The organism is Erwinia sp. MYb416, from assembly GCF_037479575.1.
Classification (GTDB): Bacteria; Pseudomonadota; Gammaproteobacteria; order Enterobacterales; family Enterobacteriaceae; genus Erwinia; species Erwinia rhapontici.
In genome coordinates, this window is the sequence record NZ_JBBGYT010000438.1 from 285,233 (window position 1) to 399,930 (window position 114,698).

Below are 114,698 nucleotides of genomic sequence, written 5' to 3' on the forward strand. Positions count from 1 at the left end.
GTAGGCGAAGGTGCTGGCGTTGCTGTTGGCATCGACGTAATCCGCGCCCCAGTAGATAAAGATGGACTGGAAGTTACGTCCACGCATTTTTCCCCAGAGCTCAGACTCTGCCACGGGCTGGATATCAATCTGGATATCCGCTTTGGCAAAGCTGGCCTGCAACGCCTGCGCCACGTCACTGTACGGTGGCTGATTGATAATGGTCAGAGAGAAGCGGGTGCCGGGCTTGATCCCTCCTTTCGCCAGAATCGCTTTCGCTTTTGCCACATCGTAGTGGAAAGGTTGGTTGTCCAGCGCGCCGTCAAAGCCAGCAGGGAGGAAGGTCTGATGTGTTTGATACTGGCCCTTTAACAGCTGCGTGGACAGGCTGTTGTAATCGACCAGCCAGCGTGCGGCCTGCCACAGCGCCGGGTTACCCAGCGCAGGTTGTTGTTTATCCTGAGTGTTGAAACCGAGGTAGTAAATCAGTGCGGAGGGATAGCTGGCAACACGCACGTTGGTTTGTTTTTTCAGCGTGGCGAACTGGTCTGCGCCCAGATCGTATGCCACATCTGCATCGCCCTTTTCCAGCAACAGTCTGCGTGAACCGGCATCGGCAACGCTTTTCAGCAGCACGCGTTTCAGATGCGGGGCTGGCTGTGCGTTAGGATTCTGTTCCAGCACCAGCGCCTGCTGCGGCACGTACTTGCTGATGGCATAAGGGCCACTGCCTGCCGAATGTGTCCTCAGCCAGTTATTACCGTAATCCTGCTGGCTGACGTGCTGTTTCACCAGTTTGCTGTCGACTGTTGAAGCGACGGCAGAGGTCAGCAGTCTCAGTGCCAGGTCGCGGCCGATAGCTGACTGCCACCGGAGCTCAAACTGCGTATCGCTCTTCCTGGTAAACTGCGCATCAATATTTTCCGGTGTCCAGCCAAACTCACCCAGAATAAAGACCGGCGTTTTGTTCAGTTTCACCGCACGCGTTAGCGAGTAAATCACATCGTCGCTGGTGACCGGATTGCCGCTGGCAAATTTTTTCCCGGCGTTGAGCGTGAACAGCAGACTGTGTTCGGTGCTACCTGCTTCCCATTTGCTGGCGAGTTCCGGGACCAGATTACGTTCATGGCGGATCTCCGGGGAGACCAGCGTTTGGTAGACGTTGCGCAGACTGCTGTTACTGACGGTTTCAAAACTTTCCGCCGGATCAAAGCTGATAATCCCGTCGAGCGAGATGGCCACCACCAGCGTATCGGCCGGAGTGGCAGCCTGGGCGCCATGGGTCAATGCCAGGGTACTGGCGATTAATAAAGGAAGAATCTTGTGCATGATGGAGTCCTGAATCGGGAGCGATATCAGGACTATAGGCGTATAACTGTGGATCAGAAATGCCAGATCTGACTATGGTTAGCTGTTAAAAACACAACCTGCTTTAACCGACGATGCGGCCCTGATCCATCTGTACGGCGCGGTCACACATGTGGTCGATCACGTCAGGATCGTGACTGACCAGTACCATCGTCAGATTGTCCTGCTGCTTGAGCTGATTCAGCAGGTTGAGGATCTCCGCCTGTACCGACATATCCAACGCTGAGGTGGGCTCATCCAGCAGCAGAATTTTCGGCTCAAGCAGCAGGGCACGCACAATCGCAACGCGCTGACGCTGGCCGCCCGAAAGCTGATGCGGGTAGCGATCGGCCAGCGCCGGATCCAGCCCAACGTGACGGAAACCCTGATCGATACGGTCATTAATATTATCCGCTTTAATCAGTTTCAGCGGCTCTGCAAGGGTGCGGCGCAGGCGATGACGCGGATGCAGGGAGGCGTAAGGGTCCTGAAACACCATCTGCACGTCGCGCCGAAGTTGTCCGGTAAACGGCTTACCCGGCAGCGCCTGATGGCCTGCAAGCTGCATCTCACCCTGCCAGTGTGGGTTCAGACCGGCCATGACCCAAAGCAGTGATGATTTGCCACAGCCGGAGGGACCCACGAGGCCAAAGCATTCACCCGGATTGACCGACAGCGTGACATCATGCACGACGGTACGCAGGTCGTAGCCCTGTTTGTGAGCCACGCTCAGTTGGGATAACTCAATCATGCTGTTGCCCTTGTGTCAGCGCCGCGCGATCCAGCACCGGCAGGGGTTTACCCCGGGTCGATTTATTTGGACGGCAGGACCACAGCGTACGGGTATAAGGATGCGTAGCATGCGGTAATTCGGCCGCTGCCAGCTGGTCGAGCACTTCACCCTGATACATCACCATCACACGCTCACAATGTTCGGAAACCTGTTGTAGATCGTGGCTGATCAGCAGCAGTCCCATGTCACGCTGTTCCACCAGGTTGCGGATCAGGCTGAGTACCTGATCGCGCATGGCGTGATCGAGTGCGGAAGTAGGTTCATCAGCAATCAGAAAACGCGGTTCTGCAATCAGCGCCATTGCCAGCATCACACGCTGGCCCATCCCCCCCGAGAGCTGGTGTGGGTAGCGCTTCATCTGTTCTGCGGGCTGTGGCAGGCCAACAGCATCCAGCATGTCGCAGACTTTCTCTTTGATTTCCGCCCGGCTGAAATGGCCGTGTAGCTTAAGCGGTTCTGCCACCTGCCAGCCGATGGTGCGCAGTGGATTCAGGGCATATTTCGGGTCCTGCATCACCATGCCAAGCTGGCTTCCGCGCAGCTGGCTCCAGCGCCGTTCGTTCAGCGTCAGGGCGTTTTCTCCGGCGATGCTCAGGGTATTCGCCTGTACCTGAAGAGACGGTGCCAGCAGCCCCATTAATGCACGCGCGGTCAGGGATTTGCCGGAACCGGATTCCCCGACCAGCGCCACGCGCTCGCGGCCAAGCGTAAAGCTGATATTTTTCACCAGCGCCGTACCGTCAGCGCGGCGGATCGTCAAACCGTCTGCCACGATGGGTGCAGAAGAATCAGTTGCCATTTCGGGTATCCAGTCGGTCACGCAGGCCATCGCCTGTCAGGTTAAATGCCAGGCTGGCAAACAGAATCGCACCACCGGGAACGGCGGCGACCCACCACTGGTCAAAAATCACTTTACTGCCTTCGGCGACCATAGAACCCCACTCGGCGGTCGGGGGCTGAATGCCCATGCCAAGGAAACCCAGGCCCGCCGCCGAGAGAATAATCCCGCCGAGGCTGAGAGCTGCACGCACCACGGCGGTGGGCAGGCAGAGCGGTAAAATATGACCAAACATCAGACGCAGACCATTAATTCCCTGCATGCGCGCAGCGGCAAGGTAGTCGCTGCGGCGCAGCGCCAGCGTTTCAGCACGCGCCTGGCGCGCAAACGGCGGCCAGCTGGTGAGTGCCAGCGCCAGCGCGCCGTTCATCAGCCCAGGCCCCATCATGGCGACCAGTGCCAGTGCAATGACCAGATTGGGCAGTGACAGGAAAATATCAGTGATGCGCATCAGTACACGCTCACTCCAGCCGCCAAGATAACCGGCGCTGATACCAATAAGCATGCCAACGGGGATGGTCAGCACCAGGATCAGCGAGATCAGCAGCAGCGTAGGGCGGGCACCATAAATCACCCGGGAAAGCAGATCGCGGCCAAAACCGTCCGTGCCCAGCCAGTGGCTGGCGGACGGCGGCATCAGACGTATGCCCATTTCCTGGGCGTTAGGATCAAACGGGGCCAGCAGCGGGGCAAACAGCGCAGCAAAAATCAGCAGACCCACCAGGCTCAGCCCGAGGGTCAATGTGATATGACGACGTGGTCGCCGCGTGCGCGGTTTGACGCTTTCAGCATCAGAGAGAGATTGCGTCATCGTGTTCTCGGGTCGGTCAAATAGGTTAACGCATCGGCCAGTGCATTGATGGCAATAAAGCAGCTACCAATCAGCAGGGTGGAGCCGAGGATCGCCGGGGTATCGGAGGCGAACAGCGCCGTGGTCATGTAGCGCCCGACGCCAGGCCAGGCGAAGACGGTTTCCGTCAGCACTGAGCCTTCCAGCAGGGTAGCGTAAGAGAGCGCCAGTACAGTGATCAGCGTGCCACGTACGTTAGGAAAAATATGCAGCAGCAGAATGCGTCCACGGCTGGCACCTTTAGCGCGGGCCAGAGTGACGTACTCTTTACTGCTTTCTTCCAGCAATGCTGCGCGCAGCAGACGAGTAATGGTCGCCATCGATAGCAGGCCAAGCACCACCACGGGCAGCCACAGGTGGGCAATGGCGTTGCGGAACATCTCCATATCCCCGGAGAGCCAGCTGTCAATCAGCACCAGCCCGGTTTTCGGTTCAAGGGTATAAATCCAGATATCATCCAGACGACCAGGCCCGGCAGACCAGTGCAGCACGGCGTAAAACAGCAACAGACCCAGCAGGCCGAGCCAGAATACTGGCACCGAATAACCGAGCAGGGAGATCATACGCGCCACGTTATCCAGCACGCTGCCGGGTTTCCATGCGGCCAGCAGGGCCAGCAGGATGCCAAACACCGCGCCAAAGATCATCGCGCAGGTGGCCAGTTCAATAGTGGCAGGGAAGGTACGCAGCAGATCGCTGGCCACCGGCTGATTGGTGATGCTGGAAATACCGAGATCGCCACGGACTAAATGTTCCAGATAGTGCCAGAATTGCACTGGTACTGGCTGGTCCAGCCCAAGACTGGCACGCACCTGGGCATAGGTCGATTCGCTGGCGTGATCGCCGGCAATTTGCAGCACCGGATCAACCGGGGAAAGATGGGACAACGCAAAGGTGAAAACCAGCAGTCCGAGCAATGTCACCACCAGCGAAAGCAGGGCACCGAGTGCCCCACCGCTGCGACGCCAGAAAAGCCGGGCAGAAGGCCCGGCATTGTTTTCGGCTGCTGCCATTACTTGGTGACCTGGCTGTAGTAAACCATATCCGGATTAATCCCCTGCACGTAGCCTTTCAGATTATCGCGCAATGCCACCAGATTACGGGCCTGCATACCGATGACATACGGTGAATTTTTCTGCACTTCACGCTGCATTTTTTCATACAGTTCAACGCGCTTCGCTTTGTCGGTTTCTGCCGTGGCCGCCAGCGTCTGCTTGCTGAGTTCCGGAATGTGCCAGTTAGAGCGCCATGCCAGCGTTTTGCTACCGTCTTCCGGGTTATAGGCGAAGGCGGCGGCATTGGTGTTCGGATCGAAATAGTCGGCACCCCAGGCGTTCAGCGTGGATTCGTACTGGTGTGATTTCACGCGGGTAGCCACTTCAGAGCTGATGCCAGGCTGGACTTCAACTTTCACGCCACCTTTAGCGAAGCTGGCCTGCAAGGCCTGGGCAATGTCCAGGTACGGTGGCTGGTTGCTGACGGCCAGCTTAAAGCTGACGTTGCTCAGGCCTGCTTTCTTCAGAATTGCTTTGGCTTTTTCCGGGTCGTAGCTGTACGGGTTTTCGTTCAGCGCACCGAGGAAACCTTCCGGCAGGAACGACTGATGTACCTGGAACTGGCCTTTCAGCAGGTCGTTGGCAATGCCTTTATAGTCGAACAGGTAACGCGATGCTTCCCACAATGCCGGGTTTTTCAGCACCGGGTTGGCATCAATATTGAACTGAATGTAATACAGGGAAGCCATCGGCACCGCGAGGGTTTTTACACCCGGCTTATCTTTCAGAGAGGCCATTTGATCGGCGCCCAAATTACGCGCGATATCGGCATCACCCTGTTCCAGCAGCAGGCGCCGCGCCGCGGGTTCTGGTACATTTTTGATTAACACATTCTTCAGCTTCGGTGCGCCGGCCGGAGAGGTCGGGTTCGCGCTGAATAACACCACTTCATGCGGAATATATTTACGGATCTGATACGGGCCGCTGCCTGCGGAATTCAGTGCCAGCCATTTGTTGCCGAGATCGCCTTTTTGTTCGTGGGCCATCACGGTTTTTTCGTCAACGATAGAAGACACTGGCGCTGCCAGCAGGCTCAGAACGTAGGTCGGGCTGACGTCTGCGCTCCAGCTGATCTGCACATGGGTATCGTCGATTTTCTTGAACTGGGCGTCAACGTTCTCTTTGGTCCAACCAAGCTGAGTCAGAATAAAGGACGGATCAAGGTTCAGTTTAACAACGCGTGACAGTGAGAAGATCACATCTTCAGGGCGCAGCGGGTTGCCGGAGGCAAATTTTGCCCCTTCGCGCAAAGTAAAGGTCATGCTGCGGTTATCGCTGCCCGGTGTCCAACTGCTGGCCAGCGTTGGTTTCAGGTCAATCGGGTTTTGCGGGTCAGACTGCACCAGGCGCTGATAAAGGTTGGTGAAAGCCTGTACGGAGGTCAGTTCAAAGCCGTCGGCCGGATCGAAGCTTTTTGCATCATCAATAGACTGGGCGATCACCAGTGTGTCAGCAGGGGTCGCAGCCGACGCAGCAAACGATGCTGCCAGTGCCAGGGCGATAACAGAAGGGACTGCAATTTTCATGACGTTTCCTGAAGTGACGTTTTTCGCGAGTGTAAGGGAACAGGGGATAAGAACAATAGTAGATTATTCGCTATCGTTATGCCTGAAAGTTATAAGTTGAAGGAAACGGTTATAGAACTAATGTGTACCAGGCATCATGGCTGGCTGAACATTTGCCACAGCAACGGAGCGATACTCAGCAGATTGTTAAGCATATGCAGAAAAATCGGCAGTTTCAGACCACCGGATACCATGCGTGCGGCGCACAGCAGTAGCGAAAGCACCATCAGGGCAATCACGGTTTGCAGATGGGCGTACTGGGTGTGCATCGCGGAGAAAATAATCGAGGCCAGCAGAGCACAGGCGATGCGCTGGCGCGGCGCCCACAGCAGGAATGCCTGCAGGATAAAACCGCGAAACAGGATCTCTTCAAATACCGGAGCCAGTATCACCACCGCAAAGGCAAACCATACCAGGGTCAGATCGCTATGGCTGAGCTGCTCGCCGATCCAGCCCTCCTGGCGCAGATAGAGTGACTGGCTGGCAATCACCGCCAGCAACAGACCCGTAAATAACAGCATCTGGCGCAGTTTCAGCTTGCCCAGAGGAATATCCTTATGATGCTGCTGATACCCGCGATAAAGCGGCACGAGGGCGGCGAACTCCAGCAGGCAGAGGATCGGCATCAGCAGGCCGCGACTTTTCAGCATCTCGAAATGAGGAAAACTGCTGACCATCACCGTAATGGCATACCAGACCATAAATACGCCTGCACAAAGCAGAGTGTGGCTGACCCGGTCGGTCGATGGTGTCATGGTCGTAAGGCTCTTTAGCGTCTGAAGGAGTGCGATGTTAGCAAGCACGACAGAGGCTGTCGAGATACGCCAGTTATGGCGGTTTACATCAAAATATCTAAATAGTTTCCTATTGTTGCCGATATTAATGAATAGCTTTTTTCTGGGGACAGGCACTGACGTTCAACGTACAGCGCCATAAGCGCGTCAAACGAACAAGGAAGGGTTCGAGTGGTTTCATAAAGGGGTTTTCATTATGAATCATCCTCCTGTGCTGGCGTATGAATTAGCCGATGGGCAAAAAGCCACGCTAGCCGCCCGCAGAACGTTGATGGCACTGGCGCTGCTGCTCATCAGTGCCCTGTTTCTTTCCATGCTGATGGTCGTGGGCGTGGCCTGGAATCAGAATCAGGAATCTGTCGCTCGGGAAAGCCAGCTCTTGCACAATGCCTGGCAGGAGCAGCAGCGTACGCAGGTGACGGAACTGCGTGACTATGCTTTCTGGCAGGAAGCCTGGCTGCATATGTACCTGACCATTGACCCTGACTGGGCGTGGCATCAGCAAAATCTGGGCCCCGGTTTGTTCAGTGAGCATCACTACAACGGCGTGTTTGTCGTTGATGTCGACAACCGCACGCGCTATGCCATGATCGATGGCAAGCTGTCTTCTCTCACTCTGGAAGCGTGGTTGGGCGATCGGGCGTTGCTGCTGGTCGAACGGGCGCGCCAGCAGATGCGTGGGCAAAAAGTCATCAGTGAAAATATCATGATGGGTGAAACCCCGGCGCTGGTAGCAGCGGCACCGATCACCCGAGGGAAAATGCCCCATGAAGAGACATTGTCAGCCACACCTTCAGTGATGGTCTTCGTTTATCGTTTTACCCCCGACAAACTGCGTGCATTCGGTAATGCGGTCGGCGTGGAAAATGCGCGCGTGCCGGACGATGCACACGATCGCTACACCTCACCTTTTATTGAAGAAAATGTCAGTCAGGGAGAGCCGCTGGTGCTGCGCTGGGACCCGAGCCAGCCTGGGCGGAATTTGTTGTTATTCCTGCTGCCGCTGCTGGCACTGGCGGCGCTGGTTATTGGCGTGGTCACGCGGCGTGTCATCAATCATGCCATGAATACGGCGATGTTATCGGATACGCGTTTCCTGCAATTGATGCACAGTCAGCGTGAGCTGGCAGCCAGTGAGGCGCGCTTTCGTGATGTGGCTGAAGCGACGTCCGACTGGATTTGGGAAACGGATGCCTCGTGCCGTATTACCTATCTTTCCCGGCGCTTTTCCATTGTGACGGGTTTTGGTCTGAATATGTCTACAGGCCGCTTGCTTGACGAAATTTTATGTCACGACGCGCTGGCGATCAGTGAGTGGGTGGCGCAGCAGCGCAGCGGAGGGCCACGCAGCCAGCTACGCTGTTATCTGCAATCTGTACATCACGGGCTGCGCACTTGTAGCCTGGTCGCGAAGCCGATCATGCTGCGTGGCAAGCTGTTGGGGTATCGCGGCACGGTGTCGGACATCTCGCATGAAGTGGAGGCGCAGGCACGGGTTCACTATCTTTCACAACATGATGTACTGACCGGGCTGCCAAATCGCTTGTTTATGCAGGAGTTTCTTCAGGAAAAATTGCGTTCACAGCCCACATTTTCGCATCCTTTGGTGATGATCAGCCTCGATCTCGACCGTTTTAAACCGATCAACGACACCTGGGGACATGCGGCAGGTGACAGCGTGCTGATTGACGTCGCGCGTCGCTTACGCGCTTGCCTCACTGCCGGCGATCTGGTGGCACGCCTCGGTGGCGATGAATTTATTCTGATTGCGACCGATCTCAGGACAACGGCAGATATTGAAGCATGCTGTCAGCGGCTGCTGCACGATTTGCACCGCGCCTTCTTTATTGGGGATCAGGAGCTGTATATCGGTGCCAGCCTCGGTATTGCGCGGGCGCCACAGGATGCCATGGAGGCGGATGAACTGCTGCGTCTGGCTGATATCGCCCTGTATAAGTCGAAACGCCAGGGCCGCGACCGCTGGGTGTTTTACACCGGAGAGATGTCGCAACTGCTGGCACGTCGCAGCGATCTGGAGCGTAAGCTGCGTCGGGGCATAGCTGCCGGTGAGTTACGGCTGCACTATCAGCCGCGTTACCATCTGGAAAGTGGTCAGTTGGAAGGTGCCGAAGCCTTGATTCGCTGGGCACAGCAGCCGCCCGCTCTGGTGATGCCGGACAGTTTTATTCCGCTGGCAGAGCAAACCGGCTTGATTGTCGAAATCAGCAACTGGGTGCTGCATCGCGCTTGCCACGATGCCACATCCTGGCCTCAGGCGCTCTCCGTCTCGGTGAATATTTCACCGATTGAGTTTCGCACGGGTAACCTGGCGTTGAGGGTTGCCGCCGCGCTGGAAAACAGTGGGCTTGAGGCTTCCCGACTGGAGCTGGAAATTACCGAAAATATTACGATGGATCACCCGGAAAGCGCCCTGGCAATAATGGGTGAGCTGAAAGCGATGGGGGTGAAAATCGCCGTGGATGATTTTGGCGCGGGTTTTGCCTCACTGAGCTATCTCAAGAGTTTTCCTTTTGACAGCATGAAAATGGATCGATCCTACATGGAAGGGTATCCACAGGATGCGCAGGCGCACGCTATCGTGGAGGGAATTATCGGGCTGGGTAGGGCTTTCTCTCTGGAGGTCACCGCCGAAGGTATTGAAACCCAGGAGCAACTGGAAGAGTTAAAACGCAGCGCCTGTTATGCAGGACAAGGGTATCTGCTGGGGCGCCCCGTTCCGCTGGAGGCATTCAATTTGCTGCTGGATAAGCCAGTAGCAGAGAGTGACGGCAGCGGGAGGGATGATTTGACGCGCTCCTGAGTGAGGCAGAAGCGCGGGCAGAGGGTTAACGGACTCTGACTGCAACCAGAGTCATGAAGACTGCAAAGGCGACAAAGATAACGAGTTCCACAGGACGCTCCTCTGTAAGGATTAGTCCTAAAATTATAGCTAATGATGAATTTCTTTATAAACAGGGTGTGCGCCTGATACGGGTAAAGCACACTGTCTCCTGGGTAAATCTGGCTGCGCAATAACGGTATAATCTGTTAACCTTTCAAAGGCATTGTCGTTTTATCTATGCTTTGAAAGGAGAAATAACCGTGAAACATTATGGGAAAATAACCGTGATTGCCGCACTAATGGCGTTGTCGGGTTGTCAGTCGGCTAGTGAAAAAACGGTGTCAGCAACGCCGGTCGATCCGGAGATGGACCAGTGTGGTGCATCGCAGTATCAGCAGTATGCGGGTAAACCGCTGTCAGCCATTGAATCTCTCCGTTTTGAACACGCGGTGCGTGCCATCCCTTATAACTCTGCAGTGACAATGGACTTTAATCTTAATCGGATCAATTTCATGGGCGATAAGCAGGGCGCGATCAGCAAGGTTTACTGCGGGTAACTGTGGTTGAAATCGCTATTCCGTTCAGTGCGGGCGGCCTGATGATACGGTCGCCCTCCGTCAGTAGTGCCATTTTCTAACCCACCAGAGTCGTAAACTAATGCCGACTGAGCTGGTCCAGCCGCTGGTCGTCCCCACCACGTCCCCATTTGCCACGATCAACAATGTTGGCGTTGTCGTCACTCCCCAGCTCGCGGCGAGCTCGCCGTTTCGATCATTGACGACCGGTAGCGTCAGATGTTGTCCGTTCAGGTAACGCACAAGGTTGATGTCGCCACCTGAGCGATTGGCAATAGTCAGTACACGGGTCCGTTTATCATTCAGACTCATCAGTAGTGGGAGGGTGTCATGACAGGTTCCGCACCAGCGGTCCCAGAACCAGACCAGTAACGGGGTTTTCTCACTGAGCTCCGCCAGCGTCAGGTTTTGACCGTCAATGGTATGCAGCATTTGTCCGGCGATATCAGCGGGAAGATCCGGGGCACGAATACCATCTATCAGACGAATAAATAGAATCAGGGATAAGAGGGGAAGCAGCAGATAAAAGCTGACCTTCTTAAATTGGTTTATCAGTGTGTTGTGCCAGTTGCGCATTGCCCGTCTCCGCCTGCGTACGGCGCTTATCTTAACGAGGCCATGACGAATGGCAATCGCCTGGCGTGTAAACATTCGTATAGGGAATAATGAATCACGGGTCGAGACGGTGGACTGTCATCTTGCTGCAACTTCAGTGGGGTAGGGTAAGGCAGCTGAAAAGTGATCTCCTCGTCACTCTGAAAATATGCAATGTTCGTCTTCTCCCGCCCTGTGCGGGATTTTTTTTGCCTGCGATGCCATGCATGAATAATGCTATCCCGTGCCTTCCAAAATCTGTGCCAGCAGGTTGCGATATCCTTCCAGTACGGATTCGTCGACTTCCCGTTCCAGACGGTCAATGACATTCGCAATAATGGCTTTATTACTTGGCGTCCTGCCTGACTGCATCAACTCCTGCATGATCGCTTCCAGCAATTCGCTCTCTTTCGGTGCATGAAATGACGGACTATTAAAATAATCGGTGATGGCGCGTCCGGCGCCGGGTAGTGGCTGACTCATGGCTAACCTCCACAAACGCGCCGTCTGTGGCCACATGGCCACTGAAGGGTGAGATAATGACGTCATCGACATTGAACCGGACTGTCAGAACAACAGTCCGCCAGTTGCCTGGAAAATAAACAGATAAGATTATTAATTACTCTAGATGGCGCGCGCTGGAACGCCAGTCACAAACAGTTTTTTTTTACTGCTGTTATCACGAAATCGGCAAGCTGTGGTAAGTGCTGATGACTTCCAGGATGCCATTAATCATAAACTGCACCCCCATGCACACCAGCAAAAAGCCCATCAGACGAGAAATAGCTTCAATACCGCCTTTACCGACAAGACGCATGATCGCACCAGAACTGCGCAGACATCCCCAGAGGATAAGGCTGACGGCAGCAAAGACCAGCGGTGGCGCCGCAGTAACCACCCAGGGGGAAAATGTGGTGCCATTATGAATTGTTGAGGCGCTACTGATGATCATGGCAATGGTACCTGGACCCGCAGTGCTGGGCATCGCCAGCGGGACAAACGCAATATTCACCGCTTTATGTTCGCTCAACTCATCCTTTTTATGCTCAGCTTCCACCGAGTGCTCGATGTGTTGCTGCGGGAATAACATGCGGAAACCCAGAAATGCCACAATCAGGCCACCCGCAATACGCAACCCTGGGATGGAAATACCAAAGGTATCCATCACCACATTTCCGGCGTAATAGGCGATGGCCATAATGAGAAATACATAAAGTGAGGCCTGCGCGGCCTGACGGTTGCGTTCCTGATAATTCATGTCGCCTGCCAGTCCCAGGAACAGCGCCACCGTCGTAAGTGGGTTTGCCAAAGGCAGCAGTACCACCAGGCCAAGGCTAATGGCTTTCATCAGTTCTAACATTGCTGGGATCCTTGCATGCAATTAAATAGGGGGGAGTAGGCCATGATGCATTATACCCACCGTGATGCGAAGCGTAACTGAATTACAACAGGCAGAATTGACTCTGCGTGGTAATAAGGCCGGATGGAAATCAGTATGAGAGGTATGAGCCCTGTTGAGGTAAACAAAAAGTTAAAATTATTTTTTGTTTAAAATCAATTCGTTGTGTTTTTTATCTCGTTTTTATTATAGCAGCACTTGTACTCAGGCCTGGGTTATGAGTAAATGCTCCTGTCGGTTTTGATACAGACCCACGTATGCGAGCAATTTTAGTAAAGCAGTCTTCAGTTCAAGCGTTAGCCTAAGCTTCTTCCTGACTTCCTTCTGAGTGCCTCATAGTAACCCCTGTTGACAAACCCTGTGCCCACTGTGGCTTACTACAATTTTGAAGGAAAGACCCATGTCAATGACTGGTTTAGTAAAATGGTTCAACGCTGAGAAAGGTTTCGGCTTCATTTCCCCAACTGACGGCAGCAAAGATGTATTCGTACATTTCTCTGCAATCCAGAACGGCGGCTTCAAGACGCTGGAAGAAGGTCAGAAAGTATCTTTCACTATCGAAAATGGCCAGAAAGGCCCAGCAGCTGCTAACGTAACTGCTCTGTAAGATAGTGAATGTTCGTTAGTATGACACAGCGTTAAACCTGAATCATACGAAACGAAATCAAAAAACCCGCCTTATGGCGGGTTTTTTGCGTTTAAATACCGCCCGATTTTTTTTACTCACACTTTTTATCAGACACATACCGAGAATAACCTGACGACTCAGGGGAGTGTTGTTACACTCGAATCTCAGCTCTCCGCGACAGGTTATACGCACAGCACGATGGAATCCTGGAAAGTTAACCTCATCTCCGTCTGGTTCGGTTGTTTATTTACCGGGCTGGCCATCAGCCAGATTATCCCGTTTCTCCCGCTGTACGTTGAGCAACTGGGCGTTACGGATCCCAGCGCACTGACATTATGGTCAGGTCTGATCTTCAGCATCACCTTCCTCGTTTCCGCCATTGTCTCGCCCATGTGGGGCAGCCTTGCCGACCGTAAAGGCCGCAAGCTGATGCTGCTGCGTGCTTCTCTGGGAATGGGGGTGGTGATCCTGTTGCAGGCTTTTGTCACCAACGTGTGGCAGCTTCTGGCCCTGCGGGCGCTGATGGGGCTGACTTCCGGTTATATCCCCAATGCAATGGCGCTGGTCGCCGCGCAGGTACCGCGTGAACGCAGTGGCTGGGCACTGAGTATGGTCAGTACCGCGCAAATCTGCGGTGTTATTATGGGGCCGTTGATGGGGGGACTGCTGGCGGACTGGGTTGGGCTACAGGCGGTCTTCCTGATCACCTCCGGGCTGCTGCTGATCAGTTTCCTCATCACCTTGTTTCTGATTAAAGAGGGCGGCCCGCCACTGGTGAAGAAAGAGGACAAGCTTACTGGCAGCATGGTATTTCACACCCTCAGCCGCCCGGGATTAGTGATCAGCCTGTTCGTTACCACGCTGGTGATCCAGTTATGTAATGGTTCGATTAGCCCTATTTTGACGCTGTTTGTGCGTGAACTGGAGCCGAACGTACAGAATATTGCTTTTGTCAGCGGAATGGTTGCTGCTATCCCCGGTGTGTCCGCGCTGCTCTCAGCGCCAACGCTGGGCAAGCTCGGTGACCGAATAGGTGCCGAACGTATTTTGTTTGCAGCGCTGATTTTTTCCGTGGTGCTGTTTGTGGGGATGTCGTGGGCAGACAGTGCCGTGGAGTTAGGGATATTCCGTTTCCTGCTCGGCTTCGCCGATGGTGCGATGATGCCCGCGGTGCAGACGCTGCTGCTGCGCTATTCCAGTGACCAGGTGACCGGGCGTATTTTTGGCTATAACCAGTCTTTCATGTACCTCGGTAACGTCATCGGGCCACTGATGGGGTCGGCTATCTCCGCTGTCGGCGGTTTTCGCTGGGTATTTGCCGCGACGGCGGTGGTGGTCCTGGTGAACAGCGTGCAACTGATTTGGGTTTATCGTCAGTCCCGGCGCACCGCAGTGCTGCGCCGGGATGGGAAGGTCTAGCGGGTGAGCGACATACTCATCTGGTAACGATACTGGCGTTCAGACAACAGGAAGTCCGGGCTGACGCTCGGGCTCCAGGAGTCATCGCCACCAACGCCCATATGATAGCCATCAACAATCAGCCAACACCCTGGTTCGTCACGGAGCAGATGACGGTGTGAAGTCTCGCGTAGCTGTTCCAGGCTGTGGCGGCTGAGTGAGAAATGGAACTCACCGTTGAGCCGCCAGTGACCGTAGGCCAGCTGCTGAGTGCCGCCGCGCAGGCCATTTTCACCGGGGAAGACATACGGCGTGCTCAATTCGTCAAGCGGCAACTGCCAGCGGGAGAACTCGGCTGCCAGTTGACGGTCAGGATAGTTTTCATGTGGGCCAAGGCCCAGCCAGCTTGCACTGCCGGCCACTTCTGCCAGCTGACAGCGCAGACCAATGCGTGCGGGTTCCGGCTGTCCGGCGGCAATGTCCACTTCAACTTCAATATGCATTACGCCCTGCGGATCAATCCGATAGCATTTACGGCTGAGGAAACGTAACTCTCCGGCAGACAACCAGGCGTGCTCTGTTCTGATCTGCACCCCATCACTCAGCGCATCGGCTTGCAAACGCAGCAACTGACTTTCCAGCTGATAATGGCCTGCTCGTTTCCAGCGTTCTACCCATGCGTGCGGATCGATACGTGTCACTTCGCTGATGCCGATATCATTATCAATGGGGGCGCGGGCAAAGAGATCGCGCAGTGGAGAGAGTAACTGGGGTTCACTGCCGTTCAGCCACTGTACCAGCTCACCGCTTTGGCGGCAGAATTGCCAGCATTGTTCGCCACGACGAACTTCAATCCACTGCGGCTCCTGGCTCAGTTGTGGCATTTCCCCCGCGGTCTGCGGTTCAGGTAGAGCCAGGGCCGCAGGCAGGCGCCAGCCATCCCATGCTACACGCTGACCGGCAGGTGACCAGTCGGTGGCGAGAGGTTGAATCACCTCAACCCGCAGCCACAGTTCGCCGGTCAGCGAGGGCAGAGCGCCCAGCGTTAATTCAATGCTGCCTTCCGGGGCGACATCCAGCGTATGTTGTCCCTCTGCTACTGCTTTTCCCTGATGCTCAATACGCCAGTGCAAATGTTCATTGTCGCTGTGGCGGAACAGGTATTCGCTGGCGATACGTACGGTTAATGGCGCAGTGCAGGTCAGTTCAAACTGGAAGAACTGCTGGGCGCGCTGGGCTTCAAACAGTGCCGGATGAGGCGTGCGGTCCGCAAACACCAGCCCATTCATACAGAACTGACGATCGTTGGGTGTGTCGCCAAAGTCACCGCCATAAGCCTGGAAGCGCTCACCGTTTTCGTCCAGGCGCGTCAGGCTCTGGTCTACCCAGTCCCAGACAAAACCGCCCTGCAGACAGGGGAACTGGCGGAAAGCCTGCCAGTAGCGATCAAAACCACCAAAACTGTTGCCCATGGCGTGCGCATATTCACACAGGATCAGCGGTCGGTTTTCTTCCGGCAGCCCGATCCATTTTTTAATTGACCATTTTGGCACAGCATCGAAGGGTTGATCCTGATCGACGCGGGCATACATCGGACAGATAATATCGGTCGCGGCGGTATCGGCCCCTCCGCCTTCGTACTGCACCGGACGGCTCGGATCCTGGCTCTTGATCCAGCGATAGAGCGCATCATGGGTGCTGCCATGGCCAGATTCGTTGCCCAGTGACCAGATGATAATGCAGGCGTGGTTACGATCGCGCTGCACCATGCGGATGACGCGTTCGCTGAAGGCGTTAAACCATGTTGGATCATCCGACAGTCGATTCATCGGTTGCATTCCGTGGGTTTCAATATTCGCTTCATCCACCACATACAGACCAAAACGGTCGCACAGGCGATACCACAATGGATGGTTTGGATAATGTGAGCAGCGCACCGCATTAAAGTTATGCTGCTTCATCAGCAGGATATCATTGATCATGGTGGCTTCATCGACCACCTGGCCGAAGTCCGGGTGATGTTCATGGCGGTTAGTCCCGCGGATCAGTAGCGCTTTGCCGTTGAGTTTCAGCAGGCCGCCACTCACTTCGACCTTGCGGAAGCCGACGTCATACGCCTCTGCTTCAATCAGCGTACCGCTGGCGTCCAGAAGGGAAACGACAACGCGATAAAGATGGGGCGTTTCGGCACTCCACAGCAGGGGCTGGTCAACATGCAATGTCAGTAGGGTGCGGTCGAGATAACGTCCGCGCTCGTCGATGACTGGCGTGCCAAATGGCTGATGATGATGCGCGATTTCCTGACCTTCACGCCACAGCGCTACCTGGAGCTGATAATTGCTGGCGTCCATCAGTGAGGTGAGTGCCAGGATGTTTAACTGTGCAGAACGATATTCCGGGCTGAGAACGGTCTCAATTTGGACATCACATAGCTGTACGGTCGGTTTATGCAGCAGGCTGACATCACGGAAAATCCCGCTCATGCGCCACATATCCTGATCTTCCAGATAGCTGCCGTCACACCAGCGCAGCACCAACACCGCAATGCGGTTTTCACCCTCATGCAGGCTGGTACTGAGGTCAAACTCTGCCGGCAGACGGCTATCCTGCGAGTAACCGATAAACTCGCCGTTGCACCACAGATAAAAGGCAGAGTTCACGCCGTCAAAAATGATTCGCGTCTGTCCCGTCGCCAGCCACTCAGGCTGACACTCGAATGTGAGCGAGTAACATCCCGTAGGGTTATCGGCAGGAACGCGGGGAGGATCAACCGGGATGGGGTACTGCACGTTGGTATAGATCGGGGCGTCATATCCCGCCAGCTGCCAGTTCGCCGGAACGGCTAAGCAATCAGCCAGGGGCAGATCGGCAGCCACCCACTCATCAGGCACCGCTTCCGGGCGAGTGAAATAGCTAAAGCGCCACTCTCCATTCAGTGACTGAATACTCTCACTGGCACGATCGTCCCGTGCAGCATCGCTTTGGCGCCAGCTGGAAAAAGGCGGATGAGCGGGCAGACGGTTGAGCTGCGTGACCGCCGGGTTTTCCCAGTGACGCTGAGAAAGTCGCTGTTGCAGAGTGAGTTGTGCAGAGTCGGTCATGCCAGATTCCTTATAAATGTTATGCGCTCACATTGATGCTGAAACGGAATGAAGTAAAGCAAAAAGAGTAGGGAATGCGATGCTGGTCGCAACATTTATGGGTAAAGAAAATCTGTAAATAGCCCGCCGTTCGCAGGGTTGTAGCGGGGAAATAGCAGGAAAACGTTAAGCGTCGTTACGCCGGGTAAAAAGGCCCCGGAACCAGAGAATTCTGCATTGTGAGGGGCATACGCGACGCTTACTATCAGCGCCAGTTGTCATTCACAGTTGTACGAGGGATTCACATGATTCGTGTCATTAAAGCGGTAAGTATCATTGCGCTGGTTGCAGCATTAAGCGGATGCCTGTTCCCACCTCCAGGCGGTGGCTGGGGAGGAGGACATGGCGGCGGTGGAGGACACGGTGGCGGTGGGCCTCGCGGTGGCTTTATGGAACAGGGGCGCTAAAACCTGACAGTTCGGGGGCCGACAGGTCCCCGAAAGTGAGTGCCAGCGTTTAAACAGGAAGAGCGCCAGCGAAACGTTTCGAAAAAAACATCGCTTTAATTGCTCTGTTTTGGGGCATAAGTCACGAAAATATAAAGCGAATATCAGTTTTCTTTTTTTGATGTGGATGATAACGTCTTGCTTTAACTCGCTGAGACAGTCGCATGAAAAACCTCATTGCTGAATTACTGGTAAGGCTGGCGGAAAAAGAAGAAGAGTCGAAAGAACTGGTGGCTCAGGTCGAAGCGCTGGAAATCGTCGTGACGGCACTGCTGCGTAAGCTGGATGGCGAACAGCTTCAGCAAATTAATACCCATATTTCTGAAGCGATGCAGACGGCATCAACCGCAATGGCTCCAGATTATAAGAAAGACGCTTCTTTGTTGGAAAGTTATATTCATCGCCTGTTACACCATCCCCGACAGTAGTTTCACGATTCAATTAAACGCACATCGAACTCACATGTATGTGGTGATGGGCGCTTTCATATCACTTTTTGAAAATATTCCTGTTTACCCACTCGCTGAAAACAAAAGCCGTGCCACACTGATCATTGTGCTTATAACAATAATGGGATGGTATGCGAATGAAAGTTCAGTTACTGATAGCGGCTGCCCTGTTCTCACTGACGGCGGCCGGTTATGCTGGCGCCGCAGAGAAAACCGCACAGCAGCAAAAAATGACCGTCTGTAATCAGCAGGCAGGAGATAAGGCCCTGAAAGGGGATGAGCGCAAAACCTTTATGAGCAACTGTCTGAAGAAAGACAGCAAGATGGATGGCATGACGCCGCAGCAAATGAAGATGAAAACCTGTAATGCCGGGGCAGGTGAAAAAAACCTGAAAGGCGACGAGCGCAAAACCTTTATGAGCAATTGCCTGAAAAAAAGCTAATACATCGTGGGCTACCGTCCCGCGGATGGGCCGCCTGAGCCTTTTTTATCGCCTCAGGTTATCAGTGGCACTGATTGTTAATGTCAGTGCCATTTTCTTTTCCTAAACTCTATTTCCTCTCCAACGCCTCAGCGGTCTGCCGGGCCTTTGTTGTGCGTTATTCACTAACAACTACAGGATGTGTTGTATGGTGGCTTTCATCATTATCGGTATTTTTATTATTAGCGTGATCTATGCCCACTCGCGTGGCCGGATAAAGCTGAAGTTCTCACGACAGTTATTCGACCACTCAACCTTTATGGCACCCATCAATATGTTTATGACCGGGCTGTGCCTGCTGCCGCGTAAGCAGCCTTATTTTGATCATGACGTTTTTCCCGAATTAAAAAAGCTGACCGATAACTGGCAGGTTATTCGGGAGGAGGCGGTGCGTTTACAGGATCATATTAAAGCCGCGCAGTCGCCTAATGACGCCGGATTCAATACCTTCTTTAAGCGCGGCTGGAAACGCTTCTATCTTAAATGGTACGGCGATGCGCATCCTTCGGCGCAACAACTTTGCCCGCTAACGAGTGCATTACTGAGTGAGATCCCCGGTGTTAAAGCGGCCATGTTTGCCGAACTTCCCGCGGGGAGCCATTTGGGTAAACACCGCGATCCTTACGCTGGATCGGTGCGCTATCACCTTGGGCTGATAACGCCAAATGATAACCGCTGTTTTATTGAGGTGGATGGAATACGGCACAGCTGGCGTGATGGCGAAGCGGTGTTCTTCGATGAAACCTACGTGCACTGGGCGAAAAATGCGAGTGAGGAGACACGCATTATTCTGTTCTGTGACGTGGAACGCCCGATGAAATGGCCCTGGGCGCAGGCAGTGAATCGTTGGGTTGGGGCAAAAATTATGTCGGCGGCCAGTTCACCGAATGATGATGGGGATCGTGTTGGCGGCATCAACCGTATCTTTAAATACGTTAACCGTGCCCGGGATGCAGGGCAGAACCTGAAAAAACGCAATCGCACACTGTATTACGCGGTGAAGCGCATGCTGATTGTGGTGATTTTTCTGCTGATTATTTTGCCTGGCGTGATGAGTTAAGAAAGGGAACGGTGCCGCCGCAGGTACGGCACCAGGTCAATTACTGTTTGCTCATCTGCTCAGATTTCGCCATACATTGTTGCATCGCTTCAATCACGGCAGAACGGAAACCTTTCTGTTCCAGCACTTTTACGGCTTCGATGGTCGTACCGCCCGGAGAGCACACCATATCCTTCAGCTCGCCAGGGTGTTTACCGGTTTCAAGCACCATCTGCGCCGCACCTTTTACCGCCTGCGCGGCAAATTGATAGGCCTGCGCACGCGGCATTCCCCCCAGCACGGCGGCATCCGCCATCGCTTCAATAAACATAAACACGTAGGCTGGCGCTGAGCCACTGACGCCGACCACTGCATGAATCAGATATTCCGGCACCAGCGCGGCTTTACCGAAGCCGTTGAATATTTGCACCACTTCATCGGCTTCTTCGGCGGTGACCAGCACGTTGGGTGTTACCGAGGTCATGCCTTCGTTGACCAGCGCCGGGGTATTTGGCATCACACGTATAATTTTACGATCATGCCCCAGCACCGTGGCCAGCGAGTCCAAAGTGACACCTGCAGCGATGGAGACGATCACCGTCTCTTTGTGCAGGCTGCCAGCGATATCCTTCAATACAGACAGGATCACATTGGGTTTCACCGCGCCAAACAGGATATCGGACTGGCGGGCGACCTCTTCGGCACTCTCTGCCGGGGTGATGCCGTACTGCTGTTGCATCGCCTGGTTGGTGGCGGGTTTACGGTCGAAAACCAGAATATTTTCAGGTTTGACCTGACCCGCAGCGACCAGGCCCGCAATGATGGCTTTAGACATATTACCGCAGCCAATAAAGCCTACTTTCTTATCCATGACGATCTCCCTGGTTATTCAGTCTGTCAGAATCTGGCTGATGCCATTCCTCCACCTTAACTCAGCTTCAGTCTGGCTTAAACCTCAAAGGATGCCTGAATTTTTGGTTGCCATTGTGGGAAACAATGTTGAAGATCGTGATTATTCTCGACTCTCAGTAAAAGGAGAAGGCGATGCCAATCTGGGTGGATGCCGATGCGTGCCCGAAAGTGATTAAAGAAGTGCTGTACCGTGCAGCAGAGCGCGAGCAGATGATGGTAACGCTGGTCGCTAATCAGTCACTGAGCGTGCCGCCGTCGCGTTTTCTGCGGACTCTACGCGTTCCGGCAGGGTTTGACGTGGCAGATAATGAAATTGTGCAGCGTGCGGAAGCAGGCGATCTGGTGATCACGGCGGATATCCCGCTGGCAGCGGAAGTCATGGAGAAAGGCGCGATAGCGCTGAATCCACGCGGTGAACGCTACAGCGAAGCGACTATTCGTGAGCGTCTGACGATGCGTGACTTTATGGATACGATGCGCGCCAGTGGCGTGCAGACGGGGGGACCGCCCACGCTTAACCAGCGTGACCGCCAGCAGTTTGCCAATGAACTGGACAAATGGTTACAACAACAGCGTAAATGATCGATAGCCTCTCCCGCATTGCAGGAGAGGCATAATCAGTCGTCAGACAAAACTGTCATCATCAAAATCGTTGTCATCAAAACTGTCATTACTGAAATCGTCATTGGCATAATCCTGTTGCAGACCGTTGTCCTGCCCCAGGAACGACGAATTGTCGCTGCCGTTATTAAACGTGTCGAGGTTATTGCTGAGATCAGGGTCTGGTAGCGCCGGTTCGTTAATAATATTGACGATCTCTTCCGGCTGTTGGTGATGGAACATACTGGTCAGCATCTCGGCCATGACGACCCCCCCGGCCACGCCAACCGCGGTCTGTAATGCACCGCCGAGGAAACCCCGACCCGCAGCAGGCGCTGCGGCATAAGCGGGTTGCTGTGGCTGGGCTGGCGTATTATTCCAGGGCTGTGTGGGCGCGGGGGGCTGCTGTAGGGGTTGCGCACGGTTCCCCCCGCCAAACAGACCGGAGAGAAAACCTCCGCTGCTCTGCTGCGGTTGTTGCCGGGCCTGCGTCAGCTCGCTTTCCAGCTGAGTAACGCGTGCGTTTAGCTGTTTCATCGCCGCCTCCTGAATCAGAAGGGCTTGCGCCATGTAGTAGGGCGCTCCGGGTTGCTGCTGCACCTGCTGTTGGATCAGTTTCTCTGCCGCACTGTCACGGGGGCCGGACTGTGACTCCGCCTGTTTCAATCGGGTAAACAGGCTGTCAATTAACTGCTGTTCTTCGTTCTGCATAAGGATTCTCCGGAAACGGGCGACAGCGTTTATAGTGGCAAGACCGCAGGGAAAGTAAATCATGCTGGCGTAAGGAAATGTTGCGGCAAGAAAGGCGTGTGTTCACTATGTGTAAATAAAATATTACACCAATAATTGATTGTTAAACAAAAGCTTAATGGGTTGGTGTGCATGCACTGCTGTAAATAAAACGTTACTGCTGGCCCGCCGGGAAAATGTCGGGTATTATGCGCTGCAACGTTATTCATTGGTTGGCCTGCTGCGCCTAATTATCGGCGTCGGCGTTTGCTAAAGGAAGTGCCTGTTATGTCATTACCCATCTATCTGGTCGGCGCACGTGGCTGCGGAAAAACAACCGTTGGACATGCACTGGCGCTGGCATTAGGGTACGCCTTCTTTGACACCGACCACGCATTGCAGCAGTCCAGTGGGCAAACCGTTGCGGATATTGTGACTCGTGAAGGATGGCCGGGCTTCCGCCTGCGTGAAACCGCATCGCTGAAAACCGTCACTGCACCCTCAACGGTGATCGCCACGGGTGGCGGCATGGTCTTATCCGAAGAAAATCGTCAGTTTATGCGTGAACATGGCCAGGTCATCTATCTGAATGCCGATGCCGCTGTTCTGGCAGATCGTCTTGAAGCCTATCCTGAAGCCGAACAGCGTCCGACACTGACCGGGCGGCCGATTGCGGAAGAGATGGTTGAAGTGCTGGCGGCGCGTGATGCGTTATATCGCCAGACTGCGCACCATATTATTAACGCTATGCAGTCCCCTGACGGCGTCGTCAGCCAGATCCTCAGCGTGCTTTCTCTCGCCCGCGCCAGCTAAATTCTCTGTTGGTGCAGCGTTGCCTGCACCCCTCTTGCCTGCTTTCTCCCTTGTCCCGCAGATAAACCGTTTCGATTGTCTATACTCAGGTAAGGTCATCATACTGGCCGCGCACGTTTACTGACATCAAAAGGGGGCACTATGCCAGGCAGACCACCATATCCACGAGAAGCGAACATCATACCGGTCGAGAAAGGCGCGCCCGGCAAATCGGTGATCTGGTATGAACTCCGTGCCGACCATCCGAAACCTGATTCTTTGATCAGCGAGCACAAAACCGAGCAGGAAGCGCTGGATGCTAAAAAACGCTATGAAGACCAGTCGAAAGAATAAAAAATGGTGTGTACAGGCAAGGATGCCGACATCCGTTTTACTCCGCACTATTGTCGCAATTTCTTACGAATAATCTTACTTTTAACCTCGCGCCGTCACAGCATAAATGCCTGCTGCTACGGGATTTATCGCCATAAATATTCACTATTTCGCCCTCTCTGGCATATTGAAGTATCACCTTCAGTCCTGACAAAATGATCACATCGGTGACCTTCCTCCTGCACCCAAATTAATGCTTGACCCTGATTCACCCTGGCCGTAGGTTTATCAAAACGGTAAAACAGGAACAGGAGTTCCTAATAGTGGAACAAAAGGTATGACCACCTTAGAGAATGCGACGGCGGTACTGAAACTTTTTAATCGAAGTGGAGTGAGCCAGGGCCAGCCAGGCCTGACGTTTACCGATATTGCCCAGGCGTTGGGGCTGCCGAAAAGCACCGTTTCGCGGCTGCTATCTACCATGGAAAGCGAAGGTCTGCTGGAGCGCGATCCCGATACCCGCTGCTTTCATGTCGGGCATATGCTGCTGACGCTGGCCAGTAACTATCTCTCCACGCCGCTGGTGGATGGTGCGTCATCAATGATGGCGAGGCTGGCTGCGGAATCCAGCTGTACGGGCTATATCTCCGTGCTGGAAGGGCGTGAGATTATGGTGATGCGCATGTTCCAGGGCCGAATGTTCATTCAGGTTGTTACTCCGCCAGGGAGCCGTCTGCCGGCGGCAGAAACGTCGGTTGGTCGGGCGATCCTCTCCCGTTATAGCGATGATTATGTCCGAAAACTTTATGCCGGAAGCTGGCAGGTGAACTCGCCGAATTCACCGCAGACGCTGGATGAATTGCTCACTGAACTGGCCAGTATTCGTCAACAAGGATGGGCGCTGGCCCGCAATGAAACCTTACAGGGGATCAGTGCGGTATCCACCACGATTACCAATAAACATCGGGGGGAAACGGTCGCACTTTGCCTGTCGTTTCCGTCTGAGCATCATGCGTCACCTTATTCTTCCTCCGCGCTGGACGCATTACAGATTGTGACGCGTGAGCTGGCGGGGAAATACGGTGACCGCGCAGGGCAGGGAGGCAATATGACCTCTGCCCTGCAGTAATTACCTCATCTCCTTTTCGGATATGAAGTACGCCTCCACCAGGGCACCTGCAGTACCACGTAGTGACATGATTATCTGAAACAGCCCGTCAGAGGCAGGATGATCATCCCCAGAAGGGGTCCCCTGATACCTCAGGGGATCTCTCTTTTTTGCCTGAAACTGACGTTGCTCAATGTGATCTAACCCCTGTTTCTGTGTGGGGTCGCACATTGATGAGATCAGGTTCAAGGATAATCAAAGGGTGTCGGGGGGTTACTGCTATTATTCAGTAGAGAATACCAAAGGCCATTGCGCCCTCGCCCCAGGGGGAGAGGTTAAGCAGCCGCCAAAGATTAAGCAGGATGATAGCCTGTTGTCAGTGGAACTATGCACTATGAAGCCATCTCTGGTTACTCTCTCTTGTGGGCAGTCTCCACGCACCGACATTCTGCCGCTGCTGCTGGAGCATCTTCCTGAAGAGCAAATCGTTCATGTCGGGCTGCTTGATGACCTGACGCATGCGCAAATTGAGCGGCAATATGCGCCCGACACAGGGGGCAAAATGCAGGTTATCCGGCTGAATGACGGTAGCCAGGTCTGCGTGTCGGCTGAGAAAATCACAACGGAATTGCAGCAGCGCATTCTGATGTTAGAAGAGTGCGGGTACGACACTATCCTACTATTGTGTTCGGGTGACTGCGGCCCCCTTTACGCCAGTACCGCTGTGCTGCTGGAGCCTGACCGTCTGGTCCCTCCGCTGGTGAAGGCCATTGTTGGCGGGCATCAGGTCGGGATCGTGGTATCGGTTGCCGGGCAAATTCATGCTCAGAAGAATAAATGGAAAAACCTGAAGCATCCCCCCTGTTTTGCCGTTGCCAGCCCGTATCATGCCAATGATGAGCCGCTTATTGAGGCCGCATTATCATTACAGGAGCAAGGTGCCGATGTGGTGGTGCTGGACTGCATGGGCTATCACCCGCGTCATCGCGATTTTTTACAGGCACTTCTCGGTATTCCGGTTCTGTTGTCTAACATGCTGATTGCCCGTTTGGCGGCAGAACTGTTGGTATAAGTCACGATTGCAGTGCGTGGTACGCAATAGTGCGTGACAGCCTGTTAATTATGGCTCTACACTGCAAACTTACCTTTGTCTCTGATTTTAAGGAAATTATATGCTCAATGTTAGTGAGTATTTCGACGGTAAAGTGAAGTCGATTGGTTATGAGAGCGCCAGCACAGGTCGTGCCAGTGTGGGTGTGATGGCTGAAGGCGAGTACACTTTTGGTACGGCTCAGGCAGAAGAGATGACCGTGGTAAGTGGTTCCCTGAAAGTGTTACTGCCAGGGGAAGTTGAGTGGAAACTCTATCAGCCAGGCCAGATCTTTAACGTGCCGGGCCACAGTGAGTTTCATTTGCAGGTGGCTGAGCCTTCTGCGTATCTGTGCCGTTATCTGAAAGATTGATTTAAGCAGGGTCGGGCATGCCCGACCCCTACGTGTAGGGGCGCCGCCTGCGTCGCCCGCAACAGCATTAACGCTCTGCTTCGCCGCCTAACGCTTCCACAGTATTGCTGATTAACGCAGCCAGCTCGCCCGTCATCAGAATAAAGTCAGCATCAAAACGTCCTGTCACATCTTCCCGATCAATATCGTCGTTCTGTTCGCGCAGGATGTCTGAGAATTTGAGGCGCTTGATCGAACCATCATCAGACAAGATCATCTGAATACGTTCCTGCCAGTCGAGAGCCAGTTTCGTCACCAGTTTTCCGGCTTCGATATGGTTGGCGATCTCGTCGCACACCAGATCCTGTTTCTTGCAGCGGATCACGCCGCCATCTTCCAGAATCGCTTTCAGTTCAGCTTCATCCATCAGCGCAAATCCTGCCGGCAGTTCACCGGAACGCACCCATTCTGTCATCGTCAGTTCAATCGGGCTTTCCAGCGTCAGCGGCACCACGGGCAGTGAGCCGAGGCTTTTACGCAGCAGGGCGAGCGTATCTTCCGCTTTTTTCGCGCTGGCGCAGTCGACCATAATCAGGTTGTTAACGGTGTCGATCCACACATAGGTCTGGCTGTAACGGCTGAAGGCGCGTGGCAACAGGCTGTGCAGCACTTCATCTTTCAGAGAGTCTTTTTCTGTTTTTTTCAGCTTGCGCGATTGCTCAGCTTCCAGTTTACTTATTTTCGCTTCCAGTGCTTGCTTGATCACCGGCGATGGCAGCATTTTCTCTTCTTTACGCGCACAAATCAGAATCTGACCGTTGGTGACGTGCGTCAGGTCGTCGCTACGTGGACCAATGGGAGAAACCCAACCGGTCTTGGCCATATCCTGGCTACCGCAGGGGGTGAAAGAGAAGGCATCGAGCTGTTTTTCCATCTCGTCTGCTACCAGCGGAATGTCGCGATTAAGACGATAAACCATCAAATTTTTAAACCACAGCATGCTGCATTCCCTCTCCGGACGCGCAAAAGGCGCGCGAGTTCAAAGTCAGCGCGCATGATAGCGAATCGGCGGCGGGGTTTCATTGCCTTTCCGCACCGCTCCTTCTAAGGTAATAATCTCACCGTCAAATCATGAGGAATAACAAGTGCGTATCGGTATCGATTTAGGTGGCACGAAAACAGAAGTGATTGCCTTATCCGACCAGGGGGAGGAACTGTTCCGCTATCGCGTCCCCACGCCGCGTGACGACTATGAAAAAACCCTGGAAAACATTATCGGGTTAGTACGCCGCGCAGAAGAAGTGACGGGCCAGCAGGGCACAGTGGGGCTGGGGATCCCCGGTACGCTATCGCCTTATACCCGGCGAGTAAAAAATGCTAACTCCACCTGGCTCAACGGTCAGCCGCTGGATAAAGATTTACAGCAGCGACTGGGCCGTGAGGTGCGTATCGCCAATGATGCCAACTGCCTGGCGGTGTCTGAAGCCGTGGACGGTGCGGCCGCAGGCAAACAAACGGTGTTCGCTGTGATTATTGGCACCGGGTGCGGTGCGGGAGTCGCGCTGAATGGCCAGGCACACAGTGGTGGCAACGGCAATGCGGGGGAGTGGGGTCATAACCCGCTGCCGTGGATGGATGAAGATGAGCTGCGCTACCGGGAAGAGGTTCCCTGCTACTGCGGTAAGGCAGGCTGCATTGAAACCTTTATCTCCGGAACCGGGTTTGCCACGGATTACCAGCGCCTGAGCGGCGTGTCATTAAAAGGCGCGGAGATTATGCAGCGGGTGGCACAACAGGACCCGGTGGCCGAATTGGCGATGAGCCGCTATGAACTGCGCCTGGCGAAGTCGCTGGCCCACGTGGTGAATATTCTTGATCCGGACATGATTGTGCTGGGTGGGGGAATGAGTAACGTCGAGCGGTTGTATCAGACGGTGCCGCTGCTGGTGAAAAACTGGGTGTTTGGCGGAGAGTTTGAAACGCCCATCCGGCAGGCTGTTCACGGTGATTCCAGCGGCGTGCGCGGTGCGGCCTGGTTGTGGCCGTTGTAATGCGTAAAACAAGGGCCGATCGGAAAATGATCGGCCCCAACGGCGAGTTAATGCAATCTGACCTTATTCGCCATGCAGCATCGCATCATGTGGTGCGTTGTCACGCTGGCTTTTGGTCATCAGGAACCACAGGTAACCTGCCAGCATCAGCGCCACAAACAGCACACCGATAAGGGCGTTAAACCACAGCATCGCAATCAGACACACCACAGCCAGTACCAGCGCAATCGCGGGAACGATCGGGTAACCTGGTGCGCGGAAGGTGCGATCCAGCTCCGGGGCAGTGCGGCGCAGACGGAACAGGCTCAGCATACTCATGATGTACATCACGATGGCACCAAATACCGCCATGGTGATCATCGCTGCGGTCAGTGACATGCCCTGTAGGTTGATCCAGCTGTCGCTAAAGATAGCGGCGATGCCGATCACGCCACCCGCAATAATGGCACGGTGAGGGGTTTGAAAACGTGACAGCTTCGCCAGGCCCGCAGGCAGATAGCCAGCGCGAGACAGAGCGAAGAACTGGCGTGAGTAGCCGAGGATAATACCGTGGAAACTGGCAATCAGACCGAACAGACCGATCCACACCAGCATGTGCATCCAGTTAGAGTGCTCACCCACGATCATTTTCATTGCCTGCGGTAGCGGATCGTTAATGTTAGACAGTACGCGCCAGTCTCCAGCCCCCCCGGCCATCAGCATCACCCCGAGGGCCAGCACCACCAGCGTCAGGATCCCGGCAATATAGGCACGCGGGATCGTACGTTTCGGATCTTTCGCTTCTTCTGCTGCCATCGCTGCGCCTTCAATGGCGAGGAAGAACCAGATGGCAAATGGGATCGCGGCAAAGATACCTGACAGTGCCGGCATGCCGAAGTGTTCACCGCCTGCCCAGCCGTTAGCGGCAAAGTTGGCAATACTGAAGCCCGGTGCGACCACGCCCATAAACACCAGCAGTTCGAACACCGCCAGTACGGTGACCACTAACTCAAACATCGCCGCCAGTTTCACCCCCAGAATATTCAACGTCATAAAGACAATATAGGCACCCACCGCTGCGTACTTCGGGTTGAGTTCCGGGTACTGAACGTTGAGATAGGCACCGATGGCCATCGCAATCGCCGGAGGAGCAAAGACGAATTCAATCAGCGTGGCCATACCGGCAATCAGGCCGCCGGTCTCACCAAATGCACGACGGCTGTAGGCAAACGGGCCACCCGCATGTGGAATCGCGGTGGTCAGCTCGGTAAAGCTGAAGATAAAACAGGTATACATGGTGGCGATCATTAGCGTTGTCAGCAAAAAGCCGAGTGTTCCCGCCACGCCCCAGCCGTAGCTCCAGCCAAAATATTCCCCTGAAATGACCAAACCGACTGCAATGCCCCACAAATGTATGGTGCCCAGCGTGGGCTTTAATTTCGTTGTCATGTCGTTATCCCCGTGAGTGTGTTTCCCCTTCATCCCCTACACCGCAGATGCTTGTGGCGTAGAGGCGGTTGGAGAGCGTTATTCGATAATGCCGTTGCCCGTTGGGGGAAACTTGACGCGGGCATGATGATTTTTGTGCTCGCGGGTCAACTCACTCGCAAAAAAAGTGCCAGGTGTACGCTGCGGTCAAAACAGGGTCGTCTGCTGTCAAGCCGGAAGAGGGCAAGCGATAGGATGCTGTCAGGCAAAGAAGCACTGCCTGAAACTGACTCCGGAGCCAGACTATGACCGCAAAACAATATGACACCCTGAACAATACCGCACTGCTGCGCCTCGCCGAAATGACACTGTTGCGCTATCCGGCAGCGTTACAGGGCAAACTTAGCCTGCTGTGCCGTTCAGAAAACGCGACCTTTTTACTCGAAGCGGGTGGCAAACGTTATGCCTTGCGCCTGCACCGGGCGGATTATCACCAGCGTGCCGATATTGAAAGTGAGTTGCAGTGGCTGGATGCCCTACGTGAAACCGGCATTGATGTGCCGCAGGCGGTCGTCGATCGTGAAGGACAACGCGTACAAACGCTGATGCTGGAGGAGGGTTCGGTACGTCATGCCGTGCTGTTCCACTGGATCGAGGGGGAGATGCCGGGGACCGATGTTGATCCGCGTGCCTTTCAGCAACTGGGGAATATTACCGCTCGCCTGCATCAGCACAGCCGCAGATGGCAGCGCCCGGCGGGTTTTCAGCGTATCATCTGGGATCATCACACCATGGTCAGCCCGCAAAGCCATTGGGGCGACTGGCGCGATGCGCCGAATTTGCGCGTCCAGGATCACGGCATTGTGGAGGAGACGATCGCGCGAGTGGGAGCGACGTTGGCAGAGTTCGGCAAGGAGCCCCGCAACTATGGGCTGATCCACGCCGATCTGCGACTGACGAATCTGCTGCTGTATAAAGGCGAAACCCGGGTGATCGATTTTGATGACTGCGGTTTCGGCTGGTATCTGCACGATCTGGCGGCGGCGATCAGTTTTGTCGAGCACCATCCGCGTGCCGCAGAATGGGTTGAACACTGGATCCGGGGCTACGAGCAGGTTGCACATATCACCGATGCTGAGATGGAAAGGATACCCGCGCTACTGATCCAGCGCCGGATCCAGCTGCTGGCCTGGGCGGGATCGCATGCGGAAACGGAGATGGCGCAAAGTCTTGGGCCACAGTGGGCGGATCATTCTGTGCGTTTGTGCCACCGCTACCTGGAGACGCGCGATCTGCCTGTTGGCGTATAACCCTCATGTTACTGCACCGTGGACGGGCAACGCTGCGCCTCCACAGTGCTTATTCGCACTGAGCCGTAGGCTAACACGCTGATTTTGTCCGATGTTGTGGTTGGTACGCAATTTGCTGTGTAAAGAGGAGTAAAGAGCCCACACCGCAGCAGGAGGCATTAATCATGTTACCCAACCCATTGGCCCGTTCAGAAACCAGCCATATTCTGCACAGTGCCAGCGCCTGCAATCGTGGGGTCCTGGCTGCTGCTGCCAGTGGACTGAGCGAGTTTATCTGCCACAGCGGCGGTGACGTTGATCGTATTTTTGGCGTCAGCGGTATCGACCCGGAGCTGCTGGCACAGCCCACGCTCAGTCTGGGCTTAATCAACTATTGCCGGGTGATGGAAGAAGCGGCACGGTATTCAGGTTGTGATAACTTCGGTTTACATTACGGCAGGCAGTTTAAACCGCAGTCATTAGGTCTGATTGGCTACATCGGTCTGTGCAGCGCCACGCTGGAACAGGCACTGCATAATGTGGCGAATGCGTTTCCGTGGCACCAGCACGATACGCTGACGCGGCTGGTGGATAAGGGGGACTGCTGGCGGCTGGATTATCAGGTGCGTCACGGTGCTATCCTCTGCCGTCGCCAGGATGCGGAACTCACGCTCGGCATGTTCCTTAACCTGATTCGCCATGTAGCAGGAAAAAACTGGGCGCCGCGTGAGGTGCATTTCGAACACCCACGTCCTTCACAATGGCATGAGCACTGTAAAGTGTTCGATGCCCCCGTCTATTTCGATCAACCTTTCAACTCCTTACTGATCCCGAAACGCGATTTGCTCCGTGCGATGCCGGACAGCGATCCCTTATTACTAAGCGTAATGCAGGATGCTATCCAGCGTCTGAACAGCAGTACGCCGCAGCAGAATATCGTCGATCAGGCGCGGGCGCAGGTTCATCTGGTGATCCTGCAAGGGGAACCTGTATTGGATGATGTGGCGGAAAAAATGGGGTTGTCGAGCTGGTCATTACAGCGACGCCTGCGCGAGGAAGGGCTGAGTTTTACCACGCTGGTGGATAACGTACGCTGCGAAATGGCGAAACACTATTTGCAGCAGCGTCAGCTGCCGATTTCCGAAATGGCCCTGTTGTTGGGATACTCTGAGGTCAGTGCATTCTCCCGTGCCTTTCGTCGCTGGTTTGGCATCAGCCCACGTCAGTGGCGACAGGATGAGCTGACAGGATAAGCCATCGTATGAGGTCACGAGTAAGGTATCACTGAAGGCTAGGATAATCCTTATATTTGCATCAAGATGACGTGGCTTATTTTAGTTAAATGACTATGATTCACATCCCCCATGTGATTTGTTACCGTGATAAATTAAAATAATTAAACATTTCAGTTTATTTTTATAATTTCTCTGTGGTAGTCTTCCGTGCCAAAGGCGTCCTGCCTTTATTTTATAATAACCCGTGCTGATTATATTCTGGATATTCATTCCGGATCAGGGTTTTTATTTGAGTTATGAATTCATTCAGGGATATGAAATGAAATCCAAATGCCTTTTTGTTTTAACCTTATTAAGCGCGTCGGTGATCACCGGCTGCGCGACGGAATCCTCACGTTCTATTGAAGCCCCTCAGGTTGCAGCTGCGACTCAGCCACACTATCAGGGCGTAAAAAGCCCGATTGCTGTCGGTAAGTTTGATAACCGCTCCGCGTATATGAATGGCATATTTTCTGACGGTGTCGATCGGTTAGGTAACCAGTCGAAAACCATCCTGATTACCCATTTGCAGCAGACTGGCCGTTTTAATGTGCTGGACCGCGCTAACCTTGATGAGCTGAAAGCCGAAGCGCAGTACAAAGGCAGCCAGCAGTCCATTACAGGTGCCAACTATGTTATCACAGGCGATATTACCGAGTTTGGTCGTAAAGAAGTGGGCGACCAGCAGCTGTGGGGCATTCTTGGCCGCGGTAAGTCTCAGGTCGCCTATGCCAAAGTGAACCTGAATGTGGTGGATGTCACCACCTCAGAAGTGGTGTATTCCGTTCAGGGCGCAGGTGAATACACTCTGTCTAATCGCGAAGTGATTGGCTTTGGTGGCACCGCCAGCTATGACTCCACGCTGAATGGTAAGGTGATGGATTTAGCGGTACGCGAAGCAGTGAATCATCTGGTAAATGGAATCGAATCTGGCGCATGGCGTCCGGTTAAATAAAATAATAAGGAATTAACAGTGAAGATGATTAACGTTGTCTGCGTGGCTGCCGCCGCGCTGCTAATGACGGCCTGTGCCCAAAAAAAAGAAACGGTCTATTACTGGGGGGATTACCAGCCCTCACTTTATAGCTATTACAAACGTGACAAATCACCTGAACAACAGATTGAATCGCTGAACGCGGTGGTTGAGCAGGCGAAAGCAAAAAATAAACCCGTACCTCCTGGCCTGCATGCCCAGATAGGATTGCTATATGTGGAAACCAGCCGTCCAGACCTGGCTTTTCAGCAGTTCAATGCCGAAAAATCACAGTTCCCGGAATCAGCCGCTTATATGGATTTTCTGATGCGCAATAAGGACAAGAAATAATGAAATTACGGATCTTTATTGCCGCAGCTGTGGCGCTGGTACTGAGTGGTTGCGCTAAACAGACGCCTTATGACTATACGGCTTTTCGTGCCAGCAAACCTACCTCGATTGTGGTGTTGCCTGCGAAGAACAGCAGCCCGGATATTCAGGCTGCCCACAGTCTGGTGTCGGTGATAACCGCGCCGCTGGCCGAGTCCGGTTATTATGTGTTCCCGGTGGCGGTGGTAGATAAAACCTTTGAGCAGAACGGCCTGGCCAGTGCCGATGATGCTCAGGGTGTCAGCACCGCTAAACTACACGAGATTTTCCATGCTGATGCGGCACTGTATGTTGAAGTGCTCAGCTACGGCACCCAATATAGGGTCGTGGACAGTGCGACTCAGGTCAGCGCAGTAGCACGTCTGGTTGACCTGCGTACCGGTAAACAGATCTGGGCGGGTAAAGGCTTTGCGTCCGATGCTCAGGACAACAGTAACAACGGCCTGGTGGGCATGTTGATAACCGCAGCGGTGAAGCAAATCTCCAACAATATGACCGACAAAAGTCATGATATAGCGATTATTGCCGGGAGCACGATGCTCTCTGCCGATGGTCGCAACGGCAGTATCCTGCCAGGGCCGCGCGCCAAAGTGAAAACGGCGTTATAACGCTGATGCAAACAGGGGCGATCGCAGAGGATCGCCCCTGTTTGCTGCTATTGCCCCGGTGTTTCCAGTCTGCTGTAACCCAGTCCGTTAATCTTTTTCACCTTTATCTGCACCGGAATACGTTCCTTCATTGCCTCAACGTGGCTGATTACCCCAATCGTTTTGCCACTGGCATTGAGCGCATCCAGCGCATCCAGCGCACTGTCGAGTGTCTCCGCATCCAGCGTGCCAAAGCCTTCATCCAGGAACAGTGACTCAATACGGGTTTTATGGCTGACCAGATCGGAAAGGGCCAGCGCCAGCGCCAGACTGACAAGGAAGCTTTCGCCGCCGGACAGCGTGCGGGTATCACGCTGTGCGTCAGCCTGCCAGGTATCAACAACCTGAAGCTCTAACGCTTCCTGCGATTTGCGCTGCAACAGATAACGACCGTGCAGACGGTTAAGCTGATTGTTGGCCAGCCACACCAGATGATCTAACGTCAGCCCCTGGGCAAAGCGGCGGAATTTATCCCCTTCTTTGGAACCGATAAGCTGATTGAGGTAGCTCCAGTCTTCCAGCTGCTGTTCGTTAGCGGCGATCTCAGCCAGCAATGTCTGCTGTTGTGTGCGCCGTTCGCTGTCATCTCGCAGCTGCTGACGTAGCTGACCCTGCTGGCTGGCCAGCTCGCGCAGTTGCTGATTTAACTCACTCAGCTGGCTTTCCAGTAGTATCCGTTGTGCAGGCAGGTCATCAAAATGGCCTGATTGGTTCACCATTTCGTCTAATTGCGATTGTAGATTAATCAACTGCTCATTTAGTGATTTATGCTGTCCGGTCAGGGTATTTATCCTGTCCTGCTGCTGTTGCCACGCAGTCTGCGCCTGGCGAACGGCCTGCGCATGCTGTTCCGTCTCTGTTCGCAGCTGCTGCTGTGCAGTCGTAACGTCGCGATCGCCAAACAATGCCTGGCGCTGCTGCTGGCAGTGCTTCAGCGTTTCCTGCTGTTGTTGCAGACGCTGGTCGAGCTGAGCCAGGCGTGCCTGTTGTTGTTGTAACTCTTCTTCCAGCGCCTGTTGGCGGCTGGAGAGTGTCGCCAGTTCAGGGACCAGCGCAGCCAGCGCCTCGCTGTTGCTGCGCCACTGTTGCCACTCCGTTTCGCGCAGCTGCAACCAGCGCTGGTAATCACCATCCTGCGGCAGTGTCAGCCCCAGCGGTGCAACCCCTTCTGCCAGCTTGATGCGCAACTGTTCTGCGCGCTGTTCATCCAGGGTGAGCTGTTGCTGCTGTTCGCTCTGCGTCTGCGTGGCGGCAGTAAACTGCTGCTGCTGAAGCTGGATCTGCTGTTGCAGGGCCTGCCAGGCCTGCTGATGCTGATACAGCGCCTCTTTTTGCTGCTGGCAGTGGCGCAACGCTTGCTCCAGCTGCTGTAACTGCTGCTGCTTTGCCGTTTCCTGCTCATCCTGCTGTGCCAGCCAGTCGCTGGTCTGTTGATCCTGCTGCGGGCTGAGTGACAGCGCCAGGGCGGCGGTGGCGGACTGCCATTGCTGCTCCAGTTGCTGCATCTGACGGTTCAGTTCCGCCTCTTCCTGCAACTGGCGCTCATCCTGCTGTTGCGCCTGTTTAAGCTGCGCGGCGCAGGTACTGCCCTGATCTTTAAGCTGTTCAACATCACGCTTTAATGCGTCCAGCCGCTGCTGATTTTCCGACAGCTGTAACGCCTGATACTGCTGTACGGCCGGATGGTTTTCTGAACCGCACAGCGGGCAGGGCTGGCCCGCTTCCAGCTGTGCCCGGTGCTGTTCCAGATCGGCAATACGCCGCTCCAGCTCACAGCGCTTTTCCAGGTCCTGCTGATGTTGATATTTCTCTTTCCAGCTGGCCCGCAGGGTAAGTAACTGCTCACTGTTTTGCTGGATCTGTTGCGTTAGCGTCTGGCGCTCCTGCTTTAAGCGCGTGAGGCGTATGTTCAACTGCTGCCACTGCGGGAGCAGGGTGGCCAGCAATAACCGCTGCGGGCGCTGGCGGGCAAATTGCTCCAGTGCGGCGCGCAGCGTCTCTTCGGGGTGCAGCTGTTGTAGCGAGGCCAGCTGTTGTTGCACTTGATCGAGGCTGGTCTTTGCGGCGGCCAGCTGCTGCTGTAACGGGGCCTGCTGCTGCTGGAGCTGCTGGCTGGACTGCTCACAATCCTGCACCTGCCGTTGCTGGGCCTGGAGTCGCAAGCGTTGTGCGGTCAGTGACTGCTCACTATCCTGCTGCTGGCTAAAGCGTTCACGCCACAGCGGCAGATGCTCGCCATAGTGCGTATACGACGGATGTGCCTCACGCCAGGTGCTTAACTGCTGCTGTTGCGTCTGTTTTTCCTGTTGAGTCTGCTGGTTTTTAGCGCTTTCCTGCTGGCGCGTGGTGAGTGCAAGTTGGTGTTAACTTCGCTCACGCTCCAGCTGCTGTTGCTGTTCGCGCAATGTGGCCAGTTGCAAATCAAGCGGCAGGACCTGTTCGGCGATCAGGGTTTCCTGTTGCAAACGCAGCGTCTGGTGTTGCGCCTGCGCCTGCACGATCTGCTCTTGCTGCTGCGTGGCCAGAACCAGCGCCTGCTGTGCCTGCTCCTGCTGTTGATCCAGCTGCTGCGCGCTGACGGTCAGCTGTTGCTGCTCCCGTTGCAAGCGTTCAATCTGTTGCAGTTCCTGACTTTTTTTCAGTTGGATCTGCTGTTGTGAAGTAAGCACCTGCTCCTGCTCCACACTTTGTGCCAGCTGGCTGTTAAGGAGGGCGCACTGCTCTTCGGTGAGCAAACTCATACCGCTGGACTGGGCGCGCAGGGTATCCAGCGTCACTTTCGCCTGTTTATGGCGATCAAACACCGCCGCCGACAGTCGACCGTATATTTCGGTGCCGGTCAGCTCTTCCAGTAGCTCGGCACGTTTATTGGCATCGGCATTGAGGAACGCGGCAAACTGCCCTTGTGACAGCATCATCGATTTGGTGAAGCGTTCGAAGTCCAGCCCGGTCAGACTGGCTACCCTCTCCAGCTTATCTTTGACCTTGTCGGCCACGATGTGATTATCGCTACAGCGTGCCAGCTCAACCCGCGGTGCCTGCAGGTTGCCATCGGCGGCGCCGCGAGCGCGGCTCTGGCTCCAGAAAGCGCGCCAGGCAACACCTTTCACCTCAAATTCCACTTCTGCCAGGCACTCGGCGGTATCACGGGTCATCAGGTCATTTTGCGACTGAGTGATGCCTTTCAGGCGCGGTGTTTCGTGATACAACGCGAGGCAGATGGCATCCAGCAGGGTGGTTTTACCTGCGCCCGTCGGGCCGGTAATGGCGAACAGGCCGTTGCTGGCAAAAGGTTCTGCGGTGAAGTCGATTTTCCACTCACCCTTCAGCGAGTTGAGGTTTTTAAAGCGCAGCGTCAGAATTTTCATGATGGCTGCTCCTCATGGCGAACGGCTTCCAGCGTTTGAGCAAACAGCACTCTGGCGCGTTCCAGCCGTTCAGGTTCCTCGGCCTCCAGCGCCAGACGGCGGGAAAACACCTCTTCAACACTCAATTCATTCAGCGTTTCATTGTTCTGTCGGGCGATCACCTGTTCGCGCTGTTCGCGGCTGCGACGCAGCAGCACCACTTCTACGGGCAGGGATTCGGTCAGCTCCTGGATACGGCGCTGTAACTCACTGAGGTAAGCATCGGTGACGATTTCAATGTCCAGCCAGATGGTACCACCCTGTGGATCGGCCGTGAGAGCCGCCAACTGCTGCTCAATCTGTTCCAGAGAGCCTTTGATCATCTGCATTGGCTGGAATAACGGGATCGGTAAGGCTTCGACCGCGCTGAGTTTGCCGTCGCTGAAGTCGACCTGAAACACGCTTTTGGCTTTACCCAGCTCATCAAAACTGAGCGGGATCGGCGAGCCGCTGTAGCGAATATGATCGCTATCGGCAATGCGCTGAGCGCGATGGATATGCCCCAGGGCGATATAGTCCGCAGGGGGAAAACAATCGGCGGGGAAGGCATCCAGCGTGCCGATATAGATATCACGCACCGCATCGCTTTTGGTCACACCCATTGTTGTCAAATGGCCGGTGGCAATAATGGGTAGCGGCAGGCCCAGTGCATCACGCTGTTTCAGCGCTTCCTGCCAGCACTGCTGATAGTGTTCAGTTATGGCTTCCAGCAGGCTTTGCTGCTTTTCGCGCCCTGACTGCCCGCTCTGGCTGCGCAGAATATCGCGCGGGCGCAAAAAAGGAATGGCGCACAGCAGTGCACCGGGCTGGCCATCGCGGCGATTCAGAACCAGAACCTGTTGACGAACATCGTCGCAGGCGGCGGCGATCACCCGAGTGTTCAGGCAGGCCAGCAGCTCGCGGGATTCATTCAGCATGGCGACTGAATCGTGATTGCCGCCCAGTACCACCAGTTGACAGCCGGTCTGCTGCAGATTGACCACGAAGCGGTTATACAGCTCACGCGCGTAGCTCGGCGGAGAGCCGGTATCAAAGATGTCGCCTGCCACAATAATCGCATCCGCCTGCTGTGCTTCTGCGTTCACCAGCAGCCAGTCAAGAAATGCCTGGTGCTCGGCTGCCCGGCTTTTGGTGTAGAAAAACTGGCCAAGATGCCAGTCGGCAGTATGAATGATGCGCATGGGGGTCCTTTCATGGCAGAAAGCGTGGGGAGTATTATACCTGTCCTGCATCCCGAATTATTCAGAGCAGATAAACATATTGATGAGGAGGGGATTTTATTTAATTCCATCAATGCTTTTAGGGGGTGCTTTTTTCATAAAAGTGTCATAAAACTGACGCATAATGGCGCCGCATATCCCCGTGACAACCTGTCACTGTAGCAGGAGCAATAATGGCCAAGCGCATTCTGGTGGTTGAAGATGAAGCCCCAATCCGTGAGATGTTGTGTTTCGTTCTGGAACAAAATGACTATCAACCGATCGAAGCCGAGGACTATGACAGCGCAGTAAGTATGCTCATTGAGCCGTGGCCGGATTTAATCCTGCTGGACTGGATGCTCCCGGGTGGTTCCGGCATTCAGTTTATTAAGCATCTGAAGCGTGAAGCCATGACCCGGGATATTCCGGTTATGATGCTGACCGCGCGTGGCGAAGAAGAAGATCGCGTCCGTGGCCTGGAAGTGGGTGCCGACGATTACATTACGAAACCCTTCTCACCCAAAGAGCTGGTGGCCCGTATTAAAGCGGTGATGCGCCGTATTTCACCGATGGCGGTGGAAGAGGTGATTGAAATGCAGGGGCTGAGTCTCGATCCGTCATCGCATCGCGTGATGTCTGACACGCAACCGCTGGAAATGGGGCCGACCGAATATAAATTGCTGCACTTCTTTATGACGCATCCTGAGCGTGTTTACAGCCGTGAGCAGTTGCTAAACCATGTCTGGGGAACTAACGTTTACGTCGAAGATCGTACCGTTGATGTGCACATTCGTCGCTTACGTAAGGCGCTGGAACTGACCGGGCACGATCGTATGGTGCAGACGGTTCGCGGAACAGGTTATCGTTTCTCTGCACGCTATTGATTGTTCGCGCTGGAGTCTGAACCGTGTTGGAACGCCTCTCCTGGAAGAGATTATTGTTTGAGCTGCTGCTTGCCGGTTTGCCCGCGTTACTGCTCGGGCTGCTGGTGGGTTGGCTCCCCTGGCTGCTGTTAATCTCAGTACTCTGTGTGCTGGGCTTTCATTTCAACAACTTACTTCGACTCTCTCACTGGCTGTGGGTTGACCGCAGCATGACACCTCCCAGCGGCCGTGGCAGCTGGGAACCGCTGTTTTACGGCCTGTATCAAATGCAGGCGCGTAACCGCCGCCGCCGCCGTGAACTCGGTCATCTGATCAAACGTTTTCGTAGCGGTGCAGAATCTCTGCCTGATGCGGTGGTACTGACCACCGAAGAGGGGACGATTTTTTGGTGCAACGGCCTCGCACAGCAGATGCTGGGGCTGCGCTGGCCGGAAGATAACGGGCAGAATATCCTCAATCTGCTGCGTTATCCCGAGTTTACCCGCTATCTGCGTCAGCGTGATTTTTCTCGCCCGCTTACGCTGGTGCTGAACAGCCATCGCCATCTTGAATTTCGTGTGATGCCTTACAGTGAAGGGCAATGGTTGCTGGTGGCGCGTGATGTCACCCAGATGCATCAGCTGGAAGGGGCCCGGCGTAACTTCTTTGCTAATGTCAGCCATGAACTGCGTACGCCGCTCACCGTATTGCAGGGGTATCTGGAGATGATGAACGATTCCGTGCTGGAGGGCAGTCTGCGCGATAAGGCCCTGCACACCATGCAGGAGCAGACTAAACGCATGGACAGCCTGGTGAAACAGTTGCTGACCTTGTCACGCATTGAAGCTGCTCCGGCGATCGATTTGCAGGAAACCGTGGATGTGCCGATGATGCTGCGGGTGTTGCAGCGCGAAGCGGAAACGCTCAGTAACGGCCGCCATGATATTTATTTCCATACCGACCCGCATTTGCGCGTGTTTGGCAACGACGAGCAGCTGCGCAGTGCGATTTCCAATCTGGTGTATAACGCGGTTAACCATACGCCGGATGGCACACGTATTGATATCAGCTGGCTGCGCAGCCCGCAGGGGGCACAGTTTAAGGTTAAAGATAATGGACCCGGGATTGCACCGGAACACCTGCCTCGCCTGACCGAGCGTTTCTATCGTGTTGATAAAGCGCGTTCCCGACAGACGGGCGGTAGCGGATTAGGGCTGGCTATCGTGAAGCATGCGCTCAGCCATCACAATACGCGCCTGGATATCAGCAGCACACCCGGTGCTGAAACCTGTTTCAGCTTTCAATTGCCACCAAGGTTGATTGTCAGTGCCGAACTGGTCGAGAATGCGTTGCATTAAGTCTCACGGAACCCATGCAATGAAATTGTTAATCGCGCTGGCGCTGCTGCTGGTCAGTTCGCAGGTCCCGGCGAAGCAGGGCATGTTGGCGGGGAATCTCACCAGCGTTGGCTCGGATACGCTGGGTAACCTGATGGCGCTGTGGGGTGAGAGTTTTAATCGTCAGTATCCCGGTGTGAATGTGCAGATCCAGGCGGCCGGTTCGTCGACTGCGCCGACCGCGCTTGCCGCGGGGGCTGCTCAGCTAGGTGCGATGAGCCGCCCGATGCAGGCGGTAGAACGCCAGTTATTTGAAGACAGTTACGGTTATCAGCCGCTGGCTGTACCGGTGGCGATGGATGCGCTGGTGGTGGTGGTCAATCAGGATAACCCGTTAACCGGCCTGAATGCCCAGCAACTGGACGCCATTTTCTCGGTGACGCGTCGCTGTGGCGGGTTATCCGTGCCCAAAACCTGGGGGGATTTACAGTTAACTCAGCCCGGTTGGGCGACGCGGGGATTACAGCGCTTTGGCCGTAACTCGGCCTCCGGGACTTGGGGATTCTTCAAACAGCAGGCGCTGTGTAACGGTGACTTCCGTAATGATGTCGGAGAATATCCCGGCTCTGCCGCTGTGGTGCAGGCCGTTGCGGGAACGTTGAATGGCATTGGTTATGCCAGTGCCGGGTTTCATATCAGCGGCGTCAAAACCGTGCCGGTGGCGCGTGATGGCAATGACTGGATCGCGCCAAGCGCCGAGAATATTCGCAGCGGCCGCTATCCTTATGCACGTCCTCTTTATATCTATGTCAATAAAGCGCCCGATAAACCACTGGAGCCTCTGACGGCTGCCTTTTTGCGTTTAGCGCTCTCTCCACAGGGCCAGGCGCTGGTCAGCCAGGCGGGGTATCTGCCCCTGTCTGAGCAGCAGATGCAGCGCGCCCGTGCGATGCTGGCCGAGTAACCGTGCCTTCGGGCGAGGCATGCCTCGCCCCTACAATACATGGGTCCCCGTCTCGTAGGGGTCAGGCACGCCTGCCCCCTGTACCCGTGCCTCGCCCCTACAATATATTGCTCCCATCTCGTAGGGGTCAGGCACGCCTGACCCTGTCACTGTGCCTCGCCCCTACAATATATTGCTCCCACCTTGTAGGGGTCAGGCACGCCTGACCCTCACTCAGTCATCATGAAAATTATTCATCTGCCGTGAAATTTCTTCGGTTGCCGCTGAAGGTTTCTCATGAGACCTTTAGCTCAACAGACATATAGACATCCAGATGTCTAAAAATAACCTGATGTAATTATTACGTCACTAAATTATGCGCCGCGTGCAGGCCAGGAGTTTTCATCATGACAACATTTACCCCATACCGTGCCGAAGTGGTTGGCAGCTACCTGCGTCCGGCTGAGATTAAACAGGCTCGTAAGCAGTTTGAGGCTGGTGAGATAGATGCTGCGGCACTGCGTGCGGTGGAAGATGAAGCGATCCGTAAGGTGGTAGCCCATCAGCGTGAAAACGGTTTGCAGGTGGTGACTGATGGCGAATTCCGCCGCGCCTGGTGGCATTTCGACTTCTTCGATGGTCTGGATGGCGTGGAGCGTTATGAGGCCGAGCAGGGTATTCAGTTTAACGGTGTGCAGACAAAAGCACGGGGTGTGAAAGTGACCGGTAAGCTGGGCTTTAGCAATCATCCGATGCTGGAAGATTTCCGTTTCCTGCAAAGCATCAGTGGCGATGCCGTGGCTAAGATGACCATTCCAAGCCCCAGTGTGTTGCACTTCCGCGGTGGGCGTAAAGTGATTGATGCTGAGGTTTATCCTGATCTGGATGTCTATTTTGACGATCTGGCGCAGACGTATCGTGACGCCATTAAAGCCTTCTATGATGCTGGCTGCCGTTATCTGCAACTGGATGATACTGTCTGGGCCTATCTGTGTTCTGACGATCAGAAACAGCAGATCCGCGAACGTGGCGATAACCCGGAAGAGCTGGCCCGCACCTATGCCCGTGTACTGAATAAAGCCATCGAAGGGAAGCCGGATGACCTGGTCATTGGCCTGCATGTCTGTCGTGGCAACTTCCGATCCACCTGGATCTCCGAAGGTGGCTATGAGCCGGTGGCCGAAATCCTGTTTGGCGGCGTCAACATTGATGCTTTTTTCCTGGAGTACGATAACGAGCGTTCTGGTGGATTTGAGCCATTACGCTTTATCAAACCGGGCAAACAGCAGGTGGTTCTGGGCCTGATCACCACGAAAACAGGGGAGCTGGAAGCCGCTGAAACGGTGGAAAAACGCATTCGCGAGGCATCACAGTTTGTCCCCCTGGATCAAATTTGCCTGAGCCCTCAGTGCGGCTTTGCTTCAACGGAAGAGGGCAATAGCCTGACGGAAGAGCAGCAGTGGGCTAAGCTGCGCCTGGTGGTGGATGTCGCCAGCCGCATCTGGTAATGACTGCATCATTTTGTGTACAGGGCGCGGTTTTCCGCGCCTTTTGTGCATATGACGAGGGTTTATTGCAGAAATTAACGTTGTGTCGGACGAAAAAGATACAAATCATGTAAGGCATTCTTCATCAGATCTAAATATATGCACTGGTTATGCAGTCTTTTGCGCTATATCATCCTGCTTTTCCGATCCCGTATTGCCTTTCTTCGCTATAAACGTTCTACTTACCCCCGTTTTTTCGTCATCCCCCTGCATACAGAAAATAATCAGCTCACATTCGCTGTCAACCCGGTATTACAAAGTGCATTCCACTGTATTGGTTTGATTCGGCGGCGTTTTTAGAGCGAGCAGGGGGACAGGTTTTCAATTTGAGCCTGACATTACGACTTTTCACACCATCACGGGCAACACAATTTCTTATGACACATCGTTTAACTTCGAAAGATATCCTGGCGCTGGGCTTTATGACATTTGCCCTGTTCGTCGGTGCGGGAAACATCATTTTCCCCCCTATGGTGGGGATTCAGTCTGGCGAACATGTCTGGATGGCCGCTATCGGTTTTCTGATCACGGCTGTGGGTCTGCCGGTGATTACGGTGATTGCGCTGGCGCGCGTGGGCGGTGGCATTGATGCCCTCAGCTCACCGATTGGCAAGGCGGCTGGCATCGTGCTGGCCACCGTCTGCTATCTGGCCGTTGGCCCGCTGTTTGCCACACCGCGTACGGCGACCGTGTCGTTTGAAGTGGGGATTGCCCCACTGACCGGTGATGGTGCGTTGCCGCTGATGATCTACAGCGTCGTCTACTTCGCCCTGGTGATTGGCATTTCCCTCTATCCTGGCAAACTGCTGGATACCGTGGGGCACGTACTGGCACCACTGAAAATTTTCGCACTGGCCGTTCTGGGCCTGGCCGCGCTGCTGTGGCCTGCGGGCGGTCTTGCACCGGCAACGGCTGATTATCAGCGTGCGGCGTTCTCGAGCGGCTTTGTGAACGGTTATCTGACCATGGATACCCTCGGCGCGCTGGTGTTCGGTATTGTTATCGTCAATGCAGCACGCTCACGCGGCATCACAGAAGCGAAGTTACTCACGCGTTACACCGTGATAGCCGGCTTGATTGCGGGTGTGGGTCTGACGTTGGTATACCTGGCACTGTTTAAACTGGGTTCCGACAGTGCATCCATTGTTGACCAGAACGCTAACGGTGCGGCCATTCTGCATGCCTACGTACAGCATACCTTTGGCGGTATGGGCAGCTTCTTCCTGGCGGCGCTGATTTTTGTTGCCTGCATGGTGACCGCTGTCGGCCTGACCTGTGCCTGCGCGGAGTTCTTTGAGCACTACTTGCCTCTTAGCTATCGTCAGCTGGTGTTTATTCTTGGTCTGTTCTCGATGGTGGTGTCTAACCTGGGTCTGAGTCATTTGATTCAAATTTCAATTCCAGTGTTAACTGCGATTTACCCACCTTGCATCGTACTGGTACTGTTGAGCTTCACTTTAAAATGGTGGAAAAAAAGCTCAAGGATTATTGCGCCAACGATGCTGGTTAGCCTGGTTTTCGGCATTGTTGATGCAATCAAAAGTACGAACTTAAAGGCACTTCTGCCAGCAGTAACCCAGAATCTGCCACTGGCAGACCAAGGTTTGGCATGGTTGCCACCTTCACTGGTGATGCTGGTATTGGTAGCCGTGTACGATCGCGTTACAGGCCGCCAGTCGGTTACTGCGCATCAGCAATAGCGTTGTAAAAACTCCCCCTTACCTCCTTGCCGGTAAGGGGCCGACAGGTGTAAATATGACAAGTACAACACTCAAAAAGGGACTGAGTACCCGCCATATCCGGTTTATGGCTCTGGGTTCTGCCATTGGCACCGGACTGTTTTATGGTTCGGCTGACGCCATCAGAATGGCTGGTCCTGGCGTTTTGATTGCCTATATGGTGGGTGGGCTCGCGGCCTATATTATTATGCGCGCCCTGGGTGAAATGTCCGTTAACAACCCACAGGCCAGCTCTTTCTCCCGCTACGCACGTGATTACCTCGGCCCGCTCGCAGGGTATATCACCGGCTGGACCTACTGTTTTGAAATCCTGATTGTTGCCATTGCCGATGTCACCGCTTTCGGCATTTATATGGGCGTGTGGTTCCCGGACGTTCAGCACTGGATTTGGGTATTGAGCGTGGTGCTGATTATCGGCGCGCTTAACCTCGCGACGGTAAAGGTGTTTGGTGAGGTCGAATTCTGGCTGTCACTGTTTAAAGTGGCCACCATTATCGTGATGATCGTGGCCGGTTTTGGCATTATTTTCTGGGGCATTGGCAACGGTGGCCAGGCAACGGGGATCAGTAATCTGTGGACCCACGGCGGTTTTGTCCCCAATGGCTGGATAGGCGTGGTGCTGTCATTGCAGGTAGTGATGTTTGCCTTCGGGGGTATTGAAATTATCGGCATCACAGCCGGTGAAGCGAAAGATCCGCAGGTGTCGATTCCTTTGGCGATTAATACGGTACCGCTGCGTATTCTGGTGTTCTATGTCGGTACGCTGTTTGTGATTATGTCCATTTACCCCTGGAACCAGGTGGGGACGAACGGTAGTCCGTTTGTACTGACTTTCCAGAATTTGGGCATAGCCGCCGCCGCAACAATTCTTAATTTTGTGGTGATTACCGCCTCGCTGTCGGCGATTAACAGCGATGTATTTGGCGTGGGGCGTATGCTGCACGGTATGGCAGAGCAGGGACATGCGCCGAAAGTGTTTGCTTCCGTATCACGCAGAGGCGTGCCGTGGGTCACGGTGCTGGCGATGATGATGGCGATGCTGGTGGCGGTATACCTCAACTACCTGATGCCAGAGAAAGTGTTCCTGGTGATCGCCTCATTGGCCACGTTTGCTACCGTCTGGGTGTGGATTATGATCCTCTTCTCGCAGATCGGCTTCCGTCGTACGTTGACGCCTGAGCAACAGAAAGCGCTGAAGTTTTCGCTGCCGGGTGGCACGGCCACTGCCGTAGTGGGGATTCTGTTTCTGATGTTTGTGATTGGGCTGATTGGTTATTTCCCGGATACCCGTATTTCACTTTACGTCGGGATGGGGTGGATCCTGTTGCTGCTGGTGAGCTGGCAATGGGTGAAACGTAAGAATCGTTAGACAGCATGTGAGCGACGTTTGTTAATGCTGGCCAGTAAGATGGCCAGCATTATCTTCTGTCTCTTTTTAAGCTGGTGTTGATCGTCTTGCGCTAAAGATCGCCAACAGCGGAGCAACAGCCAGTACGCTAAACATCACCCATGCTGCATTGCTGGCACCTTCTATTCCACCGGGTATATTCAGCCCTCCCAGATTCGCCAACATCCCGGCCAGTGCGGCGCCCAGCGCAGTGGCAAACAGTTGTACCGTGGAGATTGAGGTCGCTGCGGCATCCTGATCCTCTTCCGGTGTGACATCCAGCACCCGTGCCAGCAGATGGGGCCAGCCCAGCCCGATACCAAAGCCAACCAGCAGTAATCCCAGCGAAATGATGACCACCAGCGTTCGCCCATAGTCGCTTTGTACCGGCAGGGAGAATGACAGTATCGCCATTCCGGCCAGAACCAGTATGGGTCCGATAATGATCGCCAGCGAAACACGCCTGGCGCGCCAGCCGGAGCTCCAGATTTCGGCCAGCGTCCAGCCCGCCGCCATCAGTGCCGCCAGATAGCCGGACATCAGCGGAGTCTGCCCGTGCAGATTTTGTAGAAAGTAGGGCACAAAGGTTTCACTGGTCATGCCGACAACCAGCAGGCCGATAGTCAGATAAAGTGGTAGCAGAGGGGAACTCAGGCGCAGTGCGTTACGTGGCAGCAGGCAGGCATCACTGCGCAACTCCTGGCGGATTAATAGTGCCATCATCAGGACTGCCAGCCCGACACCGATCAGATTGTCAGTGAGTGCTGAGCTGGTGCTGCCAATGCTGATTGCCAGCACCGCAGCGGTAAGCAGCATCAGCTGTACCCACGGCAGGCGAGTGGCGGGCCTGCGCTCCTCGCTATCATCGGGTAAAGCCCGCCAGACGACCCATGCGTAGATGAATGTCACCGGTAGCAGAAAACCAAAAGCCAGCCTCCATGCATCGATATCGGCAAAAATTCCGCCAATAGCCGGACCGACCAGGGTCGCCACTCCCCACATACCAGAAATGAGCGCGAAGGCACGTGTCCAGAGCGAACGTTCAAATACTGAATAAATCATGCTGTAGCCAAGTGCAAACAGGTACCCTCCACCTAGCCCCTGAACGGTGCGTCCCAGCAACATCATCAGCATACTCGGTGCCAGGGCACACAGCAGAGAACCCGCGATAAACAACAGAATAGCAATAGCATAGGTGCCGCGAGACCCGGTCCGGCTCAACGTCCGACTGGTGAGCGCCGAGCCAAGTATGGAGGCCACCACAAACAGCGTAGTATTCCATGCGTAAAGATGTAGCCCGCCAATCTCTTTGACGACCGAAGGTAGCACGGTGGTCGCGATGTAAATATTAATGGCATGCAGCGCCACTCCTCCCGACAGCGCAATCGAGCGTGCGGCATTCTTTCCGGAGAGAAGATCTCCCCAGTTTCCTTCATGTGATGACATAATGGCTCCTTTAAACCCTGCAGTGAGTCACCCTGGGGTTGTCGGCCGCACAGCCCTGAGGTAAAATAATAAAACAAGTAAATGCTTTGAATATTAAGGGGGGGAAAGAAAAACTTGTCAATAAATCACTTGCCTGCCACGTCTGAAGAGCACTTATCGTCATCAAAGCGTCTGTTGTACATGCTGAAAACTCGTGGGCCTCAGCAGGCTTCCGGGGCGGGAAAGGCGCTGGGAATGACAGCAGAAGCCGCGCGCCAACAGTTCACCAAACTGGCAACAGAGGGACTGGTGACCGCTGTTTCCCGGTCACAAGGTGTTGGGCGGCCTTCGCAGTTTTGGCAGCTTACCGCAGAAGGGGAAAAGCAATTTCCTGATACACACCCTGAACTGACCGTACAACTGCTGGAAGTGGTTCGCGATTCGTTTGGTGAACAGGCCATTGAGATATTGATTGCGAAACGTGAGCAGAAATCCCGGGAGCTTTACTGGCAGGAGCTTGGTCATCTGAAAGGTTTAACCGCACGGGTTGCACGACTGGCAGAGATACGCTCCGCTGAAGGCTATATGGCGGAATACGAAACAATGGATGATGGCAGCCTGCTGCTGATTGAAAACCACTGTCCCATCTGCGCTGCCGCGGCGACCTGTCAGGGCTTTTGTCGTGCAGAACAGGCCATTTTCACTGAGGTGCTGGAGGCCGAGGTGGTCCGCGTGGAACATATTCTCAGCCAGTCACGGCGCTGTGCTTATCGTGTGAAACCGTATCAGGACGAATAATTCCCTGGCTTTTCCAGTCAACCGGAATAAATAAAAAGTTAACGTATTTATTCCGGTGTCAGGAGTCAGGCTGGTGTAATCGGGAACGCTGAACGCAACGATATACGTTCACCCTGATGATTGTCGCTATCTCTTACTGTTCGTAGCTGACCGGTGCCAGCACCTCGTGATCGATATTTTTCCTGATACGGTTTAGCGTTGATTCATAAGGGCAAAGCGTACCGACCTTGGTGATTTTACAGCCGTCGAATCCCAGCTCGCTGATCAGCGGTGGCTGAGTGGCGTTGAGCGGTGTCAGATAACGAATTTGATCGAGTGTCTGCGCCTGGAAATAGAGACGGATATAACGTTTTCCGGTCTGCGTCTCGCGCCAGCGTTCAAACACCAGACTGCCCGCCGGAGGAATGTTGCCTCGCGGATAACTGGCCTGCTGCCAGCTAAAGTTCAGCATGGTACGCAGCCAGGAAATGTTGGTGTCGTGCGCGACATACAGCAGCCATCGCACGTCGGGCGGCCCCCCTTTTACCGGTTGGGTTGCCAGCGCTTTGGCGATTTGATCCATTAATATCGATCCGCCACGCTGCGCGATATAAGGCACATCGTTGATATAATCGTATTTTGTGGTTAGCAGCGGCATCAGTTTTGCCACGTCAGCGGCGGAGTGAACGTGGCCAAAAGCCACGTTGGCAGAAGGTTGATTTTCGCTCCATGCCAGGCGGAAAGTCTCTGCCATATTCGCCAGCGTTGCGAGTCCCTCGACCTCAAAACGCCCGTCCTTGCTACGCTTGATACTCCATGGGTGATCGAAGATAGGGCAGGGATGGTCCGCCTGACAGACGGTTGCTTTCAAACGGGCGATCTCCGGGGCTGCACGCTGCTCTGCCTGCTGAACGCTCCCGCCCATTGCCTTTTCAATTCCCGCCCGGGCCTGTGCTTCGTCCAGTGGTGCCAGCCCCATCTTATCGCTCTGGAACAAGGGATCGCTGTCATCGCTGACGCTGTGCACCGTCACATCACACCCCGGGAATGCGCCATCGGTTAATGCTTTCGCCGTCGCTTTTGTGCGCTGTAGCGGGCTTGCCCAGACATACAGTGTCTTGCTGTCAGGGCATCCCGACGTCAGCAACCCGGCCTGACGCCAGCCGTTTGCCTCATACCCGCCTTTCAATACCGCAGCGGCATAACCGTGCCCGGTCAGTTCGCCATCGGCGGTCAGCCACTGTGGCCAGGAGCGATCTGTCCCTGCCTCCATTGCTTTGGTGTTATCCGGCGTGGGCGGGCGGACCCCATGGCGACTGATCTCCACGACTTTTTCCAGGTGAAATGTTTCTGCCTGCACTATCTGGCTACTGAATACCGGCACCATGGCCAGGGCAAACACCAGGCGTGGCAATACCGTCTGTATCGTTAACATAATGATCCTCTATGCACACGTGTGCAATTACAAGTGTAAAAAAGGCGTGTTACAACGTTGTGACAGAATAATGACCAGAATGAAAAAATGATTCCGTGATCGTTATAACATAAAACAAATTGTCCAAATCAGGCGGAGTGACGGCGGATAAGTGTGACAGGAACAGATTTTTGCTGCGAAGGCTGGGTGAAGTTTTTCAGCCTTTCCAGTAGAGAATGAACGGCAAGTTGCGCCAGTTTGTCGGTATCTTGCTGGATCGTCGTCAGTTGATACGCAGCGAATGCGGCCTGTGGGATGTCATCAAATCCGGCGACTTTAATCGCAGAGAAAGCAGGATGCTGGTGCAAATAATCCAGGGTGCCCATCGCCAGCATATCGGTGGCACAAAAGATCGCCTGTAAATTGGGATAATCAGCAAGCAGTTTAGCTGCGGCGTCCCAACCCGCCTGATAACCGCCTCGTGGGCAGAAAAGGGCAATGGCCTGCGGCGCCTGTTCACGAAAGGCCTGCCAGCGTTGGTCAGTGCTGAAGTTTTCCGCCTCTTCCCCGATAAAGGCCAGCCGTTGCAGGCCCTGTTCCCTGAACAGGGCGGCTACCAGCTTTGCACCCTGCGCATTATCACTGCAAATGCGATCGGCACCGGGCAGGTTGGCGTGACGATTGATTAACATCACGGGGATCTTTTTTGCCAGATACTCTTCGGCCAGCGACAGTGGAGGCGCGCCGGAGGTGATGATTACTCCCGTCACATGGTAGCTGAGCAGCTGGCGAAGTGAGGGTTCTAACTGTTGGGGATCGTCGGCATTCATCAGCAGAGGAATAAACCCCTGTAACGCCAGATGATGCACCAGCGGGGCCAGCAGTTTACTGCGAAAAGGATTATCGAAGCCGGCGGTGATGATCCCGACAAAATTACTGTTACCGGTGATCATGGTGCGCGCAATGATATTCACCTGGTAGCCCAGCTCACTGGCGGCGGCCATCACCTTCTGGCGCGTCGGTTCAGAAACGGAAGCGCCAGGGGTGAAGGTACGCGAGACGGCAGAACGTGATACACCGGCAAGGCGTGCAACATCGGCCGCAGTAACCCAACTTTTGTTTTCAGACGCCATCGGCACTCCCTCAGTATGTGCCGCTGAGTATTACCGCAATACTGCGGAAAGTCATGGCGTTTCTCAGTGTGATGCGGGTTGATTCTGATAGCTTACCGGGCGAATCAGTGACCGGTCGATATTCTGGTTAAGGCGTTGCAGTACGCTGTCGTAAGGGCACAGAGTACCTGCTTCGGTTTTCTCACAGCCGGCAAATTTTAACTCGGTGATCAGTAGCGGGTGGTGGCGGTCGATGGGTGTCAGTTGACGAATCTGATCAAGACTCTGCCCCTGGAACAGAATGCGGATAAAACGTTTCCCGCTTTGTGTCTCTTTCCAGCGTTCAAATACCAGGCTTCCTGCTGGCTGGACAGTGCCACGAGGATAGTCACCCTGTTGCCAGCTGAAATCCAGCAACGTACGCAGATAGGCGATATTGACGTCATGAGCGACGTACAGCAGCCAGCGAGCCTCCGGCGGTGCATCCTGTTGCGGCGTCACGCCCTGTTGCAATGCTTTGGCAATCTGCTCCATCAATAAGGAACCGCCACGCCGGGCGACGTAGGGTTGATCGTTGGTGGCATCGTATTTCGGTGTCAGTAATGCCATGAGCTTGCCGATCTGTGCGGCACTGTCGGCGTGACCAAACGCCACCTGACTCAGCGGTTTATTATCGCTCCACTCCAGACGAAGGGTTTCTGCCATAGCCGCCAGGGTATCCAGACCGGTGATCATAATACGGCCATCGGAGGCGAATTTTATTTCCCACATTTTATCAAAGATTGGGCAGGGCTTATCTGGCTGGCAGACGGCCTTTTTCAGCAGGGAGATCTCTGGTTGCAGCCGTTTTTGTGCATCGGCTGGCGTGCCGCCCAGGGCGGTCAGTGCCCCCTGACGCTGTTGCTCCTGGTCGAGGGTGGCATATCCCGGACCCTGGTTTTGAAACAGCGGATCGTTTTTTTCCGGGGAGTGATGAATAGTGATGCCACAGCCGGGGAAGGCCCCGTCAGTCAGGGCTTCAGCAGTGGCACGGGTTCGCTGTAACGGACTGGCCCAGACAAAAATATCTTTCTCTGTCGGGCAGCCTGCGCCAAGCAGGCCAAGCTGACGATACTGGTTTCCCTCATATTGGCCTTTAAGCCATGCCGCGCTGTAGCCGTGACCAGTGAGCTGACCGTCGGCGGTTAACCAGCTTATCCAGGGGCGATCACTGCCGGTCTCCATCTCTTTACGGTTATCCGCCGTTGGCGGGCGAACGCCGTGGCGGCTGATTTCCACCACTTTTTCCAGCACATAGTGAGGCGCGGCCTGGGCCATCAGGCTCAGTGAACTGAACAGGGTGGCGAGGGAAAAACGCAGAGCACTCTTTTTCATCGGGATCATCCTTGTGATGGGGGACAGGTCAGTGGGCATCATGACAAAATTTCGTCTAAAGGTGTGACGAAAGATGGGGGGCGGGAAATTGAGGTGAAAAAAAAGCCCGCCGAAGCGAGCTTTCCTGGAAAACGCACAAGCAATTACAGCTTAGAGGCGTTCTCAGTCAGGTACTTAGCAACACCTTCTGGAGATGCGCCCATACCTTCTTTTCCTTTTTCCCACTGAGCCGGGCACACTTCGCCGTGCTCTTCGTGGAATTGCAGCGCGTCAACCATGCGCAGCATTTCGTCAACGTTACGGCCCAGTGGCAGATCGTTAACCACCTGGTGGCGAACCACACCGGCTTTGTCGATCAGGAAAGAACCACGCAGAGCCACGCCCGCATCCGGGTGCTCGATGCCGTAGGCTTTCTGAATTTCACGTTTGATATCAGCAACCATTGCGTACTGAACTTCGCCGATGCCGCCTTTATCAACCGGAGTTTTACGCCATGCGTTGTGCACGAACTCTGAATCGAAGGAAACACCAACCACTTCCACGCCGCGTTTCTGGAATTCTGCATAGCGCTTGTCGAAAGCGATCAGCTCAGAAGGGCATACGAAGGTGAAGTCCATTGGCCAAAAGAACACAACGGTGGCTTTACCAGCGGTGTGTTTTTTAAAGTTGAAGTTTTCTACGATCTCACCGTTGCCCAGTACGGCTGCGGCGGTAAAATCAGGGGCTGGACGAGTTACCAGGACCATGTTCACTCCTGTAAAAGTAAGTTGAAATAAGGTGACAATACGCGGGCAGTATACGGGGCGTGCCCCATCAGGGACCAGCGTGCTGTACCGATTATTAAGATAGGCTATACCTATCAAAATCGTAGTAATTATCAAGCAGTTTCATACAATAACCTTTTTTAAAAAAAGGGCAAGGTGTAAAACTGGGCAAGATGTTTCACAACTTCCGCTGAACAGCTTGCGCCATCATACGCGGGTAAAGCTGCCAGAATAACACTTCAAGCTGTTGATAGTTATCAACGAAATCTTGATAACTGTCTTCCAGTGCTGCCAGTTTAGGACGGCGGCTTGCCATCCCGCGCAGCACCTCTTGCAGAAAAGGAGCATCGGCATAACGCTCCATCCAGCGTCCGGTCCATAAGTAGTGATTAAGATTCTGGAATCGCTCCGGGGTTGTCCCAAGTTGCGGTTCGATCACACTTTTCACCTGTGACAAAAAAGCTGGCAAAGAAATTTCCGGCACCAGCTTATCCCAGTGAGATGACAGAAAATGATCCCAGATGACGTCAAGCGTAATCGGTGCCACCCGGCGGGTATTGATGCGAAAAAGCTGGCGGGCGCTGCGCACTTCCGGTAAGGAATCGGTCAGTGCATCAATCCGGCGGTGAAGTGCAATACCGTCAGCGATAGCTTCAGGCCATTGCTGATGCGGGTTGCCGCGCACATAGTCGGCCATCATATTGCCCAGCAGCGAGCTGTTGGCAAGGGTGGCCATATGGAGGTGAGCAAGATAGTTCATGGCGCGATTCTAGCGTAGTTTCTGTCGATATTAAGCAGATTGTTTAGCTATGAGCAGTTTTCAGCTAGAATGTGCGCCCTGATTTCCCAGACTGTGAATGACCATGCGCGTTGCCGATTTTACTTTTGAGTTGCCCGAATCTTTGATTGCCCACTATCCGCAAGCCCAGCGCAGCGGGTGCCGCCTGCTATCGCTGAATGGCCCGGATGGCGAACTGACGCATGGGGTATTCACCGATTTGCTGGATAAGCTCAATCCCGGCGATCTTCTGGTGTTTAATAATACCCGGGTGATCCCGGCACGTATTTTTGGCCGTAAGGCCAGCGGTGGAAAAATCGAGGTGCTGATTGAGCGCATGCTCGATGATAAACGCGTGCTGGCACATGTACGTTCCTCGAAAGCCCCTAAGCCAGGCACTGAATTGCTGCTGGGTGATGCTGAAAATGTGCAGGCCACCATGGTGGCACGTCATGATGCGTTGTTTGAAATTGAGTTTCATGATGAGCGGCCGGTTCTCGATATTCTGAACGCCATTGGCCATATGCCGCTGCCGCCGTATATTGATCGCCCGGATGAAGACGCCGACCGCGAACTTTATCAGACGGTGTACAGCCAGAAACCAGGGGCGGTAGCTGCCCCAACAGCGGGCCTGCATTTTGATGAGCCTTTGCTGGCTGCGCTGCGTGAGAAAGGTATTGAGACAGCGTTTGTCACCCTGCATGTTGGCGCGGGGACCTTCCAGCCGGTGCGCGTTGACACCATCGAAGATCATATTATGCACGCGGAATACGCCGAAGTGCCGCAGGATGTGGTGGATGCAGTGCTCGCCTGTAAAGCACGCGGCAACCGGGTGATCGCGGTCGGCACCACCTCGGTGCGTTCGCTGGAAAGCGCCGCGCAGGCGGCGCAGGATGCGCTGATTGCCCCGTTCTTCGGCGATACGAAAATCTTTATCTACCCTGGATATCACTATCAAGTCATTGATGTGCTGGTGACCAATTTCCACCTGCCAGAATCGACGCTGATTATGCTGGTGTCGGCGTTTGCCGGATATCAACACACGATGCAGGCTTACCAGCAGGCCGTGGCTGAAAAATATCGTTTCTTCAGTTATGGTGATGCGATGTTTATTACCCGTAATCCTGAGGCGTACGCCGAGATCCCGGGCCAGTAATTTTCCCGCAGGGGGCAGGCATGCCTGACCCTCTTTTAACCATTACATCAGACTGTTTCTCTGGTGGAGGCAATGTGAAGTTTGAATTAGACACTACTGATGGTCGCGCACGCCGTGGCCGTCTGGTTTTTGAGCGCGGCGTGGTAGAAACCCCGGCATTTATGCCAGTGGGGACCTACGGCACGGTAAAAGGCATGACCCCGGAAGAAGTGATCGATACCGGTGCACAGATCATCCTCGGCAATACCTTCCATTTATGGTTGCGTCCGGGCCAGGAGATCATGAAATTGCACGGCGATCTGCATGACTTTATGCAGTGGAAAGGCCCGATCTTGACGGACTCCGGCGGTTTCCAGGTGTTCAGCCTGGGTGACATCCGTAAGATCACCGAGAAGGGCGTCCATTTCCGTAACCCAATCAACGGTGATGCGATCTTCCTCGATCCCGAAAAATCAATGGAGATTCAGTACGATCTCGGTTCTGATATCGTGATGATCTTTGATGAATGTACACCGTATCCGGCTGACTGGGATTACGCGAAGCGTTCAATGGAGATGTCTCTACGCTGGGCACAACGTAGCCGCGATCGCTTTGATTCTCTGGGAAATAAGAACGCATTGTTCGGTATTATCCAGGGCGGGGTTTACGAAGATTTACGTGATGTCTCCGTTAAAGGACTGGTAGATATTGGCTTTGATGGGTACGCTGTGGGCGGCCTGGCGGTCGGTGAACCGAAAGAAGATATGCATCGTATTCTGGAGCATGTTTGCCCACAGTTACCTGAGGATAAACCGCGCTACCTGATGGGCGTCGGTAAGCCGCAGGATCTGGTGGAAGGCGTGCGCCGTGGTATTGATATGTTTGACTGTGTGATGCCCACCCGCAACGCACGTAACGGACATCTTTTCGTGACCGACGGCGTGGTAAAAATCCGCAATGCGAAGTATAAAGATGACACGTCTCCGCTCGATGCTGAATGCGACTGCTACACGTGCCGCAACTACAGCCGTGCTTACCTGTATCATCTTGATCGCTGTAACGAAATTTTGGGTGCGCGTCTGAACACCATCCACAATCTGCGTTACTATCAGCGCCTGATGGCTGGTTTACGCCAGGCAATCGAAGAGGGTAAATTAGCGCTCTTCGTGACCGAATTCTACCAACGGACAGGATTGGCGGTTCCGCCTTTACCGTCTGATAATTAAACAATGAGGGAAATTTAATGAGCTTTTTCACTTCTGATGCCGTAGCAGCCGCAGCACCATCTCAGGGAAGTCCTTACTCTCTGGTGATTATGTTGGTTGTGTTTGGTCTGATTTTCTACTTTATGATCCTGCGCCCTCAGCAGAAACGTGCGAAAGAGCACAAGAAACTGATGGACTCAATTTCTAAAGGTGATGAAGTGCTGACCACCGGTGGCCTGGTGGGCCGTGTGACTAAAGTTGCTGAAACCGGCTATGTTGCTATCGCACTGAACGAAACCACTGAAGTTGTGGTCAAACGTGACTTCGTCGCTGCCGTTCTGCCGAAAGGTACAATGAAAGCGCTTTAATTTTCGATTTCCCTAAGGGAACTGCCGTGTTAAACCGTTATCCTTTGTGGAAGTACATCATGCTGATCGTCGTGTTACTCGTCGGTCTGCTGTATGCACTTCCTAACCTGTATGGTGAGGATCCGGCCGTTCAGATCACTGGTGCGCGCGGAAGCGCCGCCAGTGAGCAAACGCTGGTTCAGATCCAGACCGCATTAAAACAAGATAATATCCAGAGCAAATCACTCGCGCTGGAAAATGGCGCTATTATGGCGCGTTTCGCCAACACGGACGTGCAGATGCGCGCGCGTGAAGCGATTACTAAAACGCTGGGCGATAACTACGTCGTGGCGCTTAACCTCGCTCCCGCAACACCGTCCTGGTTAGCCATGCTCAATGCGGAACCGATGAAACTCGGTCTCGATCTGCGCGGTGGCGTTCACTTCCTGATGGAAGTCGATATGGATACTGCTCTGAGTAAACTCCAGGAACAGAACATCGATAACCTGCGAAGTGACCTTCGTGATAAAAGCATCCCTTACGTTAACGTTCGCAAAATCAATAATTACGGTCTGGAAATTCGTTTCCGTGATGCCGCAGCACGTGATCAAGCCGTCAGCTATCTGGCAGGCCGTCACCGCGATATGGTCATCAACAGCAGTGGCAGCAATGCCCTGTCGGCTGTCATGTCTGATGAGCGACTGCGTGAAGCCCGTGAATACGCGGTACAGCAGAACATTAATATTCTGCGTAACCGTGTGAATCAGCTGGGTGTTGCAGAACCACTGGTACAGCGTCAGGGTTCTGACCGTATCGTCGTGGAATTGCCGGGTATTCAGGATACTGCACGCGCGAAAGAGATCCTCGGCGCAACCGCAACGCTGGAATTCCGTCTGGTGAATACCTCTGTGGATGCCACTGCCGCTGCGAACGGCCGCGTTCCGGGCGACTCTGAAGTGAAAGACACCCGTGATGGCCAGCCTGTTGTGCTGTACAAGCGTGTGATCCTCACCGGCGACCACATCACCGACTCCACCTCAAGCACCGATGAATACAATCAGCCTCAGGTTAATATCTCCCTGGACAGCGCTGGCGGTAACATCATGTCCAACTTCACCAAGGACAGCGTCGGTAAAGCGATGGCAACCCTGTTTGTTGAGTACAAAGACAGCGGGAAGAAAGACGCCAACGGTCGCTCAATCCTTGAGAAGCAGGAAGAAGTGATTAACGTGGCGAATATCCAGTCTCGTCTGGGTAACAGCTTCCGTATCACCGGCATCAATAACCCGAACGAAGCGCGCCAGCTGTCTCTGCTGCTGCGTGCCGGGGCGCTGATTGCACCGATCCAGATTGTTGAAGAGCGTACTATTGGCCCGACAATGGGTCAGCAGAACATCACTCAGGGTCTGGAAGCCTGCCTGTGGGGCCTTATCGCTTCCATCATCTTTATGGTGGTGTGGTACAAGAAATTTGGTCTGATTGCGACCAGTGCGCTGCTGGCTAACCTGGTGCTGATTGTCGGTATCATGTCGCTGCTGCCGGGTGCTACGCTGACCATGCCGGGAATTGCCGGTATTGTGCTGACGCTGGCGGTTGCGGTGGATGCTAACGTACTGATTAACGAACGTATCAAGGAAGAGCTGCGCAACGGACGTTCCGTTCAGCAGGCGATCCATGAAGGCTATAAAGGCGCGTTCTCCAGTATCGTTGATGCTAACGTCACGACGCTGATTAAAGTGTTGATCCTGTACGCAGTCGGTACTGGCTCAATCAAAGGCTTTGCGATCACCACGGGAATCGGTATTGCGACCTCGATGTTTACCGCAATTATTGGTACTCGCGCCATTGCCAATCTGTTGTACGGCGGCAAACGCATCAACAAGCTGTCTATCTGAGGAGTGCGTTGTGTCACAGGAACATAGTGTTGAACAATTGAACCACGGCCGTAAAGTCTATGACTTTATGCGCTGGGACACGCTGGCGTTTGCCATCTCGGTACTGCTGCTGATTGCATCCGTTGCCATTATGGGCGTGCGTGGTTTTAACTGGGGTCTGGATTTCACCGGTGGTACGGTGATTGAAATTAACCTCGAGCAACCCGTAGAACTGGATATGCTGCGCACCAGCCTGGAAAAATCAGGTTTTGATGAGCCGCAGGTACAGAACTTTGGCAGCAGCCGTGACGTGATCGTTCGTATGTCACCGCGCGAAGGGAATGCCGGTCAGGAGCTGGGCGCGAAAGTGCTGGCAACGATCAACGAGGCAACCCAGCAGCAGGCAACGGTAAAACGTATTGAGTTCGTCGGCCCAAGCGTGGGTAGCGATCTGGCTCAGGCTGGCGGTATGGCGCTATTATCTGCGCTGATTGCCATCCTGATCTACATTGGTTTCCGTTTTGAGTGGCGTCTGGCACTGGGTACTGTGTTGGCACTGGCCCATGACGTGATCATAACCGCCGGCATTTTGGCGCTGTTCCAGGTTGAAATCGACCTGACGATCATCGCCTCACTGATGTCGGTTATCGGTTACTCGCTGAACGATAAAATCGTGGTCTCGGACCGTATTCGTGAGAACTTCCGCAAGATCCGTCGCGGTTCGTCTTACGATATCACCAACGTCTCCCTGACGCAGACGCTGAGCCGTACCATTATCACCTCGGTAACCACCCTGGCGATGGTCGCGATTCTGTTTGTGTTCGGTGGCGCGTTGCTGAAAGGCTTCTCGTTGACCATGCTGATCGGTATCACTATCGGTACCATCTCGTCGATTTATGTCTCTTCCGCGCTGGCGCTGAAGCTGGGCATGAAACGCGAGCATATGCTGCAGCAGAAAGTGGAAAAAGAGGGCGCAGATCAGCCTTCGATTCTGCCTTAATCCCGGGCGGACCAAAACAGGTGTCCCCCTGGCGCCGATTGGAAGGGCCACGCATTGCGTGGCCCTTTTTTTATGGTGTGCTGGTCGCTGGCGGCTCAGTGCTGAGCACTACATCATGTACCCGCACATATCCCAATTGTTCCGGCGGCAGGTTGCTTAAACGTAATGGCACCGTGGCTTCACTTTTCGCCAGCAGCGCGCGGGTGACCTCAATACGTTGCACCTGACTGTTTACCGTCAGTGGCTTGCTGGTCGTGCTATCCAACTCACCCCATTCGACCTGAGCGGTAAACGCGGGTAGCGGCGCATCGCCTGTGGCGCGTATATGTAGAAGGGCGCGCGTGCCGTTGGCTTCCGCCTGGACATGACTCAATGACAGCTTCAGTTCACCCGCCTGGCTTTTCAGTATCACCCCGGTATTCGCCGCTGGCAGTAACCATGCACCCTGTGCCGACCCGCTGTTAAGATTCCCCTGCTGCTCCAGCGCGGCGGCCTGATTGGTCAGTTGGCGCATTTCCTGGGTCAGTTTCCCGACTTCGTTATGTAACTGATTGAGTTTCGGTTGCGGTGGCGTACTGGCACAGCCCGCCAGCAGTAACAGTGATCCCAGTGACAATTTGAGATAAGCGCTTGTCATTGTTCATTTCCTTCTGATTAACGCGAATGACTTTATCTTAGAGCAAACGGGTCTTGATCGCCTGCAAAGAAATACGGCATTTTGTTGCGTAAGCCCCATAAAATCAGGACAGTTTTTCTGACGCACCTTTGGCACATCGCCGGGTTCGCGGTACACTAGCTGACACTATTAAGGATAATCAGGACGCGTCATGTATTGCCCATTCTGTTCTGCCGTGGATACGAAAGTGATCGACTCCCGCCTGGTCGGGGAGGGCACCTCGGTACGCCGTCGTCGTCAGTGTCTGATGTGCCATGAGCGTTTTACCACGTTTGAGGTCGCGGAACTGGTGATGCCGCGCGTAGTGAAAAGCAATGACGTGCGTGAACCTTTCAATGAGGACAAACTGCGCAGCGGTCTGATGAAAGCACTGGAGAAACGCCCGGTGAATTCAGACGCGGTGGAAACAGCCCTCAGCCATATCAAAAGTCAGTTACGCGCTACGGGCGAGCGTGAAGTGGCTAGTAAACTGATCGGTAGTCTGGTGATGGATGAGCTGAAAAAACTGGATAAAGTGGCCTACATCCGCTTTGCTTCGGTCTACCGCAGCTTTGAAGATATCCGCGAATTTGGCGAAGAAATCGCCCGTTTACAGGACTGACGCGATGCGTGATGAAGTGTTTATGTCACGTGCGCTATCCCTTGCGAGCCGTGGCCGTTTTACTACGACCCCCAACCCGAATGTCGGCTGTGTCATTGTGCGCGACGGCGAGATAGTGGGTGAAGGCTATCATTTGCGTGCCGGTGAACCCCACGCGGAAGTGCATGCGCTACGTATGGCGGGTGATAAAGCGCAGGGAGCGACCGCGTACGTCACGCTGGAGCCGTGCAGCCATCACGGGCGCACGCCGCCCTGCTGCGATGCGTTGATCGGCGCCGGTGTGACCCGGGTCGTGGCGGCAATGCAGGATCCGAACCCGGAAGTGGCGGGTCGCGGTGTGTTCCGTTTACAGCAGGCAGGAATTGACGTCAGCCACGGTCTGATGATGCAGGAAGCGGAAGCGCTTAATCGTGGTTTCCTGAAGCGTATGCGTACCGGATTCCCCTGGGTACAGCTGAAGCTGGGCGCATCGCTGGATGGCCGCACCGCATTGGCCAGTGGTGAAAGCCAGTGGATCACGTCGCCACAGGCGCGACGCGATGTTCAGCGTCTGCGTGCGCAAAGTTCTGCCATTCTCAGCACCAGCGCAACGGTGCTGGCTGATAATCCGTCGCTGACGGTGCGCTACCACGAGCTGGATAGCGCAACCCAGGCCGATTACCCAGCAGACCTGTTGCGTCAGCCAGTAAGAATTATTGTCGACAGCCAGAATCGCGTCACACCGCAGCATCAACTTATTGCACAATCCGGGGAAACCTGGCTGGCGCGTACCGACTGCGATGAACAGACGTGGCCTGATAACGTCACTCAATTCAGCGTGCCCCGTCATAACGGGCGGCTTGATCTGGTGGCGATGATGATGCTGCTGGGAAGAAAACACATTAATAGCGTTTGGGTGGAAGCCGGAGCGCAGTTTGCAGGTGCATTGTTGCAGGCCGGTGTGGTGGATGAGCTGATTGTGTATCTCGCCCCCAAACTTCTGGGCGATAATGGGCGCGGCCTTTGTCAACTGCCGGGCCTTGAGCATCTTACCGATGCGCCTGCCTTTGCCTTTAGTGATGTTCGTCAGGTTGGGCCGGACTTACGCCTGACGCTGAACCCGTTATAGCGGTTTGCGCAAAAACAAGCAGACCGGTAAAGAGTGTGATAGAATCCGCCCCCCTGCGGGGCCAAACAGAACCCTGAAAGGAAGATTATGAACGTTATTGAAGCTGCTGTTGCTACCCCTGATGCGCGCGTTGCTCTGGTTATTGCGCGTTTCAACAACTTTATCAACGACAGCCTGCTGAGCGGTGCAATCGATGCCCTGAAGCGTATTGGTCAGGTCAAAGATGAAAACATCACCGTTGTCTGGGTTCCAGGTGCCTATGAGCTGCCAATGACTGCACGTGCGCTAGCTAACGCTGGCAAACATGATGCGATTGTTGCACTTGGCACCGTAATCCGTGGTGGTACAGCCCATTTCGAATATGTGGCAGGTGAGGCCAGCTCTGGCCTGGCCAGCGTTGCCATGAACAGCGATATCCCGGTTGCTTTTGGCGTACTGACCACCGAAAACATCGAGCAGGCCATTGAACGCGCCGGTACCAAAGCGGGTAATAAAGGTGCTGAAGCAGCCCTGACCGCTCTGGAAATGATTAACGTATTGAAAGCCATCAAAGCCTGATTTTAAGGGGAATTTCGTGAAACCTGCTGCTCGTCGCCGCGCCCGTGAATGTGCTGTTCAGGCACTTTACTCTTGGCAAATCTCCAAAAACGACATCGCTGATGTCGAATACCAGTTTCTGGCGGAACAGGACGTTAAAGACGTCGATATTACTTACTTCCGTGAGCTGGTCGGCGGCGTTGCAACTAACAGTGCATACCTCGACGGCCTGATGCAACCTTACCTGTCACGTCAGCTGGAAGAGCTGGGGCAGGTTGAGAAGGCTATCCTGCGTATCTCTCTGTTTGAGCTCAGCAAGCGTTCAGACGTTCCCTACAAAGTTGCGATTAATGAAGGGATTGAACTGGCTAAAGTGTTCGGCGCTGAAGACAGCCATAAGTTTGTCAACGGCGTGCTGGATAAAGCTGGCCCGTTCATCCGCCCAAACCGCAAATAATTCTCTAAGGCCGCTAATCACGGCCTGTTTTTTTACTCCCGGAATGCATTATGGCCTGTGGCGAATTTGAACTGATCGCGCGTTATTTTGACCGTGTGACCAGTTCCCGTCGTGATGTTGAAAAAGGCATCGGTGACGACTGCGCATTACTCAGCGTACCGGAAAAACAGACGCTGGCTATTAGCACTGACACACTGGTAGAAGGTGTGCATTTTCTGCGTGATATTCATCCCGCCGACCTCGGATACAAAGCGCTTGCCGTAAACCTGAGTGACCTGGCTGCCATGGGCGCCGATCCTGCATGGCTGACGCTGGCTCTGACGTTACCAGACATTAATGAAGACTGGCTGAAAGACTTTAGCGACAGCCTGTTTGAACTGCTCGATTACTACGATATGCAATTGATTGGCGGTGATACCACGCGCGGTCCCCTCAGTATGACGCTGGGCATTCACGGTCTGGTGCCGCAGGGCAGGGCATTGAAACGCAGTGGTGCACGCGTCGGTGACTGGATCTATGTGACCGGTACGCTGGGCGACAGCGCTGCGGGTCTTGAGCTGTTGCAGCATCATGTCAAGATTAACGATCCGGCTGCTCATGAAGTGTTGATCAAACGCCATCTGCGGCCGATGCCGCGCATCCTTCAGGGGCAGGCGCTGCGCGATCTGGCAAGTTCCGCGATCGACCTCTCCGATGGACTGATCTCCGATCTGGGCCATATTCTCAAAGCCAGCGACTGTGGGGCACGTCTGAATCTTGATGCACTACCGCTGTCGACCGTGCTGAAACAGCATTTTGAACCTCAGCAGGCCTTGCACTGGGCGCTGAGCGGCGGCGAAGATTATGAGCTGTGCTTTACCGTTCCTGAGATTAACCGTGGTGCGCTGGACGTGGCGCTGGGCTATCTGGGCGTGCCGTTTACCTGTATCGGACAGATTGCTCCGCAATCGGAAGGGCTAACGCTGTTGCAGGGTGATAAGCCGGTAGAGATGAACCTGAAAGGATTTGACCATTTTGGCTCGCGCTAAAGATGTGGCGAAAAGTCGCCTGAAGATGAGTAATCCGTGGCATCTGCTGGCGACCGGTTTTGGTAGTGGCCTGAGCCCGTGGATGCCAGGAACAGCAGGTTCACTGGCGGCCATCCCCTTCTGGTATCTGCTCAATTTACTGCCGCAGGATCTCTATTCCCTGGCGCTGTTGCTGGGTATCAGCATTGGCGTCTATCTTTGCCATCGCACGGCGAAGGATATGGGCGTACATGACCATGGCAGCATTGTCTGGGATGAGTTTATCGGGATGTGGATCACGCTGATGGCGATCCCGGTGAACAGCTGGCAGTGGGTACTGGCGGGCTTCCTGGTGTTTCGAGTGCTGGATATCTGGAAACCCTGGCCTATACGCTGGTTTGACCGCAACGTCCACGGCGGCATGGGCATAATGGTCGACGATATTATCGCCGGGGTTATCTCCGCCGGAATTTTGTTTGCCGCCGCGCACTACTGGCTGATGTGAATGTATCGGGTCGGGCATGCCGACCCCTACGAGCCGTTATCCGTTATTCGAATCCCACCACCGGATGCGGCTTATAAACACTTTCCAGTTCAATAATCTCTTCCTGACTTAATTCCACCTCTACCGCTTTCACCAGATCCTCCAGTTGTTCGCTGCGCGATGCGCCAATAATCGGTGCGGTGACCGCGGGTTTGCTCAGCAACCAGGCCAGAGCAACTTGCGCACGACTCACGCCTTTATCTTTGGCAATATTCTCCACGCGCTGGGCGATCTCACCGTCATTTTCCTCGCTCTGGCTGTAGAGCGTCTGACCGTATTCATCGGAGACGGAACGGGCGGTCGTTTCGCCCCACGGGCGTGTCAGGCGGCCACGTGCCAGTGGGCTCCACGGCAGAACAGCAATCTTCTCTTTCAGGCACAGGGGGTGCATTTCCCGCTCTTCCTCTCGCTGGATCAGGTTGTACTGATCCTGCATGCTGACGAAGCGAGTCCAGCCGTGGCGATCGGCGGTACTCAGTGCCGTGGCAAACTGGCTGGCATGCATGGAGGAGGCCCCGATATAACGCGCTTTACCGGCCTTCACCACGTCGTGCAAGGCTTCCAGCGTCTCTTCCAGCGGCGTGTCGTAATCCCAGCGGTGGATTTGCAGCAGGTCGACGTACTCCATGCCCAGGCGTTGCAGACTGTCATCAATGGATTGCAGTATATTGGCACGCGACAGACCACCAGACAGGTTGCTCATTGGGAAATAGACCTTGGTGGCTACCACCACTTCGTCACGGCGGGCAAAATCTCGCAGTGCACGGCCCACGATCTCTTCGCTGCTGCCGTCAGAGTAGCTGTTGGCAGTGTCAAAAAAGTTGATTCCCGCATCCAGGGCCTGCTTAATCAGCGGGCGGCTGCTCTCTTCGGGTAGTGTCCAGGCGTGCTTGCCCCGATCGGGTTCACCATAGGTCATGCAGCCCAGGCAAAGGCGGGAAACGGTCAAATCCGTATTGGCTAACTGTAGGGTTTTCATATTGGCTCCTGCTATTTGTCCTGTGGTAATCATAGCAGGCAAAAAAAAGCTCCCGGTAAAAGGAGCATTTTGTATCACAGGGGGCGAGTTACTGTGCCAGCCAGGCGTCGATTTGCTGACGGATCCCGGCAGCGTCCAACAGGTAATCCGTGCGGACCTCGTCCTGAGTCCCCTGCGGAATAAATTCATCCGGCAGACCAATATTCAGCACCGGCACCAGCGTACGTTTTGCCATCAGTAATTCGTTGACGCCGCTACCAGCACCGCCTTTGATTGCGCCCTCTTCAAGAGTAATCAGTGCGTCATGGCTGGCCGCCAGTTCGAGGATTAACGCGTCATCCAGCGGTTTTACAAAGCGCATATCCACCAGCGTGGCATCCAGGGCTTCCGCCGCTGCCGCCGCTTCTGGCAGTAATGTCCCGAAGTTGAGGATAGCCAGTGAGCTACCCTGACGCAGCTTACGAGCTTTGCCCAGAGGCAGAGCCGCCAGTGGTTCAATGGTTGCTCCCGTGCCGTTACCACGCGGGTAACGTACTGCGCTTGGACCGCTGTTGTGGTGATAGCCGGTGTAAAGCATCTGGCGACATTCGTTCTCGTCGCTTGGGGTCATGATGACCATATTGGGAATGCATCGCAGGAAGGCAATATCAAATGCTCCCTGGTGGGTCTGGCCATCGGCACCGACAATGCCGCCACGGTCGATAGCAAACAGCACGGGCAGCTTCTGGATGGCGACATCATGAATCAGCTGATCGTAGGCTCGCTGCAGGAAGGTGGAATAAATCGCCACCACCGGCTTGTAACCACCAATCGCCAGCCCGGCGGCAAAGGTTACCGCGTGCTGCTCGGCAATCGCCACGTCAAAATACTGCTGTGGATAGTCACGCGAGAAGCTGACCATACCGGAGCCTTCACGCATGGCAGGCGTTACCGCCATCAGTTTGCTGTCTTCAGCGGCGGTTTCACTCAGCCACTGGCCAAAAATTTTCGAATAGCTTGGCAGGCCTTCGGCACTTTTTGGTAGCAGGCCACTGGCCGGGTCGAATTTTGGTACGGCATGCCAGCTGATGGGATCTTTCTCTGCCGGAGCGTAGCCTTTGCCTTTTTTGGTCATCACATGCAGGAACTGCGGGCCTTTCAGGGCACGCATATTACGCAATGTATGCACCAAGGCCAGTACGTCGTGACCATCGACCGGGCCAATATAATTGAAGCCCAGCTCCTCAAATAACGTGCCTGGCACCACCATCCCTTTCAGGTGTTCTTCCGTGCGCTTGACCAGCTCTTTGATGGGTGGCAGACCGCCCAGCACCTTTTTGCCCCCTTCACGCAGGCGTGAATAGGTTTTCCCGGAGAGGATCTGCGCCAGGCGATTGTTTAACGCGCCGACGTTTTCTGAGATCGACATTTCGTTGTCGTTCAGTACCACCAGCAAATCAGCTTTGATATCGCCCGCATGGTTCATGGCTTCGAAAGCCATACCTGCGGTGATGGCACCGTCGCCGATAACACAGGCGGTACGGCGATCTTTACCTTCTTTACCTGCTGCCACCGCCATTCCCAGCCCGGCACTGATCGAGGTGGATGAGTGGCCGACATTGAGAACGTCGAACTCACTTTCATCGCGCCATGGGAACGGGTGCAGGCCATTTTTTTGGCGAATAGTACCGATACGGTCGCGTCGTCCGGTCAGGATCTTATGCGGGTAGGCCTGATGGCCCACATCCCACACCAGATGATCGAACGGCGTGTTATAGACATAGTGCAGTGCCACAGTAAGTTCCACCACGCCAAGACCAGACGCAAAATGACCGCTGGAGCGGCTGACGCTGTCGAGCAGATACTGGCGCAGCTCGTCACAGAGTTTTGGCAGGCTCTCTTTCGGTAGCAAACGTAATTCTTGCACCGTGCTTGCCAGAGCAAGCGTCGGGTATTTTGCAGGTTCAAAACTCATCAGTGACTCATTTGAAGTTATTTATCGCGTTCAATTATAAAGCCTGCCAACGCCCGCAGTGGGGCCGTGTTGTAAGACTGTGCGGCAAGCGTTTCTAATGCGCTGAGGGACTCCTGATAGAGATCCCATGCTTTTGCCCGCGCACTGTCAAGTCCCATCAGTGCCGGGTAGGTGCTCTTACCTAATTGCTGATCGGCTCCCTGCCGTTTGCCGAGTACGGCAGTATCGCCAATAACATCGAGAATATCATCCTGCACCTGGAAGGCGAGGCCGATCGCATTAGCATAGCGATCAAGCGCGGGCAGTGCTGCACGCCCGGGTTCGCCAGCAGCCAGTGCACCCAGGCGAACGGCAGAGCGGATCAGCGCGCCCGTCTTATGGCGATGAATCTGCTCCAACTCATGTAAATTGACCTGCTTGCCTTCGGCGGCGAGATCCAGCGCCTGGCCCCCGCACATGCCTGCCACACCACTGGCCTGAGCCAGCTCCGACAGCATAGCAATACGCGCTTCAGCCGCCACACCGGGCATCGGTGTATCGGCAAGGATAGAAAAGGCCAGAGTCTGTAACGCATCCCCTGCAAGAATGGCTGAATCTTCGCCAAACTTAATATGGCAGGTGGGCTGGCCACGTCGCAGACTGTCATCATCCATTGCTGGCAGGTCGTCGTGGATCAGGGAATACGCGTGAATACATTCAACGGCAGCGGCTGGCGCATCGAGCGCAGCATTGTCAGCATGCAGCATTTCACCCGTGGCATACACCAAGAATGGGCGCAACCGCTTACCCCCCAATAATGCACCATATTCCATGGCATTCACCAGAGGAGTACTCTGAAAGGGAAGTTGCGCAATAAATCGTTGCAGTGCGGCATTCACCCGCTGATAGTGCGCGGTGAGTAACACGTTGAAATCCATCAGTCATTTTCCGGCGTGAAAGGCGTCAGGTCGGCGTTCTTGTCATCGCTCAGTAAAATCTGTACGCGCTGTTCAGCCTGTTGCAGCGTCTGTTGCCCGGTACGGGCCAACTGTACGCCCCGCTCAAATTCATTCAGCGCATCTTCCAGCGGCAGGTTACCGCTTTCGAGGCGGGTGACGATCTGCTCAAGCTGTTGCAGTGAGGTTTCGAAACTGACGGGCTGTTCGGCTTTTTTCGGCATTTTGGGTCCTGACTTATCATTTTCATCAGTGAGCGCTCATGGTAGCTGACTCTAAATGATTAGCAAAATATCCCTGCATTTTTCGTGTTGCCGGGAAGGGGAATCAGGGCCGCAGATGAAGAAGCAGCCACTGTACAAAGATGATATACTACTGCGCCTGGATGCAAAGGGCGTAAGCCAATTTGCAAGACTCTGATTTTATCAGTTAAGTGCCCTCCTTTTCAGCACTTAATTACCTGACGAATACATGCCGCCATGAAGTTTATCATTAAGTTATTCCCTGAAATTACGATCAAAAGTCAGTCTGTACGCCTGCGCTTTATCAAAATCCTCACCGGTAACATCCGCAACGTTCTCAAACATTACGATGAAACCCTCGCCGTGGTTCGCCACTGGGACAACATTGAAGTCCGTGCCAAAGATGAAAACCAGCGAGCGGCGATTGTCGCTGAACTGACGCGCATCCCCGGCATTCATCATGTGCTGGCGGTGGAAGACCGTTCATACACCGATGTGCATCATATTTTTGAGCAGGTTCTGGAAATGAACCGCGAGCGCATTGAAGGCAAGACATTCAGCGTGCGTGTGAAACGCCGTGGAAAGCATGAGTTCAGCTCGCAAGATGTGGAACGCTACGTCGGCGGTGGTCTGAATCAGCATGTCGCAACGGCTCAGGTCCAGCTTAACCGGCCTGAAGTGACCGTGAATCTGGAAATTGAAGACGATCGCCTGATTCTGGTGACTGCTCGCTATGAAGGGATCGGTGGTTATCCAATCGGCACCCAGGAAGATGTGTTATCGCTGATTTCCGGTGGTTTTGACTCCGGCGTGTCCAGCTATATGCTGATGCGCCGTGGGTGTCGCGTGCATTATTGCTTCTTTAACCTCGGTGGCGCTGCCCATGAAATTGGTGTTCGCCAGGTGGCGCACTACCTGTGGAAGCGTTACGGCAGCTCGCACCGCGTGCGTTTTGTCGCGATTAACTTCGAGCCGGTGGTAGGCGAGATCCTCGAAAAAGTCGATGATGGTCAGATGGGCGTGGTGCTGAAACGTATGATGGTTCGTGCGGCATCGAAAGTCGCAGAGCGCTACGGTGTTCAGGCGCTGGTAACGGGTGAGGCCTTAGGTCAGGTATCCAGTCAGACGCTGACCAACCTGCGTCTGATCGATAACGCCAGCGATACGCTGATCCTGCGTCCGCTGATCTCACATGACAAAGAACACATCATCAAGATTGCTCGTGAAATCGGAACGGAAGATTTCGCCCGGACGATGCCGGAATATTGCGGTGTGATCTCTAAAAGCCCGACAGTGAAAGCCGTTAAAGCGAAGATCGAAGCTGAAGAGCAGAATTTTGACTTCAGTATTTTGGATCGTATGGTAGATGAAGCGACCAACGTCGATATTCGCCAGATCGCGGAGAAGACAGAAGAAGAAGTGGTTGAAGTCGAAACTGTGGCTTCTTTCTCTGACAACGATGTGATTCTGGATATCCGCTCTAACGATGAGCAGGATGCACGACCGCTGGCGCTGGATGGCGTGGAAGTGAAACCGTTGCCGTTCTATAAACTGGGGACGCAGTTTGGCGACCTCGATCAGAGTAAAACCTGGTTGCTGTACTGTGAACGTGGCGTGATGAGCCGCTTGCAGGCACTCTACCTGCATGAGCAGGGCTTTAAAAACGTTAAAGTGTATCGTCCTTAAGTTTGTTCCATCCTGGCTTACTTGCCATTTCGCGTCCGGGCAGTGCTCGCCATCCTCACGTACTGATGTACGCTGCGGTGGCTGTGCGCTGGCCGGACGCGAACTGGCTGCGCCGCCGACGTCTGGTGTGTCCGGTCGCACACTTACAAAAAATTAATCGCGGTAATCGTAAATCCCGGCAGCCAGCACCATCTGCTCTGCCACTTCCCGCGCTTTCTCTTTTCCTGCCACTAAATCGATCAGCTTCAGTGCAAAATCAATCGCGGTGCCTGGCCCCTGGCTGGTCAGCAGATTAACGCGCCTGTCCCACACCACGCGACGATCCATCCATTTCTCTTCCGGAATGGTCTCTTTCAGACCCGGATACCCCGTCATATTGCCGACGGGAAACAGATCGTGCGGTATCAACACGGTGCCTGCGGCGGCGCAGATCGCGGCCACAATTCTTCCCGCCTGATTAAAATGACGTACGGTCTCTACCAGCAGTGGGCTATCGCGGAAGCATTCCGCGCCTTTCAAGCCACCGGGCAGCACAATGGCGGCATAGTCATCGTCGGCCACTTCCACCAGCGGTGCATCGGCCAGCAGTCTGACGCCGCGCGAACAGACGATTTCGCAGTTGCCATCGTCAGCGACGCTGGCAGTGACCACCTTGATCCCGGCACGCACCAGTAAATCTATGGTGGTGACGGCTTCGGTCTCTTCACTCCCAGGTGCCAGGCAAACCAGAACCGATGGATTCGCGGTCATAATCTTGTTCCTTTCGCTTAATAAATTCGTAAAGACGGCTATTTTCCGGGGTAGTGATCCCCTGTGCGCGCGCACGACGGATAACATAGCCATTGATGTAGTCAATTTCGGTGCGCCGTTGTGCGCGAATATCCTGCAACATAGACGATGTGTTACCCGCCGTACTGCGAATCACTTCCAGCACATAGTCGATCAACCACTCACGTGAGGTGTGCTGGCCTTCGCGCTCCATGACGGCGGCAACCTCATTGCTTAAGGCTTCGATCTCTGGGCGATGTTCGGCCAGTTCACCATTTGTGCAGTCGTAGAAGACAGTCAGTGGGTTGATCACACAGTTAACTGCCAGTTTTTGCCAGGCGGCGGAGGCAACGTTATTGTGCCAGGCAACGTCAGGCAATGCGCGATGTAGCACTTCTGCCAGTTCGCTCATGTCGGCTCCCGCAGTCGTGACGGGGCCAATATGGGTAATGCCGGAAGCAACATGCACGATGACAGTGCCATCGCGTCTGGCGGCATGGGTGGTGACACCTCGTAAAAGGGGTTGCGGCAGGCCTTTCAACTCGTCCAGCGTACCCATGCCGTTATGCAACAGCAGCACCGGACAGTGCGCGGGCAGGACAGACTGCATATTCTTTACCGATTCTGAAACCTGCCAGGCCTTTAGCGTGACAATCAGTAATTCGCTGTCAGCGAGAAAGGTGGGGTCATTAGCAATGAATGTTTTATTCGCTGTCTCGCCATTCAGGCCGACTACGTTCACCGAGCAATAAGGCTGCGGAACCCGCAACCAGCCCTGAACGTCATGTCCCTGTTGTTCAAGTGCAGCCAGCCAGATCTGCCCCAAAGCTCCGCATCCAAGTACGGTAATTTTCATTGTTCCTCCCCGCGTGCGGGTTGAGTTAACCGTCCTGCTCATTATTATAGCTTTCAGCGCCAGCGGTTTTATTTACCTGCTGCAAGCAGGTATTATGCCTGTCACTTTAGTATCAGGAGAATAGATCATGCCATCTTTCGATATCGTTTCTGAAATTGATATGCAGGAAGTGCGTAACGCAGTAGATACTGCTAACCGTGAAATCGCTACCCGTTTCGATTTTCGCGGTGTAGAAGCCAGCTTTGAGCTGATTGAGAAGAACGAATCCATCAAAGTATTAAGTGAGTCTGACTTCCAGGTGAAGCAGCTGGTGGATATTCTGCGTGAAAAGCTGTTGAAGCGCGGGATTGAAGGGGCTGCACTGGACGTTCCTGAGCAGATTGTACACAGCGGTAAGAGCTGGAGCGTCGAAGCCAAAATGAAAAAAGGCATCGAAAGCGACATCGCTAAAAAACTGGTTAAGCAGATTAAAGACAGCAAAATCAAAGTACAAACGCAGATTCAGGGTGATGAACTGCGCGTAACCGGTAAATCTCGTGACGATTTGCAGGGCGCGATGGCATTAGTGCGTAAAGCGGACTTGGGGCAGCCATTCCAGTTCAAAAATTTCCGCGACTAATGATCTGACCGGTCGGGAAAAACGATTATCCAGAGAGGTAGACCGGAAAAAGGGTCGACCACAACGGGTCTTTTTTACCTGATCATTGTCGATATAAGGGGCGGGCCTTCTCTTTCGGTCCGCCCGTTTGCGTATTATGCCGCGGTGGCAATCAGCTTTTCTATTTCGGCGCGGCTGGTCACCTTGCTGTCAATTTTCACGTAAGCACTGCGCTCTTCCGGCACGATAAACACTGCGGCCACGCCCGGCTGGGCTTTCAAACGTTGCTCCAGAACCTCTTTGTCTTCATGACTCGCTTCCAGAGTGATGCGCAGGCTGCTGACGTAAGGCGGCTCCTGCATACTCAGGCTGACCAGCAACCAGACGACGGCTATCAACGCGCCAATCAGAAAGACGCTTTGTGCGTCAATGTGACCATACACCCAGCCGCCCATGCTGCCACCAATCGCCACACCGAGGAACTGGCTGGTGGAGTAAAGCCCCATCGCTGTCCCTCTGTAACCAGGAGGGGACTCTTTGCTTACCAGAGAAGGCAGAATCGCTTCCATCAGGTTAAAGCCGATGAAGAACAGCTGTACACCAATCACTAACGTCCAGAAATGATTACCGGCACCCCACAGCACCACCTCGGCTATCAGCATCAATACTACGCAGCCGACAAAGACGCGCTTCATACGGCGTTTGACTTCAGCATAGATAATGAACGGTAGCACACTGGCAAAGGCGATCAGCATGGTGACCAGATATACTTTCCAGTGCTCGGCAGGAGGAAGCCCTGCTTGCTCAAATTGCCCGGGTAGAGCAACGAAGCTCGACATCAGCAGAACGTGCAGGCACAGAATACCGATATTCAGCTTCACCAGGCGGCTGTTGGTCAATACATCACGGATGCTGCCCTTAACGATGCCGGACTCACGATTAAGCATGTGGTTTGACGTCGATGGCACCACCAGAAGGGTGATAACGATCCCAGCGCTAGCCAGCAATGCAATCATCCAGAACAATGCGTGCAGGCCAAAAGCGTGAGTAATCACTGGGCCGAGTACCATCGCAATGGCAAAGGTAACGCCGAAGCTGATACCGATAAACGCCATCGCTTTGGTGCGGTTCTGTTCACGCGTCAGGTCCGACAGCAGAGCCATTACCGCAGCAGCAATGGCGCCGGAGCCCTGTAAGGCACGCCCGAGGATAACCCCCCAGATTGACGTAGTCATGGCAGCGATCACGCTACCCAAAACAAAAATCAATAACCCACCCACAATCAGCGGTTTACGGCCAATGCGGTCAGATAGAAGTCCAAAGGGAATTTGAAATATGGCCTGTGCTAAACCGTAGATGCCAATGGCGAATCCAATTAATGCCTCACTGGCTCCCTGTAATGCCATGCCATAAGTGGTAAGAACGGGTAATACCATAAACATTCCCAGCATCCGCAGGGAAAAAACCGTCCCCAAACCCCAGGTCGCGCGCAGCTCGATCGGAGTCATTTTATTATCGTTCATTACTACCTCAGTCTGTCGTATGCACATAGTTTATGTGTGAGGGGAGGGCGGGTAAAACATTACTTTTTATTCAGTCGTAACAAAAAGAAAGGGCGCGAAATCGCGCCCTTAGTAGTGATGTGCTTACTGTTACCTGATGTACGTCAGCAGGTCTTTGGAGGCGGGGGTCATGAAGTCGACAGACATCATCACGCTTAACGCGGTGATGGCAACAATCGAGAACACAAACAGCTTACGCGCCCAGACACGATCGTTCTGAGTTTTGTAACCTGACAGTGCCATACCCAGCCACCAGACGCTGACCGCAGCTGCCACAACCAGGTATTTATACCCGGCATAGCCCACCAGCGTCAGCATCAGTGTGGCAACCATAAACGCGATGATATACAGCGTGATATGGTTCTTCGCCACAGAGATACCTTTCACCACCGGCAGAACCGGGATATTGGCCGCCTGGTAATCTTTAAAGCGGAAGATAGCAATCGCATAAGAATGCGGCATCTGCCACAGGCTAAAGATAGCCAGCAGAATCAATGCACCAGCATCAAACTGGTTGGTGACGGCGCAGTAGCCAATCACTGGAGGCGCAGCTCCGGAAAGACTGCCAATCAGAGTGCCGTATACGGAGTTGCGCTTCATGTACAGGCTGTAAACGCCGACATAAACCACAAAACCCATCACCGCCAGCCACATGGCCAGCGGATTTGCTCCGAAATACAGCATTGCGAAGCCAGCAATACCCAAAACGGTTGCATAAACCAGGCTTAATTTCGGAGAGATAAGGCCTTTAACCAGCACCCGATTCTTGGTTCTCTCCATTTTTTTGTCGATATCACGGTCGATAAAGTTGTTATAAACACAACCTGATGCAACCACCAGCGAGACGCCGACTAAGGTGAAGAGAAACAGGGAATAGTCAATGCTGCCTTTAGAAGCCAGCAGAAACCCCCCGATGACAGAAATTAAATTTCCGAAAATAATTCCTGGTTTTGTTACTTGCAGGTATTGCTTAATCATCACAGTAGCTCTGTTAGTGGCTCATCATGTTGTAGTTGAGGTTCCACATAATCCATAGCGAGCCGACAACAACAATCAGGATGATAAGTGCTGCAAACACGATAGCAATCAGGTTCCAGCCGCCCTCAGACTTGCTGTCCAGGTGGAGGAAATAGACCAGGTGCACCAGCACCTGGACTACCGCACACACCAGAACAACGGCGAGGATGGTCGCTTTAGAAGCGCCGCCGTCCATGACCATCCAGAATGGGATACCCGTCAGAATGATCGACAGGATAAAACCGATCATATAAGACTTCACGCTACCATGAGAAGCGCCATGTTCAGTTGCTGAATGGCTCATTACATAACCCCCATCAGGTAAACAATGGTGAATACGCAGATCCACACCACATCCAGGAAGTGCCAGAACAGGCTCAGGCACATAATACGGGTGCGGTTGCTATCAGTCAGACCACGCTTAGCAATCTGATACATCAACACCAGCATCCAGATCAGGCCTGAAGTCACGTGCAGACCGTGGGTGCCTACCAGCGTGAAGAACGCGGAGAGGAAGCCACTACGATCAGGACCGAAGCCTTCTTTAATCAGGTGATGGAATTCATAGATTTCCATACCGATGAAGCCCAGACCAAACAGGAAGGTCATCGCAAGCCAGCCGATAACTGCACCTTTCTGCTTGTTGTTCATGTTGATAACAGCCATACCATAGGTAATGGAGCTCAACAGAAGCAGGGCGGTTTCCACCAGGACGAAGGGCAGTTCAAAGATGTCTTTGCCTGCCGGACCGCCCGCAGTGTTATTAACCATCACACCATACGTCGCAAACAGCGTTGCGAAGATGATGCAGTCACTCATCAGGTAGATCCAGAAGCCGAAGACTTTGTTGGCGCCTGTATCGTGGTGATGATGCCCATGCTCCGCATGGGCGTCGTGGTGTTTAGTCACAGTTTCAGTCGACATTTTTCAGACCTGCTTTGCTAATTTCGTCAAAGTGCTGATTTTCGATTTTCTGAACTTCAGCAACAGGAACGTAGTAATCCACGTCTTCGTCAAAGCTCTTGACGATCCAGGACACGATCATGCCCAGGAATGACAGGCCTACCAGCCACCAGATGTGCCAGATTGCTGCAAAACCAAAGACCGCACAGAAGAAACCAATGACGACACCAGCACCGCTGTTTTTCGGCATATGAATTTCTTCATAGTGAGCCGGCTGCTTATAGGCTTCGCCTTTTTCCTTCATTTCCCAGAACGCATCACGCTCGTGAATTTCAGGAACAACAGCAAAGTTATAGAACGGTGGTGGTGAAGAGGTTGCCCACTCCAGAGTACGTCCGCCCCACGGGTCACCGGTCACATCACGCAGCTGCTCACGGTCACGGACCGAAACATAGAACTGAGTGATCTGGCAAATAACACCACAAGCAATCAGACCAGCACCACATGCGGCAATAACCAGCATTGAGTGGAACTGAGGATCGATGTCCTGGCTAATACGACGGGTCATGCCCATGAAGCCCAGCACGTACAGCGGCATAAAGGCAACGAAGAAGCCAATAATCCAGAACCAGAACGCGCGGATACCCCAGGTTTCATTCAGTTTGAAGCCGAATGCTTTCGGGAACCAGTAAGTCACACCAGCAAAGCAACCGAACACCACACCACCGATAATCACGTTATGGAAGTGGGCAATCAGGAACAGACTGTTGTGCAGCACGAAGTCTGCACCTGGCACGGCCAGCAGTACCCCGGTCATACCACCTACAGAGAAGGTGACCAGGAAGCCAACGGTCCACAGCATACAGGAGTGCATTTCAATGCGGCCCTGGTACATGGTGAACAGCCAGTTGAAGATTTTAACACCGGTCGGAATGGCGATGATCATCGTCATAATACCGAAGAAGGCGTTAACGTTGGCACCTGCACCCATGGTGAAGAAGTGGTGCAGCCACACGATAAAGGACAGGATGGTAATAACTACCGTAGCCCAAACCAGTGAGGTATAGCCAAACAGACGTTTTTTCGAGAAGGTAGCAACAACTTCCGAGAACACACCGAAGACCGGCAGCACAAGGATGTAAACTTCCGGATGACCCCAAACCCAAATCAGGTTGACGTACATCATCATGTTGCCGCCCATATCATTGGTAAAGAAATGGAAACCAAGATAACGGTCAAGGGTCAGCAGAGCCAGGGTCACGGTCAGAACCGGGAACGCGGCGATGATCAGCACGTTGGTGCACAGGGAAGCCCAGGTGAACACCGGCATTTTAAACATGGTCATGCCAGGTGCACGCATCTTCATGATGGTCACGAAGAAGTTGATACCTGTCAGGGTCGTACCGATACCGGAAAGCTGTAGACTCCATATCCAGTAGTCAACACCGACCCCCGGACTGTATTCCGCCCCCGAAAGTGGTGGGTATGCCAGCCAGCCGGTCTGTGCGAATTCGCCCACACCCAGTGACAGATTAACCAGAACCACACCAACCATGGTGAACCAGAAGCTCAGGTTGTTGAGGAACGGGAAGGCCACATCGCGTGCGCCGATCTGTAATGGAACAGCAATGTTCATCAGACCAACAACAAACGGCATCGCTACGAAGAAGATCATGATCACGCCGTGGGCGGTGAAAATCTGATCGTAGTGGTGTGGTGGCAAAATGCCGGCTTCACCCGCGGAGGCAAGCACCTGCTGAGTACGCATCATTACCGCATCGGCAAAGCCACGTAGCAACATGACAAATGCCAGAATGATGTACATGATACCGAGTTTTTTGTGGTCAACTGAGGTCAGCCACTCGGTCCACAGATATTTCCACTTACCGAAGTAAGTCAGTGCGGCGACCAGCGCCAGACCGCCAAGAATAATGGCGGCAACCGTAACCATGATAATCGGTTCATGATACGGCACTGCATCCAGTGTTAATTTTCCAAGCATCGTATTATTCCTCGGCTCCCGCGTGAGCGGCATTGCTCATATCCATGCCTTCATGGCCTTCGCCGTGGGACATGTCCATGCTTCCACCGTGGTTCATCTTGAACTGACCGATAATGTCTTTAAACAGTCCAGGTTTCACACTTGAGAAGAATTCAACCGGGTGATTTTCGCTAGGCGCAGCCAGCTTATTAAAATCATCCATTGTCATGAGGGTGTCTGGTGACTGTTTTGCTTTAGCAACCCACTGCTCGAAAGACGCTTCGTCAGGAGTAGCAATCGCTTTAAACTTCATACCAGAGAAACCACGACCACTGAAGTTCGAGGAAATACCGTCAAAGGTGCCGGCTTCATTAGCAATCAAGTTCAATCTTGTCTGCATGCCCGCCATAGCGTAAATCTGGCTACCGAGGGTAGGGATGAAGAAGGAGTTCATGACGGTGTTCGAGGTAATCTTGAAGCTCACAGGGCGGTTAGCCGGGAAAGCAATCTGATTAACGGTGGCAATACCCTGTTCCGGGTAAATGAACATCCATTTCCAGTCAAGAGAGACAACTTCGATCACGACAGGTTTCGCGTCAGATGCCAGTGGCTTACTTGGTTCCAGTGCGTGGGTTGATTTCCACGTCAGAATGCCAAGGAAGACAATGATCAAGATCGGCACAGTCCATACTACGGCTTCCACTTTGTTCGAGTGGGACCAGTTTGGGCTGTACTTCGCATTGGTGTTAGATGCCCGATATTTCCAGGCGAACACCACGGCCATCAAGACTGCGGGGATCACGACGATCATCATCAGGCCGAAGGCCGTCAAAATCAGCGAACGTTGCTCCATTGCAATCTGTCCTTTGGGATTTAATAACGCACTATCACAACCACTTAACAAAATCATGCTTGCGATTAATGACAAAATCCCCAAACTTTTATTGTATTTCCTGAGTCTCATTTAACGACCTCAATGACAAGGGCTCTATTGTCGTTTAAGTGTGGCGGCATTTTACGGGAAGGTTTCAGTACTGTAAACCTGCAACAGGTTGTGTCAGCGGGGTGTTGACACCTTTTGCAAAGACTGTCACATATGTTGCCGTAAGTGACAAAATATGAATGCTGGCAAAGGGTTGGCATCAATATAACAAAATCCAATAGAAAAAACCGTACAAAAATTGTATCTGCTATAACCAGGCATTTAATGCACCATTTATTTAACATCTCATTATCAATTGTGTGATATTGATTAACTAAATTTAATTACGCACCGGGTTTTAATACCTGAAAATGAGGGGGAAGATTCGTCAGGATTTTTTTTAAACGACTTAATAAAGGATAAAAATAATATTTCTCGTCAAGCCATCAACTTTTCTGATGTGTTACCTGCGTGCCGCACTCCCTGTGCGGCAAAAGTCACTCGAATTGTTAACCCATTGTTGGTTAAATAATTTTCTTAACATTTCTCGAATGCAAAGACATTATCGCTGATTTACGATGTTTGCATGGGATTTCCGCAGCGCCAGGAAGTCCAGCAGTGTTCCCGTCACAATCCCGCCCAGTACCAGCAGAATACCTGCTTCAAACAGACGGGTACTCAACTCGGGGTAGGAGAACCAGTCCAGCGCATCCATCGCCAGCACCAGCAGCCAGACAGCCAGCAGTGCACAGCCAGCAATCAGTCCGCGCACTGCCCAGCGATAGCCGGAGCGATAGGCGGTTCGCGGCAGAAAGTCAGGATGAGTTTGTGCATATTCCAGCGTCGAACGGCATCCGAGCAGTAATAGCAGTCCGGGCAGTGCTGCCACCACAGAGAAGGCATAAAACGTCGGCCAGCCCCAGGACTCAACAAACCATCCCGCCACAGGTCCCACATAGACGCGACCCACCGCTGAGAGCGCAGAGAGCAGGGCAAATTGAGTCGCCGAAAACGAACGGTTACACAACGTCATCAATAGCGCCACGAAGGCAGCAGTACCCATCCCACCGCACAGATTTTCCACGGTCACTGCGGCTGCCATGCTGTAAAGGTGCTTGTCAGTGACTGACAGGATCCAGTAACCCAGATTGGACACCGCTTGTAAAATACCGAACAGCATCAGGGCGCGAAACAGGTTAAGACGTTGCATCAGCACACCGCCTGCCAGTGCACCGATGATGGTGGCGACCAGGCCGAGTGTTTTGTTGACCAATCCAACATCACCTGCATCAAATCCGACGCCACGGATCAAAAAAATGGTGGTCAGGCTGGCAGCAAAAGCATCGCCCAGCTTATAAAGGACAATCAGTGACAGAATCAGCCAGGCATTATTGCGGTTGAAGAAATCGCGCAGTGGGGCAATAACGGCTTCTTCCAGTGTCTGTGGGCGATCAACGGTAGCATCTGGCTCTTTAGCCAGTAAGGTGGCTATCACACCCGGCAGCATCATTGCGGCCATCAGCCACCAGATCGCCTGCCAGCCGAGAAAACGATCTGCCAGCCACAGTGCCAGCCCGCCGGAGACCAGCATTGCCAGCCGATAGCCCAGTACGCTAATTGCCGCACCGCTACCGCGCTCAGTGGCGGACAGCACATCCGTCTTCCAGGCATCAAACACAATATCCTGAGAGGCCGAACAAAATGCGACCAGCACCGCCAGCGCTGCCAGCAGAGTCAAATCGCGTGAAGGTTGCATAAAGCCCATCAGTGCGATCCCGACGATCAGCAACAACTGAGTGACTAACAACCAGCCACGTCTGCGCCCAAGAAATGGCGGCGTGTAACGGTCCATCAGCGGTGACCAGAGGAACTTAAAGACGTAAGCCTGTCCGACGAGGGAAAAGAATCCGATGGTTTTAATATCGATATTCTCAACGGCCATCCACGCCTGAAGCGTACCCGATGTGAGCGCGAGCGGCAGACCAGAAGCGAAGCCGAGGAATAAAAGAAGGGCAGAGTTGCGTCGGGTAAAGATGTGCAGATAGTGGTTAGGCATACGGACCTTACATCAGGCCCGGCGTCCTGCCGGGCCAGAGGGATTAACGCGCGTTTTGCTTGATGAAGTCGTTAACGCTGGTGTCCTGCGCCATATCGGCAATCACGTCACCGAGGGTGCTGTTGACGACATTCGTGATTTTCTGATTATTCGCGGCGAACGCACCTTCAACACTGCTGGTCTGGCGGTAGTTTTTCACCTGCTTACTGCCATTTTTAGCCGTAGCGATGATAGAAATATCCGCTTTAGTGGTGATGCTGTAACGCACATTACCCTGGGTAACGTCAGCGTACAGGCCATTCACCACGATTTGCAGATCAACAGCGCCGCTTGGGCCGACCATATAACCGCGTGCGGTCATCTGCTTCTCCAGTGTTTCCTGTAACAGGAAACGCAGATCGCGAGACGGGGTCAGGGTGATCAGCTGGCCGTCGCGGTTAACTTTCGCCAGCGCCTGATCGCTACGCTGATCGGCACCCGTGATGCTGATAGTGATGCCCATCAGGCTTGGATCACGCTGTGGCAGCTGAATTTTTGGTGAAATGTCGAGCGTATTGCTGCTCCCTGCGCAGCCAGCCAGAATTAACACGGCCAGCAGAGGGAAAAATAATTTTTTTAACATGCTTATTTTCTCGATTACGTGAGTAGTATTGCTGACAAAACTGCGGTCATCATATCATTGCCTGTCGGCAGGGGAAGCCCCGATCGAGCGTAAATTCATCGCGTTGCGGAATTTTCAGACTTAATGAGACTCAGGCATTCGACCTCGTGATAGGCGATGTGTTGCATGGCGGTGATTGAAAAGTAAATGCCATCAGGAAAAAAACGCTAAAGTGCGTCGGTTTTACACAAAAACCGACTACGATTTAAAGGGATGGGGCGCAGTTCTCTGCATCAAAGGAGTCCAGGTATGATCCGTGAACAAATAGAAGAAAAGTTACGAACGGCGTTTTCTCCTGTGCATCTTGAGGTGCATGATGAAAGCTATCGCCATAATGTGCCTGCGGGCGCTGAGAGTCACTTCAAGGTGGTGATTGTCAGTGACAGCTTTAACGATCAGCGTTTTCTAACCCGCCACCGGGCTATTTACGGGGTGCTGGCGGATGAGCTGGCCGGCAGTGTGCACGCACTGGCACTTCACAGTTATACCTTGAAAGAGTGGGAGGGTTTACAAGATACCGTTCCATCCTCACCTAACTGCCGTGGTGCCGGTACGCTGGCCTGACCCGACGCAAAAAACTGAAAACGGCCTGTTGGCCGTTTTTTCATTTATAGAGCCAGAAAAATGTGGCAGTCAGCAAATTCTTGCGATTTGGCAGCAAAAATGTAAAAAGTAGCGGGGTCCGGGCGAGAGTGTAGCCTCGACTCATTAAGACGTTGCCGCTATAATGCTGCGTCTATTTTTTTCCGGAATGTCTTCGGGATGCTTCTGTGAAACAGGGAATGTGGTTCTGACATCAGAAGCCGTCCCGGTTCTTAGATACACCCTGGTCATCCAGTGGTGTTTGTCTGAAGTTGACCGAGCACGTGATTTTTTGAGGTAATAAGATGCAAGTTTCAGTAGAAACAACTCAGGGCCTGGGCCGTCGCGTAACGATTACCGTAGATAAAGATGTGATCGAAAACGCGGTGAAAAGTGAGCTGGTCAGCGTAGCTAAGAAAGTGCGCATCGACGGTTTCCGCAAAGGAAAAGTACCGATGACTGTTGTTGAACAGCGTTACGGTGCTTCTGTTCGCCAGGACGTCCTGGGCGATCTGATGCAGCGCGGCTTTGTCGATGCGATCATCAAAGAAAAAATTAATCCGGCTGGCGCACCGCAGTACGTACCAGGCGAATACAAAACCGGTGAAGACTTCACATTCTCAGCTGAATTTGAAGTGTACCCGGAAGTTGAGCTGAAGGGTCTGGAAGCAATCGAAGTTGAAAAACCGGTTGTTGAAGTGACTGATGCTGACGTTGATACCATGCTGGACACTCTGCGCAAGCAGCAGGCCACCTGGAAAGAAACCGACGCTGCAGCGACTGCTGAAGATCGTGCAACCATCGATTTCTCCGGTTCTGTAGATGGTGAAGAGTTCGAAGGCGGCAAAGCGTCTGACTTCGTATTGGCAATGGGCCAGGGTCGTATGATCCCTGGTTTCGAAGAAGGTGTTGTTGGCCACAAAGCGGGCGAGACCTTTACTATCGACGTTAACTTCCCGGACGATTACCACGCTGAGAACCTGAAAGGTAAAGCAGCGAAGTTTGAAATCGTACTGAAGAAAGTTGAAGAGCGCGAGCTGCCAGAGTTCACTGAAGAGTTCATCAAGCGTTTCGGCGTTGAAGATGGTTCTGTCGCGGGTCTGCGTGCAGAAGTGCGCAAGAACATGCAGCGTGAGCTGAAAGGTGCCGTGCGTAACCGCGTGAAATCTCAGGCAATCGACGGTCTGGTGAAAGCCAATGACATCGATGTTCCTGCTGCTTTGATTGACGGTGAGATTGACGTGCTGAAGCGTCAGGCTGCACAGCGCTTTGGTGGTAACGAAAAGCAAGCTCTGGAGCTGCCTCGTGAACTGTTCGAAGAGCAGGCTAAACGCCGCGTAGTTGTCGGTCTGCTGTTGGGCGAAGTGATTCGTACTCACGAGCTGAAAGCTGACGAAGACCGTGTTAAAGCGCTGATCGAAGAGATGGCTTCTGCATACGAAGATCCAACAGAAGTGATCGAGTTCTACAGCAAAAATAACGAGCTGATGAACAACATGCGTAACGTAGCGCTGGAAGAGCAGGCTGTTGAAGCCGTGCTGGAAAAAGCGAAAGTGACTGAAAAAGCCACTAACTTCCAGGAACTGATGAACCAGACTGCTACGGCCTGATTCTGAACTCTGTTAGTTGACGTTAAGCCCGCTGCCTTCTGGCAGCGGGCTTTTGTCGTTTATGGGGTAAAATCCCACTGCTTTTATAGGCTATTTGCGCATTTAATCTGCAAATTATCGACTAAGCTACTTTTCCTGGTTAGCAGTTGATAAAAACGTTGTTATGCTTGAAACAGCAGGGGATCATCCCCAAATTGGTACAACGAAGTCATCAGGCCCGATAACTGTCCGGACGGCATCGGGTGTAAGGCCTGGAATCATAGTGTTCCTGATCGCTCTCAAGTAGAATCGCTACAGAGTGTTGCCAAATGAAATTTATCCAGGAGACGATAATGTCATACAGCGGCGAACGTGAACTAACTGCACCTCATATGGCTCTGGTGCCAATGGTGGTCGAACAAACCTCTCGTGGAGAGCGTTCTTACGACATCTACTCGCGCCTGCTGAAAGAGCGCATTATTTTTCTGACCGGCCAGGTCGAAGACCACATGGCCAACCTGATCGTTGCGCAGATGCTGTTTCTGGAAGCGGAGAATCCAGAAAAGGATATCCACCTGTACATTAACTCTCCTGGTGGCGTCATCACCGCAGGGATGTCAATTTATGACACCATGCAGTTTATCAAACCTGACGTTAGCACCATCTGTATGGGCCAGGCCTGTTCGATGGGCGCTTTCCTGCTGACCGCGGGAGCGAAAGGCAAGCGTTACTGCCTGCCGAATTCACGCGTGATGATTCACCAACCGCTGGGCGGTTTCCAGGGGCAGGCGTCAGATATTGACATCCATGCCCGTGAAATCATCAAGACTAAGCAGATGATGAACGAACTGATGGCAAAACATACCGGGCAGACGATCGAAACCATTGAGCGCGATACCAACCGCGACCGTTTCTTGTCGGCCAGCGAATCCGTAGAGTACGGCTTAGTGGATTCTGTGCTGTCCCAGCGTAACTGATTAAACATGTTGTGACATGGTGCCGTTGCCTCCGCGGATAGCTCTGGTGGCGGCCGCGTAACTAACCCCTGGTGGGAAGGTGAGTGTGACAATGAGGGGGAAGTAAATGACTGATAAACGCAAAGACGGTTCAGGTAAACTGCTGTACTGCTCTTTTTGCGGCAAAAGCCAGCATGAAGTGCGCAAGCTGATCGCCGGCCCGTCTGTGTATGTCTGCGATGAATGTGTTGATTTGTGCAATGACATCATTCGCGAAGAGATCAAAGAAGTTGCGCCACACCGTGAGCGTAGCTCACTGCCCACGCCGCACGAAATCCGCCACCACCTCGATGACTACGTTATCGGCCAGGAGCGGGCGAAGAAGGTGCTGGCAGTGGCGGTGTATAACCACTACAAGCGCCTGCGCAACGGCGACACCAGCAACGGTATTGAGCTGGGGAAAAGTAACATTCTGCTGATTGGCCCGACCGGTAGCGGTAAAACCCTGCTGGCCGAAACGCTGGCCCGCCTGCTGGACGTCCCGTTCACCATGGCCGATGCCACCACGCTGACCGAAGCCGGTTACGTGGGCGAGGATGTGGAAAACATCATTCAGAAGCTGCTGCAGAAGTGTGACTACGACGTGCAGAAAGCGCAGCGCGGGATTGTCTACATCGATGAGATCGACAAGATTTCACGCAAGTCAGACAACCCGTCTATCACCCGAGATGTCTCCGGTGAAGGCGTGCAGCAGGCGCTGCTGAAGCTGATCGAAGGCACGGTGGCGGCAGTTCCTCCGCAGGGCGGGCGCAAGCATCCGCAGCAGGAGTTTTTGCAGGTGGATACCTCGAAAATTCTGTTTATCTGCGGCGGTGCGTTTGCCGGCCTGGATAAAGTGGTGTCGCAGCGCGTGGATACCGGCACCGGTATCGGTTTTGGCGCATCGGTGAAGGGCAAGTCTGAGAAAGCGACAGAAGGCGAGCTGCTGGCACAGGTGGAGCCGGAAGATCTGATCAAGTTTGGTCTGATCCCGGAGTTCATCGGCCGCCTGCCGGTGGTGGCGACGCTGACGGAGCTGAGTGAAGATGCGTTAATTCAGATCCTGCGTGAGCCGAAAAATGCGCTGACCAAGCAGTATCAGGCGCTGTTCAATCTGGAAGGCGTGGAGCTGGAGTTCCGTGAAGATGCGCTGACGGCGATTGCCAAAAAGGCAATGTCACGCAAAACAGGTGCTCGTGGGCTGCGTTCTATCGTGGAAGGCGCACTGCTGAACACCATGTACGACCTGCCGTCGATGGATGACGTGGAGAAAGTCGTGGTGGATGCACCGGTCATCGACGGTGACAGCGAACCTAAGCTTATCTACGGCAAGCCAGAAACTCAGCAGGCATCTGGCGAGTAACCTGATGTTATGCAGACAAAAAAGGGCCCGCTGATGCGGGCCTTTTTTTGTTACTGTCGGGCGATTAACCTTTCAGTTCGTCCCACTGGCTGATGACGTGGGTAGTGATACCGTAATCAACGGCTTGCTCAGGACTCATCCAGTAATTACTGTCAGTGTCTTTCTCTACTTTTTCCAGAGGCTGGCCCGTTGCTTTGCTGATCAGCTGGTTAATACGTGCACGTGCACGCAATAGCTCTTTCGCTTCGATCTCAATGTCAGAGACTTTACCGCGCACGCCGCCCAGGGGTTGGTGAATCATAAAGCGAGTATTCGGCAGTGAGTAACGGTCATCTTTGTCAGCTGCAAGGAAAATGGTGATACCGGCGCTGGCCACCCAGCCAGTACCAATGACCAGTACTTTAGGTTTCACAAATTTAATCATGTCGTGGATGGTGTCACCAGCTTCAACATGGCCACCCTGGCTGTTAATGAACAGCTTGATTGGCTCATCGCCCATTTCTTGCAGGATCAGCAACTGTGCGGTCACTTTCTCAGCAAGCGCCTGATTAATCTCACCTGAAATGATAATAGAGCGTGACTGCAGCAGTTTATTGACTGCCAGCGATGAGTTCTTCTCTTCCTGCCCGTTTTCTTCTTTAGTTGGCTCTTGAGGCATGCTTTACACTCCATCGGATAATCATAAGTGACCAGAGTTTAGCATAATCCAATTACCAGCTAAATCAACAGGAATAGTAGGCAGTCTTTGTTATTTAAAACAGTACGTTAAATGACATTTTTACCTGTAAATAAAGTGACTGGCTGTTTTTTGTCCGGAGTGTGTGTGTCCATGATTAAGTCTTGTGAACATGACACGCATCGGACTTTTACTCCCAATTACAGCGGGAAATGGGCTATATTAAGGACTGGTACGCGTAAATTAAGTAAGGCATGAGGTTAACTGATGACAGATAAGCGCAAAGACGGTTCAGGTAAACTGCTGTACTGCTCTTTTTGCGGCAAAAGCCAGCATGAAGTGCGTAAGCTGATTGCCGGCCCGTCAGTCTACATCTGCGATGAATGTGTCGACTTATGTAACGACATCATTCGCGAAGAGATCAAAGAAGTTGTGCCACATCGTGAGCGCAACTCACTGCCCACGCCGCACGAAATCCGCCACCACCTCGATGACTACGTTATCGGCCAGGAGCGGGCGAAGAAGGTGCTGGCAGTGGCGGTGTATAACCACTACAAGCGCCTGCGCAACGGCGACACCAGCAACGGTATTGAGCTGGGGAAAAGTAACATTCTGCTGATTGGCCCGACCGGTAGCGGTAAAACCCTGCTGGCCGAAACGCTGGCCCGCCTGCTGGACGTCCCGTTCACCATGGCCGATGCCACCACGCTGACCGAAGCCGGTTACGTGGGCGAGGATGTGGAAAACATCATTCAGAAGCTGCTGCAGAAGTGTGACTACGACGTGCAGAAAGCGCAGCGCGGGATTGTCTACATCGATGAGATCGACAAGATTTCACGCAAGTCAGACAACCCGTCTATCACCCGAGATGTCTCCGGTGAAGGCGTGCAGCAGGCGCTGCTGAAGCTGATCGAAGGCACGGTGGCGGCCGTTCCTCCGCAGGGCGGGCGCAAGCATCCGCAGCAGGAGTTTTTGCAGGTGGATACCTCGAAAATTCTGTTTATCTGCGGCGGTGCGTTTGCCGGCCTGGATAAAGTGGTGTCACAGCGCGTGGATACCGGCACCGGTATCGGTTTTGGCGCATCGGTGAAGGGCAAGTCTGAGAAAGCGACAGAAGGCGAGCTGCTGGCACAGGTGGAGCCGGAAGATCTGATCAAGTTTGGTCTGATCCCGGAGTTCATCGGCCGTCTGCCGGTGGTGGCGACGCTGACGGAGCTGAGTGAAGATGCGTTAATTCAGATCCTGCGTGAGCCGAAAAATGCGCTGACCAAGCAGTATCAGGCGCTGTTCAATCTGGAAGGCGTGGAGCTGGAGTTCCGTGAGGAAGCATTGACGGCGATTGCCAAAAAGGCAATGTCACGCAAAACGGGTGCCCGCGGGCTGCGTTCTATCGTGGAAGGCGCACTGCTGAACACCATGTACGACCTGCCGTCGATGGATGACGTCGAGAAAGTGGTGATCGATGAATCGGTCATTGGTGGTGAGAGCGAGCCGATGCTGATTTATGGCAAGCCCGAAGCACAGCAGGCGTCTGGCGAATAAATAACCAAATCATTCCAGTCAGTTATCGAAAAGGGGGAAAATGTTCCCCCTTTTACTTTTCTCGTTACCCCAACATTGAATCTATTCCGTTCATCCCCATATACTCAGATACCTGTGGGTCAAACTGCACTTTTTCTGGATGATGCGGTTCCCCTTACCCTGGCGGAAATTAAACTAAGAGAGAGCTCTATGAATCCTGAGCGTTCTGAACGCATTGAAATCCCTGTGTTACCGTTGCGTGACGTAGTGGTTTATCCGCACATGGTCATTCCGTTGTTTGTTGGTCGTGAAAAATCAATTCGCTGCCTTGAAGCCGCCATGGATCATGACAAAAAGATCATGCTGGTCGCTCAGAAAGAAGCTTCAACGGATGAACCTGGCATCAACGATCTCTTCTCAGTCGGGACTGTTGCCTCTATTTTGCAAATGCTGAAACTCCCCGACGGCACCGTTAAAGTGCTGGTTGAAGGTTTACAGCGTGCACACATCACCACCTTATCCGATAACGGCGACCACTTTACTGCCCAGGCAGAGTACCTGGAGTCGCCTGAAATTGAAGAGCGTGAGCAGGAAGTGCTGGTGCGTACGGCGATCAATCAGTTTGAAGGCTATATCAAGCTGAACAAAAAGATCCCCCCAGAAGTCCTGACCTCACTGAACAACATCGATGATGCTGCCCGTCTGGCAGATACCGTTGCTGCCCATATGCCGCTGAAACTGGCTGATAAACAGTCTGTTCTGGAAATGTCAGATATCAACGAGCGTCTGGAATACCTGATGGCGATGATGGAGTCGGAGATTGACCTGTTACAGGTTGAGAAACGCATCCGTAATCGTGTCAAAAAGCAGATGGAAAAAAGCCAGCGTGAGTACTATCTGAATGAGCAGATGAAGGCCATTCAGAAAGAACTGGGCGAAATGGACGATGCGCCGGATGAAAACGAAGCGCTGAAACGCAAAATCGATGCGGCAAAAATGCCGAAAGAAGCGCGTGATAAAACGGAAGCTGAGCTGCAGAAGCTGAAAATGATGTCGCCGATGTCTGCCGAAGCCACAGTTGTACGTGGTTATATTGACTGGATGGTTCAGGTGCCATGGAATGCACGTAGCAAGGTGAAGAAAGATCTGCTGAAGGCGCAAGAAACGCTGGATATGGACCACTTCGGCCTTGAGCGCGTCAAAGACCGCATCCTGGAATATTTGGCAGTACAGAGCCGCGTCAGCAAAATCAAAGGCCCAATCCTGTGCCTGGTAGGGCCTCCTGGCGTGGGTAAAACCTCGCTGGGGCAGTCCATCGCCAAAGCCACTGGCCGTAAATATGTGCGTATGGCATTGGGTGGGGTACGTGATGAAGCAGAAATCCGTGGTCACCGTCGTACCTATATCGGTTCCATGCCGGGCAAACTGATCCAGAAGATGGCAAAAGTTGGCGTTAAAAACCCACTTTTCCTGCTGGATGAAATTGACAAAATGTCTTCGGATATGCGCGGTGATCCGGCATCTGCTCTGTTGGAAGTACTTGATCCAGAACAGAACATTGCCTTTAACGATCACTATCTGGAAGTAGATTACGATCTCTCCGATGTGATGTTTGTCGCAACGTCTAACTCGATGAACATTCCAGCCCCCTTGCTGGACCGTATGGAAGTGATTCGCCTGTCGGGTTACACCGAAGATGAAAAACTCAATATCGCCAAACAGCACCTGCTGTCGAAGCAGATTGAGCGTAATGCACTGAAGAAAAATGAACTGACCGTGGACGATAGCGCCATTGTTGGCATTATTCGCTATTACACTCGTGAAGCGGGCGTGCGTAGCCTTGAACGCGAATTGTCCAAGCTGTGCCGCAAAGCCGTCAAAACGCTGCTGATGGACAAATCCATTAAACACATCGAAATTAACGGCGATAACCTCAAAGATTATCTCGGCGTGCAGCGCTTCGATTATGGCCGTGCCGATAGCGAAAACCGCGTAGGCCAGGTGACTGGTCTGGCATGGACGGAAGTTGGGGGCGATCTGCTGACCATTGAAACCGCCTGTGTGCCGGGTAAAGGCAAGCTGACCTATACGGGGTCACTGGGCGAAGTGATGCAGGAATCCATCCAGGCGGCGCTGACGGTGGTGCGTGCTCGTGCAGAGAAACTGGGCATCAACGCTGACTTCTATGAGAAGCGTGATATCCACGTTCACGTGCCTGAAGGGGCAACGCCGAAAGATGGTCCAAGTGCCGGTATTGCAATGTGCACCGCGCTGGTTTCGTGTCTGACCGGTAACCCGGTGCGTGCAGACGTGGCGATGACGGGCGAAATTACGCTGCGTGGTCAGGTTCTGCCGATTGGTGGTTTGAAAGAAAAACTGCTTGCCGCACACCGTGGTGGCATCAAGACGGTCTTAATCCCGGACGAGAACAAGCGCGATCTGGAAGAAATTCCGGATAACGTGATTGCCGACCTGGAGATTCATCCGGTGAAACGCATTGAAGAAGTATTAGCCCTGGCCCTGCAAAATGCCCCGTATGGCATGCAGGTTGTTACGGCAAAATAGTGATTTAAGGCAAACTCACTGTAAAACTAAGGCTGGTAAGTGAATTGGTGCTTGCCAGCTTTTTTTTGTGCCGCTAAGTTAGGATGCTGTTAAGCCAGTGACGGCAAAGGTTGCGGGTTGCTGAGGCTCAACAAGCTCGGGCTAAACAGCCATAACAAATCACGCACGTACGTGTCCGGCAGAAAGCCTGTTCACGGTGTAAAAATAAAAGAGGGGATGAGTGAGTGAATAAGTCACAGTTGATCGACAAAATTGCTGCAAACGCCGATATTTCTAAAGCTGCAGCGGGACGTGTATTAGATGCTTTTATCGGTTCAGTTACTGAATCTCTGCAGGCTGGCGATGAAGTGGCGCTGGTCGGCTTCGGTACTTTCTCCGTGCGTGAACGCGCCGAGCGTACCGGCCGTAACCCGCAAACCGGCAAAGAAATTACTATCGCAGCGGGTAAAGTACCTGGCTTCCGTGCCGGTAAAGCGCTGAAAGACTCTGTAAATTAAGTGCATTAAGCCGCCGCAGGAGCAGATTTCTTCGGCGTATTGAGGATCGCCAACGCGTTCTCATGTAACATACGGGGCACATCAGCGACTTGATGTGCCTTTTTTTATGTTTCAATGACAAACGCGTGCTGCGGTTGTCTAAAATGGCTAAGTGCGTCCTCGGGAACGCGGGACGGCAGCGCAAGGTTTTACATTCACACTACAGCGGAGTGTTGTCACACCATGATGGACAATTTACGCGCGGCGTCGAACCATGTCGTGCTCAAAATTATACTGGGCCTGATCATCCTGTCCTTTGTCCTTACCGGCGTAGGCGGGTATCTGACAGGCGGTTCCGGTGATTACGCAGCCAAAGTCAACGGCCAGGAAATCAGTCGTGCACAGCTTGAACGTGCTTTCAGCAGCGAACGTGCGCGTCAGCAGCAGATGCTGGGCGAACAGTTCTCGGCTCTGGCAGGTAACGAAGGTTACATGCAGCAGATCCGTCAACAGGCGCTCTCACAGCTGATTGATGAACTGTTACTGGACCAGTATGCCAAAGATATCGGCCTGGCCATCAGTGACGAGCAAATCAAACAGGCCATCTTTACTCAGCCTGCGTTTCAGACTGAGGGTAAATTTGATAATGCCAAGTACATGGGCATCATTAATAACATGGGCTTCTCTGCCGATCAGTATGCTGAAGCCCTGCGTAAGCAACTGACCACTCAGCAGCTTATCCAGTCCGTTACCGGAACAGATTTTGTGCTGGCTAATGAAACCGATTCTCTGGCGGCACTGGTTTCTCAGCAGCGTCTGGTGCGTGAAGTGACGATTAATGTCAACGCGCTGGTGGCAAAGCAAACCGTGACCCCGGAAGAGATCAACAACTACTACCAGCAGAACAAAAATAGCTTTATGACGCCTGAGCAGTTCCGCGTTAGCTACATCAAACTGGATGCGGCGAGCATGCAGCAACCGGTGAGCGAGAGCGACATCCAGAGCTGGTACGATCAACATCAGCAGGATTACACCCAGCCGCAGCGCAATCGCTACAGCATCATTCAGACCAAAACTGAAGCCGAAGCGCAGTCAGTACTGGATGCACTGAAGAAGGGCGGTGATTTTGCTGCTCTGGCGAAAGAGAAATCATCTGATCCTATTTCTGCCCGCAACGGTGGTGATATGGGCTGGCTTGAACCGGCCACCACGCCGGATGAGCTGACGAATGCAGGCCTGAAAGAGAAAGGTCAGTTATCGGGTGTGATATCGTCATCGGTTGGCTTTATCGTGGCTCGTCTGGATGACATTCAGCCTGAAAAAATCAAAGCGCTGGCAGAAGTGCATGATGATATTGCCGCAAAAGTGAAGCAGGAAAAAGCGGTCGACGCTTACTACAAACTGCAGCAGAAAGTGAGCGATGCCGCAAGTAACGATAACGAGTCTCTGGCCAGTGCTGAGCAGGTTGCCGGTGTTAAAGCTGTTGAAACAGGCTGGTTTGGTCATGACAGCCTGCCTGCCGAGCTGAACTTTAAAGCCGTACAGGATGCGATCTTCAGCGGTAATCTGGTGGGTGGAAACGGTACGCCGGGAAGTAATTCAGACATCATCACCGTTGATGGTGACCGTGCCTTTGTGCTGCGCATCAGCGAACACAAGCCGGAAGCCGTGAAAGCACTGAATGAAGTGACTGCACAGATTACCGATACCCTGAAGCAGCAGAAAGCACAGCAGGAAGCGAAAGCACAGGCTGACAAACTGCTGGCTGAACTGAAAGCAGGCAAAGGTGATGAAGCTCTGAAAGCGGCAGGCCTGACCTTTGGTGCACAGCAGACGCTGTCACGTACCGGTCAGGATGCGCTGTCTCAGGCAGCCTTTACCCTTCCTCTGCCATCAGAAGGTAAACCTTCATTCGGTGTCAGTGAAGATGCGCAGGGCAACGTCGTCGTGATGGCACTTGATAAAGTGCAGCAGGGCACCATGCCTGAAGCGCAGAAGCAGGCTCTGGTTCAGGGCATTACGCAGAACAATGCACAGCTGGCTTTCGCAGCCATGTTGAGCAACCTGCGTAAGGACGCCAAAATCAAATACGGTGCCGCCGCTCAAGCACAGTAAGCCTCGCAGTTCTACTGCAACTGCTTGCAACACAAAAGGCCGCTTATGCGGCCTTTTCCATTTTTGAAAACTGCCGTTTGCCGGTGTGGCGGTGGGGCGTTAGGGTAGCGTTGCTGTCAAACACATGGAGGAAAACAGCATGATTAATCGTACCTTACAGGCTCTCTCGCTCGCTCTGGCCATCGGACTGACGTTGCCCATCAGTGTCAGTGCCGCTCCCACTGCTGCACCTGCCACTAAAATGGCGCCTGCGAAAGTGCCGGCTGAAAATGCAGCGCAGGTCAGTATCAATAGCGCCAGCGCCCAGGAATTAATGGCGGTGATGAACGGCGTTGGGATAAAAAAGGCGGAGTCTATTGTCAGTTATCGTGAGAAATATGGCCCCTTCACCGATCTCGAGCAATTAAAGGAAGTGCCTGGCATGGGTAACACGTTGGTGGAACGGAATATTGCGAATCTTAAATTGTGATCTGCATCCAGGGTCGGCAAGTCTTACTGCAAGTCGATCCGTCTGACTGCTAATATTGATGAGGTCATACCAGTTGGTGTGGCCTTTTTTTATGACAGAGGACGCAGCACGATGCAGACCACCATTAAAGTACGCGGCTACCATCTGGATGTTTACCAGCATGTGAACAATGCCCGCTACCTTGAGTTCCTTGAAGAAGCCCGCTGGGCCTGGCTGGAAGAGAGCGAGGCGTTTCACTGGATGAATAAGCTCGGCATGGCGTTTGTGGTGGTGAATATCAATATCAATTATCGCCGCCCGGCGGTCATGGGGGATGTACTGGTTATCGACAGTCAACTGATGACACTGGGGGGGAAGAGTGGCGTCATTGATCAGCGGGTTTCCCTGCAATCTGATGGCAGTGCCATCGCCGATGCATTGCTCACCTTTGTCTGCATCGATCTGAACTCGAAAAAAGCCCTGCCGCTGGAGGGCGAACTTCGGTTGCAGCTGGAAACCATTAATCAGTAGGAGCGAGAGATACGTCGCTCCTGGGAGAAATCAAACCAGTCCGGTTTTGGTTTTCATTGCCTGCATAACGGCAGCCGTGTTTTGCTGGTAGTCATGCAGGCCGTTGGCGCGCAGATGACAGGCGGCACATTCACCACAACCATCACCCTGAATGCCGTTATAACAGGTCAGTGTCTGGTGACGAATCAGAGGGAGTTGCTGCCAGTAATCTGCCAGTGCCCAGGTTTCCGCTTTATTCAGCCACATCAGCGGCGTTTCGAAACGGATATCCCGCGCCATACCGAGGTTAACAGCATGGTTCAGTGCTTTAACAAATTCGTCACGGCAGTCGGGATAGCCGGAGAAGTCTGTCTCACAGACGCCAGTGATCACCGCTTCGGCCTCAATCTGGTAAGCATAGATTGCTGCGAAGGTTAAAAACAGGATATTACGGCCTGGTACAAAGGTGCTTGGTAGGCCACTGGCTGTCGGGTCGTAAGCCGGGACCGGGATGTTATCGCGTGTCAGGCTACTGACAGCCAGCTCGTTGAGCATGGTCACATCCAGCACTTTGTGCGCGCGGGCGCCCAGCGACAGTGACAGTGTCCGGGCAACGTCGATTTCCGCACGGTGACGTTGGCCGTAATCAAAAGTCACGCAGTGTACTTCGTCGTACTGCTGTAAGGCCTGAATCAGACAGGTTGTTGAATCCTGTCCACCGCTGAATACCACCACTGCACGTTTCATACTTAATCTTTCCCGGTTAGTTTCTGCCAGCTATGGTAATACCTTGCCACACAGAAAGGTATCCCCTCTTCAGACGATGTCGACGGGCGGCGGTATCCACGCACGGGAGAAATCAAACCAGCCCCAGGCGTTTAATCGTATGCCTTCAACATCCGGTGGTGCACTGACCTGATAACGATAGTTAAACAGCGGGGTGATCACCGCATCCAACATCAGTTGCTGGTACAACGTTTTTAACCGCTGGTGGCGTTGCTCCAGATCCGGGTAACGCTGCAGGTCATCTAACTGTGTCAGCAGCATTTTCCAACCTGCGGCACCGGATAATATCGGCCACATCGGGTCGAGCCGCAGCCAGCTCTCCAGCGTAAACATCGGCGCTTCGCCAATTAGCCTGTCGCCCATAATCAGGTCAGCCTGTGCAAGTAACGGATAATCTTGCCAGTTTTTTTGTGGATGAAAATGCAGCGTCAACTGACATCCCTGAGTGGCAAGCAGTTGCTGAAGCTTTGCCGCCATAGCGTGCAGCTCCACCGGCAGATGGTAGTGCAGGCTAAGTTGTGCAGGCAGGATGATATCGGGTTCGGGTTGCCAGTCAGGTATGTGCCAGCCCGGCAGCATTTCACTGCTGGGCGTGATGAGCCCTTCTTCTAATGGCAGCTGTTCAATAATGCCGGACTGATGTACCAGAGACATAATATGCCGGGCCTGAGCGGGCGAGAGCCCCGCGCGTTCACCTATCGCCAGATAACAGAATCCGAGACTGATACGCTGACTAACCGGTTGAAGGGCTTTTAAATCCTGCTGCGCACCAATGGCGATCTGAACAGGATGGCGGCAGCTGGTGCCCAGTCCGGGGTCGAAAAGCTGTGGTGCAATCCAGTATTCAATCGCCTGCATTAGTGGATGTGTAGCGTGATACCAGCCGTGACTTTCCAGACGCAGCAAAGCAGGCGAATTGACCATCAACCGCCACGGCCCGGTGCCAATATCCGGGTTATCCGGGTGCGGCAGCAGGCAGGGGACACTTGCCAGTCGATGTGCCAGCCAGTTGTCCTGCGTATGCAGATCGATGCGCACGCACAGTGCATGGGCCTGGATAACCGTTTTGACGCTGGACAGCAGACGCTGACCGACCGGACTGTCCAGGATCATGAGTAGCCGTTGTTGCAGTTGCCCGGTGGTGACCGCTTCGCCATGATGCCAGCGCAACTGCGGGCGCAAAAAAAAGAACCAACTCAGGCCATCATCACTGACTTGCCAGTGATGGGCCAGATCCGGCACGGCGTCATCTCCTGACAGGCGGCTTAATCCGGCAAAGACCTGCTGGGCCAGATGCTGTTCAGCACGGCCGGGCTGCATAAGCGGGCGCAGGGGGTCAAGCGAGCGGTAATAGGGAATACGTAACGTTGGCTGGTTGTTCTGCCATTGTCCGCCCATAAAAGGCTGGAGGAGCTGACTGAGTTGCTCCGGGGCCAGAGGCACAAGTTGCAGAGCGTGTTGTGGATGGCCGTTGTCGAGCTGCTGCAACATCAGTTCACTGCGCAGCGTGGCGGGAGATTGCAGAAAGGTCAGAAGGCCACGTTTTCCACGCCCGGATGAGGCATGCCACGTCAGCCAGCCGCACGCCTGCCACTGGCGCAGCAGGGTGCGTATATGCCGCTCACTGCAAAAACAGCACTGAGCGATATCAGCGACACTGGTGGACTGAGGTTGCCCGGCGCTGTGTTGCCACAAACGCTGATACTGGTTCAAACGATTGAGTTGTCTCATCTCACCTTAAACCCGGAACAGTTTAAAAAAAGTATTCACTATTAGTTCCGTAAATGCCAGAGGATACTCAGTGCAGATGAAAAACCCATCAACCGGAGAGAAAATGGTGCGTCTTGCTGCATTTGATATGGATGGTACGTTGCTGATGCCTGACCATCAGTTGGGGCAACAAACCCTGCTCAGTCTGCGCGCGCTCCAGGCGCACCCGGTACAGCTCACTTTTGCCACCGGGCGTCACTTTATGGAGATGCAGCCGCTCATGCGGAATTACGATCTGCCGGCTTTTCTTATCAGCGGTAACGGCACACGTATTCATGATCCGTTCGGTGAGCTGCTTTATGCCAGCGATTTGCCACCGGCGGTGGCAAGGCGGGTGATCCATAGCCACTGGGATACGCGTGCCAGCCTTCACGTTTTTAACGACAGCGGCTGGTTTACTCACGACGAGCTCCCGGAGATTTTACAAGCCCATCAGCTGTCTGATTTCCGTTATCAGGTCATTGATCTGCGTACTCTTCCCGAACACCAGGTGACTAAAGTCTGCTTTATCGCTGATTATCAGGAGCTGTGCGCGCTAAAAATTCAGCTGCGCGAGGCTCTGGGAAACAGCGCTCACCTCTGTTTTTCCGCGCAGGATTGTCTCGAAGTACTGCCTCTGGACTGTAACAAAGGGGCGGCGCTGGCACATCTGACTGCGAGGCTCGGCGTGTCGATGGCGGAGTGCATGGCGTTTGGTGATGCAATGAACGATTTGGAGATGCTGGGGCGCGTGGGTCACGGTTTCGTTATGCGCAATGCGATGCATGAACTGAAATCACAACTGCCCCATTTACCGGTTATTGGCGATTGTGCGACACAGGGCGTGTCTCATTACCTCAACCACTGGCTTACCACACCACACCTGGTCTATTCCCCCGAATAATCAGTTCATTGGTCAGTGTGCCGGACAAGGATGTCCGGCTTTTTCGTTTTTAACGGCGCAAGACGGGATTTGCCACCCGTGAAGGCGGGTGGCTTCGCGCACCACGATACAGTGTGAGTAAAATCCCCAGTAAAAATGGCAACAGCAGTAGTAACGATTCGCGGCTGATACTACTGCCATTGATTTCACTTTCCAGCGTGATGGCGATCAGCGGGAACACCAGAAAAACCAGTGATGCCTGAAACGGCCGGGCGACCTGCTGCAAAGCAAAGTAGGCCAGAATACCGCCCACGCCAGCGACGACACCCAAATAAGCGATAGCCAGCAGCGCCTGCGGAGCAAAGGTAGTGACATCGGGAGCTTCCGTCAGCCCTGCCAGCGTCAGTATTAATCCCGCACCGAGGCAGGGCAGCGCGTTGTAGCTCAGCACTGAAATTCCGCCACAGCGCTTTTTACACTGAACGTACATCACTGCGTGAATAAGCACGGCAGCGACCAGGGCCAGAATTCCACGTATCTGGCTTTCGCCGCTGTCGCGGGTTTCATGCCACAGGATCGTGCTTAATGCGCCAAGACTGATGGCCAGCCCGAGCAGCTGTTGACGCGAGGTTCGTTCGCGCAGAAACAGCAGGGAAGCCGCGAGGACTGCGGCGGGCATGGTAGCAAAGATAATCGCCGCCAGGCTGGAAGAGGTATAGCGTTCGCCATAGATCATCAGCGTAAATGGAATGGCGAAATAGAACAGCATGACGCAGAGTTGAAAACTTCGCTGGCCTGCCGGAAACAATAGCGGGGCTTTTTTATAACGCGCCAGCAGCAGGAGCAGCGGGGCGGCGCAGAGAAAGCGCAGACCGGTGGCAAAGACAGGGGGAACGGTAGCAACGGTCATTTTCATCGCCATCCATGTGGTCCCCCATGTGAGAGCTACGGCGCTGAATAAAGCTATGATCAACAGGTTACGGTAAGTGTTGGTATGCATCATGGTCATCCCTGAATGAGCTAATGGTGAGTCACCAGATTAACCAAACGGCAGGGGAAAAGGTTGCTATAATAGTGCTGCATTTTTGGCTTGTAGGAGAAAATTTTGCTACCAATACCGCTGGATAAAAAAGATCGCTTGCTGTTAAACCTGCTCCAGCAGGATTGCACGCTCTCTCTGCAGGCGCTGGCTGATGCCGTCAGCCTGACCACCACTCCCTGCTGGAAGCGCTTGAAAAGACTGGAGGATGAAGGCTATATTCGCGGCCGGGTTGCTTTACTCGATGGTGAAAAGCTTGGACTGAGTCTTACCGCCTTTGTTCTAATCAAAACTCAGCAGCACAGCAGCCTGTGGTATCAGCAATTTGTTGATGTGGTACAGGCGATGCCGGAAGTCATGGGTTTCTACCGGATGGCCGGAGAGTATGACTATCTGCTGCGCGTGCAGGTTGCAGATATGAAAAGCTACGATGGTTTTTACAAACGGTTGGTGAACGGCGTACCGGGTCTGATCGATGTCACTTCGAGTTTTGCGATGGAAGAGATAAAATACACCACCGCTTTGCCGGTTGCCCTTTAACCAGCCGATAATCAGGACATTTTTTTGCGACTTTTTAGCCAACTAAGCTGGTATTTTTTGCGCGAATGGCGCCGCTATCTCGGTGCGGTTTTGCTGTTAATCGTGATTGCCTTGCTGCAACTCCTGCCACCACATGTGGTGGGAAAGATCGTCGATGGCGTCAGTCGCGATGGGATGAGCAACGGCCAACTGATGATGTGGGTTGGCGTGATGCTGGCTACGGCAATCATCGTCTATTTATTGCGTTATGTCTGGCGCGTGCTGTTGTTCGGTGCCTCCTATCAGTTGGCGGTAGAACTGCGTGAAGATTTTTATCGCCAGCTCAGCCGTCAGCACCCCGGATTCTATTTACGCCATCGTACCGGTGATCTGATTGCCCGTGCCACTAACGATGTTGACCGGGTGGTGTTCGCGGCAGGCGAAGGCGTACTGACGCTGGTGGATTCACTGGTGATGGGCATGGCCGTACTGATTGTGATGAGTACCCAGATTAGCGGTACCTTAACCCTGCTTGCCCTGTTACCGATGCCGATCATGGCGCTGGTGATCAAACGTTACGGCGACCAGTTACATCATCGCTTTAAGCTAGCCCAGGCTGCTTTCTCCTCGCTAAACGACCAGACGCAGGAAAGCCTGAGCAGCATCCGTATGATTAAAGCCTTCGGGCTGGAAGATCATCAGTCAGGCCAGTTTGCGGCGATTGCTAAAGACACCGGAGAGAAGAATCTGCGCGTGGCGCGGGTGGATGCACGCTTCGATCCGACGATCTACATCGCTATTGGCATGTCAAATCTGCTGGCGATTGGCGGCGGCAGCTGGATGGTCTGGCACGGCACAATGACCCTCGGGCAGCTCACCAGCTTTGTCATGTATCTGGGGCTGATGATCTGGCCCATGCTGGCGCTGGCGTGGATGTTTAATATTGTCGAGCGTGGCAGCGCCGCCTGGACACGAATCCAGGCATTGTTAGCAGAAGCGCCTGCCGTGGTTGATGGAGACAAACCGTTGCCAGAGGGGCGCGGCCTGTTGCAGATTTCGGTGCGGGAGTTTTGTTACCCCGGGGCGCAGCAACCTGCGTTGCGTAATCTGAAGGTTCAGGTTAATCCAGGGCAAATGCTGGGGCTTTGTGGCCCAACGGGATCGGGTAAAAGCACTTTACTCAGTTTGATCCAGCGTCACTTCGATATTGATCAGGGCGATATTCGTTACCACGATATCCCTCTGCCGCAGTTGCAGCTCGATGGCTGGCGTAGCCGACTGGCGGTAGTCAGTCAGACGCCATTCCTGTTCTCCGACAGCGTCGCTAACAATATTGCGCTGGGGTGTCCTGGTGCAACGCAAACTGAGATTGAGCACGCTGCACAGCTTGCCTTTGTTCATGACGACATTTTACGGCTCCCTGAGGGCTATCAAACTGAAGTGGGCGAACGTGGTGTGATGCTGTCGGGTGGGCAGAAACAACGTATCTCCATTGCCCGGGCATTGCTGCTGAATGCCGAGATTCTGGTGCTGGATGATGCCCTCTCTGCGGTAGATGGCCGCACCGAACACCAAATCCTGCATAATCTGCGTAGTTGGGGCGAAGGACGTACGATTATTATCAGCGCTCATCGTCTCTCTGCCCTGACTGAGGCCAGTGAAATTCTGGTCCTGCAACACGGGCAGGTTGCGCAGCGTGGCGATCATGAGCAACTGGCCGCCGCTGCAGGCTGGTATCGCGATATGTACCGTTACCAACAGCTGGAAGCGGCACTGGACGACGATGAAACAGAACAGGGAGCTGTGCATGGCTAATGTCACTCAATTGTGGCCAACCATTAAACGGCTGCTCTCCTACGGTGCGCCATGGCGTAAATCCCTGAGCCTGGCCGTGCTGATGCTGTGGGTGGCCGCTGCCGCCGAAGTGCTGGGACCTGTTTTGGTCAGCTACTTTATCGACAATATGGTGGCAAAACACCGTATGCCTGTTGGGCTGGCCGCTGGCCTGGTGGTCAGTTTTCTGCTGTTGCAACTGCTGGCGGCGGCGCTGCATTATTGTCAGGCACTGTTATTTAATCAGGCCGCCGTTGGCGTGGTACAGCGCCTGCGCACTGATGTGATGGATGCTGCACTTCGCCAGCCTTTGGGCGCATTTGATACCCAACCGGTCGGGCAGATTATTTCGCGTGTTACCAATGATACTGAGGTGGTACGTGATCTCTACGTGACCGTTGTTGCCACTGTATTGCGCAGTGCAGCGCTGGTGGGGGCGATGCTGGTGGCGATGTTCAGTCTTGACTGGCGCATGGCGCTGGTTGCCATCACCATTTTCCCGGCGGTACTGATCGTTATGCTGATTTACCAGCGTTACAGCACGCCGATTGTGCGCCGCGTGCGCAGCTATCTGGCAGAAATCAATAACGGCTTCAATGAAGTCATCAATGGCATGAGTGTGATCCAGCAGTTTCGCCAGCAGGCTCGTTTCGGTGAACGTATGGGGGAGGCCAGCCGCTCTCATTATATGGCGCGTATGCAGACGCTAAGGCTGGATGGTTTTCTCCTGCGACCGCTGCTCAGCCTGTTTTCTGCCATGATCCTGTGCGGATTGATGATGCTGTTCGGTTTTTCTTCTGTAGGGTCGATTGAGGTCGGCGTGTTATATGCCTTTATCAACTACCTCGGGCGCCTGAATGAGCCGCTAATCGAACTGACGACCCAGCAATCGATGCTGCAACAGGCGGTGGTGGCGGGTGAGCGTATCTTTGAACTGATGGATGCGCCACGTCAGCCATATGGCGATGACAACACGCCACTTGCCAGCGGCAGTATCGATATTCGTGATGTGACCTTTGCTTATCGTACTGGCCGCCCGGTGTTAACGGATATTAACCTGTCTGTGCCCTCGCGCCATTTTGTCGCGCTGGTCGGGCACACCGGCAGTGGAAAAAGTACGCTCGCTAACCTGCTAATGGGGTATTACCCGCTCAGCCAGGGCGAGATCAAACTGGACGGACGTCCACTCGCCTCCCTCAGCCATGCCGCGTTGCGGGGGAGTGTGGCGATGGTACAACAGGATCCAGTGGTGCTGGCCGATACTTTCTTTGCCAATGTCACGCTGGGACGGGATATTAGCGAGGATGCCGTCTGGCAGGCGCTGGAAACGGTACAGCTGGCGGCACTGGCACGTGAGTTACCTGAAGGGATCCATACGCGCTTAGGGGAGCAGGGCAATAATCTCTCCGTTGGACAGAAACAGCTGTTGGCAATGGCGAGGGTGCTGGTGGCCACACCTCAGATCCTGATCCTGGATGAAGCGACCGCGAATATCGATTCCGGTACGGAACAGGCTATCCAGAAAGCCCTGCAGATCGTGCGTCAGCGTACTACGCTGGTGGTGATTGCTCACCGACTGTCAACCATCACCGAAGCCGATACCATTATGGTATTGCACCGTGGGCAGGCAGTGGAGCGTGGCAGCCATCAGCAACTGCTGGCTGCACAAGGGCGCTACTGGCAGATGTACCAACTACAACTTGCGGGTGAGGAGCTGGCAGTGGCAGAGAGCAGCTAAATCGCTGCCGTTGCGCTGCACCAAATTCAGGCGAATAAACACTCAATAACCCTACAAATGCACCGCTCTAACGCATAGCGCACCTTTCTGGTGCGTTTTTTCTATACTCCTTTCTGTGCCTTTCTTTTCTCTGTGATCTGCGTCTCAGCTACGACTCAGACCAGCTCTGACTAATCGTCTGAAAAATTCAGATTTTTAAACTCTGGCACAGCCTTTGCTTTAATCATTTCGTGTCGCTGAAACAACCTATTTTTTTACCTGGAGGGGATCGTATGAAGCTGGTTACCGTGGTAATCAAACCGTTCAAACTGGAAGACGTGCGTGAAGCACTGTCGTCAATCGGCATTCAGGGTCTGACCGTCACTGAAGTCAAAGGCTTCGGCCGCCAGAAAGGGCATGCAGAACTGTATCGCGGTGCTGAATACAGCGTGAACTTCCTGCCAAAAGTAAAAATTGATATTGCTATTGCTGACGACCAGCTTGATGAAGTGGTTGATGTGATTAGTAAAGCGGCCTACACAGGCAAAATTGGTGACGGGAAGATCTTCGTTGCAGAACTGCAACGTGTCATCCGTATTCGCACCGGCGAAACTGACGAAGCAGCACTGTAATTCGGGGCTCAGAATTGTGATGGGATGGGACAAAATGAAAAAACTCGCTAAGTTAGGCCTCGCCGGTGTTGCTCTTTTACCGTCGCTGGCAATGGCCGCTGCTCCTGCAGTAGCCGACAAAGCTGATAACGCCTTTATGATGATCTGCACCGCGCTGGTGCTGTTTATGACAATCCCTGGTATTGCATTGTTCTACGGCGGCCTGATTCGCGCCAAGAACGTGCTGTCGATGCTGACTCAGGTTGCCATGACCTTCGCGATGGTCTGTGTGCTGTGGATGGTTTACGGCTACTCACTGGCGTTCAGCGAGGGCAACGCCTTCTTCGGTAGCTTCAACTGGGCAATGCTGAAAAATATCACCCCTACTGCGGTGATGGGGTCTTACTATCAGTACATCCACGTGGCGTTCCAGGCATCCTTCGCCTGTATCACCGTGGGTCTGATTGTCGGTTCCATCGCAGAACGTATTCGTTTCTCTGCATTGTTGATCTTCGTTGTAATCTGGCTGACCTTCGCTTACCTGCCAATTGCACACATGGTATGGGCAGGCGGCTTCCTGGCAGCTGACGGCGCGCTGGACTTTGCGGGCGGTACTGTTGTTCACATTAACGCCGCGGTAGCAGGCCTGGTGGGTGCTTACCTGGTGGGTAAACGTGCTGGTTTCGGTAAAGAAGCTTTCAAACCCCATAACCTGCCGATGGTGTTCACCGGTACGGCTATTCTGTACTTTGGCTGGTTCGGCTTCAATGCAGGTTCTGCCAGCGCTGCTAACGAAATCGCGGGTCTGGCCTTCCTCAACACCGTGATTGCTACAGCAGGTGCGATGCTGAGCTGGACCTTCGGTGAGTGGGCGCTGCGCGGTAAGCCATCTCTGCTGGGCGTCAGCTCTGGCGTGATTGCCGGCCTGGTGGCTATCACCCCAGCCTGCGGCTATGTGGGTGTGGGCGGTGCACTGATTATTGGTTTGGTTGGTGGATTAGCCGGTCTCTGGGGTGTGACCATCCTGAAGAAATGGCTGCGTGTTGATGACCCTTGTGATGTGTTCGGTGTTCACGGTGTGTGCGGTATCGTAGGCTGCATCCTGACCGGCGTATTTGCCTCCTCTTCACTGGGCGGCGTGGGTTATGCCGAAGGCGTCACCATGGGCCATCAGGTCTGGGTACAGCTGTTCAGCGTCGGTCTGACCATCGTCTGGACTGCGGTTGTTGCCTTCATCGGTTTCAAAGTTGCCGATATGATTGTGGGCCTGCGTGTTCCGGAAGATCAGGAGCGTGAAGGTCTGGACGTCAATAGCCATGGCGAGAATGCTTACAACCAGTAAGTGATTGCTGTGCTGAAGGCTGAAGAAAAGTAGTGCCAAAAAAAAAAAAAAACCACGAAGCGGGCCATCATGGCCCGCTTTTTTATGCCTCTGATTACGAACGCTGGCGGATCACCCCTTCCTGCACCGTCGATGCCACCAGCACACCCTGCTGGTTCCAGAACTCACCGCGCACAAAACCACGGGCACTGGAGGCAGAAGTGCTCTCTACGCTGTACAGCAGCCATTCGTTGAGGTCAAAGGGACGGTGGAACCACATCGAGTGGTCAATGGTGGCGACTTGCATACCTGGCTCCAGAAAACCTTTTCCGTGAGGCTGCAATGAAACAGGCAGGAAGTTGAAGTCAGACGCATAGCCCAGCAGATACTGATGAATGCGTTTATCCTCCGGCATGCTGCCGTTGGCGCGTAGCCAGGTATAGCGGGCGGGTTTACTGACATGTCCTTTGAGTGGGTTATGGAACTCCACCGGGCGGATCTCAAAGGGTTTTTCGGATAAAAACTTATCACGAGCCTTCTCTGGAATGTATTGCGCCAGTTGGCGAGCAATGTCTGTCTCAGAGGGCAAGTTATCCGGCCCTGGAACCTCAGGCATTGTTTTCTGATGTTCAAAGCCGCTTTCTGGCCCCTGGAATGAGGCCGTCATATAAAAAATGGGCTTGCCGTTCTGCACGGCTTTTACCCGGCGGGCGCTAAAGCTCTGGCCATCGCGCAGATTTTCCACATCATAAATGATCGCTTTCTGGCTATCGCCCGGGCGCAGGAAATAGCTATGGAAGGAGTGGATAATGCGATCCTGTGGAACGGTTTGTTTGGCCGCATACAACGCCTGGCCGACCACCTGTCCACCAAACACCTGGCGCAAACCCAGATCTTCGCTCTGCCCACGAAACAGACCCTCTTCCAGCGTCTCCAGGTCCAGAAGATTTAACAAGTTTTGTAACGCCTGGCCCATATTCTGTTCCTCAATAGTTTTATCGCCACCAGTTTGCGAGATCCGACCAGTTAGCGTCAACGACTGTTTATGCGATCTGTGTGGGAAGCTGATAAAGCCAGACTTGCGGTGCTTCCAGGAAAAAATCAGCAACTTGTGCCAGAATTAAAGCTACGCAGACAGTAAAAACTGTCTTTGTGCGGCGAAGTGACTGCCGTAAGCATTGATCGGAAGGAGAAACTATCAATGAAATTTTGGCATGTATTAAGTGGTGCGGCGCTGGTTGTAGCAATTTCAGGCTGTGCTGATAAAAGCAAAGATGTGCCGACGCCGACGCTCGGCTCCCAGGTGGCGGGCCAGCAGACGACGATGAAACAGCCTAACGTGAGCGGTACAGTATGGATCCGCCAAAAGGTGGCTCTGCCGCCGGATGCGGTACTGACAGTGACACTGTCGGATGCTTCGCTGGCGGATGCACCATCGAAGGTGCTATCCCAGCGTGCTGTTCGTACTGAAGGTAAGCAGGCGCCTTTCAAGTTTACCTTGCCGTTTAATCCGGCAGACATTCAACCCAATGCACGCATTCTGCTGAGTGCCGCCGTGACGGTCGACGGTAAAATGCTGTTTATTACTGATACGGTGAAGCAGGTAGTGACCACGGGTGGAACACATCAGGATCTGACATTGGTGCCAGTACCTTCCGTTGCCGTGCCAACGCAGAGCGGAGCTGCCACGACGGTGCCATTAACATCGCCAACGCAGGTTTCCCCTTCTTCTGCCGTACCGGCACCCACCTCACTGTAACGAAGTTTTACGCCCCGAAAGGGGCGTTATCATGGTTGCCAGCGATAACGTTTAAGATCGACCTTTCCTTCCTGGGAGACTTCAATCCCTTCGTCTATTAGTGCTCTGCGCTGTCGACCGAGATCGTCCCCCACCAGCGAGATTTCTCCTTTACGGTTAATCACGCGATACCAGGGAAGTTTACTCCCCGCAGGCAGGCGTTTCAGTACGCCTCCAACCTGACGTGCGGCACGAGGAGAACCGGCTAGCTGAGCGATTTCACCGTAAGTGGTCACATAGCCAAAAGGAATGGCGGCGACAATAGTGTAGATGCGTTGTTGAAAGCTATCGTCTTCGAAGGTCATGGTGTTCCGTACCGGGGAAATAAACTGCAGATCGTGCAAGAAACCAACGGTCATCCCGGGGTTGCTTGCAATTGGCAGGGGCATCATTGATAATGCCTGCGCTCTGGTTACCCAGGGCACTCAATGGGGGCCCGGTTGGTTCTCCCGCAATGCTAATTTGTGAACTCGGTCAGATCCGGAAGGAAGCAGCCGTAACAGATGACGCGTGTGCCGGGATGTAGCTGGCAGGGCCCCCACCCAATTCTGCCCTTACCAGCTTTTCCCGCCTTACTCAAACCAGCCACACTCATTAACGCACAAACTTCCAGACCGCTACCGGTATCTTGTCATAAAGCTTATTCATTGTGAGTTCCGCCAAACGGTGATCGGCAGCAGAATAAAATATGGCTAATTCGTCATCAGATAATTCGTACTTGTTCTTTTCAATCACGCGCTCAAGCGTGTCGATAGAACGACAACGTCTGAGGCGCATAAGATAATCAGTTTTCGTTAAAAGTTTGTCTGTCATTATTAAACCGTAGAAAAAGTAATGGGTTGCTAAAAGGAATGGCTGGCCTGGGTCCGACTTGTTGCACATTCTTCTGCAAAAATATTGAACAGCCTCTTTGCTGATTTCTGCCAGCGCTGTAAGTCCTGAGCATTAATGCCGTAATTACTGAACAACATGAAGGTGTCATCAAGATATTCATCAACCTGAGTTATCAGATCACTATCCTCAATGTGCTTAATTTTGTAATTCATCGTGAATGCCGCAATATGCTCAATCAGATCGTTAAGCTGTAGATTGGCAGCAGAGGTAGGATCATTAACCCAGCCGTGATGGCTGTCGCCTAACGTTGCAAGGCTTTCATCGTACAGGCTTTCACTCAAGAATTTAAGCTGGGCAATATCATGCCTTCTCGGCGAGTATTCGTCCATCTTTTTCCCCTCCTAAGCTTGCGAAACATGCTATTTGACTGCACTTTTAAACATGGTGTGCCAGGAAGTGATAAATACATCTCAACTAAATTTATCTATACAAAATATAACTAAAATTAAAATAAACGTTAGATGTTTGACTCATTATTACAATTCATCTGACATTGCATTACGATCGTTATCAATGAAATCAAACACCAGCGCATCTGCGTTCCAGCTAAAATTGACTGACTGGTTGGTTGTTTCAAACGTATCAATATCCAGGCAGGCATTGAACACGTTCCAGTGAAAACTATAGTTAAGTTTATAACGCGATTGCTCCAAATGTTCCAGGGAAATAATTCTGATACTGTCGGGAACATATCGCGCATTTGATGAATACCATTGAAGAGATCCCACAAGGTCATCTTCTATTTTGGGAATTATCTGTTGTATCTCTTGCATTAATTCTAGTGGATTAAGCTCGTCTTGACGATATTTTAACAGTAAGGTTTTGCGCATTTTTTCTCCACAGAGATAATGTTTACTAATCAGGGTAATTGCTTCTGATGGTAAAATAGACCGCTGTATAAATGAAGTGTAGTCTATGGTGATGATTTGTCAGTTAATTATTTTGTCGCTAAATGCTCTGGTTGTCACTAGCGTAAAGACTTGTTGAGTTTTTTTAATATATATAGGGACATATTCCTTATCGTAAAGTGAAATACTTAGATACATTTTTGCTTTACCGTTACAGCTCGATTCGCGCTATTTTGTTGTTATGTTATAACATTAAAGTGTCATTTCCATGAATTCCTCCCCCGTGTTTTTACGTCTTGGCACATTGTTGAGTTGCCCGGCGTGGCTGCGCATGGTCCTCACCGCGCTGCTGGTGAGTCTGCTGGTTCTGCTAACCTGGTGGGCCATTATCTGATGATCGTACTCAATCAACTCGTTGTTGGCTATCAGCACCGTGCAGTGAGCCCCGTGCTGGGCGGTGAATTTGCCCGTGGCAGTATGACGGCGCTGGTCGGCGCAAACGGCTGTGGCAAGTCAACACTATTGAAAACCTTATGTGGGATGCTGCCTGCTGTCAGTGGCTCGGTCAGTTTTACCACGCCACGCCCTTCCATAGCCTGGCTGCCACAGCATTCTGACATTGAAAAAAGTTTTCCGCTTACGGTGTTTGATCTGGTGGTGATGGGGTTCTGGCGGCACTGCGGCTGGTTCAGAGGGATCTCCCGTCAGCAGCGTCAACAGGCTCTGTCGGCGCTGGATCGTGTCAACATGCTTCCCTTTGCGGAAGCGGCACCTGGGACCCTATCAGGGGGGCAACTCCAGCGTGTACTGTTTGCCCGACTGCTGGTGCAGGATGCGGAATTGCTGTTACTTGACGAACCCTTTAGCGGCGTTGATAGCGACACCATTGCGCTACTACTGGCATTGTTAGCAGAGCGCCATCACGCGGGCTGCACACTCATCGTCGTTCTGCATGATATGGCGACGGTGGCACAGCATTTTCCTCAGGTATTACGCCTGAAAGAACAGCACAGCGAGTGGTCATGCCGCGACTGTGGGGTGACCGGGCTGAACTTCGGACGCAGCGGAGGAGCCAGCGCATGATGTTGCTACACCCGTTTATTGAATTTGGTTTTATGCGTCGTGCGCTGGTTGCCTGTGTGGCGTTGTCTCTCAGTGCCACTCCGCTGGGAGTCTTTCTTTTACTACGCCGCATGAGCCTGGTCGGGGATGCGTTGTCCCACGCGGTTCTTCCCGGTGCGGCGATTGGCTATTTGCTTTCCGGTCTCTCACTGGTGGCGATGGGCATTGGTGGTGCCATTGCCGGACTGACGGTGGCGCTTTTATCAGGTGCAGTGAGTCGTTATACCCCTTTGCGCGAGGATGCCAGCTTTGCCGGTTTCTATCTCGGCTCACTGGCGCTGGGCGTTACGCTGGTGTCATTACGCGGTTCCAGCGTGGATCTGCTGCACGTGCTGTTTGGCTCGCTGCTGGCGGTGGATGTTCCCTCTATCGTGCTGGTCAGTACCATCAGTGGCGTTTCTCTGCTCATTTTTTCCCTGATCTATCGGCCGCTGGTGATTGACGCATTTGACCCCACTTTTTTGCGCGCTCAGAACCGTTGGGCCTCACCACTGGTTCACGGTATTTTCCTTGTACTGGTTGTAGTCAATCTGGTGGCAGGTTTTCAGGTCCTCGGCACGCTGATGAGTGTCGGGCTGATGATGCTGCCCGCTGCCAGCGCCCGTTTCTGGAGTCGGCATCTTTCCGGCACGCTGGCAGCTGCAATGCTACTGGCGACCCTCGCCAGCTTTGGCGGTCTGTACGCCTCATTTTATCTCTCATTACCCGCCGGGCCTGCTGTGGTGCTCAGTGCGGCAATTTTATTCTTTATTTCTATTTTAATCGGACCTTGCGGCGGAATTTTTTCCTCACGCAAAACATTGTCTATGGTGAAGGAGTAAGCATGAAGAAGTTACCTGTAGCGCTGGCATTATCAGCATTAATGGCCACCCCACTGGCGATGGCAAAAACAGTTGAGGCGGTAGCCAGCTTTACCGTGCTGGCTGATATTGTGAAAAATGTTGGCGGTGAGCATGTTGTCGTCAAAAGCCTGGTAGGGCCAAATGGCGATCCGCACAGCTTTGAACCAACGCCGAAAGACAGCCAGGCGCTTGCCCATGCTGATGTGGTTTTTGTGAGTGGCCTGGGGATGGAAGGGTGGATGGACCGCCTGATCACGGCATCTGGCTATAAAGGCCAGACTGTGGTGGCATCCAGTGGCATCAATACCCGTAAAATGGAAGAGGATGGACAGACTATTACCGATCCGCATGCATGGAACAGTATGCAGAATGGTGTGACCTATGCCACCAATGTGATGAATGCGCTGATTGCCGCTGATCCGGAGGATGCGGATTATTTCCGTAAACAGGGGAGCGCGTATATTGAGCAGCTGAAACAGCTGGATAGTTGGGCGCAGAAGGCGTTCAGTACGATCCCTCAAGAGAAGCGTAAGGTGCTGACCAGCCATGATGCGTTTGGTTATTTCGGCCAGCGTTATGGCGTGAAGTTCCTGTCGCCGGTGGGTTTCTCCACGGAGTCAGAAGCCAGCGCCTCTGACGTTGCCGGATTGATTACCCAGCTGAAGCACGAAAAAATCCACGTGTACTTTATTGAAAACCAGACCGACCCGCGCCTGGTGAAGCAGATTGCGGCCTCGGGTGGCGCCACATCAGGCGGAGAGCTTTATCCTGAGGCGTTGACTGCTCAGGGCGGTGCTGCTGACAGTTATGTCGCAGCGTTCAAACACAATGTGAATGCGATGGTCAACAGTATGAAGTAAACCGTGTGCCGGGTACGCCCGGCCACGGTAGTTTGGCTGATACTGTTGGTCGAAAAGATAAAAAAAGGGATAGCGCAAGCTATCCCCTTTGGCATGACAACATGGCTACAGCAATCAGCGTTTCTTTCCGCCCCGGCCCTGTACGGCTTTGAAGCGGGGGTTACTCTTACAAATGACAAATACACGGCCGTGACGGCGAACAATTTTGCAATCTTTGTGACGCTTTTTGGCCGAAGCCAGAGAACTTAATACCTGCATGATGGCTCCTTATTTTTTCATCGCGCCAAGAAAACCGCCAAAACGCTGGCTGAAGCGTGCTGCACTGCCTTCTTTAGCAAAATCTTTCTGTTTACCGGTGTAATAAACGTGTGAGGCAGAAGAGACGTCCAGCAGGACGTATGGCATCTCTTTGCCTTCGTGTTCGATTGTACGGTCAGTTTTGATGGTGGAACCCACCACAAAGTAAGCATCAGCCGTGGTGTCATGGAATACCACCTGGCGGTAAGCAGGATGAATACCCTGTTTCATTTTCTACCCTTAATGTAATGTTATACTATAACAATAGTATGCGCTGCCGCTTTTTAAATTGCAACCGCAGAAAGGGCAGGGAAATAGCAAAAAAAAAGGCCGCCCGAAGGCAGCCTCTTATTCACATCAACTCAGCGTTGATTAGTGATGCTGTGAATCAACCGGATGGCTGTGTTCCAGCTCCTCTTTGTTCTTACTGAAGCGGCGGCGGACCACCACGAAGAACACAGGAACGAAGAAGATTGCCAGGACGGTTGCAGTGACCATACCGCCCATTACGCCCGTACCAACGGCGTTCTGAGCACCGGAGCCTGCACCGCTACTGATAGCCAGCGGGAGAACACCCAGGATAAAGGCCAGAGAGGTCATCAGAATCGGACGTAAACGCATGCGCACCGCTTCCAGCGTGGCCTCAACCAGCCCTTTGCCTTCTTTTTCCATCAGGTCTTTAGCAAACTCGACTATCAGGATGGCGTTCTTCGCCGACAACCCTATGGTTGTTAGCAGCCCCACAACAAAGTAAACGTCATTACTTAACCCGCGCAGGGTGGTGAAGATCAGCGCACCGACCACACCCAATGGCACCACCAGCATGACAGAGAACGGAATTGACCAGCTCTCATACAGCGCTGCCAGACACAGGAACACCACAATCAGTGAGATGGCGTACAGCGCTGGAGCCTGGTTACCAGATAAACGCTCCTGGTAAGACATGCCCGTCCAGTCATAGCCGATACCGGTTGGCAGCTTAGAGGCCAGATCCTGCATCAGGTCCATGGCTTCACCGGAGCTTTTACCCGGTGCTGGTTGCCCTAACAGCTCCATGGATGGAAGGCCGTTATAACGCTCCAGACGTGGCGAACCATAAACCCAGTTGGCTGACGCAAAGGCATTAAATGACACCATTTCGCCGCTGGTAGAACGCACATACCAGTTGCCGATATCACCAGGCAACATACGGTAAGGTGCTTCACCCATCACGTAGACTTTCTTAACGCGACCACGGTCAATGAAGTCATTGACATAGGAGCCACCCCAGGCGGCTGCCAGTGTGGTGTTGATATCAGACAGCGATACCCCCAGCGCCTGTGCTTTTTCCTGGTCGATAGTCAGTTTGTACTGCGGAGTGTCTTCCAGTCCGTTAGGACGCACACCCACCAGTACATCCGGATGTTGGGCAATCATACCCAGCAGCTGGTTACGTGCGGCAGTCAGTTTTTCATGGCCTAAACCGCCCTGATCGATTAGCTGGAAGTCGAAGCCTGTTGCCTGACCCAGTTCAACAATGGCTGGCAGGTTGAAAGGAATCACCATCGCATCTTTAATGACGGAAAGTGCGCCCATTGCCCGCCCGGCAATTGCAGGAACCTTATTGTCGGCACCTGGACGTTCATCCCACGGCTTCAGACTGACAAAGGCGAGGCCGGTGTTCTGACCACGACCTGCAAAGCCAAAGCCGTTAACAGTAAACACAGAGTTAACCGTAGCTTTTTCTTTATTCAGGTAGTAATCCGTCACCTGGTCCAGCACTTTCTGAGTACGCTCCTGAGTCGCACCAGCAGGGAGCTGGGCCATCGTCAGGAACACACCCTGATCTTCTTCCGGTAGGAAGGAGGTCGGCAGACGCAGGAACAGGAAAGCCATGCCCACGAAAATCAGCAGGTAAATCACCAGATAACGACCGGTACTGCGAACGATGTGGCCAACACTTTCGGTATAATGATTGGTACTCTTGTCGAACAGGCGGTTAAACCAGCCGAAGAATCCAGTCGTCTTACCGTGATCGCCTTTCGCAATCGGTTTCAGCATCGTTGCACAGAGTGCCGGGGTCAGGATCAACGCCACCACTACCGACAACACCATCGCAGAAACAATGGTAATTGAGAACTGACGGTAGATAACGCCGGTAGAGCCGCCGAAGAATGCCATCGGGATAAATACAGCCGACAGTACAAGGGCAATACCAACCAACGCCCCCTGGATCTGATCCATTGACTTACGTGTGGCTTCTTTCGGTGGCAGGCCCTCTTCGGCCATGACGCGCTCGACGTTTTCCACCACCACAATGGCGTCATCCACCAGCAGGCCGATGGCCAGCACCATCCCGAACATCGTTAGCGTGTTTATCGAGTATCCGAAGGCGCTAATAATGGCAAACGTTCCCAGTAGTACGACTGGCACTGCGATCGTTGGGATCAGCGTTGCGCGGAAGTTTTGCAGGAACAGATACATGACCAGGAACACCAGCACGATAGCTTCGACCAGCGTCTTCACCACTTCGTTAATCGAAATCTTAACGAATGGCGTGGTGTCATACGGATAAACCACCTTCATCCCGGCAGGGAAGAAAGGCTCCAGCTTGGTGAGTTCTGCCTTAACGGCGGCGGCGGTATCCAGTGCGTTAGCGCCGGTTGCCAGCTTGATCCCCAGACCGGAAGCCGGTTGTCCATTATAACGGGCAATAATCTCGTAGTTTTCACCACCCAGCTCAATATGCGCGACATCACTCAGACGAACACGCGAACCGTCGGTATTCACCTTCAGCAGAATTTTGCCGAACTCTTCCGCCGAGGTCAGGCGTGTCTGCGCAATAATAGACGCGTTAAGCTGCTGGCCGGCAACAGGCGGAGAACCGCCGAGCTGACCCGCTGCCACCTGGGCGTTCTGGGTA

110 protein-coding genes, 1 other RNA gene and 1 pseudogene (2 of these 112 running past the window's edge) are annotated in these 114,698 nt (G+C 53.6%); 62 read left to right on the forward strand and 50 right to left on the reverse strand.

The genetic code is table 11. The features are described 5' to 3' along the window. The 7 genes from WH277_RS10785 to WH277_RS10815 all read right to left on the reverse strand — a co-directional run. Positions 1-1,308, reverse strand: the 5' portion of a protein-coding gene (locus WH277_RS10785; protein ID WP_133846244.1) for an ABC transporter substrate-binding protein. It extends 270 nt beyond the left edge of the window; the window shows 1,308 of its 1,578 coding nt (coding positions 1-1,308); it begins with the start codon at positions 1,306-1,308; the stop codon falls past the left edge of the window. Between the two features lie 103 nt (positions 1,309-1,411). Continuing rightward, complete coding sequence (locus WH277_RS10790; protein ID WP_133846245.1) at positions 1,412-2,077, reverse strand: ABC transporter ATP-binding protein; 666 nt, start codon at positions 2,075-2,077, stop codon at positions 1,412-1,414. Further along, the gene (locus WH277_RS10795) at positions 2,070-2,918 is read right to left on the reverse strand and encodes an ABC transporter ATP-binding protein (protein WP_339505634.1); all 849 of its coding nucleotides are present in this window, start codon (positions 2,916-2,918) and stop codon (positions 2,070-2,072) included. The genes WH277_RS10790 and WH277_RS10795 overlap by 8 nt, the downstream gene beginning before the upstream one ends. Then, positions 2,908-3,768 carry an ABC transporter permease gene (locus tag WH277_RS10800; RefSeq protein ID WP_339505637.1) on the reverse strand — a complete coding sequence of 287 codons (861 nt, stop codon included), beginning with the start codon at positions 3,766-3,768 and terminating at the stop codon, positions 2,908-2,910. Before WH277_RS10800 ends, WH277_RS10795 begins: the two co-directional genes overlap by 11 nt. Further along, on the reverse strand, positions 3,765-4,820 hold the full coding sequence (locus WH277_RS10805; RefSeq protein WP_133846248.1) for an ABC transporter permease: 1,056 nt from the start codon (positions 4,818-4,820) through the stop codon (positions 3,765-3,767). The genes WH277_RS10800 and WH277_RS10805 overlap by 4 nt, the downstream gene beginning before the upstream one ends. Further along, on the reverse strand, positions 4,820-6,388 hold the full coding sequence (locus tag WH277_RS10810) for an ABC transporter substrate-binding protein (RefSeq protein WP_159337635.1): 1,569 nt from the start codon (positions 6,386-6,388) through the stop codon (positions 4,820-4,822). Before WH277_RS10810 ends, WH277_RS10805 begins: the two co-directional genes overlap by 1 nt. Before the next feature lie 134 nt (positions 6,389-6,522). Then, on the reverse strand, positions 6,523-7,182 hold the full coding sequence (locus tag WH277_RS10815) for a CPBP family intramembrane glutamic endopeptidase (RefSeq protein ID WP_339505641.1): 660 nt from the start codon (positions 7,180-7,182) through the stop codon (positions 6,523-6,525). Between the two features lie 235 nt (positions 7,183-7,417). Between WH277_RS10815 and WH277_RS10820 the strand changes: the two genes are divergently transcribed. Together WH277_RS10820 and WH277_RS10825 are read left to right on the forward strand one after the other, a co-directional pair. Continuing rightward, positions 7,418-10,042: a bifunctional diguanylate cyclase/phosphodiesterase gene (locus WH277_RS10820; protein ID WP_339505644.1), complete on the forward strand. Its 2,625-nt coding sequence runs from the start codon at positions 7,418-7,420 to the stop codon at positions 10,040-10,042. A gap of 281 nt (positions 10,043-10,323) precedes the next feature. Continuing rightward, positions 10,324-10,620 (forward strand): I78 family peptidase inhibitor, encoded by a 297-nt coding sequence (locus WH277_RS10825; protein ID WP_339505646.1) that lies wholly within the window; start codon positions 10,324-10,326, stop codon positions 10,618-10,620. Between the two features lie 60 nt (positions 10,621-10,680). Here WH277_RS10825 and WH277_RS10830 read toward each other — a convergent pair whose 3' ends face one another. The 3 genes from WH277_RS10830 to WH277_RS10840 all read right to left on the reverse strand — a co-directional run bounded on the left by WH277_RS10830 (position 10,681) and on the right by WH277_RS10840 (position 12,592). Then, complete coding sequence (locus WH277_RS10830) at positions 10,681-11,214, reverse strand: redoxin family protein (protein WP_227535768.1); 534 nt, start codon at positions 11,212-11,214, stop codon at positions 10,681-10,683. A 255-nt stretch (positions 11,215-11,469) separates the two neighbouring features. After that, entirely contained in the window at positions 11,470-11,715 is a 246-nt protein-coding gene (locus WH277_RS10835) for a biofilm development regulator YmgB/AriR family protein (RefSeq protein ID WP_133846252.1), read from the reverse strand. 196 nt (positions 11,716-11,911) lie between these two features. Beyond that, the gene (locus tag WH277_RS10840) at positions 11,912-12,592 is read right to left on the reverse strand and encodes a MarC family NAAT transporter (RefSeq protein ID WP_133846253.1); all 681 of its coding nucleotides are present in this window, start codon (positions 12,590-12,592) and stop codon (positions 11,912-11,914) included. A 439-nt stretch (positions 12,593-13,031) separates the two neighbouring features. Between WH277_RS10840 and cspE the strand changes: the two genes are divergently transcribed. Together cspE and WH277_RS10850 are read left to right on the forward strand one after the other, a co-directional pair. After that, positions 13,032-13,238 carry a transcription antiterminator/RNA stability regulator CspE gene (gene cspE / locus WH277_RS10845; protein WP_133846254.1) on the forward strand — a complete coding sequence of 69 codons (207 nt, stop codon included), beginning with the start codon at positions 13,032-13,034 and terminating at the stop codon, positions 13,236-13,238. 219 nt (positions 13,239-13,457) lie between these two features. Then, a complete protein-coding gene (locus WH277_RS10850) occupies positions 13,458-14,678 on the forward strand; it encodes a multidrug efflux MFS transporter (RefSeq protein ID WP_339505651.1) in 1,221 nt (406 codons plus the stop codon). Here WH277_RS10850 and WH277_RS10855 read toward each other — a convergent pair. Then, on the reverse strand, positions 14,675-17,758 hold the full coding sequence (locus WH277_RS10855; RefSeq protein ID WP_339505654.1) for a beta-galactosidase: 3,084 nt from the start codon (positions 17,756-17,758) through the stop codon (positions 14,675-14,677). The two genes, WH277_RS10850 and WH277_RS10855, sit on opposite strands and share 4 nt — an antisense overlap. Positions 17,759-18,042: 284 nt before the next feature. Here WH277_RS10855 and WH277_RS10860 point away from each other — a divergent pair, with 284 nt between their 5' ends. The 4 genes from WH277_RS10860 (at position 18,043) to lpxO (ending at position 20,234) form a co-directional block, all read left to right on the forward strand. After that, positions 18,043-18,204: a hypothetical protein gene (locus tag WH277_RS10860; RefSeq protein ID WP_166653759.1), complete on the forward strand. Its 162-nt coding sequence runs from the start codon at positions 18,043-18,045 to the stop codon at positions 18,202-18,204. A gap of 203 nt (positions 18,205-18,407) precedes the next feature. Further along, entirely contained in the window at positions 18,408-18,671 is a 264-nt protein-coding gene (iraP, locus tag WH277_RS10865) for an anti-adapter protein IraP (RefSeq protein WP_133846257.1), read from the forward strand. Positions 18,672-18,829: 158 nt separating this feature from the next. Then, positions 18,830-19,135, forward strand: a complete 306-nt coding sequence (locus tag WH277_RS10870; RefSeq protein WP_133846258.1) for a PsiF family protein — start codon at positions 18,830-18,832, stop codon at positions 19,133-19,135. Positions 19,136-19,322: 187 nt separating this feature from the next. Beyond that, positions 19,323-20,234 (forward strand): lipid A hydroxylase LpxO, encoded by a 912-nt coding sequence (gene lpxO, locus WH277_RS10875; RefSeq protein ID WP_339505656.1) that lies wholly within the window; start codon positions 19,323-19,325, stop codon positions 20,232-20,234. 40 nt (positions 20,235-20,274) lie between these two features. Here lpxO and proC read toward each other — a convergent pair whose 3' ends face one another. Beyond that, positions 20,275-21,084: a pyrroline-5-carboxylate reductase gene (gene proC, locus WH277_RS10880; protein WP_227535771.1), complete on the reverse strand. Its 810-nt coding sequence runs from the start codon at positions 21,082-21,084 to the stop codon at positions 20,275-20,277. A 173-nt stretch (positions 21,085-21,257) separates the two neighbouring features. On the opposite strand from proC, the gene WH277_RS10885 reads away from it, so the two are divergent. Beyond that, positions 21,258-21,707, forward strand: coding sequence for a YaiI/YqxD family protein (locus WH277_RS10885; protein ID WP_133846261.1), 450 nt, complete (start codon positions 21,258-21,260; stop codon positions 21,705-21,707). Positions 21,708-21,749: 42 nt separating this feature from the next. On the opposite strand, the gene WH277_RS10890 is transcribed toward WH277_RS10885, so the two are convergent. Beyond that, positions 21,750-22,436 (reverse strand): DUF2076 domain-containing protein, encoded by a 687-nt coding sequence (locus tag WH277_RS10890; protein ID WP_133846262.1) that lies wholly within the window; start codon positions 22,434-22,436, stop codon positions 21,750-21,752. Between the two features lie 306 nt (positions 22,437-22,742). Between WH277_RS10890 and aroL the strand changes: the two genes are divergently transcribed. From aroL to ppnP, 5 genes are all read left to right on the forward strand, one after another. Beyond that, positions 22,743-23,267 carry a shikimate kinase AroL gene (gene aroL, locus WH277_RS10895; RefSeq protein WP_133846263.1) on the forward strand — a complete coding sequence of 175 codons (525 nt, stop codon included), beginning with the start codon at positions 22,743-22,745 and terminating at the stop codon, positions 23,265-23,267. Positions 23,268-23,408: 141 nt separating this feature from the next. Then, on the forward strand, positions 23,409-23,600 hold the full coding sequence (locus WH277_RS10900) for a YaiA family protein (RefSeq protein ID WP_133846264.1): 192 nt from the start codon (positions 23,409-23,411) through the stop codon (positions 23,598-23,600). 316 nt (positions 23,601-23,916) lie between these two features. After that, the gene (locus WH277_RS10905; protein WP_133846265.1) at positions 23,917-24,708 is read left to right on the forward strand and encodes an IclR family transcriptional regulator; all 792 of its coding nucleotides are present in this window, start codon (positions 23,917-23,919) and stop codon (positions 24,706-24,708) included. Between the two features lie 373 nt (positions 24,709-25,081). Beyond that, complete coding sequence (locus WH277_RS10910) at positions 25,082-25,759, forward strand: AroM family protein (protein ID WP_167864055.1); 678 nt, start codon at positions 25,082-25,084, stop codon at positions 25,757-25,759. A gap of 100 nt (positions 25,760-25,859) precedes the next feature. Continuing rightward, positions 25,860-26,150 (forward strand): pyrimidine/purine nucleoside phosphorylase, encoded by a 291-nt coding sequence (gene ppnP / locus WH277_RS10915; protein ID WP_133846267.1) that lies wholly within the window; start codon positions 25,860-25,862, stop codon positions 26,148-26,150. Between the two features lie 67 nt (positions 26,151-26,217). Here ppnP and rdgC read toward each other — a convergent pair whose 3' ends face one another. Beyond that, positions 26,218-27,129: a recombination-associated protein RdgC gene (rdgC, locus tag WH277_RS10920; protein WP_133846268.1), complete on the reverse strand. Its 912-nt coding sequence runs from the start codon at positions 27,127-27,129 to the stop codon at positions 26,218-26,220. Positions 27,130-27,274: 145 nt separating this feature from the next. Between rdgC and mak the strand changes: the two genes are divergently transcribed. Further along, positions 27,275-28,180 (forward strand): fructokinase, encoded by a 906-nt coding sequence (mak, locus tag WH277_RS10925; RefSeq protein ID WP_133846269.1) that lies wholly within the window; start codon positions 27,275-27,277, stop codon positions 28,178-28,180. 63 nt (positions 28,181-28,243) lie between these two features. Here mak and eat read toward each other — a convergent pair whose 3' ends face one another. Beyond that, positions 28,244-29,608, reverse strand: coding sequence for an ethanolamine permease (gene eat, locus WH277_RS10930; RefSeq protein WP_133846270.1), 1,365 nt, complete (start codon positions 29,606-29,608; stop codon positions 28,244-28,246). Between the two features lie 284 nt (positions 29,609-29,892). On the opposite strand from eat, the gene WH277_RS10935 reads away from it, so the two are divergent. The 5 genes from WH277_RS10935 (at position 29,893) to WH277_RS10955 (ending at position 34,121) form a co-directional block, all read left to right on the forward strand. Further along, positions 29,893-30,897, forward strand: coding sequence for a phosphotransferase enzyme family protein (locus WH277_RS10935; protein WP_159337647.1), 1,005 nt, complete (start codon positions 29,893-29,895; stop codon positions 30,895-30,897). A 164-nt stretch (positions 30,898-31,061) separates the two neighbouring features. Further along, positions 31,062-32,129, forward strand: coding sequence for an AraC-like transcriptional regulator QhpR (gene qhpR / locus WH277_RS10940; protein WP_339505661.1), 1,068 nt, complete (start codon positions 31,062-31,064; stop codon positions 32,127-32,129). Positions 32,130-32,430: 301 nt separating this feature from the next. Next, the gene (locus WH277_RS10945) at positions 32,431-33,105 is read left to right on the forward strand and encodes a CsgG/HfaB family protein (protein ID WP_339505662.1); all 675 of its coding nucleotides are present in this window, start codon (positions 32,431-32,433) and stop codon (positions 33,103-33,105) included. 24 nt (positions 33,106-33,129) lie between these two features. Further along, positions 33,130-33,474, forward strand: a complete 345-nt coding sequence (locus WH277_RS10950) for a DUF4810 domain-containing protein (protein WP_445235334.1) — start codon at positions 33,130-33,132, stop codon at positions 33,472-33,474. Next, positions 33,474-34,121 carry a DUF799 domain-containing protein gene (locus tag WH277_RS10955; RefSeq protein ID WP_339505666.1) on the forward strand — a complete coding sequence of 216 codons (648 nt, stop codon included), beginning with the start codon at positions 33,474-33,476 and terminating at the stop codon, positions 34,119-34,121. Before WH277_RS10950 ends, WH277_RS10955 begins: the two co-directional genes overlap by 1 nt. A gap of 47 nt (positions 34,122-34,168) precedes the next feature. Here WH277_RS10955 and WH277_RS10960 read toward each other — a convergent pair. Both WH277_RS10960 and sbcD read right to left on the reverse strand, forming a co-directional pair. Beyond that, positions 34,169-37,528 (reverse strand): annotated as a pseudogene (locus WH277_RS10960) (AAA family ATPase). Continuing rightward, a complete protein-coding gene (sbcD, locus tag WH277_RS10965) occupies positions 37,525-38,748 on the reverse strand; it encodes an exonuclease subunit SbcD (protein WP_133846277.1) in 1,224 nt (407 codons plus the stop codon). The pseudogene WH277_RS10960 and the gene sbcD overlap by 4 nt, the downstream one beginning before the upstream one ends. Before the next feature lie 212 nt (positions 38,749-38,960). Between sbcD and phoB the strand changes: the two genes are divergently transcribed. The 6 genes from phoB to proY all read left to right on the forward strand — a co-directional run bounded on the left by phoB (position 38,961) and on the right by proY (position 46,564). Continuing rightward, positions 38,961-39,650 carry a phosphate response regulator transcription factor PhoB gene (phoB, locus tag WH277_RS10970; RefSeq protein WP_133846278.1) on the forward strand — a complete coding sequence of 230 codons (690 nt, stop codon included), beginning with the start codon at positions 38,961-38,963 and terminating at the stop codon, positions 39,648-39,650. 23 nt (positions 39,651-39,673) lie between these two features. Further along, entirely contained in the window at positions 39,674-40,987 is a 1,314-nt protein-coding gene (gene phoR, locus WH277_RS10975) for a phosphate regulon sensor histidine kinase PhoR (RefSeq protein WP_133846279.1), read from the forward strand. 19 nt (positions 40,988-41,006) lie between these two features. Further along, positions 41,007-41,930: a PstS family phosphate ABC transporter substrate-binding protein gene (locus WH277_RS10980; protein ID WP_133846280.1), complete on the forward strand. Its 924-nt coding sequence runs from the start codon at positions 41,007-41,009 to the stop codon at positions 41,928-41,930. A gap of 386 nt (positions 41,931-42,316) precedes the next feature. Beyond that, a complete protein-coding gene (locus tag WH277_RS10985; RefSeq protein ID WP_339505667.1) occupies positions 42,317-43,417 on the forward strand; it encodes a cobalamin-independent methionine synthase II family protein in 1,101 nt (366 codons plus the stop codon). Between the two features lie 416 nt (positions 43,418-43,833). Then, the gene (gene brnQ, locus WH277_RS10990) at positions 43,834-45,156 is read left to right on the forward strand and encodes a branched-chain amino acid transporter carrier protein BrnQ (protein WP_133846282.1); all 1,323 of its coding nucleotides are present in this window, start codon (positions 43,834-43,836) and stop codon (positions 45,154-45,156) included. A gap of 55 nt (positions 45,157-45,211) precedes the next feature. After that, positions 45,212-46,564, forward strand: coding sequence for a proline-specific permease ProY (gene proY / locus WH277_RS10995; protein WP_133846283.1), 1,353 nt, complete (start codon positions 45,212-45,214; stop codon positions 46,562-46,564). A 66-nt stretch (positions 46,565-46,630) separates the two neighbouring features. Here the strand turns inward: proY and WH277_RS11000 are convergent, their stop codons facing one another. Continuing rightward, positions 46,631-48,028 carry an MFS transporter gene (locus WH277_RS11000; protein ID WP_227535786.1) on the reverse strand — a complete coding sequence of 466 codons (1,398 nt, stop codon included), beginning with the start codon at positions 48,026-48,028 and terminating at the stop codon, positions 46,631-46,633. A 180-nt stretch (positions 48,029-48,208) separates the two neighbouring features. Here WH277_RS11000 and WH277_RS11005 point away from each other — a divergent pair, with 180 nt between their 5' ends. Further along, on the forward strand, positions 48,209-48,805 hold the full coding sequence (locus WH277_RS11005; RefSeq protein ID WP_238337089.1) for a helix-turn-helix transcriptional regulator: 597 nt from the start codon (positions 48,209-48,211) through the stop codon (positions 48,803-48,805). Between the two features lie 133 nt (positions 48,806-48,938). Here the strand turns inward: WH277_RS11005 and WH277_RS11010 are convergent, their stop codons facing one another. The 5 genes from WH277_RS11010 to WH277_RS11030 all read right to left on the reverse strand — a co-directional run bounded on the left by WH277_RS11010 (position 48,939) and on the right by WH277_RS11030 (position 54,208). Beyond that, the gene (locus WH277_RS11010; RefSeq protein ID WP_339505669.1) at positions 48,939-50,219 is read right to left on the reverse strand and encodes a histidine-type phosphatase; all 1,281 of its coding nucleotides are present in this window, start codon (positions 50,217-50,219) and stop codon (positions 48,939-48,941) included. 128 nt (positions 50,220-50,347) lie between these two features. Then, positions 50,348-51,331, reverse strand: coding sequence for a LacI family DNA-binding transcriptional regulator (locus tag WH277_RS11015; RefSeq protein ID WP_339505671.1), 984 nt, complete (start codon positions 51,329-51,331; stop codon positions 50,348-50,350). A gap of 63 nt (positions 51,332-51,394) precedes the next feature. Further along, positions 51,395-52,693, reverse strand: a complete 1,299-nt coding sequence (locus WH277_RS11020) for a histidine-type phosphatase (RefSeq protein WP_445235335.1) — start codon at positions 52,691-52,693, stop codon at positions 51,395-51,397. A 134-nt stretch (positions 52,694-52,827) separates the two neighbouring features. Next, positions 52,828-53,430, reverse strand: coding sequence for a peroxiredoxin C (locus tag WH277_RS11025; RefSeq protein WP_133846288.1), 603 nt, complete (start codon positions 53,428-53,430; stop codon positions 52,828-52,830). A gap of 196 nt (positions 53,431-53,626) precedes the next feature. Then, the gene (locus tag WH277_RS11030) at positions 53,627-54,208 is read right to left on the reverse strand and encodes an ACP phosphodiesterase (protein ID WP_339505674.1); all 582 of its coding nucleotides are present in this window, start codon (positions 54,206-54,208) and stop codon (positions 53,627-53,629) included. A 103-nt stretch (positions 54,209-54,311) separates the two neighbouring features. On the opposite strand from WH277_RS11030, the gene queA reads away from it, so the two are divergent. The 5 genes from queA (at position 54,312) to secF (ending at position 59,787) form a co-directional block, all read left to right on the forward strand. Then, complete coding sequence (gene queA, locus WH277_RS11035) at positions 54,312-55,382, forward strand: tRNA preQ1(34) S-adenosylmethionine ribosyltransferase-isomerase QueA (RefSeq protein WP_212814412.1); 1,071 nt, start codon at positions 54,312-54,314, stop codon at positions 55,380-55,382. Between the two features lie 74 nt (positions 55,383-55,456). Next, on the forward strand, positions 55,457-56,587 hold the full coding sequence (gene tgt / locus WH277_RS11040; protein WP_133846290.1) for a tRNA guanosine(34) transglycosylase Tgt: 1,131 nt from the start codon (positions 55,457-55,459) through the stop codon (positions 56,585-56,587). A gap of 17 nt (positions 56,588-56,604) precedes the next feature. Beyond that, positions 56,605-56,934 carry a preprotein translocase subunit YajC gene (yajC, locus tag WH277_RS11045; protein ID WP_062747803.1) on the forward strand — a complete coding sequence of 110 codons (330 nt, stop codon included), beginning with the start codon at positions 56,605-56,607 and terminating at the stop codon, positions 56,932-56,934. A 26-nt stretch (positions 56,935-56,960) separates the two neighbouring features. Beyond that, a complete protein-coding gene (gene secD / locus WH277_RS11050) occupies positions 56,961-58,808 on the forward strand; it encodes a protein translocase subunit SecD (RefSeq protein ID WP_133846291.1) in 1,848 nt (615 codons plus the stop codon). Between the two features lie 67 nt (positions 58,809-58,875). Next, the gene (gene secF, locus WH277_RS11055; protein WP_234472242.1) at positions 58,876-59,787 is read left to right on the forward strand and encodes a protein translocase subunit SecF; all 912 of its coding nucleotides are present in this window, start codon (positions 58,876-58,878) and stop codon (positions 59,785-59,787) included. Between the two features lie 70 nt (positions 59,788-59,857). Here secF and WH277_RS11060 read toward each other — a convergent pair whose 3' ends face one another. Next, positions 59,858-60,424 carry a DUF3251 domain-containing protein gene (locus WH277_RS11060; RefSeq protein ID WP_133846293.1) on the reverse strand — a complete coding sequence of 189 codons (567 nt, stop codon included), beginning with the start codon at positions 60,422-60,424 and terminating at the stop codon, positions 59,858-59,860. A gap of 190 nt (positions 60,425-60,614) precedes the next feature. Between WH277_RS11060 and nrdR the strand changes: the two genes are divergently transcribed. The 6 genes from nrdR to pgpA all read left to right on the forward strand — a co-directional run bounded on the left by nrdR (position 60,615) and on the right by pgpA (position 64,678). Continuing rightward, positions 60,615-61,064 (forward strand): transcriptional regulator NrdR, encoded by a 450-nt coding sequence (nrdR, locus tag WH277_RS11065; protein ID WP_133846294.1) that lies wholly within the window; start codon positions 60,615-60,617, stop codon positions 61,062-61,064. Positions 61,065-61,068: 4 nt separating this feature from the next. After that, entirely contained in the window at positions 61,069-62,172 is a 1,104-nt protein-coding gene (gene ribD / locus WH277_RS11070) for a bifunctional diaminohydroxyphosphoribosylaminopyrimidine deaminase/5-amino-6-(5-phosphoribosylamino)uracil reductase RibD (RefSeq protein ID WP_339505675.1), read from the forward strand. Between the two features lie 87 nt (positions 62,173-62,259). Then, positions 62,260-62,730 carry a 6,7-dimethyl-8-ribityllumazine synthase gene (ribH, locus tag WH277_RS11075; RefSeq protein ID WP_133846296.1) on the forward strand — a complete coding sequence of 157 codons (471 nt, stop codon included), beginning with the start codon at positions 62,260-62,262 and terminating at the stop codon, positions 62,728-62,730. A gap of 16 nt (positions 62,731-62,746) precedes the next feature. After that, positions 62,747-63,166 (forward strand): transcription antitermination factor NusB, encoded by a 420-nt coding sequence (gene nusB / locus WH277_RS11080; protein ID WP_133846297.1) that lies wholly within the window; start codon positions 62,747-62,749, stop codon positions 63,164-63,166. 50 nt (positions 63,167-63,216) lie between these two features. Beyond that, positions 63,217-64,194 carry a thiamine-phosphate kinase gene (gene thiL / locus WH277_RS11085; protein ID WP_133846298.1) on the forward strand — a complete coding sequence of 326 codons (978 nt, stop codon included), beginning with the start codon at positions 63,217-63,219 and terminating at the stop codon, positions 64,192-64,194. After that, positions 64,172-64,678 (forward strand): phosphatidylglycerophosphatase A, encoded by a 507-nt coding sequence (pgpA, locus tag WH277_RS11090; RefSeq protein ID WP_166653760.1) that lies wholly within the window; start codon positions 64,172-64,174, stop codon positions 64,676-64,678. The genes thiL and pgpA overlap by 23 nt, the downstream gene beginning before the upstream one ends. A 43-nt stretch (positions 64,679-64,721) precedes the next feature. On the opposite strand, the gene WH277_RS11095 is transcribed toward pgpA, so the two are convergent. The 4 genes from WH277_RS11095 to xseB form a co-directional block, all read right to left on the reverse strand. Beyond that, the gene (locus WH277_RS11095; RefSeq protein WP_159337671.1) at positions 64,722-65,696 is read right to left on the reverse strand and encodes an aldo/keto reductase; all 975 of its coding nucleotides are present in this window, start codon (positions 65,694-65,696) and stop codon (positions 64,722-64,724) included. Between the two features lie 88 nt (positions 65,697-65,784). Then, positions 65,785-67,650 carry a 1-deoxy-D-xylulose-5-phosphate synthase gene (gene dxs, locus WH277_RS11100; protein ID WP_133846301.1) on the reverse strand — a complete coding sequence of 622 codons (1,866 nt, stop codon included), beginning with the start codon at positions 67,648-67,650 and terminating at the stop codon, positions 65,785-65,787. A 17-nt stretch (positions 67,651-67,667) separates the two neighbouring features. Beyond that, positions 67,668-68,567: a (2E,6E)-farnesyl diphosphate synthase gene (gene ispA / locus WH277_RS11105; RefSeq protein ID WP_339505676.1), complete on the reverse strand. Its 900-nt coding sequence runs from the start codon at positions 68,565-68,567 to the stop codon at positions 67,668-67,670. Next, entirely contained in the window at positions 68,567-68,809 is a 243-nt protein-coding gene (gene xseB / locus WH277_RS11110) for an exodeoxyribonuclease VII small subunit (RefSeq protein WP_133846303.1), read from the reverse strand. The genes ispA and xseB overlap by 1 nt, the downstream gene beginning before the upstream one ends. A 255-nt stretch (positions 68,810-69,064) precedes the next feature. Between xseB and thiI the strand changes: the two genes are divergently transcribed. Then, on the forward strand, positions 69,065-70,513 hold the full coding sequence (thiI, locus tag WH277_RS11115) for a tRNA uracil 4-sulfurtransferase ThiI (RefSeq protein ID WP_133846304.1): 1,449 nt from the start codon (positions 69,065-69,067) through the stop codon (positions 70,511-70,513). A gap of 153 nt (positions 70,514-70,666) precedes the next feature. Here the strand turns inward: thiI and yajL are convergent, their stop codons facing one another. Beyond that, positions 70,667-71,263 (reverse strand): protein deglycase YajL, encoded by a 597-nt coding sequence (gene yajL, locus WH277_RS11120; RefSeq protein WP_133846306.1) that lies wholly within the window; start codon positions 71,261-71,263, stop codon positions 70,667-70,669. Beyond that, positions 71,217-72,137: a 2-dehydropantoate 2-reductase gene (gene panE, locus WH277_RS11125; RefSeq protein ID WP_133846307.1), complete on the reverse strand. Its 921-nt coding sequence runs from the start codon at positions 72,135-72,137 to the stop codon at positions 71,217-71,219. The genes yajL and panE overlap by 47 nt, the downstream gene beginning before the upstream one ends. 127 nt (positions 72,138-72,264) lie before the next feature. On the opposite strand from panE, the gene WH277_RS11130 reads away from it, so the two are divergent. Further along, on the forward strand, positions 72,265-72,756 hold the full coding sequence (locus WH277_RS11130) for a YajQ family cyclic di-GMP-binding protein (RefSeq protein ID WP_133846308.1): 492 nt from the start codon (positions 72,265-72,267) through the stop codon (positions 72,754-72,756). 134 nt (positions 72,757-72,890) lie between these two features. On the opposite strand, the gene WH277_RS11135 is transcribed toward WH277_RS11130, so the two are convergent. The 8 genes from WH277_RS11135 to WH277_RS11170 form a co-directional block, all read right to left on the reverse strand. Next, positions 72,891-74,258, reverse strand: a complete 1,368-nt coding sequence (locus tag WH277_RS11135) for an MFS transporter (protein WP_133846309.1) — start codon at positions 74,256-74,258, stop codon at positions 72,891-72,893. A gap of 129 nt (positions 74,259-74,387) precedes the next feature. Then, entirely contained in the window at positions 74,388-75,275 is an 888-nt protein-coding gene (cyoE, locus tag WH277_RS11140; protein WP_133846310.1) for a heme o synthase, read from the reverse strand. Between the two features lie 13 nt (positions 75,276-75,288). Next, a complete protein-coding gene (locus WH277_RS11145; protein ID WP_133846311.1) occupies positions 75,289-75,618 on the reverse strand; it encodes a cytochrome o ubiquinol oxidase subunit IV in 330 nt (109 codons plus the stop codon). Then, positions 75,618-76,238 (reverse strand): cytochrome o ubiquinol oxidase subunit III, encoded by a 621-nt coding sequence (locus WH277_RS11150; protein WP_133846312.1) that lies wholly within the window; start codon positions 76,236-76,238, stop codon positions 75,618-75,620. Before WH277_RS11150 ends, WH277_RS11145 begins: the two co-directional genes overlap by 1 nt. Further along, positions 76,228-78,219 (reverse strand): cytochrome o ubiquinol oxidase subunit I, encoded by a 1,992-nt coding sequence (gene cyoB, locus WH277_RS11155; protein WP_133846313.1) that lies wholly within the window; start codon positions 78,217-78,219, stop codon positions 76,228-76,230. The genes WH277_RS11150 and cyoB overlap by 11 nt, the downstream gene beginning before the upstream one ends. Positions 78,220-78,223: 4 nt before the next feature. After that, a complete protein-coding gene (gene cyoA / locus WH277_RS11160) occupies positions 78,224-79,162 on the reverse strand; it encodes a cytochrome o ubiquinol oxidase subunit II (protein ID WP_133846314.1) in 939 nt (312 codons plus the stop codon). A gap of 520 nt (positions 79,163-79,682) precedes the next feature. Further along, complete coding sequence (ampG, locus tag WH277_RS11165; RefSeq protein WP_133846315.1) at positions 79,683-81,176, reverse strand: muropeptide MFS transporter AmpG; 1,494 nt, start codon at positions 81,174-81,176, stop codon at positions 79,683-79,685. Positions 81,177-81,219: 43 nt separating this feature from the next. After that, positions 81,220-81,798, reverse strand: coding sequence for a lipoprotein (locus WH277_RS11170; protein ID WP_133846316.1), 579 nt, complete (start codon positions 81,796-81,798; stop codon positions 81,220-81,222). A gap of 288 nt (positions 81,799-82,086) precedes the next feature. Between WH277_RS11170 and bolA the strand changes: the two genes are divergently transcribed. The 4 genes from bolA (at position 82,087) to clpX (WH277_RS11190) (ending at position 86,366) form a co-directional block, all read left to right on the forward strand. Continuing rightward, positions 82,087-82,401, forward strand: a complete 315-nt coding sequence (gene bolA / locus WH277_RS11175; RefSeq protein WP_133846317.1) for a transcriptional regulator BolA — start codon at positions 82,087-82,089, stop codon at positions 82,399-82,401. 323 nt (positions 82,402-82,724) lie between these two features. Beyond that, positions 82,725-84,029: a trigger factor gene (gene tig, locus WH277_RS11180; RefSeq protein ID WP_133846318.1), complete on the forward strand. Its 1,305-nt coding sequence runs from the start codon at positions 82,725-82,727 to the stop codon at positions 84,027-84,029. Positions 84,030-84,361: 332 nt separating this feature from the next. Next, a complete protein-coding gene (clpP, locus tag WH277_RS11185; RefSeq protein WP_133846319.1) occupies positions 84,362-84,985 on the forward strand; it encodes an ATP-dependent Clp endopeptidase proteolytic subunit ClpP in 624 nt (207 codons plus the stop codon). Between the two features lie 106 nt (positions 84,986-85,091). Next, entirely contained in the window at positions 85,092-86,366 is a 1,275-nt protein-coding gene (gene clpX / locus WH277_RS11190) for an ATP-dependent protease ATP-binding subunit ClpX (protein WP_159337676.1), read from the forward strand. 64 nt (positions 86,367-86,430) lie between these two features. Here the strand turns inward: clpX (WH277_RS11190) and WH277_RS11195 are convergent, their stop codons facing one another. Then, positions 86,431-87,024 (reverse strand): ATP-dependent Clp protease proteolytic subunit, encoded by a 594-nt coding sequence (locus WH277_RS11195; RefSeq protein ID WP_133847037.1) that lies wholly within the window; start codon positions 87,022-87,024, stop codon positions 86,431-86,433. 285 nt (positions 87,025-87,309) lie between these two features. Here WH277_RS11195 and clpX (WH277_RS11200) point away from each other — a divergent pair, with 285 nt between their 5' ends. The 6 genes from clpX (WH277_RS11200) (at position 87,310) to WH277_RS11225 (ending at position 94,698) form a co-directional block, all read left to right on the forward strand. After that, entirely contained in the window at positions 87,310-88,584 is a 1,275-nt protein-coding gene (gene clpX, locus WH277_RS11200) for an ATP-dependent protease ATP-binding subunit ClpX (RefSeq protein ID WP_167864066.1), read from the forward strand. Between the two features lie 189 nt (positions 88,585-88,773). Continuing rightward, positions 88,774-91,128: an endopeptidase La gene (gene lon, locus WH277_RS11205; RefSeq protein ID WP_133845773.1), complete on the forward strand. Its 2,355-nt coding sequence runs from the start codon at positions 88,774-88,776 to the stop codon at positions 91,126-91,128. Between the two features lie 224 nt (positions 91,129-91,352). Further along, positions 91,353-91,625: a nucleoid-associated protein HU-beta gene (gene hupB / locus WH277_RS11210; RefSeq protein ID WP_062744954.1), complete on the forward strand. Its 273-nt coding sequence runs from the start codon at positions 91,353-91,355 to the stop codon at positions 91,623-91,625. 222 nt (positions 91,626-91,847) lie between these two features. Next, a complete protein-coding gene (gene ppiD / locus WH277_RS11215) occupies positions 91,848-93,719 on the forward strand; it encodes a peptidylprolyl isomerase (protein ID WP_133845772.1) in 1,872 nt (623 codons plus the stop codon). Positions 93,720-93,858: 139 nt separating this feature from the next. After that, positions 93,859-94,188, forward strand: a complete 330-nt coding sequence (locus WH277_RS11220) for a ComEA family DNA-binding protein (protein ID WP_133845771.1) — start codon at positions 93,859-93,861, stop codon at positions 94,186-94,188. Positions 94,189-94,299: 111 nt separating this feature from the next. Continuing rightward, positions 94,300-94,698, forward strand: a complete 399-nt coding sequence (locus tag WH277_RS11225) for an acyl-CoA thioesterase (protein WP_337707281.1) — start codon at positions 94,300-94,302, stop codon at positions 94,696-94,698. Positions 94,699-94,728: 30 nt separating this feature from the next. On the opposite strand, the gene queC is transcribed toward WH277_RS11225, so the two are convergent. Next, positions 94,729-95,424, reverse strand: a complete 696-nt coding sequence (gene queC / locus WH277_RS11230; protein WP_133845769.1) for a 7-cyano-7-deazaguanine synthase QueC — start codon at positions 95,422-95,424, stop codon at positions 94,729-94,731. Positions 95,425-95,493: 69 nt separating this feature from the next. After that, positions 95,494-97,194 (reverse strand): SgrR family transcriptional regulator, encoded by a 1,701-nt coding sequence (locus WH277_RS11235; protein WP_339505680.1) that lies wholly within the window; start codon positions 97,192-97,194, stop codon positions 95,494-95,496. Between the two features lie 103 nt (positions 97,195-97,297). Here WH277_RS11235 and cof point away from each other — a divergent pair, with 103 nt between their 5' ends. After that, on the forward strand, positions 97,298-98,116 hold the full coding sequence (gene cof, locus WH277_RS11240) for an HMP-PP phosphatase (RefSeq protein ID WP_133845786.1): 819 nt from the start codon (positions 97,298-97,300) through the stop codon (positions 98,114-98,116). 49 nt (positions 98,117-98,165) lie between these two features. Here the strand turns inward: cof and WH277_RS11245 are convergent, their stop codons facing one another. After that, positions 98,166-99,095 (reverse strand): DMT family transporter, encoded by a 930-nt coding sequence (locus tag WH277_RS11245; RefSeq protein WP_374760139.1) that lies wholly within the window; start codon positions 99,093-99,095, stop codon positions 98,166-98,168. Between the two features lie 105 nt (positions 99,096-99,200). On the opposite strand from WH277_RS11245, the gene WH277_RS11250 reads away from it, so the two are divergent. The 5 genes from WH277_RS11250 to amtB all read left to right on the forward strand — a co-directional run bounded on the left by WH277_RS11250 (position 99,201) and on the right by amtB (position 105,156). Further along, on the forward strand, positions 99,201-99,674 hold the full coding sequence (locus WH277_RS11250) for an Lrp/AsnC family transcriptional regulator (protein ID WP_133845766.1): 474 nt from the start codon (positions 99,201-99,203) through the stop codon (positions 99,672-99,674). A gap of 24 nt (positions 99,675-99,698) precedes the next feature. Further along, positions 99,699-101,468, forward strand: a complete 1,770-nt coding sequence (locus tag WH277_RS11255) for a SmdA family multidrug ABC transporter permease/ATP-binding protein (RefSeq protein ID WP_339505681.1) — start codon at positions 99,699-99,701, stop codon at positions 101,466-101,468. Further along, complete coding sequence (locus tag WH277_RS11260; RefSeq protein WP_133845764.1) at positions 101,461-103,224, forward strand: SmdB family multidrug efflux ABC transporter permease/ATP-binding protein; 1,764 nt, start codon at positions 101,461-101,463, stop codon at positions 103,222-103,224. The genes WH277_RS11255 and WH277_RS11260 overlap by 8 nt, the downstream gene beginning before the upstream one ends. A gap of 272 nt (positions 103,225-103,496) precedes the next feature. Then, positions 103,497-103,835, forward strand: a complete 339-nt coding sequence (gene glnK, locus WH277_RS11265) for a P-II family nitrogen regulator (RefSeq protein WP_007886947.1) — start codon at positions 103,497-103,499, stop codon at positions 103,833-103,835. A 19-nt stretch (positions 103,836-103,854) separates the two neighbouring features. Further along, complete coding sequence (gene amtB, locus WH277_RS11270; protein ID WP_171148780.1) at positions 103,855-105,156, forward strand: ammonium transporter AmtB; 1,302 nt, start codon at positions 103,855-103,857, stop codon at positions 105,154-105,156. Between the two features lie 94 nt (positions 105,157-105,250). Here the strand turns inward: amtB and tesB are convergent, their stop codons facing one another. Next, on the reverse strand, positions 105,251-106,111 hold the full coding sequence (gene tesB, locus WH277_RS11275; protein WP_133845762.1) for an acyl-CoA thioesterase II: 861 nt from the start codon (positions 106,109-106,111) through the stop codon (positions 105,251-105,253). 225 nt (positions 106,112-106,336) lie between these two features. On the opposite strand from tesB, the gene WH277_RS11280 reads away from it, so the two are divergent. Beyond that, positions 106,337-106,894 carry a YbaY family lipoprotein gene (locus WH277_RS11280; RefSeq protein WP_133845761.1) on the forward strand — a complete coding sequence of 186 codons (558 nt, stop codon included), beginning with the start codon at positions 106,337-106,339 and terminating at the stop codon, positions 106,892-106,894. 29 nt (positions 106,895-106,923) lie between these two features. On the opposite strand, the gene WH277_RS11285 is transcribed toward WH277_RS11280, so the two are convergent. Beyond that, positions 106,924-107,238, reverse strand: a complete 315-nt coding sequence (locus WH277_RS11285; protein ID WP_133845785.1) for an MGMT family protein — start codon at positions 107,236-107,238, stop codon at positions 106,924-106,926. A 133-nt stretch (positions 107,239-107,371) separates the two neighbouring features. On the opposite strand from WH277_RS11285, the gene ffs reads away from it, so the two are divergent. Then, an RNA gene (gene ffs / locus WH277_RS11290) (signal recognition particle sRNA small type) lies at positions 107,372-107,468 on the forward strand. A gap of 59 nt (positions 107,469-107,527) precedes the next feature. On the opposite strand, the gene WH277_RS11295 is transcribed toward ffs, so the two are convergent. The 3 genes from WH277_RS11295 to WH277_RS11305 form a co-directional block, all read right to left on the reverse strand. Further along, the gene (locus WH277_RS11295; protein ID WP_133845760.1) at positions 107,528-107,746 is read right to left on the reverse strand and encodes an HHA domain-containing protein; all 219 of its coding nucleotides are present in this window, start codon (positions 107,744-107,746) and stop codon (positions 107,528-107,530) included. A 29-nt stretch (positions 107,747-107,775) separates the two neighbouring features. Continuing rightward, positions 107,776-108,156 carry an Hha toxicity modulator TomB gene (tomB, locus tag WH277_RS11300; RefSeq protein WP_133845759.1) on the reverse strand — a complete coding sequence of 127 codons (381 nt, stop codon included), beginning with the start codon at positions 108,154-108,156 and terminating at the stop codon, positions 107,776-107,778. Positions 108,157-108,303: 147 nt separating this feature from the next. Beyond that, positions 108,304-108,657 carry a hypothetical protein gene (locus WH277_RS11305; protein WP_133845758.1) on the reverse strand — a complete coding sequence of 118 codons (354 nt, stop codon included), beginning with the start codon at positions 108,655-108,657 and terminating at the stop codon, positions 108,304-108,306. A gap of 286 nt (positions 108,658-108,943) precedes the next feature. Between WH277_RS11305 and WH277_RS11310 the strand changes: the two genes are divergently transcribed. The 4 genes from WH277_RS11310 to WH277_RS11325 are packed head-to-tail and all read left to right on the forward strand — an operon-like array spanning position 108,944 to position 111,499. Beyond that, positions 108,944-109,069, forward strand: a complete 126-nt coding sequence (locus WH277_RS11310; RefSeq protein WP_259151068.1) for a hypothetical protein — start codon at positions 108,944-108,946, stop codon at positions 109,067-109,069. Beyond that, positions 109,069-109,758 carry a metal ABC transporter ATP-binding protein gene (locus tag WH277_RS11315; RefSeq protein ID WP_133845757.1) on the forward strand — a complete coding sequence of 230 codons (690 nt, stop codon included), beginning with the start codon at positions 109,069-109,071 and terminating at the stop codon, positions 109,756-109,758. The genes WH277_RS11310 and WH277_RS11315 overlap by 1 nt, the downstream gene beginning before the upstream one ends. Further along, positions 109,755-110,618 (forward strand): metal ABC transporter permease, encoded by an 864-nt coding sequence (locus WH277_RS11320; protein WP_133845756.1) that lies wholly within the window; start codon positions 109,755-109,757, stop codon positions 110,616-110,618. Before WH277_RS11315 ends, WH277_RS11320 begins: the two co-directional genes overlap by 4 nt. 2 nt (positions 110,619-110,620) lie before the next feature. Then, the gene (locus WH277_RS11325) at positions 110,621-111,499 is read left to right on the forward strand and encodes a metal ABC transporter substrate-binding protein (RefSeq protein ID WP_339505685.1); all 879 of its coding nucleotides are present in this window, start codon (positions 110,621-110,623) and stop codon (positions 111,497-111,499) included. A 114-nt stretch (positions 111,500-111,613) separates the two neighbouring features. Here WH277_RS11325 and ykgO read toward each other — a convergent pair whose 3' ends face one another. The 3 genes from ykgO to acrB form a co-directional block, all read right to left on the reverse strand. Further along, on the reverse strand, positions 111,614-111,757 hold the full coding sequence (ykgO, locus tag WH277_RS11330; RefSeq protein ID WP_012442195.1) for a type B 50S ribosomal protein L36: 144 nt from the start codon (positions 111,755-111,757) through the stop codon (positions 111,614-111,616). Between the two features lie 9 nt (positions 111,758-111,766). Continuing rightward, on the reverse strand, positions 111,767-112,027 hold the full coding sequence (locus WH277_RS11335) for a type B 50S ribosomal protein L31 (protein ID WP_133845754.1): 261 nt from the start codon (positions 112,025-112,027) through the stop codon (positions 111,767-111,769). A gap of 141 nt (positions 112,028-112,168) precedes the next feature. Next, positions 112,169-114,698, reverse strand: the 3' portion of a protein-coding gene (gene acrB / locus WH277_RS11340; protein ID WP_133845753.1) for a multidrug efflux RND transporter permease subunit AcrB. 623 nt of this gene lie beyond the right edge of the window; only the last 2,530 of its 3,153 coding nucleotides appear in the window; the start codon falls outside the window, past its right edge; the stop codon is at positions 112,169-112,171.

Excerpts from the sequence above, each read along its gene's own strand:
- eat (WP_133846270.1), bottom strand. The coding sequence starts at position 29,608 with ATGACAACGAAATTAAAGCCCACGCTGGGCACCATACATTTGTGGGGC.
- clpX (WP_167864066.1), top strand. The coding sequence starts at position 87,310 with ATGACAGATAAGCGCAAAGACGGTTCAGGTAAACTGCTGTACTGCTCT.
- bolA (WP_133846317.1), top strand. The coding sequence starts at position 82,087 with ATGATCCGTGAACAAATAGAAGAAAAGTTACGAACGGCGTTTTCTCCT.
- phoB (WP_133846278.1), top strand. The coding sequence starts at position 38,961 with ATGGCCAAGCGCATTCTGGTGGTTGAAGATGAAGCCCCAATCCGTGAG.
- yajC (WP_062747803.1), top strand. The coding sequence starts at position 56,605 with ATGAGCTTTTTCACTTCTGATGCCGTAGCAGCCGCAGCACCATCTCAG.
- cyoB (WP_133846313.1), bottom strand. The coding sequence starts at position 78,219 with ATGCTTGGAAAATTAACACTGGATGCAGTGCCGTATCATGAACCGATT.
- WH277_RS10885 (WP_133846261.1), top strand. The coding sequence starts at position 21,258 with ATGCCAATCTGGGTGGATGCCGATGCGTGCCCGAAAGTGATTAAAGAA.
- ispA (WP_339505676.1), bottom strand. The coding sequence starts at position 68,567 with ATGGATTTCAACGTGTTACTCACCGCGCACTATCAGCGGGTGAATGCC.
- lon (WP_133845773.1), top strand. The coding sequence starts at position 88,774 with ATGAATCCTGAGCGTTCTGAACGCATTGAAATCCCTGTGTTACCGTTG.
- WH277_RS10950 (WP_445235334.1), top strand. The coding sequence starts at position 33,130 with ATGATTAACGTTGTCTGCGTGGCTGCCGCCGCGCTGCTAATGACGGCC.
- dxs (WP_133846301.1), bottom strand. The coding sequence starts at position 67,650 with ATGAGTTTTGAACCTGCAAAATACCCGACGCTTGCTCTGGCAAGCACG.
- WH277_RS11025 (WP_133846288.1), bottom strand. The coding sequence starts at position 53,430 with ATGGTCCTGGTAACTCGTCCAGCCCCTGATTTTACCGCCGCAGCCGTA.
- WH277_RS10900 (WP_133846264.1), top strand. The coding sequence starts at position 23,409 with ATGCCAGGCAGACCACCATATCCACGAGAAGCGAACATCATACCGGTC.
- ppnP (WP_133846267.1), top strand. The coding sequence starts at position 25,860 with ATGCTCAATGTTAGTGAGTATTTCGACGGTAAAGTGAAGTCGATTGGT.
- WH277_RS11245 (WP_374760139.1), bottom strand. The coding sequence starts at position 99,095 with ATGCATACCAACACTTACCGTAACCTGTTGATCATAGCTTTATTCAGC.
- proY (WP_133846283.1), top strand. The coding sequence starts at position 45,212 with ATGACAAGTACAACACTCAAAAAGGGACTGAGTACCCGCCATATCCGG.
- yajL (WP_133846306.1), bottom strand. The coding sequence starts at position 71,263 with ATGACCGCGAATCCATCGGTTCTGGTTTGCCTGGCACCTGGGAGTGAA.
- qhpR (WP_339505661.1), top strand. The coding sequence starts at position 31,062 with ATGTTACCCAACCCATTGGCCCGTTCAGAAACCAGCCATATTCTGCAC.
- WH277_RS11020 (WP_445235335.1), bottom strand. The coding sequence starts at position 52,693 with ATGATCCCGATGAAAAAGAGTGCTCTGCGTTTTTCCCTCGCCACCCTG.
- WH277_RS10860 (WP_166653759.1), top strand. The coding sequence starts at position 18,043 with ATGATTCGTGTCATTAAAGCGGTAAGTATCATTGCGCTGGTTGCAGCA.
- WH277_RS11015 (WP_339505671.1), bottom strand. The coding sequence starts at position 51,331 with ATGGCGTCTGAAAACAAAAGTTGGGTTACTGCGGCCGATGTTGCACGC.
- WH277_RS11320 (WP_133845756.1), top strand. The coding sequence starts at position 109,755 with ATGATGTTGCTACACCCGTTTATTGAATTTGGTTTTATGCGTCGTGCG.
- WH277_RS11305 (WP_133845758.1), bottom strand. The coding sequence starts at position 108,657 with ATGCGCAAAACCTTACTGTTAAAATATCGTCAAGACGAGCTTAATCCA.
- thiI (WP_133846304.1), top strand. The coding sequence starts at position 69,065 with ATGAAGTTTATCATTAAGTTATTCCCTGAAATTACGATCAAAAGTCAG.
- WH277_RS11310 (WP_259151068.1), top strand. The coding sequence starts at position 108,944 with ATGAATTCCTCCCCCGTGTTTTTACGTCTTGGCACATTGTTGAGTTGC.
- WH277_RS10815 (WP_339505641.1), bottom strand. The coding sequence starts at position 7,182 with ATGACACCATCGACCGACCGGGTCAGCCACACTCTGCTTTGTGCAGGC.
- WH277_RS11260 (WP_133845764.1), top strand. The coding sequence starts at position 101,461 with ATGGCTAATGTCACTCAATTGTGGCCAACCATTAAACGGCTGCTCTCC.
- iraP (WP_133846257.1), top strand. The coding sequence starts at position 18,408 with ATGAAAAACCTCATTGCTGAATTACTGGTAAGGCTGGCGGAAAAAGAA.
- WH277_RS11220 (WP_133845771.1), top strand. The coding sequence starts at position 93,859 with ATGATTAATCGTACCTTACAGGCTCTCTCGCTCGCTCTGGCCATCGGA.
- tomB (WP_133845759.1), bottom strand. The coding sequence starts at position 108,156 with ATGGACGAATACTCGCCGAGAAGGCATGATATTGCCCAGCTTAAATTC.
- WH277_RS10905 (WP_133846265.1), top strand. The coding sequence starts at position 23,917 with ATGACCACCTTAGAGAATGCGACGGCGGTACTGAAACTTTTTAATCGA.
- cyoE (WP_133846310.1), bottom strand. The coding sequence starts at position 75,275 with ATGATTAAGCAATACCTGCAAGTAACAAAACCAGGAATTATTTTCGGA.
- WH277_RS10810 (WP_159337635.1), bottom strand. The coding sequence starts at position 6,388 with ATGAAAATTGCAGTCCCTTCTGTTATCGCCCTGGCACTGGCAGCATCG.
- WH277_RS10850 (WP_339505651.1), top strand. The coding sequence starts at position 13,458 with ATGGAATCCTGGAAAGTTAACCTCATCTCCGTCTGGTTCGGTTGTTTA.
- ppiD (WP_133845772.1), top strand. The coding sequence starts at position 91,848 with ATGATGGACAATTTACGCGCGGCGTCGAACCATGTCGTGCTCAAAATT.
- WH277_RS10945 (WP_339505662.1), top strand. The coding sequence starts at position 32,431 with ATGAAATCCAAATGCCTTTTTGTTTTAACCTTATTAAGCGCGTCGGTG.
- WH277_RS11335 (WP_133845754.1), bottom strand. The coding sequence starts at position 112,027 with ATGAAACAGGGTATTCATCCTGCTTACCGCCAGGTGGTATTCCATGAC.
- WH277_RS10830 (WP_227535768.1), bottom strand. The coding sequence starts at position 11,214 with ATGCGCAACTGGCACAACACACTGATAAACCAATTTAAGAAGGTCAGC.
- queA (WP_212814412.1), top strand. The coding sequence starts at position 54,312 with ATGCGCGTTGCCGATTTTACTTTTGAGTTGCCCGAATCTTTGATTGCC.
- ampG (WP_133846315.1), bottom strand. The coding sequence starts at position 81,176 with ATGCCTAACCACTATCTGCACATCTTTACCCGACGCAACTCTGCCCTT.
- thiL (WP_133846298.1), top strand. The coding sequence starts at position 63,217 with ATGGCCTGTGGCGAATTTGAACTGATCGCGCGTTATTTTGACCGTGTG.
- proC (WP_227535771.1), bottom strand. The coding sequence starts at position 21,084 with ATGGATAAGAAAGTAGGCTTTATTGGCTGCGGTAATATGTCTAAAGCC.
- ribD (WP_339505675.1), top strand. The coding sequence starts at position 61,069 with ATGCGTGATGAAGTGTTTATGTCACGTGCGCTATCCCTTGCGAGCCGT.
- ykgO (WP_012442195.1), bottom strand. The coding sequence starts at position 111,757 with ATGCAGGTATTAAGTTCTCTGGCTTCGGCCAAAAAGCGTCACAAAGAT.
- queC (WP_133845769.1), bottom strand. The coding sequence starts at position 95,424 with ATGAAACGTGCAGTGGTGGTATTCAGCGGTGGACAGGATTCAACAACC.
- WH277_RS10910 (WP_167864055.1), top strand. The coding sequence starts at position 25,082 with ATGAAGCCATCTCTGGTTACTCTCTCTTGTGGGCAGTCTCCACGCACC.
- rdgC (WP_133846268.1), bottom strand. The coding sequence starts at position 27,129 with ATGCTGTGGTTTAAAAATTTGATGGTTTATCGTCTTAATCGCGACATT.
- WH277_RS10790 (WP_133846245.1), bottom strand. The coding sequence starts at position 2,077 with ATGATTGAGTTATCCCAACTGAGCGTGGCTCACAAACAGGGCTACGAC.
- WH277_RS10800 (WP_339505637.1), bottom strand. The coding sequence starts at position 3,768 with ATGACGCAATCTCTCTCTGATGCTGAAAGCGTCAAACCGCGCACGCGG.
- WH277_RS11295 (WP_133845760.1), bottom strand. The coding sequence starts at position 107,746 with ATGACAGACAAACTTTTAACGAAAACTGATTATCTTATGCGCCTCAGA.
- WH277_RS11060 (WP_133846293.1), bottom strand. The coding sequence starts at position 60,424 with ATGACAAGCGCTTATCTCAAATTGTCACTGGGATCACTGTTACTGCTG.
- brnQ (WP_133846282.1), top strand. The coding sequence starts at position 43,834 with ATGACACATCGTTTAACTTCGAAAGATATCCTGGCGCTGGGCTTTATG.
- xseB (WP_133846303.1), bottom strand. The coding sequence starts at position 68,809 with ATGCCGAAAAAAGCCGAACAGCCCGTCAGTTTCGAAACCTCACTGCAA.
- WH277_RS11000 (WP_227535786.1), bottom strand. The coding sequence starts at position 48,028 with ATGTCATCACATGAAGGAAACTGGGGAGATCTTCTCTCCGGAAAGAAT.
- WH277_RS10805 (WP_133846248.1), bottom strand. The coding sequence starts at position 4,820 with ATGGCAGCAGCCGAAAACAATGCCGGGCCTTCTGCCCGGCTTTTCTGG.
- WH277_RS11285 (WP_133845785.1), bottom strand. The coding sequence starts at position 107,238 with ATGACCTTCGAAGACGATAGCTTTCAACAACGCATCTACACTATTGTC.
- WH277_RS11195 (WP_133847037.1), bottom strand. The coding sequence starts at position 87,024 with ATGCCTCAAGAGCCAACTAAAGAAGAAAACGGGCAGGAAGAGAAGAAC.
- WH277_RS10955 (WP_339505666.1), top strand. The coding sequence starts at position 33,474 with ATGAAATTACGGATCTTTATTGCCGCAGCTGTGGCGCTGGTACTGAGT.
- WH277_RS10985 (WP_339505667.1), top strand. The coding sequence starts at position 42,317 with ATGACAACATTTACCCCATACCGTGCCGAAGTGGTTGGCAGCTACCTG.
- lpxO (WP_339505656.1), top strand. The coding sequence starts at position 19,323 with ATGGTGGCTTTCATCATTATCGGTATTTTTATTATTAGCGTGATCTAT.
- tesB (WP_133845762.1), bottom strand. The coding sequence starts at position 106,111 with ATGGGCCAGGCGTTACAAAACTTGTTAAATCTTCTGGACCTGGAGACG.
- clpX (WP_159337676.1), top strand. The coding sequence starts at position 85,092 with ATGACTGATAAACGCAAAGACGGTTCAGGTAAACTGCTGTACTGCTCT.
- WH277_RS10820 (WP_339505644.1), top strand. The coding sequence starts at position 7,418 with ATGAATCATCCTCCTGTGCTGGCGTATGAATTAGCCGATGGGCAAAAA.
- WH277_RS10795 (WP_339505634.1), bottom strand. The coding sequence starts at position 2,918 with ATGGCAACTGATTCTTCTGCACCCATCGTGGCAGACGGTTTGACGATC.
- secF (WP_234472242.1), top strand. The coding sequence starts at position 58,876 with ATGCGCTGGGACACGCTGGCGTTTGCCATCTCGGTACTGCTGCTGATT.
- WH277_RS10870 (WP_133846258.1), top strand. The coding sequence starts at position 18,830 with ATGAAAGTTCAGTTACTGATAGCGGCTGCCCTGTTCTCACTGACGGCG.
- WH277_RS11315 (WP_133845757.1), top strand. The coding sequence starts at position 109,069 with ATGATCGTACTCAATCAACTCGTTGTTGGCTATCAGCACCGTGCAGTG.
- WH277_RS11010 (WP_339505669.1), bottom strand. The coding sequence starts at position 50,219 with ATGTTAACGATACAGACGGTATTGCCACGCCTGGTGTTTGCCCTGGCC.
- ribH (WP_133846296.1), top strand. The coding sequence starts at position 62,260 with ATGAACGTTATTGAAGCTGCTGTTGCTACCCCTGATGCGCGCGTTGCT.
- panE (WP_133846307.1), bottom strand. The coding sequence starts at position 72,137 with ATGAAAATTACCGTACTTGGATGCGGAGCTTTGGGGCAGATCTGGCTG.
- WH277_RS11150 (WP_133846312.1), bottom strand. The coding sequence starts at position 76,238 with ATGTCGACTGAAACTGTGACTAAACACCACGACGCCCATGCGGAGCAT.
- WH277_RS10890 (WP_133846262.1), bottom strand. The coding sequence starts at position 22,436 with ATGCAGAACGAAGAACAGCAGTTAATTGACAGCCTGTTTACCCGATTG.
- WH277_RS11095 (WP_159337671.1), bottom strand. The coding sequence starts at position 65,696 with ATGAAAACCCTACAGTTAGCCAATACGGATTTGACCGTTTCCCGCCTT.
- WH277_RS10835 (WP_133846252.1), bottom strand. The coding sequence starts at position 11,715 with ATGAGTCAGCCACTACCCGGCGCCGGACGCGCCATCACCGATTATTTT.
- cyoA (WP_133846314.1), bottom strand. The coding sequence starts at position 79,162 with ATGAGACTCAGGAAATACAATAAAAGTTTGGGGATTTTGTCATTAATC.
- WH277_RS11135 (WP_133846309.1), bottom strand. The coding sequence starts at position 74,258 with ATGAACGATAATAAAATGACTCCGATCGAGCTGCGCGCGACCTGGGGT.
- aroL (WP_133846263.1), top strand. The coding sequence starts at position 22,743 with ATGTCATTACCCATCTATCTGGTCGGCGCACGTGGCTGCGGAAAAACA.
- WH277_RS11170 (WP_133846316.1), bottom strand. The coding sequence starts at position 81,798 with ATGTTAAAAAAATTATTTTTCCCTCTGCTGGCCGTGTTAATTCTGGCT.
- WH277_RS11235 (WP_339505680.1), bottom strand. The coding sequence starts at position 97,194 with ATGAGACAACTCAATCGTTTGAACCAGTATCAGCGTTTGTGGCAACAC.
- WH277_RS11225 (WP_337707281.1), top strand. The coding sequence starts at position 94,300 with ATGCAGACCACCATTAAAGTACGCGGCTACCATCTGGATGTTTACCAG.
- glnK (WP_007886947.1), top strand. The coding sequence starts at position 103,497 with ATGAAGCTGGTTACCGTGGTAATCAAACCGTTCAAACTGGAAGACGTG.
- WH277_RS11145 (WP_133846311.1), bottom strand. The coding sequence starts at position 75,618 with ATGAGCCATTCAGCAACTGAACATGGCGCTTCTCATGGTAGCGTGAAG.
- nrdR (WP_133846294.1), top strand. The coding sequence starts at position 60,615 with ATGTATTGCCCATTCTGTTCTGCCGTGGATACGAAAGTGATCGACTCC.
- clpP (WP_133846319.1), top strand. The coding sequence starts at position 84,362 with ATGTCATACAGCGGCGAACGTGAACTAACTGCACCTCATATGGCTCTG.
- WH277_RS11325 (WP_339505685.1), top strand. The coding sequence starts at position 110,621 with ATGAAGAAGTTACCTGTAGCGCTGGCATTATCAGCATTAATGGCCACC.
- WH277_RS10980 (WP_133846280.1), top strand. The coding sequence starts at position 41,007 with ATGAAATTGTTAATCGCGCTGGCGCTGCTGCTGGTCAGTTCGCAGGTC.
- WH277_RS10840 (WP_133846253.1), bottom strand. The coding sequence starts at position 12,592 with ATGTTAGAACTGATGAAAGCCATTAGCCTTGGCCTGGTGGTACTGCTG.
- WH277_RS11030 (WP_339505674.1), bottom strand. The coding sequence starts at position 54,208 with ATGAACTATCTTGCTCACCTCCATATGGCCACCCTTGCCAACAGCTCG.
- cspE (WP_133846254.1), top strand. The coding sequence starts at position 13,032 with ATGTCAATGACTGGTTTAGTAAAATGGTTCAACGCTGAGAAAGGTTTC.
- amtB (WP_171148780.1), top strand. The coding sequence starts at position 103,855 with ATGGGATGGGACAAAATGAAAAAACTCGCTAAGTTAGGCCTCGCCGGT.
- cof (WP_133845786.1), top strand. The coding sequence starts at position 97,298 with ATGGTGCGTCTTGCTGCATTTGATATGGATGGTACGTTGCTGATGCCT.
- WH277_RS10855 (WP_339505654.1), bottom strand. The coding sequence starts at position 17,758 with ATGACCGACTCTGCACAACTCACTCTGCAACAGCGACTTTCTCAGCGT.
- sbcD (WP_133846277.1), bottom strand. The coding sequence starts at position 38,748 with ATGCGCATCATTCATACTGCCGACTGGCATCTTGGCCAGTTTTTCTAC.
- WH277_RS10935 (WP_159337647.1), top strand. The coding sequence starts at position 29,893 with ATGACCGCAAAACAATATGACACCCTGAACAATACCGCACTGCTGCGC.
- tig (WP_133846318.1), top strand. The coding sequence starts at position 82,725 with ATGCAAGTTTCAGTAGAAACAACTCAGGGCCTGGGCCGTCGCGTAACG.
- WH277_RS11130 (WP_133846308.1), top strand. The coding sequence starts at position 72,265 with ATGCCATCTTTCGATATCGTTTCTGAAATTGATATGCAGGAAGTGCGT.
- WH277_RS11280 (WP_133845761.1), top strand. The coding sequence starts at position 106,337 with ATGAAATTTTGGCATGTATTAAGTGGTGCGGCGCTGGTTGTAGCAATT.
- WH277_RS11005 (WP_238337089.1), top strand. The coding sequence starts at position 48,209 with ATGCTGAAAACTCGTGGGCCTCAGCAGGCTTCCGGGGCGGGAAAGGCG.